Origin of the sequence: Sphingopyxis sp. BE235 (genome assembly GCF_031457175.1) — a bacterium.
Classification (GTDB): Bacteria; Pseudomonadota; Alphaproteobacteria; order Sphingomonadales; family Sphingomonadaceae; genus Sphingopyxis.
This window is the reverse complement of record NZ_JAVDWC010000002.1, coordinates 1-115343: the sequence shown is the minus strand read 5'-3', so window position 1 is coordinate 115343 and position 115343 is coordinate 1. Positions and strand designations below refer to the sequence as shown.

The window sequence follows — 115343 nt, the reverse complement described above, 5'->3', positions numbered from 1 at the left end:
GAAGGCCGGGATCGAAAGGAAAGAAATGAAACAGGGTTTTCGCAAGAATCGTCGCGACGGGATGATTTTCGGTGTGTGCGCCGGGATGTCAGACCAGTTCGGCATCGACGTCTTGTGGACGCGCGTCGGCTTTGTCGCCCTGACGCTTTTGGGCTTCGGCCTGCCTCTGCTGCTGTACCTCGCCGTCGCGATCCTCGCGCCCTAGGACAGAGCCAAGGGCCGGACGCTTTCAACGCAGTCGCACCGGCCCGCATATTCCCAGGACCAAGGGCTCACCGGCCACCCCGGTGGGCCCTTTTCTATTTGTCGGCTAGCGACGATTGCGGACTCCAACACTCGCGTCACCCCGGACTTGATCCGGGGTCCCGCTTGATGTCGCAGTCTGCCGACGCCTTTTAAAAGCGGGATCCCGGATCAAGTCCGGGATGACGAAGGGTAAGGATCCCACCGTCCGCTCTCGGCTCCAAAGCCACCGAAGAAAAAGCCCCACCGGATCGCTCCGGCGGGGCTTGTCTTTTCAGGCTGTTACCCGGGAACGAGGGTCAGGCTTACGCCTCCTCGTCCTTGATCAGGTAATCGCCGGCATCGGCATCGCTGCCGTGGGTCTCGCCTTCGACGACACCCAGCGGATCGTCGCCGATCGCAGCTTCCGGGCCCTGCGCCAGTTCGGCGGCATGCTCTTCGGCAGCGGTCGCAGGCGCAATCAGATGCTCCTGGTTCGCGGCGCGCATGGAGGCGCGCAGCGCGGCATCCTTGCTCGACGCGGTGACGCGGACGCGGTTCATGGCAGCGCCGGTGCCCGCCGGGATGAGGCGGCCGACGATGACGTTTTCCTTGAGGCCCTGCAGCGAGTCGATCTTGCCCTGCACCGAAGCCTCGGTGAGAACGCGGGTCGTCTCCTGGAAGGACGCCGCCGAAACGAAGCTGCGGGTCTGCAGCGACGCCTTGGTGATGCCGAGAAGAACCGGACGGCCCTCCGCAGGCACGCCATTCTTCGGCAGCTTGGCGTTATATTCCATCATCTCCAGATAATCGAGCTGTTCGCCCGGCAGCAACGTGGTGTCGCCGCCAGCGGTGATCTCGACCTTCTGCAGCATCTGGCGAACGATCACCTCGATGTGCTTGTCGTTGATCTTCACGCCCTGCAGTCGATAAACTTCCTGGATTTCCGCGACCAGATATTCGGCCAGTGCTTCCACGCCCATGACGTCGAGGATGTCGTGCGGGTTCGGCGAACCGCTGATCAGCGCGTCGCCGCGCTTGACCTGATCGCCTTCCTGCACTTCCAGCACCTTCGACTTGGGAATGAGGTACTCGATCGAATCGCCTTCTTCCGGAACGATCGCGATCTTGCGCTTCGCCTTGTAATCCTTGACGAATTCAATGCGGCCGCTGATCTTCGCGATAACGCTGTTGTCCTTCGGAATGCGCGCTTCGAACAGCTCGGCAACACGCGGCAGACCGCCGGTGATGTCGCGCGTCTTCGAAGCTTCGCGGCTGACACGCGCCAGAACGTCGCCCGCCTGCACTTCCTGACCGTCCTCGACCGACAGCATCGTGCCGACCGCGAGCAGGTAGCGTGCCGCTTCACCCGACTGATCGTCGAGCAAGGTCAGGCGCGGCTGAAGGTCTTCCTTCTTGGCGCGGCCCGCCGAGCGATATTCGATCACGACGCGCTGGGCGATGCCCGTCGCTTCGTCGACCTGTTCGATCAGGGTCTTGGTATCTTCCAGATCCTGATACTTCACGACGCCCTGCTTTTCGGTGATGAGCGGCATGGTGAACGGATCCCATTCGGCAATCCGGTCGCCCTTCTTCACCTTCTCACCGTCCTTGTGCATGATCTGCGCACCATAGGGCAGCTTGTGCGTCGCGCGTTCGCGACCTTCGGCGTCGATGATCGCGATTTCGCCCGAACGCGACAGCGCCAGACGGCGGCCGCGCTGGTCGACGATCGTCGCCATGTCGCGATATTCGATCGTACCGTCCGAAATCGCTTCGGCGTTCGACTGCTCGTTGACCTGCGCCGCACCACCGATGTGGAACGTACGCATCGTCAGCTGCGTGCCCGGCTCACCGATCGACTGCGCGGCGATAACGCCGACAGCTTCACCGATGTTGACCGGCGTTCCGCGCGCAAGGTCGCGGCCATAGCATTTTCCGCAAACACCCAGCACCGCTTCGCAGACGAGCGGCGAACGGATCTTGACCGACTGGACTTCGGCGTCCTCGATCCGCTGCGTCGTCGGTTCGTCGAGCAAGGTGCCCACCGGAGCGATGACATTGCCGTCCTTGTCGACGACGTCTTCGAGCGTGGTACGGCCGAGGATGCGTTCGCCCAGCGAGGCGATCGTCGAACCGCCCTGGATGATCGCACGCATTTCCATGCCGCGTTCGGTGCCGCAATCTTCCTCGATCACGACGCAGTCCTGCGACACGTCGACCAGACGGCGGGTCAGGTAACCCGAGTTCGCCGTCTTGAGCGCCGTATCGGCCAGACCCTTACGCGCACCGTGGGTCGAGTTGAAATATTCAAGAACGGTCAGACCTTCCTTGAAGTTCGAGATGATCGGCGTTTCGATGATCTCGCCCGACGGCTTGGCCATCAGGCCGCGCATACCGGCGAGCTGCTTCATCTGCGCCTGCGAACCACGGGCACCCGAGTGCGCCATCATATAGATGGAGTTGATCGGGGCCAGACGGCCGGTCTTCGGATCCTTCGGCTCGGCGCGGATTTCGTCCATCATCGCGTTCGCGACCTTGTCGCCGCACTGCGACCAGGCGTCGATCGCCTTGTTGTACTTTTCCTGCTGCGTGATCAGGCCGTCCTGATACTGCTGCTCGAAATCCTTCACCAACGCGCGGGTTTCGTTGACCATTCCTTCCTTCGACTCCGGGATGATCATGTCATCCTTGCCGAAGGAAATGCCCGCCTTGAACGCGTTGCGGAAGCCCAGCGCCATGATGGCGTCGGCGAACAACACGGTCTCTTTCTGGCCGGTGTGACGATAGACCTGATCGATCACGTCGCCGATTTCCTTCTTGGTCAGAAGGCGGTTGACGACGTCGAAGGGCACAGTGTGCGACTTCGGCAGGCATTCACCGATCAGCATGCGGCCCGGCGTGGTCTCAAAGCGCTTGAGATACTCATTGCCCTGCTCGTCGGTCTGCGGGACGCGGCTGATCACCTTGGTGTGCAGCGTGACCGCGCCGGTGAACAGCGCCTGATGCACTTCGGCCATGTCGGCGAGCAGCATGCCCTCGCCCGGCTCGCCTTCGCGCTCCATCGAGAGATAATAGAGACCGAGAACCATGTCCTGCGACGGAACGATGATCGGCTTGCCGTTCGCGGGGCTGAGGATGTTGTTGGTCGACATCATCAGCACGCGCGCTTCCAGCTGCGCCTCGAGGCTCAGCGGGACGTGAACGGCCATCTGGTCACCGTCGAAGTCGGCGTTGAACGCGGCGCAGACCAGCGGGTGAAGCTGGATCGCCTTGCCTTCGATCAGCACGGGTTCGAACGCCTGGATGCCGAGGCGGTGAAGCGTCGGGGCGCGGTTCAGGAGGACCGGGTGCTCGCGAATGACTTCGTCGAGGATGTCCCAGACTTCCTTGCGTTCCTTTTCGACCCACTTCTTCGCCTGTTTCAGGGTCATCGACAGACCCTTGGCGTCGAGGCGCGCGTAGATGAACGGCTTGAACAGTTCGAGCGCCATCTTCTTCGGCAGGCCGCACTGGTGCAGCTTGAGTTCGGGACCGGTCACGATGACCGAACGGCCCGAATAGTCGACGCGCTTGCCGAGAAGGTTCTGACGGAAGCGGCCCTGCTTGCCCTTGAGCATGTCGGACAGCGACTTCAGCGGACGCTTGTTCGCGCCCGTGATCGTACGGCCGCGGCGGCCGTTGTCGAACAATGCGTCGACGGCTTCCTGCAGCATGCGCTTTTCGTTGCGGACGATGATGTCCGGCGCGCGCAGCTCCATCAGGCGCTTCAGGCGGTTGTTGCGGTTGATCACGCGGCGATACAGGTCGTTGAGATCCGACGTCGCGAAGCGGCCGCCGTCGAGCGGCACCAGCGGGCGCAGTTCGGGCGGGATGACCGGCACGACTTCGAGGATCATCCACTCGGGACGGTTGCCCGATTCGATAAACGATTCCACGACCTTGAGGCGCTTGATGATCTTCTTGGGCTTGAGCTCCGACTTCGTCGTCGCGAGATCTTCCATCAGATCGGTGCGTTCCTGCTCCAGATCGAGATTTTCGAGGAGCACGCGGATCGCCTCGGCGCCGATGCCGGCCGAGAAGGCGTCTTCGCCATATTCGTCCTGCGCGTCGAGCAGTTCGTCTTCGGTCAGAAGCTGGAACTTTTCGAGCGGGGTCAGGCCGGGCTCAAGAACGATATAGGCTTCGAAATAGAGGACGCGTTCGAGCTGCTTCAGCTGCATGTCGAGCAGCAGGCCGATGCGCGACGGCAGCGACTTCAGGAACCAGATGTGCGCGACCGGCGCGGCGAGCTCAATATGGCCCATGCGCTCGCGGCGGACCTTGGTCACCGTGACTTCGACACCGCATTTTTCGCAGACGATGCCCTTGTATTTCATGCGCTTATACTTGCCGCACAGGCATTCATAATCCTTGATCGGGCCAAAGATGCGCGCACAGAACAGGCCGTCACGCTCGGGCTTGAACGTGCGGTAGTTGATGGTTTCGGGCTTCTTGATTTCGCCGAACGACCACGAGCGGATGCGCTCGGGGCTCGCGATGCCGATCTTGATCATGTCGAAGGTTTCGGGCTTCGCGACCGGGTTCATGAAGTTGGTAAGCTGGTTCATATTCTAAGCTCCACTCTTCCCCCCTCGCCGCAGGCGAAGGGGGTGAGGAAAATCATTATTCGGCGGCTTCGGGAAGGGCATCCGGGAGATTGTCGGGATCTTCTTCCGCATAGGAAGACAGTTCGACATTGAGGCCCAGCGAGCGCATTTCCTTGACGAGCACGTTGAAGCTTTCGGGAATGCCCGCCTCGAAGGTGTCGTCGCCCTTGACGATCGCTTCATAGACCTTGGTGCGGCCGATCACGTCATCGGACTTCACCGTCAGCATTTCCTGCAGCGTGTACGCGGCGCCATAAGCCTGCAGCGCCCACACTTCCATTTCACCGAAGCGCTGGCCACCGAACTGCGCCTTACCGCCCAGCGGCTGCTGGGTGACAAGCGAGTACGGCCCGATCGAACGCGCGTGGATCTTGTCGTCGACAAGGTGATGCAGCTTCAGGATATACATATATCCCACCGTCACCTTGCGGTCGAACCGGTCGCCGGTGCGGCCGTCGTACAGATCGACCTGACCCGACCGGTCGAGACCGGCGCGTTCCAGCATCGCCGACACGTCGCCTTCGCGCGCACCGTCGAACACCGGGGTCGCGAAGGGCACACCCACCGAAAGATTCGAGGCAAGATCGACGACCTCTTCCGAGGTACGCGCCTTGATCTCGTCCGCATATTCATCGCCATAGGCGTGAAGCAGCGCTTCGCGTACCGCCTCGGGCGGGGCTCCCGCCTCGGGGTCGGGGTTCGCCATGCGCCAATCCTCGAGCGCCGCGGTGATCGTGCGACCGAAGCCGCGCGATGCCCAACCGAGGTGCGTTTCGAGAATCTGCCCGACGTTCATGCGCGACGGCACGCCCAGCGGGTTGAGCACGAAATCGACGTGCGTCCCGTCTTCGAGGAACGGCATGTCCTCGATCGGCAGGATGCGGCTGATGATGCCCTTGTTGCCGTGACGGCCGGCCATCTTGTCGCCCGACTGCAGCTTGCGCTTCACCGCGACGAAGACCTTGACCATCTTGAGCACGCCCGGGGCGAGTTCGTCGCCGCGCTGCAGCTTTTCGACGCGATCTTCATACTTCGCGCTGATCCGCTTGATCGCGTCGTCATACTGCGCCTTGATCGCTTCGAGAGCGGCCTGGGCATTGTCTTCGACAACGGCCAGCTTCCACCAGTCGGCGCGGTCGAGGTCGACGAGCATCTCTTCGGTGACGACGTCGCCCTTCTTCAGACCCTTGGGCACTGCGCTGGTCGCCTGACCGATGAGCAGTTCCTTGAGGCTCGAGAAGGTCGCACGATTGAGGATCGCGCGTTCGTCGTCGGCGTCCTGCTTCAGACGTTCGATCTCTTCGCGTTCGATCGCGATCGCGCGTTCGTCCTTGTCGATACCGTGGCGGTTGAAGACGCGGACTTCGACGACCGTGCCCGACACGCCCGGCGGCAGGCGGAGCGAGGTGTCGCGCACGTCGCTAGCTTTTTCACCGAAGATCGCGCGCAGCAGCTTTTCTTCCGGCGTCATCGGCGATTCACCCTTGGGGGTGATCTTGCCGGCCAGAATGTCGCCCGGACCGACTTCGGCGCCGATGTAGACGATGCCCGCTTCGTCGAGGTTGCGAAGCGCTTCCTCGCCGACGTTCGGGATGTCGCGCGTGATGTCCTCGGGCCCAAGGCGCGTGTCGCGTGCGGTGACTTCGAATTCCTCGATGTGGATCGAGGTGAAGACGTCGTCCTTCACTATGCGTTCGCTGATGAGGATACTATCCTCGTAGTTGTAGCCATTCCACGGCATGAACGCGACGAGCACATTCTTGCCGAGCGCCAGTTCGCCGAGTTCGGTCGACGGACCGTCGGCGATGATGTCGCCCGCGCGGACGATCTCGCCCACCTTCACCAGCGGACGCTGGTTGATGCAGGTGTTCTGGTTCGAACGCTGGAACTTCTGCAGGCGATAGATGTCGACGCCCGACTTGCCGGGTTCGACCATATCGGTCGCACGGATGACGATACGCGTCGCGTCGACCTGGTCGATCACGCCGCCGCGGCGCGCCGCGATGGCTGCGCCCGAATCGCGCGCAACGGTTTCTTCCATTCCCGTACCGACAACCGGAGCCTCGGCCCGGATCAGCGGCACAGCCTGACGCTGCATGTTCGATCCCATGAGCGCGCGGTTGGCGTCATCGTTTTCCAGGAACGGAATGAGCGACGCCGCGACCGAAACCAGCTGCTTCGGCGACACGTCCATCAGCGTGATCTGATCGCGCGGGGCCATCAGGAACTCGCCCGCTTCACGCGCCGAGATCAGTTCGTCGATAAAGCTGCCGTCGGGGTTGAGATCGGCGTTCGCCTGCGCAACCGTGTGCTTCTGCTCTTCCATCGCCGAGAGATAGACGACGTCGGTCGTGACCTTGCCGTCGATGATCTTGCGGTACGGGGTTTCGATAAAGCCGTACTTGTTCACGCGCGCAAAGGTTGCGAGCGAATTGATCAGACCGATGTTCGGGCCTTCGGGCGTTTCGATCGGGCAGATACGGCCGTAGTGCGTCGGGTGAACGTCGCGGACTTCGAAGCCCGCGCGTTCGCGCGTCAGACCGCCCGGCCCGAGCGCCGAAACGCGGCGCTTGTGCGTCACTTCGGACAGCGGGTTGGTCTGGTCCATGAACTGCGAGAGCTGCGACGAACCGAAGAATTCACGAACCGCGGCCACGGCCGGCTTCGCGTTGATCAGGTCGTTCGGCATCACGGTCGACACGTCGACCGAGCTCATGCGCTCCTTCACGGCGCGCTCCATGCGGAGCAGGCCGACGCGATACTGGTTTTCGAGCAGTTCGCCGACCGAGCGGACACGACGGTTACCGAGGTTGTCGATATCGTCGATTTCGCCCTTGCCGTCCTTCAGGTTCACCAGTTCCTTGACGACGGCGAGGATGTCGTCGCTGCGCAGCGTGGTGACCGTGTCCTCGGCTTCGAGGCCAAGGCGCATGTTGAGCTTGACGCGGCCCACGGCCGACAGGTCGTAACGCTCGGGATCGAAGAACAGGCCGCCGAACAGGGCTTCCGCGGTTTCGCGCGTCGGCGGTTCGCCGGGGCGCATGACGCGATAGATGTCCGAAAGCGCCTGGTCGCGGTCTTCGGCCTTGTCGGCCTTCAGCGTGTTGCGGATCCACGGGCCGGTGTTGTTGTGGTCGATGTCGAGCAGGACGAGCTTGTCGATGCCCGCAGCGTCGATCTTTTCGAGATTGTCGGCGCTCACTTCGTCGCCGGCTTCGATGTAGATCTCGCCGGTCGACTCGTTGATGAGGTCATAGGCGCTGTAACGGCCGAAGATTTCCTCGGTCGGGATCAGCAGCGTGTCGAGACCGTCCTTCGCCGCCTTGTTGGCAAGGCGCGGGCTGATCTTGTGACCGGCGGCGAAGACGACTTCGCCGGTCTTGGCATCGACGACGTCGAACGCGGGCTTCGCGCCGCGCCAGTTTTCGACCATGAACGGCACGCGCCAGCCGTTTTCGGCGCGCTCGAAGACCAGACGATCATAGAAGTGGTTGAGGATTTCCTCGCCCGACATGCCCAGCGCGTACAGCAGGCTGGTGACCGGCAGCTTGCGCTTGCGGTCGATACGCACGTTGACGATGTCCTTGGCGTCGAATTCGAAGTCGAGCCACGAACCACGATACGGGATCACGCGCGCGGCGAACAGGAACTTGCCCGACGAGTGGGTCTTGCCGCGGTCATGGTCGAAGAGCACACCCGGCGAACGGTGCATCTGCGACACGATGACGCGCTCGGTGCCATTGACGAAGAAGGTGCCGTTCTCGGTCATGAGCGGCATGTCGCCCATGTAGACGTCCTGCTCCTTGATATCGAGGACCGAACGGGTGTCGGTTTCGCTGTCGACTTCAAAGACGATCAGGCGCAGCGTGACCTTCATCGGCGCCGCATAGGTGATGCCGCGCTGACGGCATTCCTCGACGTCATATTTCGGCGCTTCGAGTTCGTAATGGACGAAGTCGAGCTCGGCGGTGCCGGCAAAATCGCGGATCGGAAAAACGCTGCGCAGCGTCTTTTCGAGGCCCGAAACATAGCCGACCGAGGGGTCGGACCGCAGGAACTGCTCATAGGATTCGCGCTGCACCTCGATGAGGTTGGGCATCTCCACCGCTTCGTGGATGTTGCCGAACAGCTTACGGATTCGCTTGCTTGCGGTTGCTTCGAGGGCCTTGCCCACCGACTTCGCCTTGGTCGCCATAAGTGATTGTCTCGCCTGTCAAAAATCAAAATCGCGAGCGCTTCGACGCGAAAAAAGCCGCAGGCAACCGTTGCCGGTTTACCGCAGCTTTCCACGCCTGTCGAAATCCCCGCCGACCTATCCGTACAGCCCGCTGCGCAAAGTCAGGCTCTATCTCGGACGATGGGGTGAGGTCGCGATATAGGATTGGGTGGACGCGCTGTCAACGGGACCGCGGCGAAGTGATGAGATGAACGACAGCAAGGGGTGGAGAGCTGACGAGGCAACTTAGGCTCGCGGCGATCGCAACTGCCGGGCGAGCGTGAGCACAAAGCGTTTCGTGAGGTAAAGATACCAGACCACACCGGGCAGCAAAAATGGCACAACCCAAAACGTGTTGTGGACATTGATCCCGGTTGCATATTCGAACGTAAACATGATGCCTCCGCCCAAAAAAATCGGCCATAGACATTCCAGTTTACCGTAGCCGCTCCACGGCGGGTCGCGCTCCATCTCAGATATGAGGCGATCGTGGTATCGTTTCAGCCAAGTCACTCTTGAGATTACCCTATACGTCGTTCTCGAAGTCGTATGGCAATTAGAACGTGTCCGCAATCGGTCGTTAGCCGTCGTCGCCTAAAACACCCCCTTCAACAACGCCGCGGGATTACGCCGCAGCGCCGCCTCCTCGCCTGCCATATAATGAAAAATGCCTTTGAGCGCCTGTTCGGTCACCGATCGCGTCAGCCCGTCGCGCGTCAGCCCCGCCGAGGCTATCAACTGATTGCCCTTCGACAGCTGGTCGAGCTGGCGATAGGCGCCGACATTTTCAAGCGCCGATCCGATCAGCGGCGACACTTTGGTGAACAATATGCTGCCCGCGCTCGTCTGCAGATAGCGCGTCGCTCCATCGTTTTTCGTCACCAGCCCCGGCGCGTCGGTCCAGCGTAGATTGTCGATCGCGGCGCGAAACACCGGCTTCGCCTCGCCCGCAGCCCTGCCGCCCGCGTCGTTCAGGCTTTTGGTCAGATTGGTCGTGAGCCCCAGCTTGTCGCCCATGCCAAAGAGTTTCGACGCCAGTTTTCCGCCGGCACCCGGCAGCAGGATGCGCACTGCGGTATCGCGATAAAAGGCGCCCGGTTCCGCGAGCTTGTCGAGCGCGCCGTCGGACGCACCCGCGATCAGCCCCTTCACCCCACTCTTCGGCAGCTTCGCCATCGCCCACGGCGCGTGGATCAAAGCGAGCGTCCCGATCGCGCCGGTGAGCAGCATCCGCCGCGCCATCATTGCTTCGTCCGATTCCATGATGCGATCTCCACTGCCCAGCGTTCGATGACAAGCAGGCGAACCAACAGCTCCGTTGCCGGAGAATAACCGACCTAGTTGGATAAGCCCAGTCGAACATACGTCCGTCCGGTCGCCTTCAGTCCGCCAGTGTGGGCGACATCATACTCGAACCAGACAAGCCCCACCGTCCCGTTCAGCCGTCGAAGCGTGATTTCACCACTTGGCGCGAGAGAAACGCTCAACCGCCCTGAAAATTTGTCTGGTACGCGGATCGAAGTCACCTTCAGCTCGTTCCGGTCGACCCCGACAATTCCAATGCCCGATATCCCGCTATCATTGCAAAAGGGCGGGGAATTATTGCCATTGCCCAGCGAGCAATCCGCACGAAGAGTAACAATTCCACTTAACGCGATGCGGTCGATCGATCGCAAGTCGGTAACAGCCACAAGACTGTGCAAGACCAATACCGGCAAATAGGAATATGGCCGCGTCTCGATTTTCGGGGCGGGGATCTCCGCGAACTCGCGAAACGAGGTCAGCATCGACTCAATTGTAATTGAATCCGCATCGGCGGTTGAATTGCGCCCCATGATGACGTCGAGGATCGTGGGCAGCACCACAAGCCGATAACCATGCTGAACGTCGGCTGCACGCCGCGGTTCGGTCAAATACTGGTCTACTGCGGAACCATATCTCGCAAGGAGATCTGCAATGGCACGACGGGCATCCGGGGAAGCGAACCTCGTCGTCAGAGGCATATGCTCGAGAAGCGAGCGGATCGCCGATGCGTTATTCAGATCCACCCTCCCCGATCGGAACTGTTCGCCGATTGTTGCCTGAAAGGTGTCAAAAATAATGCTGGAATCGGGTTGCACGCCCTGATCAGATGGTCGGCTCAGCGGAGCCAAGGCGGAAAGCTTGAGATTATACGCTGTGACCCGTCTCCCGAGCGCTGCGGTGTCGGCATTGTTGCTCGACATCGCGGCGACTGCTGCAAAGCTCGATATCTCGCGAGCGCTCAGGCCCAGGCCGGTGTTCGCTGCCACCAAATCATCGTCGATGGACCGGAGCAACGTCGTGACGGGAGACAGGTTGGTCGCGCCTTTCGGAGCAGAGAGATACGCGAGATAGTATCCGCTGAGCATGTCGACGCCGACGGCTCGCATTGCGTCGGTCGGGTTCACCGTCACTTCCTTGCCGTCGTTACCGTCGATCGTCACCGGACCGAACTGGCCGGATGTGTTAGAGTACACATACACGTCCCTGAACACGGTATCACCGGACGGGATAACGTCGCCAAATACGCCATTCTTGTTGGAATCGAACGTCACAGTACCAATGATCGCTGCGCCGGCCCCCACTGAGAAAACCGAGCCGGTTGGCGTGGGCGTGGGAGTAGGAGTTGGTGTCGGAGTGGGGGTGGGCGTCGGTGGGACTGTGACAGCCCCCCCGCCGCTCGAGCTTCCACCCCCTCCGCATCCTGAAACCATAGCGACGATTGAGACAGCCGCAATCGTCCGAAAAGCTCTGTAATTTAACATCCCGCCCCCGCATTTTGGATGGAACGCGCCTAGCAAGGAAGTGCTGGAATCTCCAAAGGATTTTGCCCTGATTTCGGCAGCCGCGAACAGCCTTCGCCGACAAACGGTGCGGGGGAACAGCTCCTTCGCTCGAAACCCGATACTAGGCCGCGCTGCGCAGCCGGTTCCGCCCTTCGCGCTTGGCGACATAGAGCGCCTTGTCGGCACGGTGCAGCAGTTCCTCGACGTCGGCTTCGCCGTCATAGACCGCCAAGCCGACGCTGATCGTCGCGTTCGGGAGGTCGTCTTCGGCAGCGGTTCCGGCCTCGACCGCCTTGCGGACGCGCTCGGCGACGATTTCGGCAGCTTGCGCGCTCGAACGCTGGAGGATGCAGACGAACTCCTCGCCGCCGATGCGGCCGAGCATGTCCGCGTCGCGAAGCGCCGCCTTGGCGCGCTGGGCGACGCGGCGGATCACATCGTCGCCGACGGCATGACCGTGCGCGTCGTTGATCCGCTTGAAATGGTCGATATCGAAAATCGCGACCGCAAGCGGCGCACCATGGTCGCGCGCGCCGGCGAGCGCCTTTTCGAGCGACGCCAGCGTGTGGCGGCGATTGGGCAGTCCGGTGAGCATGTCGGTATTGGCGACGCGTTCGGCCGCGCTGCGCGCTGCCTCGAGAATGCGGGCATTTTCGACCGTTTCCGTCACGTCCTGGACGGTGCCGAAAATAGCGGCCGCCTTGCCGCCCCGGCCCGTTTCAATCGAGCCGTGCGATTTGACGTGCCTGATCTTGCCGTCGGCGCGCAATATCCGTCCCTGAAATTCGAAAGGCTGGCCGGTCCGCACGGCCTCCGCCAAAATCTTGCGCACCGCCAACCGGTCCTCGGCCACATATTGTTTGACGCTATAGTCGACGTCGACCGGTATGCCGGGTTCCAGTCCGTGTATGCGATAGCTCTGATCCGACCATGTGATCGTCCAATGGACCAGGTCGACGCGCCAATGCCCGACCAGCGCCGCGGCCTCGGCCTGGAGCAGCCAGCGGTTGCTCTGCTCGAGCCGCCTCGAAAGCCGCCGCTGCACGACGAGCAACGCGGCGAGCGGCAGCGCGACGACCAGCATCGACAGCAGGTAGAATTGCAGGAAGAATATCTTGACCTTCGGCTCACCGTCGATGGCCGCGATCGGGCCAAAACCCTGCGCCGTCAGCAACGAAGCGATGATCGTGACAATCAATATGCCGGCGGCGGCGCCGAACGGCCCGAGGCGGTAGGATGCGACAATGACCGCCACATAGGGCAGGAAATTGACCGGAAACTGCGATTGCGAAAAGCAGATAGCCGTGATTGCGGCGGCGCCCGTCAATATCGCCGTCGCTTCGGTTTTCATGCCGGCCGGCGCATTGCTGAACGCATTCGACACGATAAGCCGTGCGAGCATGACAATCGGCGGGGTGACGATCAATATGCCGAGCGCGACCGTCGTCAGCCAGGACAGGAAAAAATCGAAGCCGGTGCCGGCGGACAGTGTCGCTATGCCCGCGCCAACGAAACTTGCAGCCAGCGCAGCGCCGCAGAAACGCACAACATCGCGCGGCGCCGTAAAGGATAGTTCGCCGGGTTCGCGCCGACGCAACAGCCACAGCGCGACGGCGGCCTCGACACCATTGGCGAGAACGAAGGCGGCCGACATCGCGAACGCCGTGCCACCGAGCATGTTTGCGGCCATGCTGGACGCCGCCATGCCAGTGAAGGACGCGAACCGCCAGCGCGCGGGCATGAGGAGGAGAAGGGCAAGGAAATAGCCGCTGGGCGGCCACACCGCAGCGATATTGTCTGCTCCCTTGGTCGCATACAGCGACAGGCTGGCCAGCAGGAAATATCCCGTTGCGGTCAGCAGGAGCCAAAAGATCGCTTCGACTCTGGGGGGCAGCGACCGGGTCATGCGCCCAGATAACCAAAAACCGGAAAAGAAACCGCTAAATTATGCCGGCTGTGTCTGCCCCCCGGTCGCGCCACACGATCGGGCGGCCCTCAGCCGACCCCGCCAAAGGTCAGCCCGACCACTTCGGCGACCTTCGCCTCGTCCCATTCGATGCGCCGGTCGAGGATCAGCATCGCGAGGCCATGCACCAGCGCCCACGCATGGAGCGCCGCGGTATCGGGGTCTCGGGCGCCGGGAAGCGCCTCGCCGACCCCGGCGCGGAGCAGATTATAGGCAACTTCGCCGCCATCGCCGCCCTCCTTGCGCTCGGACATCTGGCGCGTGAAGCTCAGCCGGAACAGCGCCGGCTCGTCGTGCGCGAAGCGGACATAAGCGATACCCGTCGCCTTGAACCCCGCAACCGCGCCGCCCGCCTTCAGCCACGCCTGCGCCTGCAGCGCGCCGAGCCGCCGCAGCCCTTCGTCGGCGAGCGCGTCGAGCAGCGCCTCCTTGTCAGGGAAATGCCGGTACAGCGCGGTCGCGCTCACCCCGACGTCGCGCGCCAGCGCACGCAGCCCGAGTTCGGCGCCGTCGCCTTGCTCCAGCCGCTTGAGCCCCGCCGCGATCACCGCCGCGCGCAGGTCGCCATGATGATAAGCGCCCGCCGCCTTCGCGCCGTCGCTTTTTATGTTGACACTGTTATCTTTGCTTGCCATAATGTTGTCACTGTAAACATATCGAGTCGTCCGCACAAGCCCCCGCCCCGCGGCGCTTCTCCAACATCCGTAAGGAGCAATATCATGGCAAGCAACGTCGAAACCCTGATCCGCGGTGCGGTTGTCAAAGGCATCGGCAAGGTTGCCGACTTCAACCGCAAGCGCCTGCCCCGCCCCACCGACGCGCATCCGTTCCTGACGGGCATCCACAAGCCGATGACCGAAGAGGTCACGCTGGAAGAATTGCGCGTCGAGGGCGAGATCCCCGCCGCGCTGACCGGCCGTTACCTGCGCAACGGGCCGAACCCGGCGGCCGCCCCCGATCCCGCCAGCTACCACTGGTTCACCGGCGCCGGCATGGTCCACGGCATCCGCATCGAAGGCGGCAAGGCCGACTGGTATCGCAATCGCTGGGTCCGCGGCAGCGAGGCATGCGCCGTGCTCGGCGAGGAATTGCCCCCCGGCCCGCGCGCCGACGGTAACGACGCGCCGAACACCAATGTCGTCGGCCTTGCGGGCCGCACCTTCGCCATCGTCGAAGCCGGCGGTAAGCCCGTCGAGCTCGGCTATGAACTGAACACGATCGCACATAACCCGTTCGATGGTACATTGGCCGGCGCCTATACGGCGCATCCGCATCACGATCCGCTCACCGACGAAATGCACGCGATCACCTATCGCGGCGACGAACCGAACAAGGTCTGGCACGTCGTGCTCGACAAGGACGCCCATGTCATTCGCGAGGAAGCGATTGCGGTCAGCGACGGCCCGTCGATCCATGACTGCGCGATCACCCGGAATTACGTGCTCGTCTTCGACCTGCCCGTCACTTTCTCGATGAAGATGCTGCTCGGCGGCTATCGCTTCCCCTATGCGTGGAACGACGCGCATCAGGCGCGCGTCGGCCTCCTCCCCAGGAAAGGCAGCGGCGACAGCGTCATCTGGGTGCCGGTCGAGCCCTGCTATGTCTTCCACCCCGCCAACGCCTATGAAACCGGTGACGGCAAGGTGATCGTCGACGTCGTCGCGCATGAGACGATGTTCGCGAGTTCGAAGCGTGGCCCCGACAGCGAAAAGTCGCGGATGGAGCGCTGGACGATCGATCCGGTCGCCGGAACGACCACCCGCACCGTCATCCACGACCATGCGCAGGAATTCCCGCGCTATGACGAACGGTTGACGACGAAGCCCTATCGCTACGCCTACACGATCGCGATCCCCGATGGGAAATCGGCCGAATGGGCGCTCGCCGACACGCGGCTGTTCAAGCACGACTTGGACAAGGGCACGACCGCCATCCACGATTTCGGCCCCGGCCGGCATCCGGGCGAGTTCGTCTTTGTCCCGCGCAGCGAAAGCAGCGCCGAGGACGACGGTTGGCTGATCGGGCTGGTCGTAAACATGAATGACGAGACGACCGCGCTCGTCATCCTCAACGCCGACGACTTTAGCGGGTCACCGCAAGCTGTCGTGCACCTGCCGCACCGGGTTCCCCCCGGCTTTCACGGGAACTGGGTCGCGGATTGACGATATCGGGGCGCTTCATCAGCGCCTCGGTCACGCGCAGCGACCTTTCATTATCGACATCGATCGCGGTCGCCCCGTTGCTCACCAGCAGCGGGGCGATTTCGACGTCCAGATGGCGCGAAATCCGCTGGAAGATGTGGTGGATCGGACCGAGCCCGAAGCGGAAACGGAGCAGGTTGATCAGGCCGAATGCCTGCATCACGCGAAACGGCTTCTTGATGAACTGCCCGCCGCCGCGAAACGCCTCTGCGGCGCGGAGCGCGTTCGGATGGCCGAGCCAATAAGCGTTGCAGTTCGATACCGCGACGTCGGAAAACTCGTAAAAACGCCGCTGGCCTTCGGGATGGACCGCCAGCACATCCTCACGCCGCGCCAGTGCGACCCCGGCATCGGCGCCGAGCCGCGTCGCCTCGGCTTCGATCTCGGCGATCGTCGCGGGGGTCAGCAGGCAATTGTCGGCGGTCGTGACGAGCAGTGGGAAGCTGGCCATGCCCGCGACCGCGAGAACCGAATCCGCCAGATTATCGGCCGCGGGAACGACGATCAGCCGGTCGCCGAGCAGGTCGACCACCGGGTCGCTCAATTCAGCGAGCAGCGCCGCATGATGCGTCGAAACAAACACCTGCCGCGCATTGCTGTCGGCCGCACTTTCCAGGACATGCGCGATCATCGGCCGGCCGGCGACCGGCACAAGGCATTTGTCGCCGACGCCATATGCCTCGGCGAGCGCATCGACCGCCCCGGGGCGGCGGCCGGCGAGGATCAGGATCGAACCGCTCATGCGGCGTTCCGCCGCGCCGCGGCGGGCGCAATCTGGCGAAGCATGCTTTCGGCGACGATCGTTTCGATCAGCGCCGCGTGGGAGAAGCCCGCAGCGACGGCCGAGCGCGAGAACAGCTTTTCGGACCAGAGATTGCAGTTGAGATTGACCTCGAGCAGCCGGACGTCGCCGGTCGTATGATCGACGCGAAACTCGAACCGGCCATAATCGAACGGACGGAATATGTCCGTCATCCGCTTTGTATAGTCGATAATCCGTGCCGCGATCGCCGGATCGTCGAACCGCTTGATGCGATATCCGACGCTGCCGACGAGGTCGCGCTTTTCCTGATAGGTGCGCAGCTGCGTCGGATCGTCCTGCTCGAAAATCATCATCGGCAGCATCGCGGGCTCGCCATCGAGCGTGATCACGGGCACTTCGATGTCGCTGCCGTCGATAAAGGGTTCGACGAGCGCATCATGGTCGAGCGCGTGGATCTCGGCGACAGCCTGCGCAAGTTGCACGCGGTCGTGCGCATCGCGCACGCCCCACGAGGCGGAGCTGTTGTTCGGCTTGATCACCCAGCGCCGCGCCGGCGGGCAGCGCGACACGTCGACGGGCGCACCGCGGCGGAACAGCACCCAGGGCGCGGTCGGTACGCCGCGCGCCGCGGCCTCGAGCTTGGTCAGATGTTTGTCGTCGGACAGGCCGCGCACGATCGGCGAGGCGCCAAGGTAGGGCAGGCCGTGCTGGTTGCAGAGCAAGGGCAGCAGCATTTCGGAATTGAAAAAGCCCCCGCGATTGAGCAGCGGAAAGACGAAATCGGCGGCGGGCCGGTCGAACAGCGCGGCATAGCTGTCGGCGATCAGCAGTTCGATGCCGATCGCTTCGAGCGTCTCGCGCATTTCGCGGTGGTAAGGCGCGTGATTGCCGTCATCGGTATGCAGCCCGCCGGTCCAGCGCGCATGCTTGGCGATGAACAGCAGCCGCTGCGTTTCACGCAGCTGGCTCGGCAGCCGGGTCGGGGCAAGGTCGGTGGTTTTCATGCGCGGCGTTGATCACGCCCAGGTTGCGCGGGAATGACGAATTGGTGACCCGGCCGACACCAAAACGCAAACGCCCTGTCATATTGAAGCGCATATCACCGGAAATGCGTGCTCCTGGACATGGCCCGGGCGATCGATCGCATCGGTCCGCCCGATTGCAAAAATGGTGTGACGGCACGCCCAGCTGCCGCTGAATCCTCGCCGCGCCGTTCGGCAGCCACGGCTCATCGCGGAAACCGGACTGCCCGAGCAGCATTTTCGGCGGGTGGCTCGTTCGTCCTTCACTATGACAAGAAATATCGCCCTCTCCCGCCCCGCCATGAGCGCGATTGCCGCGTTCCTGGTTCTTTCCACCCCCGGCGCTTTTGCGCAGGAAGCCCCCACCGTTACGATGATCCCGCCCGTCGCGGCGCCGACCCCGCAGACCCCGCCGACGGTGCCCGAACCGAGCACCACTGCACCGGTCGCAACCCCCCAGACCGCACAGCCCGCCGCGCCCGCCCCGGTTATCCGCGTCCCGCTGGACATCCCCGCCGAAAAGACCGCTCCCGCACCCAAGGCAGCAGAACGCGCCGCAGCGCCCGCTCCGGCGCGCGCCGAACGCGCGGCGCCGCGTGCACGTCCCGCGGCGCCCGTCGCAGCGGCTGCCACCCCTGCCGCGGCACCCGCCGCCGAGGCTCCCTTGATCGAGGAAGCCACGCCGATCGCCGCCCCGATGGCAGCGCGGGCCGAACCGATCGCCGAGCCCACGCCGCTGCCCGCCGAAACGGCGAGCACGACCGGCGATGCGTTCCCGTGGGAGATCGCCGGCGGCGCAGCCGCGCTGCTGATCATCGGCGGCGCCGGATTGGCCTTCGCTCGCCGCCGCCGCGTGGTCGGCGAGGAAGCCACCGTCTATGACTATGAGCCTGCGCCGCGCACTGCAGCCGAGCCGGTGACCGGCGAAACGCAGCCGTGGATCACGCCCGCCTATGCCCCTCCCGAAGAGCAAGAAGTCGCGCCGCGGACGGTTCCCGCCTTTGTCGCCGCGCCGAGCGGAAGCATGGGTCGTCACGAAGCGATGGCGATGGCCGGGCCCACCGACGACAATCCCTTTGCGACGCTCAGCAAGCGGCTGAAGCATGCGCGTTTCCTCGATCGCCAGGAACGCACCGCCTATGACGAGACGCTCGGCGCGCAGAAGGACATGACCCGCAAGCCGGTCAGCGCTTGGGAAATCGCCCAGCGCCCTGCCCCGGCGACGCAGGAACAGGATGTGCGCCGCCCCGAACCCGCGCGTGTCCGCACCTCGACCAGCTTCCGCCCGGGCTATTCCAAGAGCTGAGCGCCCGATCATCCGCGGTGGTCCCCTCACCGCATAGAAAAAGGGCGGTGCCTCGCGGCGCCGCCCTTATTCTTTTTCGCTGGAACCCGGCCGGATGATCCGGCCGGAACCCATCCAACCGAATTACTTCAGTTCGACGGTGCCGCCGGCAGCGAGAATCTTGGCCTTCAGCTCTTCAGCTTCTGCCTTGTTCACGCCTTCCTTGATGGCCTTCGGTGCGCCTTCGACGAGTGCCTTGGCTTCGCCCAGACCCAGGCCGGTGATCGCACGGACTTCCTTAATCACGTTGATCTTGTTGCCGCCGTCACCCGTCAGGATGACGTCGAATTCGGTCTGCTCTTCAGCAGCCGGGCCAGCAGCGGCAGCAGCCGGAGCGGCAGCAACAGCAGCGGCAGCCGAAACGCCCCACTTTTCTTCGAGCAGCTTCGACAGGTCAGCCGCTTCGAGGACGGTCAGCGCCGACAGTTCTTCAACGATCTTTGCAAGATCAGCCATGTTCATTCTCCATCAGAACCGGGATATCCCGGTAGTAAGTTTAAAGGGTTAGTTCGAAATCACGCTGCTTCTTTGGCGGCATATGCGCCAAAAACCCGCGCCAACTGGCCCGCCGGGGCTGCGGCAATCTGCGCAACCTTGGTGGCCGGAGCCTGCACCAGACCGATGATCTTGGCGCGGAGCTCGTCGAGCGAGGGAAGCGAAGCAAGCGCCTTCACGCCATCTACGTCGAGGACCACGTCGCCCATGCCGCCACCAACGATTTCAAGCTTGTCGTTGGTCTTGGCAAATTCCACGGCGATCTTCGCAGCCGAGACCGGGTCGGTCGAGGTTGCGAGGGCCGTGGGACCGGTCAGCAGTTCGCCGATACCGGTGTAGGACGTGCCATCGAGCGCGATTTTGGCAAGACGGTTCTTCGTGACGCGAAAGTCGGCCCCTGCATCGCGCATCTGCTGGCGCAGCACCGTCGACTGAGCGACGGTCATGCCGAGGTTGCGGACGACCACAACAGCAGCAGCTGATCCCAGCGTAGCGTTCAGCGAGGATACGGCTTCGGCCTTTTCCGTACGATCCATGCCTATACTCCACTCATCTGCCCGGATGCGCGAGACGCCGAAACGCACGCGCCGCCGGGCGGCTAACACACGCAAATGCCGGCGCGAGCCAAGGCTCACCTGCATTTGCGCAACGATGTCCGATGGGGTCGGTCAAGACGCGTCGCCTGATCAAACAGGCGGGCGACCGAAAAAGACTGTTCCCCGTCTCGGCTGGAAATTAAGAAGGGCAAATCCCCTTCACCAACTGTCTCGGACGGAATTGCCAAGGCCAAAGCCCAGACAACACGGGGGCGCTAATAGCGTCGATGGGCGCAGAGTCAAGGTGTGATAGGGACTGCCCTACCCCTCATCGTCACCCCGGACTTGATCCGGGGTCCATCGAACTGTCGCCCAGTAAATGGATCCCGGATCAAGTCCGGGATGACGATATTAGGAATGGCGGCTCTCTAGCTAAAGCGAAAAGGAAACTTGGCGCGGGGGCGGCGCTTCCTTATGGCACCGCCATGATCCGGATCCGTCCATCGTCACCCGCCGACGGAGAACGCGCCGTCGAGATCTGGCGCGACGCCGTCGATGCGACGCACGACTTCCTGACGGCCGAAGATCGCGCCGTGATCGAAGCCGAAGTCCGGGGCTTCCTGCCCGCAGCATCGCTCTGGCTCGCGGTCGATGCCGATGACCGTCCGATCGGCTTCATGCTGCTCGACGGATCGAGCATGGAGGCGCTGTTCATCGATCCCGCATATCGCGGGGCCGGTATCGGGCGCGCGCTGGTTGCGCATGCGCTGGAACGCCATCCGACACTTACGACCGAAGTGAACGAGCAGAATGGTCAAGCGGTCGGCTTTTATGAGCGCCTGGGTTTCGTGCCCACCGGCCGGTCGGAGCGCGATGGCCAGGGGCGGGCCTATCCGCTGATCCACTTGCGCTTCACACGCCAAAGCTGATCGCCCCGCATGTCCGTCGAGAATTTTTCCCGAAGCCCCTTGCGCATCTTTTCTTAAGATATATCTTAGACGCATCTAGAATCACTCTAAGGAACGAAAATGATATTCTATGCGAAAATGGAAGGCCGCGGTTGCGGCGGGCGGCATGCGATGCATCGCGGCGGACGCGGCTTTGGCCACGGGTTCGGGCATGGCTTCGGTGGTGGCCGTCGCGGCGGCGGCCGGGGCGAGCGCGGCGAGCGCCGCCGGATGTTCGATGGCGGCGAGCTGCGGCTCGTATTGCTCAAGCTGATCGCCGACGAGCCGCGTCACGGCTACGACCTGATCCGCCACATCGAGGAGCTGACCGGCGGTTCCTATGCGCCGAGCCCCGGCGTCATCTATCCGACGCTGACGATGCTCGACGACATGGGCCTGATCGAAGCGCAAGAGAGCGACGGCGCGAAAAAGCTGTTCGCGATCACCGACGCAGGACGCGCCGAACTCGACGCCAATAGCGAGATCGTCGAAGCCGCGATCACGCGCCTGACCGCGGTCGGGGAAGAGACGCAGCGCACGGACTCGGCTTCGGTGCGCCGCGCGATGGGCAATCTGCGGCAGGTTCTGATGAACCGGCTCGGCGACCGCGATCTCGACAATGCCGCGTTGCACGACATCGTCGCGCTGATCGACGAGGCAGCGCAAAAGATCGAGCGGCTGTGATGAGCAGCGCGATCGCCAGCGTGCCCACGAGCCACGCGAGCAAATATCTGCAGCAGCTGTGCAAGCATTGGCAGCACAATCTCGTCGTCGAATTCACCGCAGACCACGGCACCGTGACCTTCCCCAAGGATGCGCGCGGCGCCGAATGGACGAGCGACGCGCTGGTGACGTTCGATGCGGGCGCCGACGCACTGTTGGCCCGCATCGACGCCAGCAACGCCGAGCATGTCGAGGCGATGAAGGACGTGGTGGCGCGCCACCTCGACCGCTTCGCCTTTCGCGAGGCGCCGTTGACGTTCGACTGGCAGGCGGTTTGACCCTCTTCCCTTCGTCATCCCGGACTTGATCCGGGATCCATAGCGCCCTCGCCGGAAGCACGGCACATGCCGTCATGGACCCCGGATCAAGTCCGGGGTGACGATGGAGGACGTGCCGATGGTCACAGATGCGGCAGATTATCGTTTTTCGATATTATCGATTGACGATAAGAAAGACTCGAAATATATTGTTCTTCGATAAGAACCCTATCGGAGAACGATATGCCTATTCCCAACACCACCCTGCTCGGCGCGACGCGCGGGCTGCTCTGGCTGATCCTTGGATTGATCGTGGCGTCCGCGCTGCTCGTCGTCGGCGTTGCAATCGCACTGATCGTCGCCTGGCCCGAGGTCATGGAGGGCTTTCGCGGCAGCCCCGAATTCATCGACGTCACGACGCTGCGCTTCCCCGTCAGCGTGCTGATGCTGCTGCTCTTCGCGATCCTTGCCGCCGCAGCCTATATGATCCGCCAGTTCCAGGCCCTCGTGGCGAGCGCGGCGCGCGATCCCTTCGTTCCGGCCAATGCCGTGCGGCTGCGTCGGATCGGCTGGGCGCTGGTCGTCACGCAGTTGCTCGCAATCCCGCTTCAGTGGACCGCCGGCAACATCGCGAAAGCGGGCAGCGACTTGGCCGACATGGGGGGCATTTCGCTCGGTAGCCTGCTCGCGATCCTCCTCGCCTTCGTCCTCGCCGCGGTCTTCGAACAGGGCGCCGCGATGCGCGACGAGCTGGAAGGGACTGTGTGATGGCGATCGTCGTGAAACTGGACGACCTGCTCCACGCCAAGCGGATGACGCTGACCGACCTCTCCGACCGCATCGGCATCACGCTCGCCAACCTGTCGATCCTCAAGACCGGCAAGGCGAAGGCGATGCGCTTCTCGACGCTCGAGGCGATCTGCACCGAACTCGATTGCCAGCCCGGCGACTTGCTGGCGTTCGAAGCCGACAGCTGAACAGAGCACGGCGAAACTCGGCCCCGCCCCGCCTCCCCGGTCGGAGCGGGGCCTTTTCTGTTTGCGGAACGCACGGTGACTATGACACGTTAGAAGGACGGCGGCCCCTTCCGGCCGCCTTTGCCTTGAAAGGAAACTTCGTGTCCGATGCCCCGGGGCTGCTTTGCCCGACCTGCCGCGTGAACCTGACCATGTCGGAACGGCAGGGAATCGAGATCGACTATTGCCCCCAATGCCGCGGGGTCTGGCTCGACCGCGGCGAACTCGACAAGATCATCGAGCGCAGCGAAGCCGCCAGCACCCCCGCGCCGCGGGCGTCCGCCCCTCCCCCGCCGCCACAGCAGCAGCCCGAATATCGCGAGCGCGGTTATGACGACCGCCATTACGGCGGCAAGCCGTACAAGAAGAATTACAAAAAGAGCTTCCTCAGCGAATTGTTCGACTGATCAACCGACGACGGCGTGTCGGCGGGCGTAGAGGAAATAAACAGCCAGTCCGCCGACATTCCACACGAGGAACCAGAGCTGGGTCTGCGCCGGCAGGCTGAAGAACAGATAGATGCAGCCGAGCACCGCGATGCCGCCGACGACCCATGGCATCGGCGCGCGGAAGGTGCGCGGCGCGTCGGGCGCGCGGCGGCGCATGATGAGCATGCAGACCGAAACCGCGGTGAAGGCCGCAAGCGTCCCGGCGTTGGCGAGCGCGGCAAGTTCGCCGAGCGGGATGAAGCCCGCGAGCACCGCGACGACCAGCGCGGTGAAGATCGTGATCCGCACCGGCGTCCCGCGCGACGACAGCTTGGCAAGGCTCGCGGGCAGCAGCCCGTCGCGCGCCATGGTGAAAAAGATGCGGCTCTGGCCATAGAAAAAGGCGAGGATGACCGTCGGCAGCGCGATGATCGCCGAGACCGCTAGATATTGCGCCGCGAGCGGGCTGCCGAGTTCGCGCAGGATCAAGGCCAGCGGCTCGGGGCTGTTGGCGAAGCGCGTGTAGGCGATCGCGCCAACCGCGGCGACCGCGACGGCGATATAGATGATCACGCAGGCGAACATTGACCCGACGATGCCGATTTTGAGATCGCGGTCGGGGTTTTTGGCTTCCTCGGCAGCGGTCGCGATCGCGTCGAAGCCATAGAAGGCGAAGAAGATGATCGCCGCCGCAGCCATCACGCCGCGTTCGACGCCGTCGGGCCCCATATGCTTGGCAAAGCCATAGGGGCTGAAGGGTTCGAGATTGGCGGCGTTGAAGGCGGGCAGCGCGACCGCGACGAATACGACAAGCGCGACGATCTTCACCAGCACGAGGATCGCGTTCAGCGTTGCGCTTTCGCGCGTGCCGACGAGGAGCAGCCCCGCGACCACCGCGATGATCGCGATTGCCGGCAGGTTGACGATGCCGCCGAGTTCGGGTCCCTGCATCAGCGCCATCGGGAAGCCCGCCCACGCCTGTAGCAAGGGCGCGGCATAGCCCGACCAGCCGACCGCGACCGCGCTTACGACAAGCGAATATTCGAGGATCAGGCTCCACCCGACGACCCATGCGAGAAGCTCGCCGATCACGACATAGGAGTAGGTATAGGCGCTGCCCGAAGCGGGGATCATCGTCGCCATTTCGGCATAGGCGAGCGCGGCGCAGGCGCAGATCAGCCCCGCGATACCGAAGGACAGGATGACCGCGGGGCCCGCCTTGTCGGCGCCGACCCCAATAAGCGTCAGGATACCCGTGCCGACGATCGCCCCGACGCCAAGCGCGATCAGATGCGGCCAGCCGAGCGTCCGCGCCAGCGTCTGCTCGCCCTCCCGCCGTTCCGGAACGATCGGTTTGCGGCGGAACAGGCTGTCGGTCATGCGGTGGGCTCCCCTGGGGCGTTATGCTGTGCTTTGCGCTGCTTGTAAGCAGCCGGAAACGCAGCGCAACCCCAGCCCAACATCGTCATTCCCGCGAAGGCGGGAATCCCGCTTTTGTTGCCGCAGGAAGCGGGATTCCCGCCTTCGCGGGAATGACGAAGAATTAAAGCAGCGCCTCAATCGCTTCCGCCAGCTTCGCGTCGCGCTCCGACAATCCGTCGGCGTCGTGCGTGGTCAGCAAAATATCGACGCGGTTGTAGACGTTCGACCATTCGGGATGATGGTCCATCTTTTCGGCAATGATCGCGACGCTTGTCATGAAACCAAAGGCTTGCGCGAAATCGGCGAATTTGAACTGGCGCGTGATCGCATCGCGCACGGGTTCGTGCGTCCATTCGGGAAAGCGGGCGAGGAGCGCGCTGCGCGCTGCATCGTCGAGTTTCTGTACCATCTTCTTTCTCCCGCTGGTCAATATCGTGCCGCCGCCATAAGGAAGGGCGCGATGAGCGACAAGTCTGCCCTGCCCGATTTGCCTGCCGGATGGACCGGCGGCGCACCCGACGCCGATGCGCTGTTCGCGATGGCCGAGGCGGCGCTGGCGACGATGCCCGCGGTGTTTGCCCCGCATATCGAGGGGGTGGTCGTCTCCATCGAGGAATTCGCGGACGATGAGGTGCTTGCCTCGCTCGACATCGAACATCCTTATGAGCTCACCGGGCTTTACGAAGGCCGCCCGCTCACCGAACGCAGCATCGGCGAAAGCGGCGGCATGCCCGACCGCGTGACGCTCTATCGCATCCCGATCCTCGTCGAATGGATCGAGACCGGCGAGCGGCTCGACACGCTGGTGCGGCATGTGCTGATCCACGAGATCGGGCATCATTTCGGCTTTTCGGACGACGATATGCACGCGCTGGAAGATATGGCGTGACCGAACTGCTGCGGCTGGACAGCGTGGCGTGCATTCGCGGCGACCGGCTGCTCTTCGAGAATTTGTCGCTGACGTTGAACCGCGGTGACGCGCTGTGGCTGCGCGGCCCCAATGGCGCGGGCAAGTCGAGCCTGATCCGCCTCGTCGCCGGACTGCTCCGCCCCGGCGCCGGGACCGTCGAGCGCCGCGAGCGGATTGCGCTGATCGACGAGGCGGCCGCGCTCGATGCCGAGCTCCCGCTGCGCCGCGCGCTCGATTTCTGGGCGCGGGTCGATACGGTCGATGGGCATACGGTCGATCGCGCGATGGACGAGATGGCGCTGGCGTCGCTGAGCGACGTACCAGTGACGATGCTCTCGACCGGCCAGCGCAAGCGCGCGGCGATGGTGCGCGTCATCGCGAGCGGCGCGCCGATCTGGCTGCTCGACGAGCCCGCGAACGGGATGGACGATGCGGCGCAGGCACGGTTGGTCGCGGCGATTGCCAAGCACCGGTCGAACGGGGGCGCGGTGCTGCTCGCCTCGCATTTTGCGCTCGGGATTCCGGATTTGGCGGAACTCGATATGGGCGCGCTCGCTTGACCGCGTTGATCGCCCTATTCTGGCGCGACCTGCGCCGCGCATGGGGCAGCGGCGCGCTGTGGTTGCCGGTGCTGTTCTTCCTGCTCGTCGCGACCGCCTTCCCCTTTGCCATTGGCCCCGACGCACCGTTGCTGCGGCGCGCGGGCGGCGGGATGGTGTGGGTTGCGGCGCTACTCGCGGCGCTACTGCCGATCGACCGGCTGGTGCGCCCCGACAAGGATGCGGGCGTGCTCGACCAGCTTGCGGTGCGCGGCTTTGCCGACGAGGTCGTCGCAGCGGTGAAGATCGGCGCGCATGCCATCGGTTTCGGGCTGCCGCTGATGATCGCCCTGTTCCCCGCGTCGGCGCTACTGGCGCAGGACGCGTCGCGGGTCGAACTGCTCGCGACGGGAATCGCCATCGCCATTCCGGCGCTTGCCTCGCTGGCGGTCTTGAGTGCGTCGCTGACCGCGAACCACAAGGGCGGCAGCGCGATCGGCGGGCTGCTCGTCCTTCCGCTGGCGGTGCCGATGCTGATCTTCGGCGCCGGGATGCTCGACCCGTCGGGGCGCGGCGCGATCAAACTGCTCGCCGCGACGAGCCTGCTCCTCACCATGATCGGACCGTTCGCGGCGGGCGCGGCGCTGCGGGGTCTCCGCGAATGACGCGGCAGTCGCTCGCGCATATCGCGCTCGTCGTCCGCGATTATGACGAGGCGATCGACTTTTACGTCGGAACCCTGGGCTTCACCCTCGTCGCCGACGAGTATCAACCGGCGCAGGACAAGCGCTGGGTGCTCGTCGCGCCGCCGGGCAGTCCGCCGGGCGGCGCGACGATCCTGCTGGCGCGGGCCGCCAATGAAGATCAGGCGAAATTCATCGGCGATCAGTCGGGCGGGCGTGTCTTCCTGTTCCTGCAGACCGACGATTTCCGGCGCGACTATCAGCGCCTGCTCGACAAGGGCGTGCGGATCGAGCGCGAGCCGCTCGAGGCCGACTATGGCACCGTCGCGGTCTTCCTCGACCTTTATGGCAACAAGTGGGACCTGATCGAGTTTCGTCGGCCGGAGTGACGGCTAGCGACCGGATGTTGCCGCACTCTCTCCTTTGTCATTCCCGCGAAAGCGGGAACCCAGTGATGGGCCAGCCGACTGACGCTCTGGGTCCCCGCTTTCGCGGGGATGACGAAGTAAGGAAGGGGCGGCGTCCGCTTCCCCCAAATCCGCGCATAAGAAAAGGGCCGGAGTTTCCCCCGGCCCTTCCCTAATTCGTTAGCGCTTCGATCAGGCGCCGGTCACGTCGGCCGTATCGACCTTCACGCCCGGGCCCATCGACGACGACAGCGCGATCTTGCGAACGTACTTGCCCTTCGCGCCGGCCGGCTTGGCCTTGACGATCGCGTCGACGAAGGCGTCGAAGTTCTGGCGGAGCTTTTCCTCGCCGAACGACAGCTTGCCGAGGCCGGCGTGGATGATGCCGACCTTTTCGACGCGGAATTCGATCTGTCCGCCCTTGGCGGCCTTCACGGCTTCGGCGACGTTCGGGGTCACGGTGCCCAGCTTCGGGTTCGGCATCAGGCCCTTCGGACCCAGCGTCTTGCCGAGGCGGCCGACGATGCCCATCATGTCCGGCGTCGCGATGACGCGGCCATAGTCGAGGTTACCCGCGAGCATATCTTCCATCAGGTCTTCGGCACCGACCTTGTCGGCGCCGGCGGCCAGCGCCTTGTCGGCATTGTCGCCGCGCGCGAACACGGCAACCTTGACGTCCTTGCCGGTACCGGCGGGCAGCGTCACGACGCCGCGGACCATCTGGTCGGCGTGGCGCGGATCGACGCCGAGGTTCATCGCAATTTCGAGCGTTTCGTCGAACTTGGCCGAGGCCAGCTCGCGAACGGTCTTCAGCGCTTCGTCGACGGTGTGCAGCTTGAGGCTGTCAACCTTGCCCTCGAGGGCCTTCTGCTTCTTGGTCAGCTTTGCCATCGGTTCAGCCCTCCGTCACTTCGAGGCCCATCGAGCGCGCGCTGCCCTCGATGATCTTCGTTGCCTGTTCGATGTCGTTCGCGTTGAGATCCTTCATCTTGATCTCGGCGATTTCGGCGAGCTTCGAGCGCGCGATCTTGCCACCGCTGATCTTGCCGGGCTCCTTCGAACCCGCCTTCAGGTTCGCGGCCTTCTTGATCAGATAGGTTGCCGGGGGCGTCTTGGTGACGAAGGTGAAGCTCTTGTCAGCGAACACGGTGATGATGGTCGGGGTCGGGGTGCCCTTTTCCATGGAATCGGTCGCGGCGTTGAACGCCTTGCAGAATTCCATGATGTTCACGCCGCGCTGACCCAATGCCGGCCCGAGCGGCGGCGACGGGTTGGCGGTGCCGGCGGGCACCTGCAGCTTGATGTAGCCGCTAATCTTCTTAGCCATGATGGCCTCCTGTCTTTCTGTCGGCCCGCCGTTTCCGGCGAACCTCAAAATTAGCGGTCAAGCAGAAGGGCATCACCCCTTCCTCCCGCGCGGAATCACGCCCTTATCTGACGCGAAGCGGCGCCCCTACTCCGGCGTGGGCAAAAATGCAAGAGCGGCAGCCAGTCGATTCGAGAATTCGGCGGAAAACTGCCTAACTTCACGCGCAAATCGCTTTTTCCGCCGACCGGTATCACCATCATCGAAGCACAGCGGCGCAAAATAGGACAGCGCTTATTCGGCCGCCGGATCGTAGCGGATCAGCCCTTCCTGCACCGCCGAGGCGATCAGCGTGCCATCGCGGCGATAGATGCGCCCGCGGTTGATCCCGCGCCCGCCGCCGCTCCAGTCGCTGTCCATGACATAGACGAACCATTCATCGACGCGGATCTCATCGTGGAACCACATCGCGTGGTCGAGGCTGGTCGAGAACAGGCCGGGCGTGTCCCACGTCATTCCGTGCGGCATCAGCGTCGTCGAGAGCAGCCCCATGTCGGAGGCATAGGCGAGCAGCGCGCGGTGGATCAGCGGATCGTCGCCGACGGGCGAAGAAATGCGGAACCATTCGTACTGCATCGTCGCCTTTTCGGACGGCGGCGGACGGAAAGCGCGGACCTCGAACGGGTGCATGCGCGCCATATGCTCGATGCGCCGATCGCTGATCTTGGGATCGACCGCGATGAAATCGGCGAAGTCCCAGCATTCCTCTGGCGGCAATATGCCCGTCATCGGAATCTGGTGCGACAGGCCTTTCTCGGGCGCCTGGAACGAGGCGGTGAGGTTGAAGATGACCTTGCCATCCTGGCGCACGACGACGCGGCGGTTGGCAAAGCTGCGCCCGTCGAAGTCGCGGTGGACGCGGAAATGCAGCGGCTTCGCCTCGTCGCCGCCGCGCAGGAAATAGGCATGGAGCGAATGGACGGACTTGCCGGGATCGACGGTGCGCGCCGCGGCGACCATCGCCTGCGCGATCACCTGCCCGCCAAAGATGCGCTGGCGGCGCGGCTTGGTGAAGGCGGGGTAAGTGAATTCGTCAGGCTCGTCCGCCGCTTCGAGGTCGAAGAGATGGACGATATGCCGGACGAGCCGCTCGCGATCGACGCTGGCGTAGATTTCGCGCGCATGGTCGGCACGAGCCTGCATCTCTTCGGGAGTGAGGCTCATGGCGGGTTCCATTCAGCGGGTTTCGCGCGCGCCCAAAGGCGCGCCGCGATATTATTTGAAGCGTTCGACCTGTTCGAAGTCGAGTTCGACCGGGGTGGCGCGACCGAAGATCGACACCGACACCTTGACGCGTGCCTTTTCGAAATCGAGTTCCTCGACCAGCCCGTTGAAGCTGGCGAAGGGACCGTCGAGCACCTTGACCTGATCGCCGATTTCGTAATCGACGCGGATTTCCTGCTTCGGACGGGCCGCGGCTTCTTCCTTGCTGTTCAGGATGCGCGCGGCTTCGGCTTCGCTGATCGCCTGCGGCTTGCCCATCGAGCCGAGGAAGCCCGTGACCTTCGGCGTGTTCTTGACGAGGTGATAGACATCGTCGGTCATCGTCAGCTTGGCGAGGACGTAGCCCGGGAAGAATTTACGCTCGGCCTGAACCTTCTTGCCGCGCTTCACCTCGGTGACGGTTTCGACCGGCACTTCGACCGCTTCGACGAAATCGGTCAGGCCCATGCGTTCGGCTTCGGAAAGCACCGAATCGCGAACCTTGTTCTCGAAACCCGAATAGGCGTGAATGATGTACCAGCGCGCCATGTGTATCCGTATCCTGTCCCTGTAACCGCGGGCGTTAGCGCGCGAGCGACGTCAGCCAGCTGACGATCGCGTTGAAAACCGTGTCGACGCCGAAAAAGAACAGCGAAAGGATCGTCGTCATGATCAGCACCATGATCGTCGTCTGTACCGTTTCGCGGCTGGTGGGCCACACGATCTTGCGGGCTTCGGCGCGTACCTGATTGATGAACTCAGCCGGGCTGGTCTTCGCCATGTCGATCGTCCTGTCTTTTTACGTCAATGATCCGGGCCAGATGGGTTGCCGCCCCCCACGCGTCAAGCGCGCTTGGGGCAATAGTCCGCCCACCCTCCCCGAGCGTGTCGGCGAAAGGCGGAAGGAAAACGGCGCATCTGTCCGAATGAAAGCGGCCTTTACTTGCGCGCTGCGGCGATTGCAAGTGCGGGGTCAGGACCCGCTAATTGCGCGGTCGAGGTTTGCGGCGATTTTGTTCAGGGCAAGGAAGCGAGGCGCAGGCATATGAATATATTCCAAGGCGCGCTGACGCGGTCATGGACAAAATCGGTCAAATCCCGAAGGGACGCCGAAATGGCTTCGATATCGCCTCCGCGCGGCCTTGCAGATGGAACCACCATCCGCGGCGGCCACGCGAAGACGATATCTTCGCCATTTCGACGCCTCGACCGCGCAATTAGCGGGTCCTGACCCCAGGGCGGGACAGCGCGCGCTGCATCCAGAGCAGCAGCCCCGCCATGACAATCCAGCTGAGTGTCGGCTGGAGTGCGAACAGCAAGTGCAGTTCGCGCGCGGCGGCCTTCCCGTTCTGCGGATCGAAGCCGACGAGGTCGAGCAGAAGGTAGCTGACCGCGATCGCGGCGGCGACGCCGAATTTCTGCATCAGGTTCAACAGCGCGAAGAGAAAGGCCGACCGGTTGCGGCCGCAGCGGGCGGCATCCCGCGGGATCAGGTCGGCGAGCATCGAGTAAGTGAAGAGCAATCCGACGAACCCCGTCCCGAGCATCAGCGAGAAACCGACGGCCTGCGCGAGGCCCTGCGGTTGCTGGAACAAGGTCGCAACGAGCAGGCTGGAGATCAGGAGCCCCATCGCGATCATCATCGGCGGCTTGCCGAAGCGGCGCGCCAGAAAGGTCCACACGGGCGACGCGAAGGCCCCGCCGATGAAGCTGGCAAAGAGCAGCACCGCGCTCTGCGCGTCGAGATCGAGCACCGCGGCGGCGAAGAAGACGAACAGCGAGGTCAGCGACCCGAAGGCGAAACTGTTGAGGAACTGCACGGCGAGCAGCAGCATCAGCGGCGGGAAGGACAAGGACGCGCGGATCTCGTGCCGCCAGCCGATCCCGGGTTCGGCCACGACCGCACGCAGCGGCACGCGGCGGATCGCAAAGAGCGCGATCGGCGCCATGAGCAGGAAAAGGCTGGCATAGGCCATGATCCGCCCCTGCAGGCTGAGCCCCGGGATCAGGAGCTGTGCCGCCGCGGGGGCCGCAAAGGCGAGGATCAGCGCGACCTTCGCGAACCAGTCGCGCATCCCATAAAGAAGCGCGCTGTCGGCGGGCGTGCGCACCAGTGCCGACCCCCACGACAATTGCGCAACCTCGTAGATGCTGTAGCTCGAATAAAAGAGCACCATCATCAGGAAGAGCGCCGCGAAGGGCAGCCGGTCGCCGACAGTCACCAATGCGAGCAGCAGCAGCGCCAGCGGCACGATCGCGAGCAGCATCCAGCGCCGGTGCGCGCCGAGCCCGGTGCGCACGCGATCGATCATCGTGCCGATGAGCGGATCGACGGCGCCGTCCCAGATCGTGGTCAGCGAGAAGAGCAGCCCGACGAGCGCCACCGAAATCACGCCGCCCTCGGCAATATATGGCGGCAGGTAGACGCTGAATGGCAAGCCCAGCATAACCGTCGGCCCTGCCGTCGCGGCGTAGGCGGCAACCGTCCGCGGGCGCAACGCCGGGGCTTCGTCGGCGCGGGCGGCCGAAGGCAGGGCAGTACTGGCCAATGCGCGATGCTCCCGAAACAGGAGCCGGCACGCTTTCAGTTATTGACAGTCATGTCAACAGGTCGCGAGGCGCGCAAGCCCGCACTAACGGATGTTGAAATGGGTCAGGAAAGGCTGGAGCCGCCAGTCGATTTCTTCCGGGTCGAGCCATTCGTCCTCGATCCCCATCAGCGTGCTGAGCATCGAATCGCCGACGACGATATCGAAAAACAGCCGCGCGGCCGCCTCCGGACGGTCGATGTCGGCCTTGCCGGTCGCCGCCCATTCCGCGAACAGCTCGATCAGTTCCTCGAGCGCGGGCACGTGCAGGTCGCGGTAAATCTGCATCGCGAACTCATGGTCGCGCAAACTCTCGGATATCAGCATGCGCATCAAGGCCACGGCATGCGGCGATTCCATCAGCTCGCTTTGGCGGTGTGCGTAGCTCTTCAGAATTTCGACGGTCGACAGTCCCCGGGTCGCGTCGTCATCGAGCGACCGCAGCATCGCCTCGTCGCACCAGCGCGTCGCGATCGCGCGAAGCAGCCCCTGCTTGTTGCCGAACAATTCATAGAGCGTCGCGAGCGAGCCGCCCGAGCGCTTGACGATTTCGGCGAGGCTCGTGCGCTCATACCCCTGTTCGAGGAACAACGCCTCGGCGGCATCGAGGATCGCGCCTTGCCGCCGTTCGCGTGGTGATAGCCTATCCATTTGACATAAGGCCGATTCCGACATGCTCATTTTTTATCCCCCTCCCTTGCGCTTTTTTGTAATTTAAATTACATGGCGCTTCAACGCAAGCTTTCGCGTATAAACAAATCCCGCACAACTGCGATTTTTTCAGGGGTCCATATGAGTCGCGTACGTCCTCTTGCAAGCGCCGCCGGCGCTGCGCTGGCGCTTTTGCTTGCCTCCTGCTCGTCCGAAGCGCCGCCGGCACCGCCGCCGCCCGAAGTCAATATCGTGACGGTCAGCACCCAAGCGGTGCCGAACGTCATCGAGTTGCCCGGTCGTGTCCAGGCGTATCGCACCTCCGAAGTGCGCGCGCGCGTCAATGGCATCGTCGAGCGTCGCCTGTTCAACGAAGGCAGCTATGTCCGTGCCGGGACCCCGCTGTTCCGGATCGACCCGCGCGAATTGATCGCGACCTCCAATGCGGCGCGCGCCCAGCTTGCCCGCGCGCAGGCCACGGCGGCGAACGCGCGGCAGGTGGTCGGCCGCTATCAGCCGCTGCTCGCCGACCAGGCGATCGGCAAGCAGGAATATGACGCCGCGGTCGCCGCGCAGCGCACCGCCGAGGCCGATGTGCAGCAGGCGCAGGCCAATCTGGAATCGGCGCGCCTGAACCTAGGCTATGCGTCGGTCGCGGCGCCGATTTCGGGACGCGCGCGGCGCGCCGAAGTCACCGAGGGCGCGCTCGTCAGCGCGGCCTCGGGCACGCTGCTGACGACGATCGAACAGATCGACCGCGTCTATGTCAATTTCGGGCAGTCGAGTTCGGACCTGCTCGCGACGCGCCGCGAGATGGGCTCGGGCAAGGTGAGCGCGCCGCAACTCGAGCGCGTCGAAGTCCAGCTGATCCTCGAGGATGGCACCGCCTTTCCGGTCGTCGGCCATCTCGACTTCCTCGACCTGTCGATCGACGAGGCGACGGGCACCGCCGCGCTGCGCGCCGAATTCCCGAACCCGAATGCGGCGCTGCTGCCCGGCCAGTTCGTGCGTGCGCGCATCTTTGCGGGCAACCGTGCCGACGGCGTGCTGATCCCCCAGCGCGCGGTCAAGCTGGCGGCCGACAATGCCAGCGTGATGGTGCTCGATGCCAAGAATATCGCGACCCCGCGCCCGGTGAAGCTCGGCACGATGGTCGCGGGCCAGTGGGCGATCCTCGACGGGCTGAAACCCGGCGACCGGGTGATCGTCGACGGACTGCAAAAGGTGCAGCCGGGGCAGCCGGTGCGCGTTGCGCAGCCGAAGGGAACGGCCTCGACCCCCGCGGCGAAGCGCTGACCTGACATGACACCCCGCTTCTTCATCGACCGGCCCATCTTTTCCTGGGTCATCGCCATCGGCATCCTGTTGTCGGGCATCATCGCGCTGCGCGGGCTTCCCGTGGAGCAATATCCGTCGGTGGCGCCGCCATCGCTGACCATCGGCGTCACCTATCCGGGTGCCGACGCCAAAACGCTCGAACAGAATGTCACGCAGGTCATCGAGCAGGAACTCAACGGGGTCGAGGGCTTCCTCTACATGGCCTCGACCAGCGAATCGAACGGCACAGCGTCGATTAACCTGACTTTCGAGGCGGGGACCGACATCGACAATGCGCAGATGGAAGTACAGAACCGCCTGCGCCGCGTCGAGCAGCGCCTGCCCGAGGATGTGCGCCGTCAGGGCATTTCGGTCACCGAAGCCAATTCGGGCTTCCTGCTGATCGTCGCGATCACCTCGAAGAGCGGCAACACCGACCCGATGGAGGTCAACAACTTCGCCAACACGCGCGTGCTCGACGAGCTGCGGCGTGTGAACGGCGTCGGCAACGTCCAGGCTTTTGCGCCCGAATATGCGATGCGCATCTGGCTCGACCCGCAAAAGCTCGCGTCGTATAATCTCTCCGCCGCCGAAGCGCTGGGCGCGGTGCAGGAGCAGAACAGCCAGACCCCGGGCGGCCAGCTCGGCGACCAGCCGATCGCCAAGGGCGCGCAGCTCAACGCCGTGATCACGACGCAGGGCCGCTTTACCAAGCCCGAACAGTTCGAAAGCATCATCCTGCGCGCCAATCCCGACGGGTCGGCGGTCACGCTCGGCGATGTCGGCCGCGTCGAACTGGGCGCGGCGAGCTATCTCTTTTCGTCCGAACTCAACGGCAAGCCGATGGCCGGCCTCGCGGTCCAGCTGACCCCCGGCGCCAACGCACTGTCGACCGCCCAGGGCATTCGCGACCGGATGGCCGAGCTGTCGAAGGGCTTCCCGCCCGACATCACCTGGTCGATCCCCTACGACACGACACCCTTCATCAGCCTGTCGATCGAAGAGGTGGTGAAGACGCTGGGCGAAGCGATGCTGCTCGTCTTCCTCGTCATGTTCCTGTTCCTCCAGAACTGGCGCGCGACCGTCATCCCCACCGTCGTCGTTCCGATCGCGCTCGCGGGCGCATGCCTCGGCCTGTGGATGTTCGGTTTCTCGATCAACGTGCTGACCCTGTTCGGCATGGTGCTCGCGATCGGCATCCTCGTCGATGACGCGATCGTCGTGATCGAGAATGTCGAGCGCATCATGAACGAGGAGCATCTGTCGCCCTATGACGCGACGGTGAAGGCGATGAGCCAGATCACCTCGGCGATCGTCGGCATCACGCTCGTGCTGATCGCGGTATTCATCCCGATGGCGTTCTTCCCCGGGTCGACCGGCGGCATTTATCGCCAATTCTCGATGACGCTCGCGATCTCGATCGCCTTCTCGGCGCTCCTCGCGCTGACGCTGACGCCTGCGCTGTGCGCGACGCTGCTGAAGCCGCACGACAAGACCGAGCGCAAGGGCCGCATCGGGGCATTCTTCGACCGCTTTTTTGGCCGTTTCAACGAATGGTTCGGGCGCACGACCGACCGCTATCAGGGCGGCGTCGGCAAGATGCTGGCGACGCCGCTACGCTGGCTCGGCGTGTTCGCCCTGATGGTCGCGATCACCGCATTGCTCTTCACGCGCCTGCCGGGATCGTTCCTGCCGCAGGAAGACCAGGGCTATCTGGTGACCGTGATCCAGGCGCCCCCGGGCGCGACGACGCAGCGCACCAACGAGGCGACGAAGCAGGTGAAGGCATTTTTCGCCGAGCAGCCGCAGGTCGCCAATGTCGTGACGGTGAACGGCTTCAGCTTCTTTGGGCAGGGACAGGCGAACGCGATCATGTTCACGCCGCTGAAGCCTTGGGAAGAACGCAAGGGCGACGGAGACAGCGCCGACGCGATCGCGGGCAAGGCGATGGGCACCTACGCGAACATCAAGGAAGCCTTTGCCTTCTCGCTGAGCCCGCCGTCGATCCCCGAACTCGGTACGTCGAGCGGCTTCACCTTCAAGCTGCAGGACCGCGGCGGCAACGGGCGCGATGCGCTGATCGCCGCGCGCAACCAGATGCTCGGCGGCGCGATGCAGAGCAAGCTGCTCGCCAACGTCCGCCCCGAGGGTCAGGAGGACGCGCCCGTGCTGAAGGTCGACATCGACCGCATTCAGGCACGCGCGCTCGGCCTGTCGATCGGCGACGTCAACGCGACGCTCGCGATCAGCTTCGGCAGCGCCTACGCCAACGACTTCACCCGCGAAGGCCGCGTGCTGCGCGTGCTGCTCCAGGCCGATGCCGCGAGCCGCATGACCCCGCAGGACGTCCTCGACCTGCGCGTGCGCAGCGCGAACGGCGACATGGTGCCTTTCGGATCGTTCAGCACCGCCGAATGGTCGGCCGAAGCCCCGCAGCTCCAGCGTTATAACGGCTATCCCGCAATGACGATTTCGGGCGAGCCCGCGCCCGGCCAGTCGACCGGCGAGGCGATGGCCGAGATGGAGCGGCTGGCGCAGACGCTGCCCGCCGGCTTCTCCTTCGAATGGACCGGCATTTCCTATGAAGAGAAGCAGTCGGCGGGCCAGATCGGCATGCTGCTCGGCCTGTCGCTCGTCGTCGTCTTCCTGCTGCTCGCGGCGCTTTACGAAAGCTGGTCGGTGCCCGTCGCGGTGCTGCTCGTGGTGCCGCTCGGCGTGCTCGGCGCGGTGCTCTTCTCGATGCTGCGCGGGCTGTCGGCCGACATTTACTTCAACGTCGGCCTGATCACGATCATCGGGCTCGCGGCGAAGAATGCGATCCTGATCGTCGAGTTCGCGATCGAGCAGGAGGCCGAGGGCAAATCGACGCTCGACGCGGTGATGGAAGCGGTCAAGCTGCGCCTGCGGCCGATCATCATGACCAGCCTCGCCTTCATCCTGGGCATGGTGCCGCTCGTCATCGCGAGCGGAGCCGGTGCCGCCAGCCGCATCGCGGTCGGATCGGGCGTGATGGGCGGGATGATCGCGGCGACCTTGCTCGGCATCTTCTTCATCCCGCTTTTCTATCTCTCGGTGCGCAAGTGGATCAGCCGCAAGCGGCCGCCCGCACCCGCCGAAAAAGGACATCATGAGGAACCCGGTCATGCGTAACCTGATCGCGCTGCTCGCAGCGACGACGCTCGCCGGATGCGTCAATATGGCGCCCAAGCACGAGCGTCCGGCGCTGCCCACGGCACCCGCCTATCCGGCCGAGTTCGCGGGCGATGTGACGCTCGGGCAGCGGGCGACCGAGGTCAGCTGGCAGGACTTCTTTGCCGATCCGCAACTCGAAGTGCTGATCGCGCAGGCGACCCTGCGCAACCGCGACCTCGCCGTCGCGGTCGCGCAGATCGAGGAAGCGCGCGGGCTGTACCGCATCCAGGACGCCGACCGCCTGCCGACCGTCGGCGCCAGCGCCGCCGCGACACGCACGCGCGGCGCCTCGTTGACCGGACCCGGGACCGACACGACCAATCGCTATTCGGTCGGCGTCGGCGTGACCTCGTTCGAGCTCGATTTCTGGGGGCGCGTCAAGAATCTGTCCGAAGCCGCGCGTAGCCAATATCTCGCGACCGAGGCGGCCGAGCGCGCCTTCCGCCTCGCGCTGGTGCGCGACGTTGCCTCGACCTATTTCGCATCGCGCGGTGCCGAGGAGCAGATCAAGCTCGCCGAAGCCACGGTGACGAGCCGCAAGGAAGGGTTGCGGATCGCGAAGCGCCGCCTCGACGCGGGGGTGACCTCGGCGCTCGACTATCGCCAGTCCGAAACGCTGCTGACGCAGGCCGAGACGCAGCTTGCGAGCCTGAAGCTCGGCAAGGCGCAGGCCGACAATTTCCTCGCCGTGCTGACCGGCGGACCGGTGACCGGCCCCCTGCCCGCGCCGCTGCCGCTCGTCGCGCAGAGCCAGTCGCCGACACTGACCGCGGGGCTGCCGTCGGACCTGCTCGTCGCGCGGCCCGATGTCGTCGCCGCCGAAGAGCGGCTGCGCGCCGCGCGCGCCAATGTCGGCGCCGCGCGCGCCGCCTTCTTCCCGTCGATCTCGCTGACCGGCAACCTTGGCTTCGCCTCGGGTTCGCTCGACAACCTGTTCAGTAACGATGGGTTCGGCTGGAGCTTTGGCCCGTCGATCAGCCTGCCGATCTTCGATTTCGGGCGCAACAAAGGCAATTTGACCGTCGCCGAGGCGCGCGAAAATATCGCCGTCGCGACCTATGAGCGCACCGTGCAGGGCGCATTCCGCGAAGTCGCCGACGCGCTCGCCGGGCGACGTTATCTGGCCGACCAGGTCGAGGCGCAGGAACGCGGCACGCTCGCGCAGCGGCGGATCGCCGACCTCGCGCGCAAGCGGTATCGCGAAGGCGTGTCGACCTACCTCGAGGTGCTCGACGCCGAACGCAATCTGTTCGCCGCCGAACAGGCGCTGATCGAGCTGAGGCGCGCGCAGGTCGACAATCTGGTGACGCTGTATGTCGCGCTGGGCGGCGGGTTGGTCGAGCGTCGCTGAACCGCGACGCTCGAACCTTTACCGGGCGATTGCCAACGCGGGCAGGCCCGATCCCGCGCTCGCCAGTTCGCGTTCGGCCTGCTTGAAACCGTAAGCCGGAACGATCGCGTCGGCACGGGCGGACACATCGGACCAGCGCGCGACGAGCTGCTCGCCCGCATCTTCCGCCGCGCCGACATAGTGCCCATTCGACAAGGTCACATCGGCCGTGGCGAAATGCCCCGCCCCCGCGCAAAGGATCGCGCGGGTCGGCGCGTCCTCGCCGACAAGCGCGAGCAGCCCGGGGCTGACGAGCGCAGGATCGAGCAGTTCGAGGCTGGCGTCGGCAAGCACGCCGTGCGTCATTTGCGTCGCTGCCGTGGGCGCGAGGCTGTTGACGCGGATGCCATATTTCTCGCCCTCGATCGCCAGCGTCTGCATCAGGCCGACGAGCGCCATCTTGGCGGCGCCATAATTCGCCTGCCCGAAATTGCCCCACAGGCCCGACGACGAGGTCGTCATCACGATGCGGCCATATTGCTGCGCGCGCATCATTTCCCACACCGCCTTGCAACAGATAGCGGCGCCCATCAGGTGCACGTCGACGACCAATCGGAAATCGTCGATGCTCATCTTGGCGAAGCTCTTGTCGCGCAGGATGCCCGCGTTGTTGACGAGAATGTCGATGCGTCCCCACGCGCCCTGCGTCTCGTGAACCATCGCACCCACCGCGGCCTCGTCGGTCACCGAAGCCGCTATCGCCAGCGCCTCGCCGCCATTCGCGAGGATTTCGGAGACAACCTGCTCGGCAGCGGCGATCGCGAGGTCATTCACGACGACGCGCGCGCCCTGTTTGGCGAGGTAGAGCGCATGCGTGCGGCCCAATCCGCCCCCGGCACCGGTGACGATCGCGACCCGGCCGTGCAGCGGCAATTTGTCATGTCCCATATCAATCTCCATTCACTCTCTAGTGAGTTAATATATTGAGCAAGCGAAAGGCGAAAGGAGCGAGTCCGTCCTTCCGCCTAAGCCTTTTTCTTGCAGATTTGCAGGAAGCCCGCCGCCATGAACGAAGCCATGCGCGCCTTGATCGCTTCGAAATCCTCGGACTTGCAGACGCCGCCCGACAGCTTGTCGATGCGCCCGGTGCGCGCGAGCGTGACCATCAGCGCGCCGGTGACGAAATGATAGCCCCAGAAAATGTCTTCTTCGGCACAATCGGGCAGCGCGCGCTTCAGAAGGTCGATCAGGCGGAGCACGACAGGGTCGAAATGGCTGTCCATCAGCTCGGCGCCCCATTCGGGGGTGTTGGCGACCTGCGCGCCGAGCGCGCCGTAATTCTTCCAGCCCTCACCGCCGTGGATATAAAGATCGAGGTCGGTGTCGAGGAAGGCATGGAGCGCGCCCTCGACCGTCGGCTTGCCGCCCGTCGCGCGGTCATATTCGTCGAGCACCTGCATTCGCCTGGTGCTCGTCACCACCGCGCGGCGCGCGAAGACGGCGTCGAACAGCTTCCTCTTGTCCTCGAAATAATAGTTGAGCAGCGTGTGGTGTACGCCGACGCGCTTCGCGACATCCTTGAGCGTGACGCCGTGCAGCCCGTGCTTCGAAAAGAGATACTCGGCTTCGTCGAGGATCTGTTCCATCGTCTCGGCGCGCTGTTCGGCCTTGGTCGATCGCCGACGCGTTTTCGCCTGTTCTGTCACTCGTCCGACTTCCAATTTCTGTTCCGTTGCCGCCCCTGCCGCAACGTCCCCGTGCCGATCAACCCGCGCCATGGTCGTTCCGCAAGCGAATCTTATCGATTTTTCCGGTCGGCGCCAGCGGCATGGCGGCAAGGCGCACGACGGCGTCGGGAATCCACCAGGGGGCGACGCGGCCCGCAAGCGGGGCGAGCAGCTCGGCGTCGCTGATTTCCACGTCCGAACTGAGTTCGACGAGCAGCACCGGCCGCTCGCCCCATTTGGGATCCTCGCGGCCGATCACCGCGGCGAGCGACACCTGCGGCAACGCGCCGACGACGGCCTCGATCTCGGCCGGGTTGATCCACTCGCCCCCCGATTTGATCAGATCCTTGGCCCGGCCGGTGATCGACAGGTTCCCGCGCGCATCGATGCGCGCGAGGTCGCCCGTCGCGAACCAGCCGTCGTCGTCGGTTGCGGACTCCGCTTGCCCCAGATAGCGTTCGACCACCGCCGATCCGCGAACGCGCAAATGGCCCTCGGTCCCGCGCTGTTCCGGCAGGGCGACACCGGCGGCATCGGTGAGCAGCAGGTCGACGCCTATCGCCGGACGTCCCGACACCGATGCGGTGCGCAATGGGTCATCTGGCGGCGCAATCGTTCCAAGCGGCGACAGTTCGGTCATGCCCCAACTCGTCTGGACGGTGACACCCAAGCGTCGCTCGATCCGCTCCATCAGCGCGGGCGCCATTGGCGCGCCGCCGACGATGATGCGTTTGAGCGACGGCAGTTCGCCGCCCGTCGCCTCGATATGTTCGACGACGCCGAGCCATACGGTGGGAACACCGACGCCGACCGTCACGCCCTCGGCCGCGATCAACCGCGCGAGGCTTGCGCCGTCGGCCTGCCGCCCGGGAAGGACGAGCTTGCCGCCGACCGCGGGCAGCGCAAAGGGCAGCCCCCAGGCGTTGGCGTGGAACATCGGCACCACGGCGAGCACCGCGTCGCGGTGAGTGAAGGCCATGACGTCGGCCTGCAACGCGCGCAGCGTGTGGAGGAAGCTTGCGCGGTGCGTGTAGGTCACCCCCTTCGGCGCCCCCGTCGTTCCGGAGGTAAAGCAGAGCCCGGCAGGCGAACGCTCGTCGAAGCCGCCCCATGAGGTTCCGCCCGGCGCGCCGGCGATCAGCGCTTCGAGTTCGCGGAGCGGCGGCGCGGCGGCGGGCCAGTCGCCCGCGGGCCCATCGATCACCAGTACCTGCCCGATCGCCGGCGCGCGCTCTACGATCGACCGCGCGAGCGGCAGCAGGTCGGCGCTGACGATCAGCAGCTTCGCGCCCGATTGCACCGCCATCGCCGCGAGTTGCGGCGCGGTGAGGCGCGGATTGAGCGTGTGGCAGACCGCGCCGATGCCCATCGTCGCATACCATGCCTCGACATGCGCCTGGCTGTTCCAGGCGAGCGTCGCGACACGGTCGCCCTCGCCCGCCCCGAAGCTTGCGAGCAGCGACGAGATCGCAAGGCTGCGGTCGCGCAGCATCGCATAGCCGATCCGCGCGATGCTCCCGTCCTCGCGCGCGGTCACGACTTCGGCGTCGCCGTGCCAGCGCGCCGCGTGATCGAGGAATTTGTCGAGGGTAAGCGGATAATCCTGCATCATACCGTGGATCATGGACAGTTTGCGCCCTTCACGAGGATGGGCGAGACGATACCGCTGTTCCAGTTCCACGGCTGGTTGCCCGCGGCGCGGCGGCGGCAGACCGCGGCTTCGTGCAGCGCGTACATGCCGGGCATCAGCCGCGTACCGGGACGCGGGACATCGGCGAAGGCCATGAAGGCGGCGTCCTTGCCATAAGGGCGCCACGCCGCCTGCCCCGCCGCCTCGGGCTTGCCCGTCCTCGCGAACGAGACCCAATAATCGCCCATCGCGGCGGCGAATTTACGCTCGGCGACGGTATCGGGGATTTTGGGCCAATAGGGCGGCGTGTCGCTGGCGGTGCCGAATATGAACGGGATTTCGGCGGCGTGGAAGCCGTGCAGTCCGGCCTCGCTCGCCGCCGGATAGCCATGGTCGAAGAGGTAGAGATAGGCGGGCTGGCCGAGCTTGGTCTGCTTGATCGCGAGCCGCTCGGACGTCCAGCCGTAAAGCGTATCGCGCGGCGTCGCGAGGATCGTTTCGGCGAGATCCTTTGCTGGATAGAGTTTGAGCCACGCGTCGGCGAGATCGCCATAGCGTTCGCGGATCGCGGCCTCATAGGCGGCGGCATCGGCGGGGACCGGCGGCGCGAGAATGCGCAGCGAGCGGATCTCGCCGATGTTGAAGCCCGCGATCATCGGCACCGGCGCCTGCTCGCCGCGATCGAAGATGTCGACGAGCTGGCCCGGCAGGATCTTGCCGTCGACGGTGCCCCACGGGAAATAACCCGCCTTGGCAGCGCCGTCGGTCAGTTGGACCGGATCGACCTTGCGCAGCGCCGCGATGTCGGCGGCGCCGAGCGCGGCGGCGACCCTCTCGCCCGTTGCTTCGGCGGCGGGTTCGCCGTGGCGCGCTTCCTTGAGCGACGGGGTCGAGATCATATAGGCGCTCTGCGCGATCGCCTTGTGGAACAGGCCGCGCGCCTTTGGCGAGGCCATCAGATACATCACGCTGAGCGCGCCCGCGGACTCGCCCGCGATGGTGACATTGGCCGCGTCGCCGCCGAATGCGCCGATATTCGCCTTCACCCATTCGAGCGCCGCGATCTGGTCGAGCAGCCCGTAATTGCCCGACACGCCATCGGGCGATTCCGCGCTGAGGCCCGGATGCGCCATATAGCCGAGCACGCCGAGGCGGTAGTTGATCGACACGACGATCGCGCCGCGCGCGGCGAGTTTCGCGCCATCGTACATGCCTTCATGGCTGTAGCCGGTCGCGAGCGCACCGCCGTGGATCCACACGATCACCGGCGCATCTTTCGTGTTTTCAGGCGCCCAGATGTTGAGCGTCAGACAATCCTCGGAAATCTTCGCGGGCGGATTGGCATAGATGTGCACGGCGGTCGGGCGCGGCTGGATGCAGGCGGCGCCGAAGCTCTGCGCCTTGCGGACGCCCGGCCAGGCAGGCAGCGGCTGCGGAGCTTTCCAGCGGAGGGGCCCGACGGGCGGCTGTGCGAATGGGATGCCCTTGAATTCGCGGACCTTGCCGACGGTCTTGCCCTCGACGGCGCCCGCGGGCGCTTCGACTACCGGGCTTGCCGCGACGGCAGGCGCCGCGGTTAAAAGCCCCGCCGCCGACAATAGGATGTGCAATTTCTTCATGCTGCCAACTCCTGCCGGCTATCCTCTCGGCGCAGCCGCCGCGCGAGCCAGAGGAAGAGTCCGATCGCGATCAGATAAAAGGGCGTCAGCGTGTACAGCGCCGTTTGCAGCCCGTGGAGGTCGCCCTGTGCCTTGAACCAGTCGCTGGCGAAGCCCACCCATGTCGGCCCCAGCCCCAGCCCGATGAAGTTCATGATGAGCAGCAACAGGGCGCCCGCGAGCACGCGCTGATTGGGCTTCACTTCCTCCTGAACCAGCGCGACCGAGGCCGAGAGGTAGAAATAGTTGAAGATCATCACGACGGTGAGCAGCGCGAGCGCGAGCGGCCAGCCCGGCGCCCAGACGAACGCGACGTAAAAGGGCATCGCGACCACCAGCGAAAGCGCCGGGGCGATGGCATAGCCGGCGCGCGATTTGCGGACCATGCGGTCGATCACGCGACCCGAGACGATCATCCCGCCGCCCATGCCGATCAGCAGCACCAGCGCGTACCAGATCGCGACGTCGCCCAGCTCCATGCCCTTCTCGCGCATCAGAAACAGAACCGCAAAATTGCCGAGGCCATAGGTCACGAACTGCGTCGCACCGCTGCCGAGCGCCGCGAGCATCAGGATCGGATGCGAGAGGAACATGCGCACCGTCGGCCAGAAGGCCGCCTTGTCGTCGGCGGATGCGCTGGCGGAAGGAGCCGCCATGTCGGTCGCGCCGCGCTTGGGCTCGCGCACCGTCAGCCAGACCGCCAGCGCCGTCACGATGCCGATCACGCCGACCGCGATGAAGGGAATGCGCCAGCCGAAACGTTCGGCGATCGCGGCGCCGAACGCCACCCCTGCCGCCGCACCGATCGCCGGGCCGAGGTTGAAGATGCCGAGCGCCGCGGCGCGCTTACCGGGCGGATAGGTGTCGGTGATGATCGCATAGGAGGGCGGCACGCCGCCTGCTTCGCCGAAGCCGACGACCATGCGCGCCACCACCAGCTGCGTATAGTTGGCGGCCATGCCGCACGCGACGGTCGCCCCGCTCCAGATAGCGCAGGCGGCCGACAGGACGCCGACGCGGCTGGTCCGGTCGGCGAACCAGCCGACGGGGATCGCGATGAAGCAATAGAACATCGCGAAATAAAGCCCGCTGATCAGCCCGAGCTGGCCGTCGCTGATCTGCAGCGCGTCCTGGATCGGTTTCGCGAGGATCGACAGCAGCTGTCGGTCGAGGAAGTTCAGCACATAGACGAAGCAGAGCATCCCGAGCACGAAGGTGGGATTGCCCCCCGGCCGCGTGGACGCCGCGGCCGGGGAGAGGGAGGCTTCTGCACCCGCCATCGCTTAGAGCCCGTAGCCGAGGCGAATGCCGAAGGTACGCGGGCGCATCGTCCCGAAGCGGCTGTTCAGGAAGGCTTCGGGGTGGATGTAGGTGATCGAATGATCGTCGAAGAGATTTTCGACATAGAGCTGCGCCGAAATATCGCCCTTCTTCAAACCGAAGCTGACATTCACGTTGCTGTAGGCGTCGGTCTTTCCGAACGTCGCGAGCGGCACGTTCGGCGCGCCCGGAGTGTTCGGGAAGCTGCTGTTATACGCGCCGATATGCTGCGCATTCACCGCCAGCATCGCGTCGACGTCGGTAGCGAGCTTGAAGCTGTACGACATATAGGCCGAGCCCTGGATACGCGGTGCCGACAGGCGGTGGCCGAGCACCGCGCCCGAAATCGCCGCCTCCGCGGGCGACAGCTTGGTGATCTTGGAATCGTTGTAGGCGCCGTTGAAGCCGATCGACACTCCGGTCGCCGGGATCACATTGACCTCGAACTCAAAGCCCTTGCTGCGCGCCGCGCCGATGTTGGTCGCGAACTGTACCGAGTCCGACACGCGGTTCGCCTGCGCCTGGATGTTGCTCCAGTCGATCAGGTAGAAAGCGGCGTTGATGCTGACGCGCCCACCCAGCCAGCGCCCCTTCGCGCCGACCTCATAGCTTTCGAGACTGTCCGATGTCGCACCGAAGGGAATGACGATGTCGTTGGCATCGACGACGCTGGGCCGACCGGCAAAGGCGTTGACGATCGGCGCACGAAAACCAGTCGAGAAGGTCGCATAGGTGGTGAGCGTCTCGCTCGGCTTGAAGGTCGCGCTCGCCTTCCACGACGGTTTCGATCCCTTCGCTTTCAAGCCAGTGACCGCGGCATAGGGCGTGAACGTCGTGAAATTGACCGGGAGATAAGCCCCCGTGGGACCTTTCAGTCCGGCAAGAGCCGCTTGAAGATAGTTGAGATTGAAGAAGCCCGGCGCGGTCGCGAGATAGCCGCCCGCCTCGGTAAAGCCCTGCGCCGAGGTCTCGCCATAGCGCATGCCGCCCGTCAGCCAGAAATTGTCCGAGAAACGATAGGTCAACTCGCCGAAGCCCGCGAGTTCCTTGCTGAGCGAATGGGTATATTGCTTCTGATAATATTTGTCGGGCAGACCCGTCATGTTGCGCTCGGCCAGAAACGCGGGGTTCGAGCGGTAGAAATAATCGACATCGCGGCGGCGATCGAGATAGAAGCCGCCGATCACGAACTGGAACGGGCCGTCGAGCGTCGATGCGAGGCGTGTTTCCTGCACGAACACCTTGTCATAGCCATCGGCGTCGAGACCGAAGGCGATCGGCGCACCGGCGAAGGAACCGGGCTGGAACGTGCCGGCGAGATCGACATAGAAACGCTGCTCGAAATCCGAATAGGTCGACGAGCTGGTGAGCTTGGCGAAGTCGAATTCATAGTCGATCGTCGCATTGGCGATCAGCTGCTTGCCGGTAAAGCGGTCGGGCTCGTCCGAGACGCGTTTGTTGCGGCCGAGCGACGGGCTGGTCAGCGACGAGTCCTTGGGATTGCTATATTCATAGGAGCCGAGCAGCTTGATCGAGAGGCGATCGGTGGGACGCCACAGCAGGGTCGCGCGGCCGCCATAATCGATCAGCGTGTTCGAATTCTTCACGCCCGTCCCGACATTGTCGAGATAGCCTTCCTCGTCGCGGTAGAAGCCGACGACGCGCAGCGCGAGCTTGTCCTCGACCAGCGGGACATTGACCATCGCATTATAGCGCTGGCGGATCGAATCCGATCCGGTCAGCCCAATATCGACGAGCGCCGAGACGTCGAAATCGTTGAGGTCGGGGCTTTTCTGCAGGATGCGCATCGCACCCGACAGCGAGCCCGAGCCGAACAACGTCCCCTGCGGCCCGCGCAGGAATTCGACGCGCTCGACGTCGAACAGGTTCGGGTCGACGACGGTCGTGTTGCCGATCGTCGAGACCGGAAGCTCGTCGATATAGATGGCGACCGAGCTTTGCAGATTGGCGTTATAGCCATTGGTCGCGATGCCGCGCGCGGTGAAATTGTTGAAGTTCGCGGTCGGCTTGTTGAGCACGACGCCCGGTGTCTCGCGCCCGATGCCTTCGTAGCCGACGATGCCCTTTTCGGTCAGCTCTTCCTGCGAAAAGGCCGAGATGCTGATCGGCACGTCCTGAATGCGTTCAGCGCGGCGCGTTGCGGTGACGATGATGTCATTGCCGCCCGACGCCTCATCGGCCTGCGGAGCGGTTTCGGCCGCATCCTGCGCGGCGGCGCCCGCCGGGATTGCGAAAAGCGCGCCCGCGCATACGGACGCAAACAGCTGAACCCTCATCTTGCCCTCTCCCAAAAGTCGCCGCTCGATCGCCGGCATGGCGCATTCATGGCAGCGGTTCGACGGCGAGTCAATATTCACTCTCACGAGTGTGAATGAAATAAAAACGGGCAAGGAGGAGGGCGTGGAAGGTATGCGAAGCCCAGGAGACGAAAATCATTCCGGTCCGAGTACCGGCGTTGCTATGTCGGCGCCGAACCGCGCGCCAACGCGCGCGCCTGAAACCCGGAAAGCCGCAATGACTCAAGAAACCCCTGCCCTGCTCAAAGATATTCTGGGCCCGCAAGCACTGCAGACGATCGGCGATGCGGGGGTGACGGCGTCGCGACATTTCGATCGCGCCGCCTTTTTGTCCGCGGCGTCGGACGGGCTCGATGCGCTGTCGATCATGGAGCGCGTGCGCCATATCGCCGACGCGCTCCGTGCCGCGCTGCCCGGCGATTACCCGGCGGCGCTCGATGTCGTCCGCGCGATGGCGCCGCGGTTCACCCATGGGTTTCAGGCGATGGCGGTCACCGAATATGTCGCGCGCTATGGCCTCGATGATTTCGACCGGTCGATGGACGCGCTCGCCGACCTGACGCGCTTCGGCACAGCCGAGTTTGCGATCCGCCCGTTTCTGGCGGCGGATACACCGCGTGCGCTGGCCGTCATGATGCGATGGGCCAGCAGCGAGGACGAGCATGTCCGCCGGCTCGCGAGCGAAGGCGCACGCCCGCGCCTGCCGTGGGCTGCGCGCGTCCCGGCGCTGAAGGCCGACCCGACGCTGGCGGCGCCGATCCTCGAAATGTTGAAAGCCGATCCGAGCCTGTACGTCCGTAAATCGGTCGCGAACCATCTGAACGATATCGCCAAGGATCGGCCCGACTGGCTGCTGGACCGCCTTGCCGAGTGGCCGCAGGATGACGCGCGCACCGTCTGGATCGTCCGCCACGCGCTCCGCACGCTGATCAAGAAGGGCGATCCCGCCGCGCTCGCGCTGATTGGGGTCGGCCATGGCGCGGCAGTAAGCGTGCGCGATTTCAGCATTGCCCCGCCGGCCGTCCATCTTGGCGACCGGATTGCCATAACGGCCAGCCTTGCATCGGATTCATCCGAAAATCAGCGGCTCGTGGTCGATTATCGCGTCCATTATGCGCGCGCGGGCGGCAAGAGCGCCGCCAAGGTGTTCAAGCTGAAAAGCTTCGAACTTGCGGCTGGCGAGTCCGTGCCGCTGGGCATCAGCCAGACAATCCGCGACTTTACCACCCGCCGCCATTATCCGGGGCGGCACGAGGTCGAGTTGATCGTCAACGGGCAGGTGATGGCAACCGCGGCGTTCGATATCCTGCCGGCGGACTGATCCCCGCGGGCGGCGTTGCCTATCCGGGTGGCGGCGCGGTGGCGGCCTCGGGCGGCGGGCGCCCTTCCTGAATCGTCGGACGCCCCTCCGACATCGGCAGGCGCAGGTCGATCCGGCTGCCGTTGATTTCGGTCGTGATGACCGCATCATTGCCCTCGATGCCGATGCGCGTCCGGTCGCCGATCGGGATGTCGCCGATGTCGGGAATATCGAGCGGTTCGACGGGGCCGGTCGGATCGACCACCTTCTTCGGTCGCGGCGCCGCCTTCTTGCCCGATGCCTCGGTCATGAAATCGCGCCAGATACGCGCCGGCAGCCCGCCGCCAGAAATGCCCTGCAGCGGCGTATTGTCGTCGTTGCCGATCCACACACCAACGACGAGCCCGTTGGCGTAGCCGACGAACAGCGCGTCGCGATTGTCCTGACTGGTGCCCGTCTTGCCGAAATTGGCCTGCGGCAGGCGCGCGGCGCGGCCGGTGCCGCGATTGACCGCGGCGCGCAGCATTTGTTCGATGTCCTCATGCTCGCGCGACCCGAAACTCGACGGGCCCGAGATCAGATTCTCGAACCAGCCCTTTTCGTCGGCCTCGAACGCGTGCGGCTCGACCGGATAGCTGTTCGCCGCGACCGCGGCATAAGCCGCGGTGAGTTCGAGCAAGGTCATGCTCGACGTGCCGAGCGCGAGGCTGGGGTCGCCCTTGGCCATCGGCGCGGTGACGCCGAGGTCGCGCGCCATGTCGATGACCTTGTCGTCGCCAACCTCGCGGAGCAGGCGCACCGAGGCGACATTGCTCGACGAGGCGAAGGCGTCTTCGAGGCTGATTTCCTTCGAATAGGCGCCGCCCGAATTTTTGGGGCGATAGGAGCCGGTCTCGATCGGGCTGTTGTCGATCATGTCGTCGGGGTCCCAGCCGGCGCGGAGCGCGGCGAGATAGACGAACAGCTTGAAGGTCGAGCCCGGCTGGCGCCGCGCCTGCGTCGCGCGGTTGAAGGGCGATGCGGCATAATCCTTGCCGCCGATCATCGCGACAACCTCGCCATTCGGGCGCATCGCGACGAGCGCGACCTGCGCCTTGCCCAGCCCCGCGCGTCCCGTCACGCGGCGCGCGACGCCCTGCAACCGCGCGTCGAGCGTCGTCGCGATCGTCTGGCGCGAATAGCCGACGTCGCTCAATTTGCGCGCCGCGGGCAGCGCCCAGTCAGCGAAATAGGTGCCCGTCGGCAGCGTGTTGCGGCTGCGCACGTCGATGCGCGGGGTGCGAAGCGCGCGCCGCTCCTGCTCGGTGAGATAGCCCGTCGTGACCATCGCGTTCAGCACCAGCTTCATGCGCTTTTCGGCGAGGTCGGGGTTTTTGGTCGGCGCGAGGCGCGACGGCGCCTGCACGAGCCCCGCGAGCATCGCCGCCTGCGCCGGGGTCAATTTCTCGGGCTGGCGATAGAAATAGTGGAGCGAGGCGGCGCGCAGCCCATAGGTGTTGTCGCCGAAATAGGCGTTCGACAGATAGCGTTCGAGGATCTCGTCCTTGCTCAGCCAGGCTTCGAGCCAGAAGGCGATCAGCGCCTCGCGCGCCTTGCGCCCGAGCGTGCGTTTGGGGGTGAGGAAGGTGAATTTCGCAAGCTGCTGCGTGATCGTACTGCCGCCCTGCGTCCGCCCGCCGGTGACGTTGCTCCACACGGCGCGCGCGATGCTGCGCGGGTCGACACCCCAGTGGGTGTAGAAGCGCCGGTCCTCGATCGCGAGGAAGGCGCCGGTGACGTGCTTGGGCAGGTCCGCCGCCTTCACCGGCGTGTCGACGATCGCCCCGATGCGCGCGATCGGCGTGCCGTCGGATGCGAGCAAGGTGATCTGCGGTGGTGCGATCGGTTCGAGCGATTTCGAGAGCGGTGCGGTGAGCGCGAGCCAGCCGACGAGCAGGATGAAAGCCACGCAGAAGATCGCAAAGCCGCGCGAAATGCGGCGCACCCATTTGCGCCCGCGCGTCTCGGGCACAATGGGCGGCGGCTGGGCTGCTATATCGGCGAACGGACCACCCGGCGTCACGGCGAGGGTGGGATCGGGGCCTTCGGGTTTACGGAACCATTTCATGCGCAACGCCCGTATTACAGCCCCAACACAGCATAAGCAATTGCGTTATATGGTGCGTCCGATCGGCCCTATTCCTCAAGAAGAGCAGCGACTTGACCGGCCCGCCGGGGTAAGAAAGAAAAAAGCCGCGCCCAACCGGAGAGCGATGACATGAGCCATGCAGCCACCCGCTATTGCGATCTGGTGATGAAGGGCGGCATCACAAGCGGCATCGTCTATCCCAACGCCGTCCTGGCGCTCGCGCGCGATTTCCGGTTCAAGAATATCGGCGGAACCTCGGCGGGCGCGATTGCGGCGGCGGCCACCGCAGCGGCGGCGCTGGGCGACCGCAAGCATGTCGCGTCAGGATCGACTGCCCCCTACCCCTCGACGCTCGGTTTTGCGGGTCTCGAACGCGTCGCGGCGCAGCTTTCGTCACAGGGTTTCATCTTCGGCCTGTTCCAGCCCGCACGCGGCGGGCGCAATGCCTATCGATTGATCGTTACCCTCGCCGGGAATGCGGGGGTGCTGCGCAAGGCCTTGGTGGCCGCGGTGGCGGTGGTGGCGATCGCGCCGCTCGAAGCGCTGCTTCTGCTCGGCCTGTTCCTTGCGGGCGGGTACTGGCTCGCGGGTCCGGCCGGCGTTGCCGCCGTGCTGTTGCCGTCGGCGATCTGCGCCTATCTCGGCGCCGCGATAGCCGCTGTTTTGCGCGTTGCGCGCGTCACGCGGCGCAATCTGCTCGGGCTTTGTTCGGGCCTGAGCGTGCGGAAGGATGGCAAGCCGGCGCTGACCGAATGGCTGCACGAGGTCCTGCAATCCTTGTCGGGCAAGGACATCGCCGAACCGCTGCTGTTCGACGATCTGTGGGCCGCGCCGCGTTATCCCGGCGAGCCGAGGACCGAAACGGCGATCTCGCTGCAAATGATCACGACGGGCGTCTCGCATCACGAGCCGCGGACGCTGCCCTTCACCGACGCGTCCTTCTGGTTTCTGCGCGAAGAATTCGACCTGCTGTTTCCTAAGCCGGTCGTCGATGCGATGGTGGCGATGGCGGGGGTGCCCGATCGGGTCGGGGAAAAGGATTATTACCGCCTGCCCGGCAAGGGCCGGATGCCCGTACTGGTGGCGATGCGGATGAGTCTCAGCTTCCCGCTGCTGATCAGCGCAGTGCCGCTTCACGAACCGGTCGGGAGACGATCGCTCCGCGGCGAGACCGAGGGAGACGCACTCGATGACGGCGAGGACACCAAGGAGACGACGCTAAGCCAGAGCACCGACAGCCTCGCTACCGGCGGCGAGGCGCCGCTCTCCTTGATCGAAGCTTTCCGCATCTGCTGGTTTTCCGACGGCGGCGTTTCGAGCAATTTTCCGCTCCACCTGTTCGACGCGCCGCTGCCGCGCTGGCCGACATTTGCGATCAACCTCGTCTATCCGCAAAGCAGCGACGATCCGCAGGTCGAGAATCCCGAACCCCGGAATCCGCGGGACGAGGCAGAGGCGGCCGTGTGGCTTCCGCTGCACAATAATCGCGGCTGGCAACGTAGCTATAGCTCGATCGCGCGGCCGCTCGCGCTGGCCGAGGTGTCCGGCTTTGTGTTCGGGATCATCAGCACGATGCAGAACTGGCGCGACCTGTTGCAGTCGCGCGCGCCCGGCCAACGCGACCGGATCGTCCACGTCGCGCTCGACAAGGTCGAGGGGGGCATGAACCTCGACATGTCGCAGGACATATTGGACAGCATTTCGCTGAAAGGCACGGTCGCGGGCGAACGCCTGTACCAATTCTCCTTCGACAATCATTATTGGGTGCGGTGGCGGAACGTCGCCTCGGGCCTCCAGCGCTACACGATCCGGATCGCCGCCAGCGCGAAGGTCGTTCCGCCGATCCCGGCGTATGAGGCGGCCTTTGCGACGGTCCGCACGGGAACGCCGCCGCCGGTTTCGTATAAATTCCGGTCGGCCGAAGCGCAAAACGCCGCGCAGACGCTGTTCACCGACCTGGTGGCGCGCGGCGAGGATTGGGACGACCTTGGCCCCGACCTCAGCGACGGGACGCCGCGGCCGCTCCCCCAGATGCAGATCGCGCCGATCTATTAGTTCGCGGGATCATCGCGATCCTTCTGCGGCGAGGGCTGATCGTCCTTCTTGATGAAGCTCATCTTGCCCTGCGGCTCGAGGATCGCCCACGCGACCTCGGACATCCGCCCGATCCCGGCGAGCCGCATTTCGGACAGGATCTCGTCGCGCGTCAGCCGGTCGCGCCGCAGATTTTCGGGCACGATTTCGCCGTCACGCACGATCACGCGCGGTGCGCCTTCGAGCAAGTCCTTCGCGCGCGGGAACAGATAGGCGGTCCAGCTGAGCACCAATGCCCAGAAGGCGAAGGTGCAGATCGCAAGCGTCGCGCCGGTCAGGCTGAAGTCGTTGTGCGTCACGCCCTGCTGGATCAGGTCGCCGAGCACGACGAGCACGACGAATTCGAACGGCGTCATCTGGCCGAGCTCGCGCTTGCCGAGCAGCCGGATCAGCAGGAACAGGATGAAAAACATCACCGTGGCGCGAAGCACGATATCCATCAGGGCAGCACCTTGATGCGGAGCGGCATCACGCCGATGCGCCGGCTTCCGTCAAAGACCGCGATATCGCCGCGGGTCCCCGCGAACAGCGGCGGGTTGATCTGGCCATCGATCTTGATGTGGAGGCTGTCGCCGGCGTCCAGCGGGCCATAGGAAAAATGAAAGCGGCCGTCCTTGAAACTCTCTTCGGCGGGCGCCGGGATCATCGTGTTGACGGTCATGTCGTGCCAGAGCGCGGGAGACACCGCCACCACCGCATCGCCCAGCGGAACATCGGCCGTCAAAGTGATGTCGGTTTCGAAGAACTCGCCGTTGCGAATGATCGTCGGCGTTTTCACCGTCAGGCGCGCATCGCCCAGATCGGCCGTGCGCGGCGGGCTCGGCTGCCCGCCCGCGAAGCCGAGGCCCGCCGCCAGCAACAGGCCGCCAAGGACGAGGATCGAGATCGGGCTGGCGTGCCGGTCCCACAGGCGTTGGTGCGATGGCCTGGCGTCGAGTCCTTCCAGCGCCTGCATCCGATCCTCCGGCCTGATCGCACATGCCCCGCGGCCGCAACAGCCGAGGACGCCCGCCTCATCAGAGACGGGCGCCTATTGGACGCTTGGCGCGGCAGTTCGTTCCGCCGCCGCCCTGCACTAAGCGGGCTTTTGCTCTCCGGCCGGGCCGGCATCGGCCCATCCCGCTTCGGTCGCCTCGAAGCGCGATCCGGTCTCCAGCGTACGGTGCACGGGGCAGCGATCGGCCACGCCAAGCAGTTCGGCATGCTGCGCTTCGTCGATCGCGCCCTCGATCTCGACGCGGCGACTGAAGACATCGGGTTTCTCGGCGCCCTTGTCCTTCCGGTGCGTCACGCCGGTGCGGATCCGCTCGACCGGCCATCCCTTGCGCTCGGCATAGAGACGCAGCGTCATCGTCGTACAAGCGGCGAGCGCGGCGGAGAGCAGGTTGAAGGGCGTCGGGCCCGACCCCAGACCGCCGGCGCTCTCGGGCTCGTCGGCGATGAAGGCCGCCTTCCCTGCCCGCATCGCGAGCTGGAATTTGCCCAGCCGTGTTTCCTCGGCCTCGGCATCGAACTGGCTGGCGGCGGTCGGCGGCATCGCGGGCAGGTAGCGCCCGGCCCAGGCCGAGATCATGTCGGCGGCGAAATCGGCGTCGCGCGCATTGCTGAGCAGATGATCGGCGCCGTCGAGCGAGACGAAGCTCTTGGGATGCTTGGCCGCGAGATAAAGGCTGGTGACATTCTCGATCCCGACCACCTGATCGAGCGGCGCATGGAGGAGCAGCAAGGGCCGTTTCAGCGCGGCAACGCGCGCGCCCTGATCCTGCTCGCGCAGATTTTTAACGAACTCCTTGCGGACGGTGAAGGGCCGGCTGCCAATCGCCACGACGCCGCTTCCTTCGTGCTCGATCTTCGCCAACCCTGCGGGATCGAACTGGTGGAGCGCATGTTCGACGTCGAACGGCGCGGCAATCGTCGCGACGGCGTGGATTCCGGGCAGCGACCCCGCCGCGGCCAGCACCGCCGCGCCGCCAAGGCTATGCCCCACGAGCAGCATCGGAGGCATGCCCGCGGCGGTCATCGCTTCGGCAGCGGCGACCAGGTCCTTGACATTATGGCTGAAACCCGACGATCCGAAATCGCCTTCGCTGGCGCCAAGCCCCGTGAAATCGAACCGCAGCACGCCGATGCCCGCCCCGGCCAGACGCCGCGAAATCCGCACCGCGGCCTTGTTATCCTTCCCGCAGGTGAAGCAGTGGGCGATCAATGCCCACGCCCTGGTCGATCCGACGGGCAGTTCGAGCCGGCCCGACAGGCGGTCGCCGGCGGCGTTGGGAAAGTCGAAGGGGCGCGTCGGCATCGGGGTCTCCGGTCGCTGCTGGCATGCTCGGCCCTGCGTAGCACAAAATGCCAAGAGGCAAGAGATGCGTGGCTGGGCAGTCAGTCGAGCATCTTACCCGTCCCGCTCCCTTTTTCCCGCAGGCCAATTATCCGTTCGCGAGCGTATCGCGCGCGACGCGTTGCAGCGCGGCCGCCTGCGCGTCCGAGAGCCCCAGCTCGTCGGCGCCCTTTTCCTTGGCGCCGAGCGTCGTCGGATCGATGCCCGTGATCGCACCGAAGGTCACGAGAGCCGACAGATAATAGCCCGCGACGCTCGCGTGATAATGGTCGTACGCCCACAGATCGAGCTGGCCATAACCGATGCCGTCGTAGGGATTGGGGTCGGCGACGCCGTCCGCGATCGCGCGGTTCCATGCCTGGCCGACCGGCACGATACCCGCCACGGACGGATTGGCGGATCGCGCGCGGTCGGCCGCGGCGCGGAGGTCATCGGCCATCGCCGTTACCGGCTTTCCGTACCAATGACCCCCGGACTTGTAGGTCTGATCGGCGCGCGTCCATGCCGCGGCGAGGCGGATATCGACTGCGGGATTGCGCGCCTTGAACAACGCGGCGAGCCGTCCGACATTGCGCATATAGTCCGCGGGATCGCCGGGCTTGGCGCGGTCGAGCGTGCTGAATTCCTGCAGCACGACGATGTCCCACGACCGGTCGAAAAGCTGACGCCGTTCGTCATAGTGGAAGCCCAGCGACTTGCCGCCCTGCGTTTCGAGGCTGACGCGGTAGTCAAGCCCCGCCTGCTCGGCGAACAGCTTGAACAGCGCGGGCACGCCGCCATAACCCGCGTTGTTGAGGTCGGTGACCGACCCCGCGCGCCAGTTGCGCGCCGCCGAGTGCGCGCCCTGCGTAAAGCTGTTGCCGATGAACAGGATCGTCTTCGGCGCCGCCTTTGTTGGGGCGGAGGAAGTCGCGCCGGCGGCGGTCGGCGCGGGCGCGCTCTCCTTTGCCGTTGCCGCCGGCGCGACGGCGAGCGCGGCAGCGCCGATCAAAAACCAGATGCCGTGCCCGTATTTCATATCAGAACTCCGTGGTGACCGAGGTGTACCAATAGCGGCCATAGGGGCTGTAGAGCGACCCCAGATAGCCCTCGGACGAAAGTGGCGGCTTTTCGTTCGTGATGTTGCGTACCCCGACGCGCCAGCGCATGTCGCCGCCAAGGCCGCCTGCATCCTTGATGCGCACCTGCGCATAGAGATTGCCGGTCAGCTGCGACTTGACGCGCCACGGGTTGCCGTCGGCATCGACGAACCCGGTTTCGTCGACCGCACCGGTGTAGCGCGCGAACGCGCCGACCTGGAACTGTCCGAGCGACCATGTGAGCGAGGCGGTGCCGCGCCATTTCGGACGGCCGTTGGCCTCGATCAGATTCTGGGTCTCGGGCAGCGGCGTCGCGGCGTTGATGTCGCCGGCTTCGCGCGCGGCGACAAGCTGATCGACCGCGTCGCCCGGCGCACGCGAGAATTTGAGCAACCGCGTCGCGTTGACCGAGAAATCGAACTTGCCGACATCGGTCTTCGGCGATTGCCAGTAAAAGGCGAAATCGAGCCCGCGGACGGTCTGCGGCTGCAGGTTGATGAACTGGTCGCGCACCGTCGTGATCCGTCCGACCGGCGTGATGCCCGTTCCCGCGAAATTGGCGATATCGTCGGCGTTGGCGGCATCGCGGATGACATTGGGGTTCGACGATCCCTGCAAGCGCAGCAGATAGTCGAGCGCCACCGCGGTGTCGTTGCCGAGGATGCCGACGATACCCTTTTGCTTGATCGACCAATAGTCGACGGTGAAGGTCATGCGCCCGAGATCGGCCGGAATGAAGGTCGGCTCGAACACCGCACCGAGGTTATAGTTGCTACTCTTTTCGGGCTTCAGATCGGGATTGCCCGAAACGCGGCGCGAATAGCCGACATTGTTCCCGCACTGGGTGAAATTGGCGATCCGGCCCGCACGCAGGTCCACCTCGCAGCGCAGGAAATCCTGACTGGTCGCAAGGCGCGCATATTCGACCGCGTTGACCTGTTCGAGGTTCGGCGCACGGAACCCCTGCGAAAAGGAACCGCGCAGGCGGAACCCGTCGACGACATCCCATGCGGCGGCGATCTTCGGCCGCGCGACGCTGCCGAAATCGCTATAATGTTCGTAGCGCCCCGCAAGCTGTACGTCGAAGCGGCGGACGAGCGGGATGTTCATCTCTTCCGAGATGAGCGGGACCGCGAGTTCGGCATAGCCGGCCGCGACCGTCCTTTTGCCATAGGTGTCGGGATTGTCGCTGACCGCTGCGGCGTCGCTGATCGTCACCGCGCCCGACACGGCATCGACGAAGGGGCTCGATCCGTCGACGGCGGAATCGCGATCGTCGCGCTGCGTCTCGCGTCGCACTTCGAGGCCGAAGGCGACGCCGACGTCGCCGCCGGGCAAGGCGAAGAGGTCGGCGCGCGACGCGCGGAAGTCGCCCATCGTCAGCGTGGTTTTCGAGGCGCGCCGAAGCTGGAAGGTGATCGCGTCGATCGCCGCCTGCGAGCTGGGGGTGCAGTCGCCCGAGCTGAGGCTGTCGATGCAGCCGCCGTTGAACGGGTTATACGCGTCGGGGGTCGCGAGCGCGAGGCTCCGCTGGAGCGCCGAGCTGCGCACCGCGAGGCTGCTGTCGACCGCCGAAGCTTCGGAATAGACGAAGGCGCTGTCCCATTTGAAGCCCGCGGTCTCGCCGCGGACGCCGATCAGACCGCGCAGCTGCTCGCCGGAAACTTTCACCGCCTGCGGCCCGGTATCGACGAAGCGATAGGTGGTGAGCAGCACCGGCAGGCCCGCCGCGGGTACGTTGAAGAGCCCCGGAATGCGGTTCGGATTGGGCTGGCCATTGATCGTCGTCGCGCCGAACGGGTTGTAATAGTTGCTCGCCGGAATCCAGATCTGGTTGAGGTTGATCACCGGCGGCTGGATGCGCGTCGTGTTCGAGCGGTAATAGCCGAACTCGCCGAACAAAGTCAGGTCGTCGGTCAGGTCGTAATGGCCGTTGATGAAGGCGTTATAGCGCTTCACGCTCGGCATCACCGTCGTTCCGACCGCCGTGTCGTAGCGCAGATCACGGAACGCATTGTTCGTCGCGAGCGCGGTGTTCACGAGGCAGAGGTCGGCGGTCAGCGCCTGCGTGCATCCGCCGAGACGCGTCGGGCGGACGGTGAAGGAACCCGCCGCGGTGGTGAGGTTCGTCGTGCCGCGCCGCGGTCGGCCGCCGGTGACCGGCACCTGCAGCGCCGGCCATGCCCCGCGCGTCGCGCGCGCGTCGGGGGTGGTCGAGTCGGCGAATCCCGGATAGTCGGCGAACAGCGGACGGAGGTTGGCCGAGGCGGTGAAATCCTGATCCTCCGCACGCAGCGCCGAGCGGTCGGTATATTCGAACGAGAGGGTGATATTGCCGCGGTCGAAGCTCTTGCCGGCAAGGATATTGCCCTGGAATTCGCGCAGGTGCGTGCCTTCGGCGCCGCCATATTGCGCCTGCATCCTCAGCCCGTCGTAATTGTCCTTGAGCACGGTGTTGACGACGCCCGCGACGGCATCCGAGCCGTAGAGCGCGGCGGCGCCATCGAGCAGAACTTCGAGCCGCTGCAGCCCCGTCGTCGGGATCGCGTTCGAGTTATAGCTGAGCACGGGCACGGTGCCGGTGTCCGACAGGCCCTGGCTCGCAGGGTGGGTGACGATGCGGCGGCCGTTGAGCAGCACCAGCGTGTTGCCAACCCCTAGCGAGCGGAGGTTGACCGAACCGACGTCGCCGCGCGCGGCATTGCTGGTCTGCGCATTGTTGCCGGGGTTGAAGCTGACGTCGCCCATCTGCGGGATGTTGCGGATCAGCTCGTCGCCGCTGACCGCACCGATCGCATCGAGCTTGTCCTGATTGACCACGACCACCGGTAGCGCCTCGGTAACGCGCGCGCCCTCGATGCGCGTGCCGACGACAACGATATCGCCGGCGGTTTCGCCATCGGGTTGCGGCTCATTGGCATCGGCGGCTTCGGCGGCCGGACCGGTTTCGGCCGTCTGCGCCTGCGCGGGTGCGCTCGCGAGAAGGCAGATCGCCGTGCTCGCCAGAAGCATTGTTCCAAAACTGCGCCTCATCATCATTCTCCCCAATTTTATTGTTTGAATTTTTGTGTCTTGTTGGTCTCAATCGCTGTCGGTCTCGACCGGCGCCGCCGCTAGCGGTGCGGGCTCGCCGCTGAGCGCGCGGTTCAGCGCATCGCGGTCGAGCGCATTTTCCCACATCGCGACGACGATCGCGGCGAGCGCGTTGCCGATGAAATTGGTCAGCGCGCGGCACTCGCTCATGAAGCGGTCGATGCCGAGGATCAGCGCAAGCCCCGCGACGGGCACGGTCGGCACCGCGGTCAGCGTCGCGGCAAGCGTGATGAAGCCCGCGCCGGTAACCCCCGCCGCCCCCTTCGAACTCACCATCGCGACGAGCAGCAGCGCGACCTGGTCGCCGAGGCTGAGGTCGATACCCGTCGCCTGCGCGACGAACAGCGCCGCGAGCGTCATGTAGATATTCGTGCCGTCGAGGTTGAAGCTGTAGCCCGTGGGCACGACCATGCCGACGACGGATTTGGCGCAGCCCGCTTTCTCGAGCTTTTCCATCAGGCTCGGCAGCGCCGCCTCGGACGACGAGGTGCCGAGCACGAGCAATAGCTCGGCCTTGAGATAGGCGATCAGCCGGAAGATCGAAAAGCCGCAGAGCCGCGCCATCCCGCCGAGGACAACGACCACGAACAGGATCGAGGTCAGATAGAAGGTCGCGATCAGCGCGCCGAGATTGACGAGCGATTCGACGCCATATTCGCCGATGGTGAAAGCCATCGCACCGAACGCGCCGATCGGCGCGAAGCGCATCAGCATGCCGACGAGGGTGAAGAAGATGCTCGAAAGCTTTTCGAGCATGCCGAGCACCTGCGCGCCGGCGGCGCCCGTGTGCGACAGCGCGATGCCGAACAGGATCGCCGCGAACAGCGCCTGCAGGATCGAACCCGAGGTCAGCGCCGAGACGAAGGTCGTGGGGATGATCGCGAGCAGGAAACCGACGAGCGAGGTGTCGTGCGCCTTCGCATCATATTCGGCGATCTTGGCAACGGCGTTCGGATCGAGGGTGCTCGGGTCGATATTCATGCCCGCGCCGGGTTGCACCACATTGGCGACGATCAGTCCGATGATCAGCGCGAGCGTCGAGAAGAAGAGGAAATAGGCGAAGGTTTTCGCCGTCAGGCGGCCGAGCGTCTTGCCGCTGCCGACCGATGCGATGCCGGTCGAAACGGTCAGGAAGATCACCGGCGCGATGATCATCTTGACGAGGTCGATGAAACCCTTGCCGAGCGGCTGGAGCTGGACGCCGACGTCGGGCCAGAAATGGCCGAGCAGCACGCCGCCGGCGATCGCCGCGAGCACCTGCACATAAAGATGCGACCACCACGGCCCGGACTTGGCCGGCACGTGCACCGCATTCATGTCGATCGTGGCTGCCACCAGCCTCTCCCCATATTTTGCGTCCGGCTCGACGCGAACCGGGGTGTTTCCCGGCCGATGTCTAAAAATAGGGGCGGGAAGGAATCATCGTCAAACGCCGCAGGATATCCAATCAACCTATTGTTATTATTTGAATATGATGGGCACAGCGCTCCACATAAGTTCAAGTTTGTGCGAAATGCCGCATACGATCCCGAACATTTGTGCAATAATCCGCACATGCCCTCGCGTAGCGATTCGTCCCCAATCGGTCCCCACGGCAACCGCCGGCGCCTGTTCGTCGCGGTGGCGGCGGGGCTGGCTATCCTGCTCGTCGCGGCGTTCGGCCTCGCGCAATGGGCCGCGGGACGCGCGGGTGCGCAGGCCGACGTCGAGGCGCGGCAGAATGCGCGCGCGCATGCGAGCCTGCTCGAAAGCGAGCTGCAGAAATTCCGCCTGCTGCCACGCGTGCTCACCGAATTCCCCGACGTCCGCGCCGCGCTCGCCGACAAGAGCGACGCCGCTTCGCGCCGGCTCGACCGCGAACTCGAACAGCTCGCGGCGCGCACCGACGCCACGGTGATCTATGTGATCGATGCGGGCGGGACGACGATCGCGGCGAGCAACTGGCGCGCGCCGACGAGCTTCGTCGGCGAGAATTACCGCTTTCGCCCCTATTTTCAGGGCGCGATGCGGAGCGGAGAGGCCGAGCTGTTCGCTCTGGGCACGGTCAGCGGTCGCCCCGGGCTCTACCTCGCGCGGCGCGTCGATGTGGGCGGGCGCCAGCTTGGCGTGATCGTGCTCAAGGTCGAGTTCGACAAGCTCGAAAGCCGCTGGGCCGATTCCGCCGCGGCGACACTCGTCACCGATGCGGCGGGGATCGTCGTGATGAGCAGCGAGCCGCGCTGGCGCTTCCGCTCCTTCGCCCCCATTTCGGCCGCGACGCAGCAGCGGCTTCGCGCGACGCGCAGCTATGGCGATGCGCGGCTCGATCCCTTGCCGGTCAGCCGCACCGGGGACGGCATCCGCGTCGGGGGAGACCTGTTCCGCGAAGCCAACGAGCGCGTCTCTTTCCCCGGCGGCACGCTCCGCCTGCTCCAGCCCGCCGAGCCTGCACGCGCCAGCGCCAATGCGACCGCGCGCGTGGCTTTCCTGGTCCTGCTGATCCTTGTCGGCGCGGCGATCATCACGCTGCTCCGCATCGTCGAGCGGCAAACGCTGCGCCAGGCCGCGCACGAGGCGCTAGAACGCGAAGTCGCCGCGCGCACGCGCGACCTGCGCACCGCGAACGACGAATTGCGCCTTGCATCCGACCGGCAGACCGAAACCGATCGCCGCTATCGCGCCGCACGCGAGGAACTGGCGCAGGCGAGCCGCCTCGGGTCGATCGGCCAGATCACCGCGGGCGTCGCGCACGAGATCAACCAGCCGATCGCCGCGATCCGCACCTTTGCCGAAAACAGCCTGCGTTATCTGGAGCGCGCGCAGCCCGACAAGGCGCGCGGCAACCTCGACACGATCGTCGAACTCACCGCACGCGTCGGCGCGATCACCAACGAATTGCGCAATTTCGCGCGCCGCAAACCCACCCCGCTGGGCCCCGTGGCGGTGCAATCGGCGGTCGACGGCACGCTGCTCCTGATCGGCGACCGGCTGCGCGCGCAGGGTATCGCGCTCGACGTCGGAATCGAAAATCCCGCGGCGGCAGTGCATGCCGACCGCGTCCGGCTCGAACAGGTGCTCGTCAACCTGCTGCAAAATGCCGTCGACGCGGTGCATGGCGCGAAAGATGCGCGCATCGCGCTCCGAGCGCACGGCAGCGACCCGGTCCATATCGACATCTGTGACAACGGCCCCGGCGTTCCGGCCGAGCTGTTGCCGCAGCTCTTCACCCCCTTCGTCACCGGCCGTCCCGACGGGCTCGGGCTGGGACTCGCGATCGCGAGCGATATCATGGCCGAATTCGGCGGCACGCTGACCCTGATCCCCTCGCCGCTTGGCGGCGCAGGGTTTCGCCTGACCTTGAGGCCGGCATGAGCTTCTTCACCGGCGAGCAGACGATCTTCTTCGTCGACGACGATGCCGCATTGCGCGAGGCGAATGTCCAGACGCTCGACATCGCGGGGCTGGCGGTCGAGGCATTCCCCGATGCGCAGAGCGTGTTGCCGCGCATCGAAGCGGGCTTCTCTGGGATCGTCGTGACCGACATTCGCATGCCCGGGATGGACGGGCTGGAACTGCGCACCGCGATCCACGCGATCGATCCCGACATCCCCGTCATCCTGATCACCGGCCACGCCGATGTCGCGATGGCGGTGCGCGCGCTCCACGACGGCGCCTTCGACTTCCTCGCCAAGCCCTTTGCCGCCGATCACCTCGTCGGCATCGCGCGGCGGGCGCTCGCGCACCGCGCGCTGATCCTCGACAACCGGCGGCTGAGCGCGGCGGCGGCGGCGATCGACAGCCCGCTGATCGGCGAAAGCCCGGCGATGGTCCGGCTGCGCGAGACGATTACGCAGCTCGCGCAAGCCGATATCGATGTGCTGATCGAAGGCGAGACCGGAACGGGCAAGGAACTCGTCGCGCATATGCTCCACCGCCAGAGCCGGCGGAGCCCGGCCTCATTGGTCGCGGTGAACTGCGCGGCGCTGCCGCACGAGCTGGCCGAGGCCGAGCTGTTCGGCAGCGATCTGACCGACCGTGTGACGGGCAAGCTCGGTCAGGCAGGGCGCATTCGTAGCGCGCATCGCGGCACATTATTCCTCGACGAGATCGACACGATGCATCCGTCGGTGCAGGCGAAGCTGCTGCGGGTGATCGAGGAGCGCGAGGTCCAGCCGATCGGCGCCAGCGCGCCCGAGCCCGTCGACCTGCGCGTCGTCGCGGCGACCAAGACCGACCTGATGGATGCGGTGCGCAGCGGTAACTTCCGCGAGGATCTTTATTACCGTCTGCACGTCGTGAAGCTGCGCATCCCGCCGCTGCGCGAACGGCGATCGGACATTCCGCAGACCTTCGCCTTCTTCCTCGACGAGGCTGCGGCGAAGATGGGGATGGCGGGGTTCCGGATCGACGACGGCATTCGCCGCCACCTTGTCGAGCATGACTGGCCGGGCAATGTCCGCGAGCTCAAGAATTTCGCCTATAGCGTCGTGCTCGACCTGCCGTCCGACCCCGGCCTGTCGGCGATGCCCGCCGACGCCCCGCTCGCCGAGCGCGTGCGCCGGTTCGAGGCGACGATCATCCACGACACGATGGCACAGACGCGCGGCAATATCGCCGAAACGATGGCGCGGCTCGGGCTCCCGCGAAAGACGCTCTACGACAAGATGCAGAAGCTCGGGATCGATCCCAAAAGCTTCCGCCCCTAGTTTGCTGCCGGCTTCCCCTGCGCCGCGAGGATACGCAGGATATTGCCGCTCCACATCTTCTCTATATCGGCGTCCGAATAGCCCGCGGCCTTCAGCCGCTCGGTGACCTTGGGCAGCGCCGAAATATCCTCGATGCCCGGCAGCCCGCCGCCGCCGTCCCAGTCGGCGCCGAAGCAGATATGGTCGACGCCGCCGACCTCGATCGCGCGCAGCACCATCTTCATATAGGCATCGAAATCGGCCGCCCAGAGCTTCTCGGTCTTGTCGAGTTCGCGCCATTGGCGGTTGAGATCGACCTGCTCGGCGGGGGTGATCTGGCCGATCCGCTCATATTTGCCGAACAGTTCGGCGCGCGCCGGCGACATGTTCATTTCCGACATGAAGATCGTCGAAATGCACATCGCGCCGCCCTTCGCCGCGAGCGCCTTCAATCGTCCCTCGTCGAGATTGCGCGGATGGTCGTAGGCCGAGCGCAGGCTCGAATGCGAGAGCAGGATCGGATATTTGGACAGCGCGAGGATCTGGTCGAACGCCGCATCGGACGAATGGCTCGCATCGATCACGATGCCGAGGCGGTTCATCTCGGCGACCCATTGCTTGCCGAGCGGGCTCAGCCCCTTCCAGCGTCCCTCGCCCGTCGCGCTGTCGGCGAACTGATTGTCCTTCGAATGCACCGGCCCCGCGAGGCGTAGTCCCTTGTTGTAGAATTCCTGCAGCAGCGACAGATCCTCGCCGAGCGGATAGCTGTTCTCCATCGACTTGAAGGCGATCAGCTTGCCTTCCTTGTTCAGCCGCACCGCATCGGCCGCCGTCAGCGCGGGCGCGATCGCATCAGGATATTTCGCAATGGTGCGATCGATCAGGTCCGACCGCTTCCGCGCAAACGCGAGCGCATCGGCATAGCCCTTCGGCGTCAGCGGCCCCTGGTCGGTGTAGATGGCGAAGAAGCCGCCATCGAGATTGCCGTCTTTCATCCGCGGAATGTCGAGCTGCGCCATGTCTTCGGCGAGTGCGTGACGGTCGGCGAAACTCCAGCCCGCGCGCTCGAAATGAAGCGGCGTGTCGAGGTGGGTGTCGAGCACGAGCATGCGGCTATGCAGCGGCGCTTCGGGTGTCTTTGGTTTGTCGCCGCCCGGCGAGCAGGCGGTGAGCGCGGTTGCGGTCAGCAGGATGGCGAAACGCTTCACTTCTTGTCCTCCACGGGTTTCAGATCGAGATCGTGATAGTCCCAGCTGAAGTCGGCGATCTTGCTCACCGCCTTCATCGTCACGCCGGTAATCTTGCCTTCGGCGTCGAGCGCGAAGGTCACATAGGCGGGCTCGATCGCGGGGTCGTCGAAATCGGTGACGAAGCTGTCATATTGCCAATGCTTGAGCCGCCCGGCCATCCGCGGTGTCGAGGTGAAATCGATCGTGAGACCTTTCGCACCCGATCCGACGACAATGTCGCCATACCAGGGGTCGCGGTAACGCCCGGCGTAGCCCGCGAGCGCGAGCGACGGGCCCGACTTCGCGGGCGACGCCTTGGACTGTTTCAGAAACTCGACCCCGCCCGCGAGCCGCGACTGATACCAATCCTCCCATTTCTGGGTCCAGCCATAATCCGGCTGATCGAGATAATGGTCGAGCAAATCATAGGTGAGGCCGAGCAGCATGCCGCTGTCCTCGCTGTTCATCATGATCGCGAAGCCGACATTTTTGTCGGGGATCATCACGACACGCGTGATCGAACCGAAGACCCCGCCGCCATGCTGGATGATGCGGTGACCGCGATAATCCTGAACCTGCCAGCCGAGCGCATAGGCTTGCTGCGTGGGCTGCGCGGGCTTGAGCTGCTCGGGAAGCGGACTGATCGGCATCGGGGTCACCGGCGCCCACATTTCGGCCGCCTGCTTTTCGCTGAACAGGCGTTTGCCGTTCGGCAGCGCGCCATGCGCGAGCTGGATCTTGAGCCACGCCGCCATGTCGTCGGCGCTGAGCGCAAGCCCGCCCGCAGGCGCCCCGTTGCGGCCGAGTTCGTCGCGCTCGTTGAGCGCCGCCTGCGGACCGAGACCGCGCAGCGCGCCCGACAACCGCGCGTGCGGCCAGCTACGGTTCGGTATGCGGAAACGGTCTTCGCTGTCGCTCGTCGCATTCTTCATGCCGCCCGCACGCAGCACGCGCGCGCGGATGAAGTCCTCCCACGTCTGCCCGGTGACTTCCTCGATCAGCTGGCCGGCGACGGCATAGAGGATATTGTCATAGGCATAGGCCGAGCGGAAACTCGTCTGCGGCTTGAGATAAGCGACGCGCTCGACGGTCTGCTTGCGCGTGAGGTGCGTGCGCGGCACGAACATCAGGTCGCCCTGCCCAAGCCCGAGCCCGCTGCGGTGGACGAGCAGGTCGCGGATCGTGATTTCGCGCGTAACCCACGCGTCATACATGCGGAACCACGGCATATGCTTGATGACGGGATCGTCCCACGCGATCTTGCCTTCGTCGACGAGGATCGCGAGCGCGGCGGCGGTCATCGCCTTGCCGGTCGAGCCGGTCTGAAAGATCGTCTGCTCATCGACCGGCGCGCGTTCGCCGATCTTGCGCACGCCCCAGCCGCGCGAGAGGGTGGTCTTGCCGTCCTCGACAATCGCGATCGAGACGCCCGCGGCGCCGACCTTCTTGCGCAGCACCTCGACGCTTTCGCCGATATCGGCGGGCGGTTCGGCCCATGCGGGCACGGCGACCGACAGCATCAGCGACAGGGCAAGCAGGCGTTTCATGGCAAAGCCTCCATATGGGGAGCGGTGGACGGACGCAGCAGGCGCCACGTCCCGATGGTGATAAGCGGCAGGACGAACACGCCAAGGAACAGCCAGGCGAGGAAGCGGTATCCGCTCGCGATCAGGTCGACGAGGCCGATCTCGCCCGCGACGAACATGCAGCCGGTGAGGATCACCGCGCCGATGACCGCGCGCGCGGCGGGGGTGAGCGGCGGCCGGCCGCGGCTTTCGACCGCGCCCGAGATACGCTCGTTGATCGCATGGACCGACCCCGCACCGCTTTCGAGCAGCGCGGCAAAGATCATCACCTGAAACAGGACATGGAAACCCGGCACCGTCATCTGGCGGAGCAGGAAGTCCGACGGCAAGGTCTCGTCGCCGATCGCGGGATAGAAGGCCATCATCGCGACGAAGAAGAGGATCGCCGGAAGCATCGACAGCGGCCCCGCGATCAGCCCGGCGACGACGGCATCGCGCTGGTTCCGGAGGTGGCGCAGCACCGGCAGGATCACCACCGCGCCGACGATATTATAGCTGGCATAGGTGAGCCCGCCCGCCATCCAGTTGCCCGACGGCGGCGGCGCGTTCGCGAAGCCCTGCCCGATCAGCCCGCCAAAGCTGGCGAGCGCGAGGATCAGGAACAGCCCGTAGACCGCGTAGAGCAGGATCGAGACATATTTGAACATCTGCTCGACCGCGCCGGTGCCCCATGCGGTGACCGCGACGATCGATACCGCGAGCAGCACGACGCCCGCGAGTTCGGGCCAGCCGAAGGTCGCGGCGCCGATCGCGCCTGCCGCGGCGCCGAACACCGCGAGGATCAGGACGACGAAGATGATATAGGCGACCTCGAACGCGACCCATGCGGGGCCGAGAAGCCCTTTGAAAAAGCTGCGATAATCATAGGCGCCGAGTTTGAGCGCGAGCGCGAAGGTCAGCGCCGCGACGACGCTCCAGATCAGCGTCGCGAGCAGCATTGCGGACAGCCCGCCCCACGGCCCCGACGGCACGAAATATTCCGCCAGCTCGCGCCCCGTCGCGTAGCCGCCGCCGATGATGACGGCCTTCAGCGCAAATCCGGGCAGCAGGTAGCGCTGGAACCAGCTCGACCCGCTGCCCGTCTCGCCCACACTCACGCGAGAATGCTTTCGACGAGCGCGTCGAAACCTGCGCCGCCGCGGATCGGATCGGCGACCGGAAGTCCCAGCCGATGCCGTTCGGCCGCCATCAGCGCCTCGGCTTCGTCCGCGTCATAGCTCGACGTGTTGAAGCTCACGCCGCCGCAGCGGATCGCGGGATTGGTCCGGCTGCCGAGGCGGATCGTCATGTCGATGACCTCCTCGACCGAGGGCAAGGCAAAGCTTTCCATGCCGAGGATCACCTTGCGCGTCGGGTCGTGGCAGACGACGAACACATCGGGCTGGCTGCCGTGGAGCAGGCCGAGCGACACCGGGGCGTAGGCGGGGTTGAAGATCGACCCCTGCCCCTCGATCACGTCCCAATGGTCCGCGGGCGCGTCGGGGCTGAGCATTTCGGCCGCTCCCGCCTCGAAGTCCGAGATCACGGCATCCATCGGCATGCCGCCGCCCGCGATCATGATGCCCGTCTGGCCGGTCGCGCGAAAATCGGCATCGAGGCCGCGCGCCACAAAAGCGCGGTGCAGCGCGAGCGCGGTATATTTCTTGCCGAGCGCGCAGTCGGTGCCGACGGTCAGCAGCCGCTTGCCGGTCCGCTTGCGTCCCGTCCCGACGGGGATTGCGGGCGGCGGCGTGCGGATGTCGATGAGCCGCTGCCCCGTGCGCGCAGCCGCCTCGACAAGCACGGGAACGCTCGTCAGCTTGGTGTGGAGGCCGCTGATGATATCGAGCCCCGCCTCCATCGCCTCGACGAGCACCGCGACCCATGCCGCGCCGATGATACCGCCCTGATTGGCGACGCCGATCACCAGCGAGCGCGCGCCTGCTGCCCGCGCGTCGGCGGGCGACAGGCGCGGCAGGCCGGTCGAAACGGTGCACCCGCCGATCGCCCATTCGCCCGTGCAGCGATCGCCCGCCCAGTCGGCTAGCCCGAAAGCAGTCTTGGCATAGGCCGCATTGGTCGTGTCGCCGAGGAACAGCAGATAGGGCTGCGGCAGGGTCAGGCTGCCCTCCAGCCTGCCGATAGGCGCGTTCATCGTGTCCAACTCCAATTCGCTCAGAAAGCCATGTCGAGCGCAACGCCGATCGTCCGCGGCTGTAGCGGCGAGATCGCAAGGAAGCTCGGCCGGTTGAGCCCGTCGGCGAGCGTCGAACGCGCCATCTCACCCTTGTTGTCGAACAGGTTGCGCGCATAGGCGCGCACTGTCCAGTGATCGCCCAGGGTCACCGAGGCGTTGAGGTCAACCGACGTATAGGCTTTGGCGCGCGCGACAAGCGGATCGCTCTCGACCAGCGACAGGCGGTTGCCCGCGTGGCGAATGCCGGCCCCGAAGCTGCCTTTGTTGCCGCCGCCGAGTTCGAACTCATAATCGGCGCGCAGCGCGCCGCTGAACTTCGGCACCGCGGGCAGGCGGTCGCCCTTGACGCCGCTGATGTCGGGGACATCCTCGCTGAGCGTCGCGTCGGTATAGCTGCCCGTCGCGCTGATCGTCAGGCCCGGCGCGGGGCGCAGCGCCAGGCTGCCTTCGAAACCCTTGCTCGTCGCCTTGCCGCCGTTCGCGCCGCCCGACACGCCGCCGAACGCGCGCGTGACCTGGATATCGGTCCAGTCCATCCAGAAGAAGGCGGCGTCGACGGTGAGCATCCGGTCGGCGAAATCGGCCTTCAAGCCGACCTCATAGTTGGTCATGCGATCGGCATCGACGCTCGGCGGCACATTGGGGACGATGACGTTCGGGCCGCCGGGACGATAACCCGTCGCGACGCGGGCATAGAGCATCGCATCCTCGTTGATGTGGAATTGCGGGCTGACCGAGAAGGTCCAGACGCTTTCGGCGGACTCGCCCGGATCATTGGCGGTCGGGACGATCGCACCCGAACTGATCTGGGTGAAAGTCTGTTCGTTGCGCGCCCAGCGGAGGCCGCCCGTGACCTCGAACTGCTCGGTCAATTTGAAGGTGGCGTTGGCGAAGACCGCATATTCCTTGTAGGTCGCGGGCAGTCCGACGATCGCCAGCGGATCGAGCGGCACGATCGGGTTTCCGGCCATGTCGAACGAGCGGACGAGCTGCGCGTTGCTCGTCTCCTCGTCGGTAAAGAAGCCGCCGATCAGCCATTCGAAACGCCCGCCGCTCGGCGAGGCGAGCCGCACTTCCTGCGTCCATTTCTTGAGTCCGAGGTCGAGCGAGAAAGGCGTGATGCCCGGCGGAATCGCGCCATTGGTGAGCAATGGGAAGAGCACGCCGAATGCATAGCTTGCGTCCTGCACCTGCGCGCTTTGCGTCTTGCTGTACGTCGTTGCCGAGGTCAGCGTCGCGGCGCCGAAATCATAGTCGATCGTCGCCGAATAATAGTCGAGATCGATGTCGTAGGATTCGGGCACATAATTATTGTACGAGTGGCCGTTGCCGAGCCGCTTGCCCGTGAGATCGGCGGCGTAAATGCCGTTACCGTCGGAATCGAGCGACTGCCAGATACCGGCAAGCTTGACGCTTAGTTCGGGGGTCGGGGTCCACAGCAGCGCGGCGCGGCCGCCGCGCTGTTCATAGTCGTTCTGGTCCTTGATCCCCGCATTGTTGACGCTGTCGACCCAGCCCGGCGTCTTGCGCCACGCAAAGCTGCCCGAAATCGCGAGCGTGTCGGTTGCGATCGGCGCGTTGACATATACCTGCCCGCCCCAGCCAAGGCTGCCCGCATCCTTGATCGTGAAGCCTTCGACGCCCGCGCGGACCTTGAACTCGCGCGTGTCGGGCTGGACGGTCACATATTTGACGAGGCCGCCGATCGAGCTCGCGCCATATAGCGTGCCCTGCGGCCCTTTGAGCACCTCGATCCGTTCGAGGTCATAGGGCATCAGGTCGATCGTGAACTGCCCGGCGCGATTATAGATCGCGCTCGACCCCACGGGCGCGTCGTCGAGATAGATGCCGACCGTCTGGGCCGAATTGAGCGGCGCGACGCCGCGCAGCGTGATCGTGGTCTGCCCCGGCGTGCCGCCATTGCTGACGTTCATGCCCGGAACATAGCCCGCATAATCGACGAGCGAGGCCGAGCCCTGTTCCTGCAGCGCCTCGCCGCTGACGACGGCGATCGAGATCGGCACATCCTGTACATTCTGCGTGCGCTTCTGTGCGGTCACGACGATTTCGCCGCTCGCCTCGACGGCGGCAGCGTCCTGCGCCTGCGCCGGCATAGCGGCGACGACCGCGGCGATGCTTGCTGCAATAAAGAGTCCCTGTTTCATCGTCTTACCCCCAGACTTGGGCCAGCAGGCGGCGGAAATTGCCACCGAGCACGGCCCGGATGTTTTCGTTGGAATAGCCCCGTCGAATGAGTTCTTCGGTGAGATCGAAGGTCTTGAGCGGATGGTCGAAGCCGTCGATGTCGATCTTGTCGCGAAATGCGTAGCTGCCCTTGTAGCTGTTCTTGAGCGCGGCATATTCGTCGGGCTTCATATCGTCATAGCCGTGCAGGTCGGCGTCGGACCCGATGCCGACATGGTCGATGCCGACCAGCTTGGCGACATGGTCGATATGGTCGGCCATATGTCCGACGTTGGTCGGATCGCTCGTGCGAACGAACATGCGCACCCCGGTGATCCCCATCACCCCGCCCTTCGCCGCGAGCGCCTTGATCGCCGCGTCGGTCTTGACGCGTGGATGATCGACCAGCGCGCGGGCGTTGCTGTGCGTGATCGCGATCGGTCCCTTGGCGATGTCGATGGCGTCCAATGTGGTCTTGTCGCCGCAGTGCGAGACATCGACGAGCATGCGCTGCTTTTCCATCTCGGCGATGATCGCGGCGCCATAATCGCTGACGCCGCCGTCGACGCGCTCGGTGCTGCCCGATCCGATGCGATTCTGGCTGTTATAGGTGAGCTGCGCGCAGCGCAGGCCAAGCCGGCGGAACAGCGCGACATCGGCGACCCGCTCGAAATGTTCGGCATTCTGGATACCCATGATGACCGCGCATTTCTTGTCTGCCTTGGCGCGGTCGAGATCGGCGACCGTGTCGACGAGCGTGAAGACATGACTATTGCGCCCGGCAAAGCCCTGCCAGCCGGCGAGGAATTCGAGCGCCTGCGCCTTCGCGTCAGGACCGCCGAGGCCGTATGCGTTGTGAAAGCCGGTGATCCCCGATGCCCGGAACTCGGCCGCTTCGGCGTCGGTCAGCCGGTGCGCGACATAATTCTCGTCGAGCGTGATCTTGAGCGGCGCGAGCATGTCGATGACGAGCGACGAGGCGACCAGATCGACCGCGCGGCGCGAGTAGCTCTTCTCCGGCGCTGCGGCAAAGGCATAGGCGCCCTTGTTGATCATCGGCGCCGACACAGCGACACCCACCACGCCCGCGAGTGCCGCGCGGCGCGTAATCTGGAACGACGCCGTCATCCCAACCTCCCTCTTTTATAGTTTCAATTTATACTATTGTCCTAATCAGAAAATTGTCAACCGGTTTAGGACACAAATTTGTCATTATCCCCAAATTCCGGCCGGGCAATGGATCATGCCATCGCGATAGCTGACGCCCGGATCGCGATCGCGCGCAAGGAAGGTCGGCCCGTCGAGGTCGACGATGTCGCAAAGCTGACCGACGAGATAGGATGGCGCCATCGACAGGCTGGTGCCCATCATATTGCCGACCATGACGTCGAGGCCGAGCTTCTTCGCCTGCCGCGCGATCGCCAGCCCCTCGGTCAGCCCGCCGCATTTATCGAGCTTGATATTCACGACGTCGAAGCGGCCGACGAGCGACGCGGTGTCGGCGAGCGACAGCGCGCTTTCGTCGGCGACGAACGGCAAGGGGCGCTTCAATCCGTCGAGATCGGCCTCGCGCCCCCGCTTCAGCGGCTGTTCGAGCTGCGCCACGCGCGCCGACACCAGCACGGGCAGCAATTCGGCGAGCGTCGCCACGTCATAACCCTGATTGGCATCGACCCCGATCCACGCGTGCGGCCGCGCGGTGCGGATCGCGACGACGCGCGCGATATCGTCGGCAAGATCGCCGGTCAGCTTGACCTTGATCGGGGCATCCGGATCGATCGCGAGCGCGGCTTTCGCCATCGTCTCCGCACGATCGGCCCCGAGCGTCAGCGTCGAGCGCAGCGCCTTGGGCGGGCTTAGCCCGGCGAGTTCCCATACCGGGAGCCCCGTCTGTTTGGCCTCCAGGTCCCAGAAGGCGCAATCGAGCGTGTTGCGCGCACCGCCCGGGGGAAGGAGCTGTTGCAGATCATCGCGCGTTGCGCCGTCTTCGATCGCCCCGCGCACGCGCGTCGCCTCTGCCAGCATATGGTCGATATCGTCGCCGAGATAATAGACCCCGGCGCTCTCGCCGCGCCCGACGTGCGTCCCGTCGGAAAGCTCGGCGACGAGCAGCGCGGTTTCGGTGAAGACATGCCCCGAAATGCGAAACGGCTGATGGTAGGAAAAACGCTCGACCCGAAGGTCGAGCGTCAATTCCCGCATGCGCTGCGTCGCCATCAATAGACCATCCCGAAGCCATAGAGATGGAAGACGAGCGTCACCCAGACGAGGATCAGCGCGGCGAGGATCAGCAGCACCGCGCCGAGTTTCATCGTCCAGCGGCGCTTGTCCTTGATACCGAGCCACAGGTGCCAGCCCGCCGTGATGAGCAGGCCGAAGGCGGCGAGCGGCGTCACGATGCGCAGCAGGTGGATCAGCCAGTCGAGCGGGCCGCCGAGGCTGCCGATATCGGCCGAGAAGGCCGCGATCAGCCCGATCCAGCCGGCGAGTGCGCCGAGCGCGAGCCAGGCGAAGACCCGCGACAGGCGGTAGGCGCGCCGCGCCTTGCCCTCGAGCGCGAAGTCCGCCTTGAAGCTGCGGCGTACCAGCGCCCGCACCGGCCATGCCAGCGCCGCGAGCAGGATGATGCCGAAAGCGAAGATCAGCGCGGGGTTGAGCCATGCGGCATTGACGCTCGCCGGGGCGGGTTCGAACACCATGAAGGGCGAACCGCCATCGACGCTCCAGCGCACGACGCGGCCGTCCTTGACCTCGGCGGCAACACGCTCGCCAGTGCCGGTGTCGCGCCATACGAAGGGCTCGACCTCGACCCAGTCGCGTGCGCCGGCACCAAGGCCGTCGAGCGCCGGCAGCGTGATCTTGCCGTCCTCGGTCAGCGAGATCGTCAACTGGCCGAGCAGGCCGAACAGGCTGGCAAAATTGGTGAAGCTGCCGCGGCTGCTAACATAATGGCCGACCATCATTTGCGCATGTTCTTTGGCGGTTTTGGCGTCGACGGTGCCGGGCTTCTCGCTGCCGGGCAGGTAGCGATCGGCGAATTTGTGGAACAGCGCGCTGCGGATCGCGCCCGCATCGCCCTGCGTGCCCGCGCTGTTCATCGAGATATAGACGCCGATGTCGGCGTCGGGGAACAGCCACAGATAGGAGTGGAACCAGACGGTATCGCCGCCATGCGCGATCGCGCGGTGGCCGTTGACCCATTGTTCGTAGAAGCCGAGCGCCATGCTGTTGAGCGGGCCGACACCGGGCGCCTTGAAATCATGCATCTGCTTCGCGGTTTCGGGCTTCAGTAGGCCCGCACCGTCGTTCAGATGCGCGATCATGAACTTGCCCATATCGGCGCCGCTCGCCGACAGGCTGCCCGCGGGTGCCGGGACGACGATCTCGAACGGCTTCGCCTTTTGCGTGACGTCGGGATAGCCCTTTGCCATATGCGGCGCGAGATGGGCGGGCAGCGGCTGGCGGAAGGTCGAATGCGCCATGCCGAGCGGCTGGAAGATATGATTGTCGACATAATCGTCGAAATCCTCGCCGCTGACGCGCTCGACGATATAGCCCGCGAGCGCGGTCGCATAGTTCGAGTAAGCGGGCGTCGTACCCGGCGCGAAGACGCGGTCGGGCAGCGCGAGCGGCATCTGCTTCTTCAGCGTCATCACCGCTTTGGGATCGCTGCTGATCAGATGGCGGATCGATTCCTGGAAACCCGCGGTGTGCGTCATGATGTTGCGCATCGTGACCGGCTTGCCCTCATAGGGCGGAATCTTGAAATCGAGATAGGCGTTGACGTCCTTGTCGAGGTCGATCTTGCCCGCCTCGACCTGCTGCATCACCGCGGTCCAGGTGAAGAGCTTCGACACCGATCCCGGCCGGAACAGCGTGGTCTCGGGAAGAACCGGCGCGCGCTTGGCGACGTCGGAGAAGCCATAGCCCTTTTGGAGCACCACTTGATTGCCGCGCACGACGACGACGACCGCGCCCGGGATGCGCGCGCGTTCGAGCGCATAGGGCAGATAGCCGTCGAGCCAGGCTTCGAGATCCTTGGCGTCGAGCGCGACCGGCGCCGTGGCGGTTTTTGCAACCGGAACGGCGGCAGTTTCGACTTTCTTCACGGTGGGCGCGGGCACAGGCCCCTGCGCCGCCAGCGGCAGCGCGGCAAAAGCCGCCAGCCCGATCATCGCCTTGCGGATGAAACGCATCGCTTTCCCCTTTTCATTGTCGCGGCCTGTCACATCTTGCAGCAAGCCGCGCGACCCCTTACCAAGGGACCAACATCTATTGGCCCGATAGGGACATAATGATCCTGATTGGAAAATTGTCAAATATGGAATGGAAAAATTAATGGCTGATCGCGGAGCCCCGCCAACGCTCGGCACGGTGATGAAGAGCATTCGCTCGCGAAACGGCTGGACGCTCAAGGAAATGAGCGCGAAATCGGGCATTCCGGTGTCGACGCTGTCGAAGGTCGAGCACGACCGGCTGACGCTGAGCTATGACAAGCTCCAGCAGCTCAGCCAGCGACTCAACATCCGCATGTCGGACCTGTTCGCCGAGGATGACGAAGATACGGCCCCGCGCGTCACCGGCCGCCGCAGCATCGGCACGATCGACCAGGCGGTGCGCGTCACCACCGACAATTACGACTATCACTATCTGTGCACCGACCTGCGGCAAAAGCGGATGATCCCGATCATCACGCGAATCCGCGCGCACAGTGCGCGCGAATTCGGCGATCTCGTCCGCCATCAGGGTGAGGAATTCATCTTCGTCCTTGAGGGCGAGGTCGAGATTCACACCGAATTCTATGACCCCGTCGCGCTGAAGACGGGTCAGGGCATTTATCTCGATTCGTCGATGGGCCACGCCTATGTCGTCGCCGAGGGATATGAGGAGGCGCTGGTTCTCGGCGTCTGCTCAAGCGCCGACGACGGGCTGATGGACAGCCTGATGAGCCTGCACGGCTGACACCCCAGATCACGGAGAAACTGATGGCATCCCACCGGCGCTTCGCACCTTCCTTCATGCTGCTTTGCAGTTCGATGCTGGTATCCGCATCGGTGGCCGCACAGGCGCCCGCCTACGACCTCATCATCCGCGGCGGGACGATCTACGACGGGTCGGGCAAAGCGCCGGTCGTCGGCGACGTCGCGATCAAGGACGACCGTATCGTCGCGGTGGGCAAGGTCGACGGCACCGCGAAGACCGAGGTTGCGGCCAAGGGCATGGCGGTCGCGCCGGGCTTCATCAACATGCTGAGCTGGGCGACCGAGTCGCTGATCGCCGACCCCAAGAGCCAAAGCGACATAAGGCAGGGCGTCACGCTGGAGGTAATGGGCGAAGGCTGGTCGATGGGGCCGGTGAACGCCAAGATGAAGGCGCTGGAGACCGAACGCCAGGGCGACATCAAATTTCCGATCGAGTGGACGAGCCTCGGCGACTATCTGTCGTGGCTCGAAAAGCGCGGCGTTTCGACCAACGTCGCGAGCTTCGTTGGAGCCGCGACCGTGCGCGTCCACGAGCTGGGCGAAGGCGACGTCGACCCGACCCCAGAACAGCTCGGCCGGATGCGCACTCTCGTCCGTCAGGCGATGAACGAAGGCGCGATGGGGGTCGGCAGTTCGATCATCTATTCGCCGGGATCCTATGCCGAGACCGACGAGCTTGTCGCGCTGACCAGCGAAGCCGCGAAATGCGGCGGCATGTATATCAGCCATATGCGCTCCGAAGGCGACCGGATCGAGGAAGCCGTCGACGAGCTGATCGACATTTCGCGCCGCTCGGGCGCGCCGGCCGAAATCTATCACCTCAAGATGGCGGGGCGCAGCAACTGGGGCAAGCTCGACACGATCGTGAAGAAGATCGAGGCGGCGCGCGCCGAAGGGCTGAAGATCACGACCGACATGTACACCTATACCGCGGGTGCGACCGGGCTCGACGCCGCGATGCCGACGTGGGTGCAGGCAGGCGGGCTCGAGGAGTGGATCAAGCGGCTGAAAGACCCCGCGATCCGCGCGCGCGTCGCCGCCGAGATGAAGCAGCCGGGCAGCGACTGGGAAAATCTCTATTTCGGCGCGGGCGCCGACAAGATGATCCTGTCGGGGTTCAAGAATGACGCGCTGAAACCGCTGACCGGAAAGACGCTCGCCGAGGTCGCGGCGATGCGCGGCAAAAGCCCCGAAGAGGTCGCGATGGACCTCGTCGTCGAGGATGGCTCGCGCGTCGGCACCGTTTATTTCCTGATGTCCGAGGACAATGTGCGGAGGCAGATCCAGCTGCCATGGATGAGCTTCGGCTCCGACGCGGCGTCGCAGGCGACCGAGGGTGTCTTCCTGAAATCGGGTGCGCATCCGCGTACCTATGGCAATTTCGCGCGGCTGCTCGGGCGCTACGTCCGCGACGAAAAGCTGATCCCGCTCGAACAGGCGGTGTACCGCCTCACCACCCTGCCCGCGACCAATTTGGGCATCAAGGATCGCGGGGCGCTGAAGCCCGGCTATTACGCCGATGTCGTGGTGTTCGACCCGGCGACGATCGGCGACCGCTCGACCTTCGAGAAACCGCATCAATATTCGGTGGGGATGCGCGACGTTTTCGTCAACGGCGTTGGCGTGTTGCGGAACGGCGAGCATAGCGGCGCGACGCCGGGGCGCGCGGTACGCGGTGCGGGCTTTAATCGCTGCAGCTAGGCGGCGAGCAAGCGCCGCTGCTCGGCGGGTGATTTGAACAGGAAATCATGCGGCAGGCCGAGGCGGGCGCTCGCCTGACAATGCGGCGCGGTGCGATCGACGTGACGGTCGGCAAGCCGGCCGGCGATGCGCAGCGCGGTGCGGTCGAGCCGCGTCAGATCATAGCGCGGGCCGAGTTCGAGCTTGCGCCGGATATGCCCCGGAAGCAGCGACACAGACGCGCGCGCGATCGCGCGGTGAAGGAAGCGCGGCACGCCGGGCGCGGCGCGGCCCGACTGGATGATATCGAGGAATTCGAAGATGATCGGATGCGGCTCGAAGCACGGTTCGAGTTCGTCCATCATCGCCATGAAGGCATCCACCGTCGGCGGCGTATGCCGCGCCCCGAACTCGCGCCCGATCGCATCGCCATCGGCCATGAAGCGGTCCTTGTCGGCATCGCTGATCCGATGAACGAAACCGTCATAGGCCATCAGGAAGCCATAAGAAGCGGTTGCGGCGACCCAATCGAGCAATACCGGATCGAGCGCGCGATATTTCGTGCCGCCGGGCGTCTCGCCTTTGACCTTGCCATGCATCCGGTTCACCTGCCCGATGACGGCTTTCGCGCTGCTCGCGGGGCCATAGCAGGCGAGCATCGCGACGAGCCCGGTGCGGCGCGAGCGGCCGATCGGATCGGCCTTGTAGGTCGAATGGTCCCACACCCCCGATCGGATACGCGGCTCGGCGAATTCGAGCAGCACCGCAGCGATCCCGCCGATGCCGAGCGCGATCGGGTTCTTGTAGATACGCCAACGGACGCTGTCGGGCGCGAGCAGCGCGGGCTCGCCGAGGGGCGCGGCGAAATCGATCGCCGTCCCGAGATACTCATCCTGCATCGGCAGTCGCGCCATTCATTGCCTCCGGTAGAATGCGACCATTTCTATGCATCCCGTCATCCCGGCGCAGGCCGGGATCTCAACGTCGCGTCCTGATGCAAGGTCGAGATCCCGGCCTGTGCCGGGATGACAAAAATAGGTCTATATGCTAAAAGTCGTAACCCAAAGTCAGGCCATAGGTTCGCGGCTGGTTGGCGAAACGCACCACGACGTTGGCGTTGCTGGCGACCGCCGACCAATAATATTTGTCGAACAGGTTCTTTGCCCACAGCGACACCGACCAGCCGCTTTCGTCCTTCAGGCCAAGGCTCGCGTTGACCGTGCCATAGGCATCGACCTTGTAGAGATCGAGATCCTCGAAGATCGTGTTCGACTTGCTCTGGTAACGCGCGCTGACCGCGCCGGTCAGGTTGACCGTGTCGCTGACCGGCGTGTCGTAAGCGAGCGTCAGGCTGCCCTGAAATTTGGGGCTGTAGATGAATTCGGCGCCGTCGAAATTCTGCGGCTGTCCCGCCGCGTTGGTGCCGTTGTAGTCGTTGATCCGCGTTTTCAGATAGAGCGCATTGGCCGCGATCGTAAGGCCGGTCGCCGGGCGGATCGTCAACTCGCCCTCGACGCCATAAGCCTCGCTGTCGGGCACATTATCGAGCCGCGAGAGCGCGGTGTAGATCGGGTCGGCAAAATAGGTGCTGATCTGCTTGTCGCGATAATCATAATAGAAGGCCGAGAGATTGGCCTGCACCGCGCGGTCGGCGAGCGTCGCCTTCACGCCGACTTCGTAGGCGGTCAACTTTTCCTGTTTCACCGGCGCATTCTGGCGCGCGAGGTTTGCGGCGTTGATCGGCGTCGTCCCCGATTTATAGCCGCGCGACACCGAGGCGTAGAGCAAGGTGTCGTCGTTCGGCGACCAGTCGAGCGCGACGCGCCAGGCGACGTTGTTTTCCTTGAGCAGCGACTGCACCTCGCCGAAGGTGCCCGTCGCGGGGTCGAAGGTGTTGCACTGCCCTTGCGAAATCTGCGGCGCGAGCACGCCATAGGTTTGCAGATAGAGCGCGCGGTTCACGACGTTGACGTTGGGCAGCATATTGCCGTTGAAGTCGCGCGAGCAGCCGTTGTAGCGCTGTTTGTCCTCGGTATAGCGCACCCCGACGGTGAGCTTGAGCTGGTCGGTCAGTTCGGCATCGGCGTTGCCGAAAATGCTCCAGGTCTTGGTGCGGATGCGCCCGAAATCCTCATAGGTGCGAAAAGCCTGGCTGAGTTGCAGCGGGGTATAGCCGCCCGAATTGAAGATCGGGCTGGCGAGAAGCGGCGCCCCCGCCGCGCGGATCAGCCCGACGTTGGCGTTCTGGCCGAGCAGAGTGCGGTTGGAATCGATGATGCGGTCGTTCGCAAAATAGCCGCCGACGAGCCAGTTCACCGCGCCCGCCTCGCCCTCGACATGCAGTTCCTGCGCAAAGCTCTTGATCCGCCCGACGGTGTTCTGGAGCAGGATTTCGAACGGCGCGCCGCTCCAGTCGGAGAGCGCGTTGCGCTTGAAGTCGTTGTAGCTGGTGAGCGAAACGAGCTTCGCCGTCTCACCGAGATCCTGGTCCCAGCGCAGCTTGAGACCCCAGAAACGATTATCCTCGGCGAGCGGGCCATCGAGACCGAGCCCGGTGCCGATATCGGCCGAGCGCGACGCTTCGGGCGCCCAGTCGGCTTGGCTCGCCTTGGTCGGGAAATTGTTCGCCAGATAAGTGGCAAGCCCCGGCGCGTTGAAGAAGCGCGAGTTGCTGGTGCCGCTGACCGGGTTGGTCGCGGGGGTGAAACCGATCCCCTGCCCGGCAACGGTGTCCGACTTGTTGCGCCAATATGTGACCGACAGATCGAAATGCGTCCCCGGCGCGGGATCGATCGCGAGCGACCCGCGCACGCCATATTTCTCGACCTCGCCGAGCCGTTCGCCCCGCGTATTGCTGACCTGCCAGCCCTTGTCGCCATTCTCGCTGCGGAACGCGATGCGCGCCGCGATTCCCTCGCCGAGCGGACCCGAGATGTGACCACCGATATTATACGTCTGATAGTTACCGAGATCGGCCTTGATGCTGCCCTCGAAGCTGTCGGTCGGTTTGGCGGTGATGAAGTTGATCAGGCCCGCGGTCGTGTTGCGGCCATAGAGCGTGCCCTGCGGCCCCTTGAGCACTTCGACGCGTTCGAGGTCCATGACCGGGCCGGTGTTCATGATCGGATAGGCGTAGGCGACTTCGTCCACGTAAGTACCGACGGTCGAGGTCGAGGAGAGGTTGATCGTGTTGAAGCCGATCCCGCGCAGCGTATAGGTTGGCACGCCCTGATAGCTTTGCGAGACGGTGAAGCTCGGCGCCACCGTGGTGAGGTCGCGCATGTCGGTGACGCGGAGGTTTTCGAGCGTCGCGCCGTCGACCGCCTGAATCGCCATGCCGACGTCGTTCATCGATTCGGCGCGGCGCTGCGCAGTGACGATGATGTCGCCTTCGGCCGCGACCGTATTGGCGGGCGCTTCCTCGGCGGCGAACGCCGGCACCGCCAGGGCGAGCCCCATCGCGGAACCCGCGCCCAGGAAAATACGCATTGCCTTCATCACTCATCCTCCCTCAAACGGCTTGTCGCGGAGCTCGTCTTTGTGCGAGCGTCGCGCGAAACCGGACCGTGACAAAACAGAGGATTGCGGCCGGACGAACAAGCTGACACCTGTGTCAGGATAGCGGAGGGAAAAGCGGAGCATGGATCATCAGCGCGAATCCTGGGCGGAAATGCCCGCGCTGATTGCAGCGGTGCAGGCAGCGGGCGACAAGATCGGCCTGCCCTTCGTCGCGGCGCAGGCCGACCTCGGCGACCCCGAACCGATGAGCGACGAGGCGGGTCGCCCCTATGCCGAAACGAGTTTCCGATGGGTCGACCCGAACTATGCCTATTGGCGCGACCGCAAGCTGGCGTTGCAACTGGCTTTCCTGACCGCCGCGCGGCTCGTCGCCGAACCCTTTTATTACAGCGATGGACATCTCGGCACATGGCGGCCGACGCATCTGCTCGACGAGGTGGACTGCTCGCAGGCGAAAAACACGCCCAATTTCGGCGAGGCGATCATCGCGCCGGTGCATCTGCCGCGCGGGCTGGTCGGCGCCGTCTTCTGGTGCTCACGCGAACCCGTCGGGGTCGAGGCGCTGTTCGCAAAGCACGCCGGCGACTTGCAAAATCTCGCGCTCAAACTCGTCGCGACGCACAATGAAGCACGCGACCGGCCGCGCAACGCCACCGTGCCGCAGACGCTGACCCGCCGCGAGGTGCAGTGCCTGCGCTGGGCGGCGGCGGGCAAGACCGATGGCGAGATCGGCATCATCCTGTCGCTGTCGGTGTCGACGGTGCGGTTCCACCTGCGCAACGCGGCGGCAAAGCTCGGCGCGACCGGGCGCGCGCAGTCGATCCAGATCGCCGCAGGACTCGGCTTCGTCGGCGCGCGCGCGGCCTGACGCAGGTGCCAGCTTGGCCCCGCTTTACCGCAACCTACAAGTCCGGGGCATGGACATGCTGAACGACCCGGCGCTCACCGCCTTTCGCGAAGAGGTTCGCGCCTTCCTGACCGCGAATTTGCCCGACGATATCCGCCGCGGTGCGGCGCGTGCGACAAGCGTCTTTATCGATCCCGACATCTCGCTGCCGTGGCAGCGCATCCTCCATGCCAAAGGCTGGGCAGCGCCCGACTGGCCCGCCGAATTCGGCGGCCCGGGATGGAGCGAGATCGAACGTTACATCTTCGCCGCCGAGTGCGCGCAGGCCGGGGCACCGAACCTCGCGCCGATGGGTCTCAAGATGGTCGCCCCGGTGATCATGCATTATGGCAGCGCCGAACAGCGCGCGCATTATCTGCCGCGCATATTGTCGGGCGAGGATTATTGGTGCCAGGGCTTTTCGGAACCCGGCGCGGGATCCGACCTGGCCGCGCTGCAATTGCGCGCGGTGCCCGATGGCAGCGATTATATCCTGAACGGGTCGAAGATCTGGACGACGCACGCGCATTTCGCCAACCGCATGTTCGCACTTGTCCGCACGTCGAACGAAGGCAAGCCGCAGGCGGGGATCAGCTTCCTGCTGCTCGACATGGCGACGCCGGGGATCATAGTCGAACCGATCCGCACGCTCGCGGGCGACCATGAATTCAATCAGGTCTTCTTCGACGACGTCCGCGTCCCGCAGGCGAACCGGCTGGGCGAAGAGAATGAAGGCTGGTCGGTCGCGAAGCATCTGCTGACCTTCGAGCGCGGCGGCAAATATGCGCCGGGGCTGATCGGACGGCTCGAACGGCTGCGCGCGCGCGACGACATCGAACCGGTGCTGCGCGCGCAGCTCGACCGCGAGGCGGTGACGCTGAAGGCGCTGCAGGCGCTCGAGATGAAGGCGATGCGCGGCGTTGGCGGCAGCGCGGCCCTCTATGCCTCGGCGCTCAAGATACTGGGAACCGAGACCGCGCAGCGCATCGACACATTGGCGTGCGAAATCGCGGGCCACGCGGCATGGGCCGACGCCGACGGGCAGACGCCCGCCGAACTGGCGGTCGCGGTGCCGCGCTACCTCAACGACCGCGCGGCGACCATCTACGCCGGATCGAACGAGATCCAGCGCGACCTGATCGCAAGGACGATGCTGGGTTAGGCAGCCGCCTCGGCAAAACGCGCAAGATGACCGGCGCGCGGGCCGAATGCCGCCGCAATCGCGAGCGCGCGCTTGAAATGGCCGCCGAGGTTGAGCTCCTCGGTCAGCCCCATCGCACCGTGGATCTGTACCGCGCTTTCGCCGACGATGCGCACCGCGTCGCCGACCTCGATGCAGGCGGCGCTGACCGCCTGGGCGCGGTCGGCGCGGCCTTGATCGACCGCGAGGATCGCTTCCTCGGTCAGCGCCGCCGCCTTCATCGCCGCGAGTTGCATGTCGGCCGCGCGGTGGCGCAGCGACTGGAAACGCCCGATCGGCGTGCCGAACTGCTTGCGTTGGCCGAGATAATCGATGCTGTCGGCAATCATTCGCTGCATCAGGCCGACCGCTTCGGCGCAGCGCGCCGCAAGGATCAGGTCGTTCGCATAGTCGGCCGAAAGGCGCGCGGCGTCACCGCTCGCGAGCGAAGTGGCGTCCCCCGGCTTGAGCGTGAAGGCAAGGTCTGCCGAGACGCTGCCGTCGTGCATGATGCGATGCCGCTGTTCGACCTTGTCGCCATCGGCGGGGATGAGCAGCAACGCCTCGTCGCTCGCGAGGAGAAGCAAATCTGCTTCGGCTGCCCCTGCAACGAGTGCCGCGCTGCCGCGAGCCAGCTCGCCGTCGACGACGGGCATCGCTGCGGTCGAAGCCGTGCAGACGATGGCGATCCGGCGGCCGCCCACCGCAAGATCAGCCAGCGCCGGATGATCGGGCACGACCCGCGCCAGCAGCGCCGTTGCCGCGACGTGCGAAAGCCAGTCGGCGCCCGCGAGTGCCGGCCCCAGCTCGGCCATGACGACGGCGATGTCGATCGGACCGCCGCCGAAACCGCCGGCGCTTTCGGGCAGCGCGAGGCCGGCTAGCCCGAGCGACTCCGAAAGCTCGCGCCAGCCGGGACGCGCATTGTCGGCGAGGAAGCGCTGGATGCTATCACGCAGCATCTGTTGCTCGTCCGAAAGTGGCAGGTCGAGTTCGGCCATGTCAGATCGCTGGCCCGGCGGTATATATGTGCGTCATTTGCTCTCCCGCACCTGTCCTGCAACTTGCCGCGCCGCGGGTCTAGCTGATTGGCGTAACAGGTCGGGGGCAGCGATCGGTGCACGCCATATACTTAGTAATAAAACTATTGCATGGGGCCGCATGCACAGTGCGATACGAGTCGAAGATCAAATGCACGGGCAGCGGGCGGGATGAACCCGATCTGGCTTCCCGCCTCGCTGTTCGGCGGCCTGTTCCAGGCGTGGCGAACCGCGCTTCAGCAGCGGCTTCGCGCCGAGCTCAGCGTCAGCGGCGCGGGGTTAGTTCGCTATCTGTACGGCCTGCCCTTCGCACTCGTTTTCGCCGCGATCTGGCTGACGATCCAGCATGACGCGATCCCGGCGTTCGGCACCGCTTTCGGCGGTTTCGCGGTCGCCGGGGCGGTCACCCAGATGGCGGGGACGATCCTGCTCATCATGGCGTTCGGGCATCGCGGGTTCGTCGTCGGCACCGCCTTTTCAAAAACCGAAGCGGTGCAGGCGGCGCTCGTCACCGCGCTGTTCCTCGGCGAGCGGCTGCCGCTGCTCGCGTGGATCGGGATCGTTGCGGGGGTTGCTGGCGTGCTGGTGCTCGCGCTGGCCGGACGCGGGGTTTCAGGACGTGAGATATGGCGCGCACTGGGCCAGCCCGCCGCGCTGTGCGGGCTCGGCGCGGGATCGATGTTCGCGCTCGCCGCGATCGCTGTGAAGCTTGCGACCGCCGAGCTCGATGGCGTCGACCTGATCGGTTCGGCACTCGTCACGCTCGTTGTCGTGATGGCGATCCAGACCGGACTGCATCTCGCGTGGGTTTTGCTGCGCGACCGCGACACCGCGCGCGCAGTTTGCCGCACATGGCGGAACTCGAGCCAGGTCGGGCTGTTGTCGGCGCTCGGTTCGGCCTGCTGGTATATCGGCTTCGCGGCGGCGCCGGCGGCACTGGTGCGCATCGTCGGACAGGTCGAGGTCGTCTTCACGATCGGCTTCGCGCATTTCTACCTGCGCGAGCCGGTGCGCTGGCACGAGATCGTCGGGCTGCTGCTCGTCGTCGCCGGCGTGATGATGGCGCTGCTCGCGACCTTCTAGGGAAAGGCGGGCGCCTTGCTGACCATCGCCGGGAGCGGACGGCCCATCACGCCGGTGAGCCACCCGGCCGCCTCGACGACCCGCGGCAGCGTCACGCCCGTCCCGATGCCACTCTGTTCGAGCATGTAGATCACATCCTCGGTCGCGACATTGCCCGCCGCGCCGGGCGCGAAGGGACAGCCGCCGAGCCCGCCGAGCGACGCATCGACCGTGGCCGCGCCTTCGTTCACCGCCGCCCAGACATTCGCGACGCCGGTGCCGCGCGTGTTGTGGAAATGGACGCGCACGGGCAGGTCGCCGACCGCCTCGCGCACGCGGCCCACCATCTCGGAAACCTGCGCGGGCACGCCGACGCCGATCGTATCGGCGAGCGCTATTTCGCGTGGGGAAGCATCGGCGGCGCGCTTCGCCATTTCGACGACGCGATCGATCGCGACCTTGCCCTCGAACGGGCAGCCGAAGGCGGTCGCGATCGTGATCTGGCCGCTGCGCCCCGCCGCTTTCGCCAGCGCGACGATCTCCATCGCGGCGGCGAGCGATTCGTCCGAACTCTGCCCCTGATTGCGGATGCCGAAACTGTCGCTCGTCACGCACACCGCGCCGAGTTCGTCGATCCGCCCGGTCGCCAGCGCGCGCTCGGCGCCGCGGCGGTTGAGCACGAGGCCGATATAGGTCACATCGTCGCGGTCGGGCAGCATCGCCACCAGCTCCTCGGCGTCGGCGAGCTGCGGCACTTTCTTCGGATTGACGAAGCTCGTCACCTCGATACGGCGGACGCCATAGTCGATCGCGCGGCGGATCAGTTCGAGCTTGTCGGCGGTCGACACCACGGCCGCCTCGTTCTGCAGCCCGTCACGCGGGCCGACCTCGACCAGTTCCACGGCATGATATTTCAACATCTTGCGTCCCGATTATCCCGAGTCATTTAGCAGGTTGAAAATTACATAGCATTCTAAGTATACAAAGGCCATGGGCGAGGCAGGTCGTCTTACCAGAGTCGGCCGCGAAAGGAACGATATGAGCGAGACGGGCAGCGGGGGCGCGCTGGAAGGCATCAGGGTCGTCGAGATGGGGCAGCTCATCGCCGGTCCCTTCTGCGGCCAGCTTCTCGGCGACATGGGCGCCGAGATCGTCAAGCTCGAACCGCCGGAGACCGGCGACCAGATGCGCAACTGGGGCCAGGGCGACAAACCGAGCTGGTGGCGCGTGATCGCGCGCAACAAATATTCGGTCGCGGTCGATCTGCGCAGCGAAGAAGGTCAGAAGCTCGCACGCGAACTGATCGCCAAGGCGGACATATTGATCGAGAATTTCCGTCCGGGCACGCTCGAAAAATGGAATCTCGACCCCGCCGAGCTGCGCAAGACGAACCCCGGGCTGATCGTCGTGCGCGTGTCGGGTTACGGCCAGACCGGCCCCTATTCGTCGCGCGCCGGTTTCGGCGGCATCGGCGAGGCGATGGGCGGGTGGCGCGGCATCGTCGGCTTTCCCGACCTGCCGCCTGCACGCATGGGGGTCTCGATCGGCGACACGCTCGCCGCCACTTACGGTTGCATGGGCGCGCTCGCCGCCCTCCACCACCGCAGCAAGACGGGCGAAGGCCAGATCGTCGATTCGGCGCTCTATGAAGCGGTGCTGCAGGTGATGGAATCGACCGTGTCCGACTATTCGGCGAGCGGCACCAAGCGCCGCCGCACCGGGTCGACGCTGCCCGCGATCGCGCCGTCGAACGTCTATCCGTGCAAGGATGGCGAATATCTGATCGGCGCCAATCAGGACGGCGTCTTCGCGCGCCTCGCCGCCGCAATGGGGCGCCCCGAACTCGCGAGCGACGCGCGTTATGCGACGCACCGCGCGCGCGGGGTGCGGCAGGAGGAACTCGACGCGCTGATCGGCGAATGGACGAGCACGCTGACGATCGCCGAACTCGAAGCGAAGATGGTCGAAGCGGGGGTTCCCGCGGGTCGCGTCTTCGATGCCGAGGACATGATGGCTGACCCGCATTTCGCCGCGCGCGATGCGCTGGTGACGGTCGCCGACGACGAGTTCGGCGAGGTCACGATGCAGGGGGTGTTTCCCAAATTGTCAGCGACGCCGGGCAGCGTTCGCCGCCCTGCCCCGCTGACGGTCGGACAGGATAGCGCCGACGTATTGAAACGCTGGCTTGGACGGGAGGCCTGACGCGATGATCACGCTCTATGGTGGCCCGACCCCCAATGCGCGCAAGATCGCGATCGCGCTCCTCGAAATGGGGCTCGAATGGCGGCTCGAATATATCGACATCCTCGCAGGCGACCAGCTCACGCCCGAATTCCTCGCGCTCAACCCGAACAACAAGACGCCGGTGATCGTCGATGACGAAGGGCCCGGCGGCGCGCGGTTTGTGTTGTGGGAAACCGGCGCGATTCTGCTCTATCTTGCCGAGAAGACCGGGCGTTTCCTGCCCGCCGATCCGGCGAAGCGCGCGATCTGCTGGCAATGGCTGATGTTCCAGGTGTCGGGGGTCGGCCCGATGTTCGGGCAGGAAGTGCATTTCACCCATTATGCCAAGGACCGGCACGAATATGCGATCGCGCGCTACAGCCGCGAGGTCGACCGGCTGATGATGGTGATCGACAAGCGTCTCGGCGAGGCCGCGTGGCTCGCGGGCGCGGATTATACGATCGCCGACATGGCGACCCTGCCCTATCTGCGTCGCCAGCTCATCGAAAAGGCCGGGCGCTTCCCCAATGTCGATCGCTGGGGCGCCGCGATGCTCGAACGCCCGGCGGTCGCCGAAGGGATGACGGTCGGCGTCGCGCGTGCCGAGACGATCGAGGGCGGCCTTACCGGCTTCACCGACGAGCATCGCGCGATCCTGTGGGGTGACCGCCAGCACGCCAAACGCTGAGGCGGGCTGCGAAGCGGAAGAGCGATCCTCCGCTTTGGTGTGGGAAGTTGCCATCCCATTTTCGTCATCCCCGCGAAAGCGGAGCCCCAGAGCGTCCGTCGGCTGGCCTAGCCCTGGGTCCTCGCTTTCGCGGGGATGACGAAGTAAGAGGTGGAGCGGCAACTAGCGGTCGAAAGCAGACACTTGGCCGATCCCTCGACTTCAATCCCCATTCACCGCCGAATGGTTCGCGTCGCCGAACATGTTCGACCATTCCTTGTCGTCGAGCTTTTGGTGGCGGCCGACATATTTGGCCGGTGCTTTCAGATCCTCGCGCGCCATCGCACGCGCCACCGCCGGGCGTCCGCGGATCCGTTCGAACCAGCCATGCATCGCGGGCGATTCGTCGAGGTCCATGCCCATCACGAATGCGGAAGCGCGACCCGGCCAGATCGCCATGTCGGCGATCGTATAATCGTCGCCCGCGACATAGGCGCTTTTCTCCAGCCGCTTTTCGAGCACGGTGAGGAGGCGCTTCACTTCCTTCGTGTAGCGTTCGACCGCATAGTCCTCCCCCGCGGGCGCATAGCGCAGGAAATGACTCGCCTGCCCGCCCATCGGTCCGAGGCCCGCGACCTGCCAGGTCAGCCATGACAGGGTTGCCGCGCGCGCCGCGCCCGACGCGGGCAGGAAGCGCCCGCTCTTCTCGGCGAGATATTGCAGGATCGCGCCCGACTCGAACACGGTGATCGGGTCGCCTCCGCCTGCCGGATCCTGATCGACGATCGCGGGCAATTTGTGGTTCGGGTTGATGCGCCCGAACTCGGCGGTCAGCTGGTCGCCGTCGAAAATGTCATAGGGAATGACGCGGTAGGGTTCGCCGATTTCCTCGAGCATGATCGCGATCTTCTGGCCGTTCGGGGTCGCCGAATAATGGAGGTCGATCATTTCAAAGTATCTCGTGGATGACATGGCGTACCCCGAAATCGGTGCGTTCGCCGACGCCGACCGCGAGCACGCCGTTCAGCCAGCCATATTTGGCGCTCGCGGTTTCGAACACCGGCGCGATTCGCAGATAGTATCGCGACGGGTCGGCGTCGGGGACAGCGGGATCGATGAAGGTCGCGCGCACATCGTCGGGAATGATGTTGCGCCCGGTGTAGCTGAGGTAAATGAGCTCACCGTCATCGGTCTGCCACACCGCGCGGGCATCGAAGGTACCGACCGAAGCATCGTCGCCAAGCCGCCCGCTGCGCGACCAGTTCCCGCCGCCCGGCAAGACTATACCATTGATACGCGGACCGAAAAATCGGCCGCCGCTGATATAGCCGAGCCGTTGGTCGCCGAACGGCGACACGCCAATGCCGATGATCCCGCCCCCCACCTCGAACTCGACGGTGCACAGATGGCGCGTAGCGAGTGCGATCGGGGCGGTCTGCGTATTTTCTTCGTTCATAATGCGAATCCTCTTCCTGCCTATGGACAAGCATAAAACCATTAGTATACTAAGGGTCAATCAGATTGACGGATCGGAAGGCTTTCCGGGACCGCGACGATAAGCTCTATGGGAGGGTGAAGATGAAGGCGCATAACCAGTTCCTGCTGTCCGGCGTGGCGGCGATCGCGATGCTAGCCAATGCCGCACCGGCGATGGCGCAGGCAGCCCCCGCCGACACGGCGGACGTCGACGACAGCAACGCAAACGAAATCATCGTCACCGCCCAAAAGCGCGAACAGAATCTGCAAAACGTGCCGATTTCGATGGAAGTCGTGAGCGGCGCAAAGCTCGCCGAGTTCAACACCAGCGATATCAAGGCGGTGATGAACTACACGCCGAACGTCTTCGTTCAGTCGACCGCGGGCAACGACGTCATCTATATCCGCGGCTTCGGTTCGCCGCCGGCGAACTTCGCGTTCGACCAATCGGTCTCGCTCTATGTCGACGGCATCTATGCCGGCCGCAACCGCCAGGCGCAGGCTCCCTTCTTCGACCTCGCGCGCGTCGAGGTGCTGCGCGGGCCGCAGGGCGCCTTGTTCGGCAAGAACACCGCCGCGGGCGCGGTCAGCGTCGTGTCGGCGGGTCCGACGAAGGATTTCGAAGGCGCAATCACCGGCCTTTACAACTTCGACCACAAGGGCACCGATTTCTCGGGCTATCTGTCGGGGCCGATCAGCGACACGCTCGGCGCGCGCTTCGCGTACAAGATCGTCAACCAGGACGGCTATATCTATAACCGCGCGACCGATCACGACGATCCCGAAATCAAGTCGCAGCTGCTGCGCCTGACCGTGAAGTGGGAACCGTCGAACAATTTCGATTACACCGCGAAGGTCGAGTACGGAAACCGCGAAGTCATCGGCGGCATCACCGTGTCGAGCCCCCTGACCAGCGGCCAGGATCCGCAGACCACGCGTTACCTCGATCGCTCGGCACTCGGCGACGAGGGGAACAACAACAAGTCGGTGATGATCTCGGGCGTCGGCAACCTCGCGCTCGGCGACTTCACGCTGACTTCGGTCACCGGCTACAGCTGGTTCAAGTCGAAGATCGTCAACGGCTTCGACCAGACGATCCCGAACAGCGGCGGCGCCATTGTTCCCAATTCGGTGTACAATGCCTTCCCCGAACGCTTCGACCAGATTTCGCAGGAAATCCGCATCCTGTCGCCGACGGGCAAGACCTTCGAATTCATCGCGGGCGCCTATTACGACAAGTCCGATTACACGCTGGAGCAATTTCAGGGCTTCAACATCGCGGCGCTCAACTATTTCGGCCGCATCGACAGCCTCTTCCGGCAGAAAGCCGAATCCTGGTCGGTCTTTGGCCAGGCGACATTTAACATCAGCGATGCGTTCCGCGCGATCGGCAGCCTGCGTTACAGCCACACGAAGAAGGACGGCGATTTCGCCTCGCGGCTCGTCTATGGCCCCTTCGCGCTGCGCCCGATCTCGAGCGCCACGGGTTCGATCAGCGAAGGCAATGTCGACCCGTCGGTGACGCTGCAATATGACATCGCGCCGCGCATCATGATCTACGGCACCTGGGGCCGCGGTTCGAAGTCGGGCGGCTTCGTGTCGAATACGCTCGGTACGACGAGCGCGACCTTCACCTTCGAGCCCGAACAGTCGGAGAATTTCGAGGCGGGCATCAAGTCGACACTGTTCGACGGCAAGGTCGTCGCTAACCTCTCGGCCTATCACACCAAGTTCAAGGACCTTCAGGTTTCGGTGTATCAGCCCGCAATCTCGAGCTATCTGACCGGCAATGCCGCCGCGGCAACGTCGAAGGGCCTCGAAGGATCGCTCAGCATCTTTCCGACCCCCAATTTCGACATCAGCGCGTCGGCCGCCTATTCCGATATCAAATATGACAACTATCCCGGCGCGGCTTGCCTCGCCAGCCAGCCGTTGTCGGTTTGCAATCCCGCACAGACCGATCGGACGCAACCGAACCACGTCGCGAACAATAACCTGGCCGGTTACCCTGTTGCCTATTCGTCGAAATATACGGGAAGCGTAACAGCGCACGCGCGCTTCGACCTGTCGAGCGATCTGAAGTTCGATGTCACCGGCGTCGCGTCGGCGCGGTCGAAATATTTCAACTCGGACAACCAGAGCCCGATCTTCGGCGTCCAGAACGGCTATGTGAAGCTCGACCTTCGCGTCCAGCTCGCCGACCAGGACGATCGCTGGCACGTCGCGCTCGTCGGCAAGAATCTGACCAACGAGAAAACGATCGGCAGCGCATTCAACCTGCCGTCACCGATCACCGCGGCGCCGCGCGCGATCCTCTATCTCGAACCCACGCGCAACATTTCGGTCGAGGCCGGGATCAAGTTCTAGGTTCGAATATGATGTCCCAGGGATCGGCCGCGATCGAAGCTTTCCTCGACAGGGAAGCGGCGATCGCGGTCGTGACCTGTGTGAAGGGGTGAACCGCGCGATGATCGACGTCTATTTCACGCCCACGCCGAACGGCCACAAAGTGTCGATCATGCTCGAAGAGGTCGGGCTGCCGCACCAACTGCTCGCGATGAACATGCTCGAGGGTGATCATCTCACCCCCGAATATCGGCGCATCAATCCCAACGGCCGCCTGCCCGCGATCGTCGACCACGAGCCCATCGGCGGTGGGGCGCCTTTGCCGGTGTTCGAGAGCGGCGCGATCCTGCTGTATCTCGCCGAAAAGAGCGGGCAATTGCTTCCCGAAAGCCCGCGCCGCCGATCGCAGGCGCAGCAATGGTTGATGTGGCAAATGGCAAGCTTCGGCCCGATGCAGGGACAGGCGCATCATTTCATCCGCTATGCGCCCGAAGGGCAGACCTATCCGGTCGAACGCTATCGCAACGAAACGCTGCGCCTGCTCCACGTCCTCAACGGCCGGCTGAGCGAGGCCGACTATCTCGCCGAGGAATATTCGATCGCCGACATTGCCGCCTGGCCGTGGACGCGCGCGATCCGGGCGATCGGGCTGACGCTCGACGATTATCCAGCGGTCGCCGACTGGTTCGGACGCATCGGCGAGCGGCCCGCGGTGATGGCGGGGACCGACGTCAAGAATGCCGCGAACCTGTCGAGCGCGCGCCCGGTGCTGACCGAGGAACAGTGGTCGAACCTGTTCGGCAAGAATATGCTGGAAGCGCCGACGCGGTGAGCACGTCTTATCTCGTCATTCCCGCGAAAGCGGGAACCCAGTAGCAACGGCTGCTCGCTGGGTTCCCGCTTTCGCGGGAATGACGAAGGGTGGTTATACGGTGTCGGCGTGCCCCCATTGATATTCGACCTTGCCGCCGAGCCGCCGCACCGCAACCCAATCACCGCCCGCGAGGCTGTCGTCCTCGATCAGCGCCATGGCGCCGCCCGCAATATCCTCGGGCCGGCATGCCTCGTTATTCGCGAGCACCGTCTTCATCCATTCGGACTTGCCGCCCGCCCCCGTAGTGTCGAGGATCGGCGTATCGACCAGTCCCGGCAACATGCCCGCAACGCGAACGTTGCATTCGTCCTTCAACGGCGCGCAGCAGCGCGTGAACATCATCACCGCTGCTTTGGTTGTCGCATACATCGCGTCATAGAATCCGGTGCCAAGCGCCACCGTCGACACGGTGTTGACGATCACCCCGCCGCCGCGCTGGCGCATCGCCTGCACCGCAATCTGCGTCGCCGCGACGAGCGAGGTGATGTTAACGTCGATGATCCAGCGGATGCGCGCGGCATCGACGTCGGGAAATTGCGGCAGGCCCGATACCACCCCGGCATTGTTGTGCAGAATGTCGACGTCGCCATGCGCACGGAACCAGGCTTCGGTCGCGGGAATGTCCGACAGGTCGAGTGGGTGAATGCTCGCCCGCGCCCCCGCCGCCTCGACCAGCCGCGCGGTCTCGGCGAGCCCCGCTTCGTTGACATCGACCAGCGCGATCTCCGCCGCGCCGCGGCTGGCCAGCATCACCGCGGTCGCGCGGCCGATTCCGCCCGCCGAGCCCGTCACAATGGCGGTTTTGCCGTTGATATCCATCTCTTCTCTCCCGTCGACTTTGTCGTTACCGTAAAGCACGTTGACAGATAAACTTAAATACCTAAGTATTTTTGGAACGAGAAGACTCGTGCGTTTTTGGAGAGTGTGATGACAGAGGCGACTGCCCTCGATGGAGGCGCCATAGCGCCCGACCGCGGCCTTGCCGTGCGCCGCAACGTCGCGCTAGCCATGCTGTTCGTGGTCGGCACGATCAACTTCGTCGACCGCCAGCTTCTGTCGGTGCTCGTCGAGCCGATCCGCGCCGAAATGGATTTCAGCGACACGCAGTTCGGCCTGCTCACCGGCCTTGCCTTCGCGCTCTTCTATGCCGCGATGGGGGTGCCCGTCGCGATGATCGCCGACCGCTGGAACCGCGTGAAGCTGATCGGCATTGCGTGCGTCGTGTGGAGCGGGTTCACCGCCGCGTGCGGCTTTGCATCGAATTTCTGGCAACTCGCGCTGATGCGCTTCGGCGTCGGCGCGGGTGAAGCGGGCGGCACCGCGCCGTCGCTGTCGGTCATCGCCGACTATTATCCGCCGGCGCAGCGCCCGCTCGCGATCGGTATCTTCACGCTCAACGGCCCGTTCGGCGTCTTTGTGGGCGCGACCTTCGGTGCCTGGGCGGCCGCGAACATCGGATGGCGCAACGCCTTCATCCTGATCGGCATCGTCGGCGTCATTGTCGCGCCGATCCTGATCTGGCTTGTCCGCGAACCCGCACGCGGACAGATGGACGTGCAAAAGACGGCCGACGAAGCCCTGCCTTTTTCGCAGAGCCTTGCGATGTTCTGGCGCCGCCCGTCGCTCCGTATGGTGATGATCGGGAGCGGCCTCGCCGCCTTTACCAGCTATGGCATGCTCAACTGGATTCCGGCCTTCCTGATGCGGACGCAGAAAATGCCGCTCGATGCCATGGCGACCTATTTCGGCCCGGCGGCGGGCATCACCTTCGGCATCGGCATCCTCGGTGGCGGCTGGCTGGTCAGTCACCGCGCGAAGGTGTCCGCGCGCGCCTATGGCACCATTCCGGCGCTCGCGACCGCCGTGTTGATCCCGACCTTCATTGCCGCGCTGCTCGTCGACAGCTGGCAGCTCTCACTCGCGCTGATGCTGATCCCGATGGCGGCGTGCACCGCCTATGTCGCGCCCGCGCTCGCGCTGGTGCAGAATCTCACGCCGCCGCGCAGCCGCGCGACCGCCGCCGCGGTGCTGATGCTGATGTTCAACATCATCGGCCTCGGGCTCGGTCCGCTGTTCGCCGGGATCGTCAGCGATAGCCTGAAACCCGATTTTGGCGACGGCAGCCTCAGATGGGCGTTGATGGCGCTGATGCCCTTCGCCGCCGCGGCGGGGATCGCGCAGTTCCGTATGACGCGTTATCTCGAGAAGGATTTCGCCGAATGACCGATGTCGCGGGGAAGACCGCCTTCATCACCGGCGGCGCGAGCGGAATTGGGCTTGCCACCGCCAAGGCGCTGGCGGCCAAAGGCGCGTCGGTCATCCTCGCCGATATCGACGGCGCGGGCGCCGATGGTGCGGCCGAAACCCTGCGCGCCGAAGGCGCGAACACCCTCGGCCTCCAGCTCGACGTCACCAGCGAGGACAGCTGGGCGGCCGCGGGCGAACAGGCGCGTGAATTCGGCCCGGTGCGCATCCTGTTCAGCAACGCCGGGGTCGGCGGCGGATCGGGGCCGTTCGAGCAATATGACACCGACGTCTGGCGCTGGAACTATGCGGTCAACGCGCACGCGCATCTCTATGCCTGTCGCACCTTTCTCGGCGACATGAAGGCGTCGGGTGAGCCGAACCACCTCATCCTCACCGCATCGATGGTCGCGATCGTGCCGCCGCCGATCTCGGTTGCGTACATCAGCTCCAAATATGCCACGCTCGGCATTGCGATGGCGCTGCGCAACGAACTCGCCGAAACCTGCGTCGATATCTCGGTGTTGATGCCCGGCATGTCGGCGACGCGGATCGTCCAGACGACGCGCGACCTGCGCCCCGTCGAGGTCGAGGTCGGCAAGGCTGCGGCGACGAGCCAGGCGATGCAGGGCGTGCTCGCGGGCGGCATGTCGCCCGAAAAGATCGGCGAGCGCGTCGTCGAGGCGATCGAAGCCGGCGACTATTGGATCTTCACCCACCCCGAATGGAAGGCGATGGCCGAGCTGGTGACGCAGGATATGCTGGCGTCCTTCGGCCCCTCGGCCGATCCGGCGTACCGGGGTGACGATATCGACGGGCTGATCGCCGCCAACGGCGGCCGCATGTTCGGCGCCAAAGCATAAGGAGAGAGACATGGCCGAAGAGAACGATATTCGCGCAATGGCGCAGCGCTTTTTCGACGCGATCGAGGCGGGCGACATCGAGACGATGCAGAACAGCTTCACGCCTGACGCCGAAATCTGGCACAACACCGACGAGCTGATCGTCACCCCGGCGCAGACCGCGCAGACACTGACCGGCATGGTCGCACGGATCAAGGACCGCGAATATGCCGAGCGCCGGCTGACCACCTTCCCCGGCGGCTTCGTCCAGCAGCATGTGCTGAAGGGCAAGCGCGTCCACGACGATGGCGCGGTCCGCCTGCCCTGCGCGATCATCTGCCAGGTCGAGGGTGGCAAGATCACGCGCCTCGACGAATATTTCGACAGCGCGCATGTTGTCGAATTCCGCAAATTCGCGAACGCCTGAGGAGTTAGCCATGCCCGTCCTGCGTCAGGTTCCCCGGTCCGAAGTCACCGACGAGACCGTCCTCGCCTATTACAACCGCCTGTTCGGCGAGCGCGACCCCGTTGCCGAGCCCGGCACCGCGACCGGCACGCCCGGCGACTGGTGGACGGTCTTCGCGCTGTCGCCCGATATCTTCGAACATGCGGTCAAGGGTTTCGCCGTCTATCGCAACCCGGCGCGCACGATCGATCCGGTGCTGCGCGAGCTCGGGCAGACGCGCGCGGGCTGGGTCAAGGGAAGCCAGTTCGTCTTCTCGCAGCATTGCAAGTCGCTCCGCGGTCTTGGTGTCAGCGAGGTGAAGATTGCCGCCATCGCGCACTGGCAGGTTGCCGATTGCTATGACGAGCAGGAGCGCACCGTGCTCGCCTATGCCGACTGCCTTGCACAAGCGAGTGGACGGGTGCCGCTAGAAGTCTTCGACAAGCTCAAGACCTTCTGGAACGACGAGCAGATTTTCGAGTTCACCTACATCACCTGCCTCTATGACATGCATGCGGTGATCACCCGCGCGCTGCGCATGGAATATGACGCGCGCGAGGATCCGATCGTCGAGGTCGCGGCGCCCGAAGGCTTCAACGCCGCCGACTTTCTCAGCGCCCCGCGCCCAGCCAACGGATGAGTGGTTACGGCCCGCCTCAAGTCGTCGCGACAGGGCTGCGCTTTCCCGAAGGCCCGGTGCCGATGGCCGACGGCTCGGTGCTGCTCGTCGAGATCGCGCGCGGCACGCTGACGCGCGTCCTGCCCGATGGCGGCCTGTCGGTTGTTGCCGAACTTGACGGCGGTCCGAACGGCCTCGCGATCGGGCCCGACGGCGCGGCCTATGTGTGCAACAATGGCGGCTTCGAATGGATCGAGGCGGGCGGCCTGCTGTTCCCCGGTCACGCCGCGCATGCCGAGGCGTGCGGGTCGATCCAGCGCGTCGACCTGACCACCGGCGCAGTGACGACGCTTTACGACAGCTTCGAGGGCGAGCGGCTCAAGGGGCCGAACGATATCGTCTTCGACGAGGAGGGGGGTTTCTGGTTCACCGATCATGGCCAGGTGCGCGACACCGGCCGCGACCACGGCGCACTCTATCATGCCGCCGCCGACGGATCGAAGATCAGCCGCCAGCGCGCCGACATGATGGGGCCGAACGGCATCGGCCTCTCCCCCGACGGCAAGACGCTCTACGTCAGCGAGACGATGACCGCGCGCGTCTGGGCGATGGACATCGCGGCGCCCGGCGAACTCGCGCCGCCACCACCGTGGGCGCCTGGCCGGTTCGTCGGCACCCCGCCGGCCTTTCGTCTGCTCGACAGCATGGCGATCGAGGAAAGCGGGCGTATCTGCGTCGGCACGATGGTCGAGGGCGGGATCACGATTTTCGACCCCGTTGAGGACGGTTCGGAGTTCGTGCCGCTGCCCGATGTCGGGATCACCAATATCGCGTTCGGCGGTGCCGATCGGCGCGATGCTTATATTACGGCGTCGACGACGGGGACGCTGTATCGTGTCCGCTGGCCACGCCCCGGGTTAATCGTCAACTAAGTTGACGATTAACCCGCAAGATGATAAAGAGACGGGGAGAGGGTAAGATGAAATTCTATAACAGCGTTGGCCCCAACCCGCGCGTCGTGAAGCTTTTCATGGCTGAAAAGGGTATCGAGATCGCCGAGGTCAGCGTCGACCTGCGCGGCGGCGAGAACCGGCGTGCGCCATATAATGTCGATGTGAACCCCGCCGGACAGACCCCCGCGCTCGAACTCGACGACGGCAGTTTCGTCTGCGAAGTCACCGCGATCTGCGAATATCTCGACGAGCGTTTTCCCGAGCCGACGCTGATCGGATCGACGCCCGAAGAGCGCGCCACGACGCGCATGTGGACGCGCCGCGTCGACCTCAAGATTTGCGAGCCGCTGACCAACGGCTTCCGCTTTGCCGAGGGCCTGCCCCTGTTCGAGTCGCGGTTGCGCTGCCTGCCCGAGGCCGCGCCGGGGCTGAAAGCAACCGCACAGGACGGGATCGAATGGCTCGACGGGCAGATCGCCGGGCGCGAATTCATCGCGGGTGACGCGCTCAGCCTCGCCGACATCATGCTCTTCGCCTTTCTCGATTTCGGCGCGACGGTCGGCCAGCCGATCGATCCCGCCTTCACCAATGTCGGGCGCTGGTACGAGCGGATCAAAAGCCGCCCCAGCGTCAACGCAAACTGAACCACAAGGAGACGGATCATGGCTGCAGCAAATAGCGAATTCGAATTCTGCGGGGTCAATCACCTCGCGCTCGTGTGCAAGGATATGGCAAGGACGGTCGAATTCTACCGCGACACGCTCGGCATGCCGCTGACCAAGACGATCGACCTGCCCGGCGGCCGCGGCCAGCATTTCTTCTTCGATATCGGCAATGGCGACAGCCTCGCCTTCTTCTGGTTCCCCGATGCGCCCGAAGCCGTTCCGGGCATCTCCGCCCCCGCGGCACTGCCAACGCGGGGCAGCTTCGTGTCGGCGCACGGGTCGATGAACCACATCGCAATCAACGTCCGTGCCGACAAGTTCGACGATTATTACCAGCGGCTGATCGCCAAGGGCATCGAAGTGACCCCAGTGCTCAACCACGACGATTCACCGATGCAGGCGTCGGCCGAGCTTCACCCCGGCGTCTTTGTGCGCTCTGTCTATTTCTTCGACCCCGACGGCGTGTGCCTCGAGTTCGCGGCGTGGACCAAGGAATTCGACGAAAGCGACGTCGCGCACGATCCGGTGCAGGCCGACGGCACGAAGCGCGAAGGCTTCATCACCGGCCGCAGCCCGGTGCCCGCCGAATAGACATTCCCAAAAGTACACTGGGAACTCCTCCTGGACCCGGCCTTTTGGCCGGGTTCTTTTTTGCGTGGAGGCTGGCGGGTTGGCGACCCATAGCCGAGCTCTCTTTCATCGTCACCCCGGACTTGATCCGGGGTCCCGCTAGAAGTCGAAGCCAGCCGATGCCTCAAAAAGCGGGATCCCGGATCAAGCCCGGGATGACGAAAGAAGGGGGCGGCAGTTCACTACCCTGAGCCGAGATCCCGGCTACCCCACGGCGCGATCGCGCCCTTCCCAATAAGGCGCGCGCAATTCGCGGCGGAGCACCTTGCCCGACGGGTTGCGCGGCAAGGTCTCGATGAACTCGACGCTCTTGGGAATTTTATACGCGGCGATCCGTTCGCGCGCCCAGGCGACGACATCGGCAGGGTCGAGCGTCGCGCCCGCGGCGGGTACGATCAGCGCTTTGACGCTCTCGCCCCATTTGTCGTCCGGCACGCCGATCACCGCGACGTCGGCGACCCCCGGACAGCCCATGATCGCGCTCTCGACCTCGGCCGGATAGACATTCTCGCCGCCCGACACGATCATGTCCTTGATGCGGTCATGGACGTAGTAGAAGCCGTCGGCGTCGCGATAGCCGACGTCGCCGGTGTGGAGCCAGCCGCCCGCGAGCGTCTCTTCGGTCGCCGCGGCGCGGTTCCAATATTCCTTCATCACGATGCCGCCGCGGATCGCAATCTCGCCGATCTCGCCCTCGCCGAGCTCGCGGCCATCGCCGCCCAGGATCGCCATCGCGGCGCCGGGCCAGGGCTTGCCGCACGAGGTGAGCTTGCCGGGCAGGTCGTGCGCGCTCGGCGAAAGATAGGAGCCGCCGCCGGCCGACTCGGTCATGCCGTAAAATTGCACGAAGTCGCAGCCGAAGGTCCCGCGCGCGCGGCGCAACACATCCTCGGCGATCGGCGACGCACCATAGGCGATCGACTTGAGCGCGGGATAGGCGCCGTTGTTCGCGTCGGGCTGGAGCAGCATCATCTGGATCATCGCGGGTGCGAGGAAGGCGTGCGCGACATTTTCCTCGCGCATCATGCGCACCGCGTCGGCCGCCGTGAAATCCTTGACGAGCACAAGCCGCCCGCCCTGCGCGAGCCCCGAAAAGCTGACGTTCGTGCCCGCGACGTGGAACAGCGGCATGACGATCATCACCGTCTCGTCCTCGCCATAAGCAAAGCCGTCGACCTCGGTCGCGGCCTCAAGGAAGGTGCGGTAGTTGGCGTTGGTGAGCACGACACCCTTCGGCAGGCCGGTCGTCCCACTCGTATAGAGCTGGAGCACATCGTCGGTGAGCTCAGGCGGATCGGCGAGCGGGGCGTCGGATGCATCGCCGAGCCATGCATCAAACGGCTCGAACGCGGGGTGTTCGCCATAAAGCGCGATCAGTTTGGGCGGCGACGCCAGATCGGCAACCGCAGCGAGCGCGCAGTCGAAGAAATCCTCGCCGACGAACAGCAGTTTCGGTGCGGCGTCGCCGAGGATGAAGCCGATCTCCGCCGGCGCGAGGCGGCAGTTGATCGGCGCGAAACAGGCGCGCGCACGCGCGGTGCCAAAGAAGAGCGGATACCAGCTGTCATGGTTCTTGGTCAGCGCCGAGATGCGGTCGCCCGGCGCGATACCCGACGCGATCAACGCATGTCCGACGCGGTTCGAGCGCGCGTCGAGCGCGGCAAAGCTCGTCTCGCGCTCCCCGAATTTCACTGCAGTCGCCTGCCCCCGCGCCCGCGCCTGCGCCGCGGGAATATCCGCCAGCGTCCGGATGGCCTCCAGATCGATCATTTTGCTCTCCCAACCGTCGTTTCGACTTGAATTAGATAGAATACTAAGCAAATGTTTGGCCAGCCCAAAAATGAGAGGAATGGCTTTGTTCGACCACCCCATCCTGCCGACAACGATCGTCGGAAGCTACCCCCAGCCTGACTGGCTGATCGACCGCGAGCGGCTGAAAGCCAGCCTGCCCCCGCGCGTGCGCGCCGAGACGTTGTGGCGTGTCCCCGAACCCTGGCTCGCCGACGCGCAGGAAGCCGCCACCTTGATGGCGATCCGCGATCAGGAAGAGCTCGGCATCGACATCGTCGGCGACGGCGAAATGCGCCGCGAAAGCTATTCGAACCGCCTCGCGACCGCGCTCTCGGGGATCGACCGCGAAAAGCATGGCACCGCGGTCGACCGCACCGGCAACGCGAACCCGGTGCCGCTCGTTTCGGGCCCGATCCGCCGCGTCGCGCCGATCGAGGCGCAGGATGCGGCCTTCCTCCGCCGCCATTCAACCAAGCCGGTGAAGCTCACCCTGCCCGGCCCGTTCACGATGACGCAGCAGGCCGAGAATGGCTATTATCCCGACGCGCGCGCGCTCGCGATGGACTATGCCGATGCGGTCAATGCCGAGGTGAAGGATCTGTTCGCAGCGGGCGTCGACGTCGTCCAGCTCGACGAACCCTATCTGCAGGCACGCGCTGCCGAGGCGAACAGCTATGCGATCGAGGCGATCAACCGCGCGCTCGACGGCGTCGGCGGTACGACCGCGCTCCACATCTGCTTCGGCTATGCGATGGTGCATCATGGCGCGGGCGCGACGGGGCCGAAGCCCAAGGCCTATGATTTCCTCGCCGAACTCGAGGCGTCGGCGATCGATGTGATTTCGGTCGAGGCAGCGCAGCCCGGGCTCGATCCCGCGATCCTTGCCGAGCTGCCGACCAAGACGATCATGTACGGCGTGCTCGACCTGTCGATCCCCGAGGTCGAGACGCCCGAGGTCGTCGCGGGCCGCATCCGCGAGGCGCTGCGCTATGTCGACGCCGAGCGGCTGTGGATCGCGCCCGATTGCGGGATGAAATACCACAGCCGCGAGCATAGCCAAGCGAAGCTCAAGGCGATGGTGGATGGGACCGCGCTGGTGCGGGCGGAGTTGAAGTAAAACTCATTCGTCATTCCCGCGGAAGCGGGAACCCAGCGATCCGACGTTGCAACTGGGTTCCCGCTTTCGCGGGAATGACGAGGTTATTGATCCACGAACGCGGTCAACAACGGCACCACAACCTCCGGCGCCTCGACCGTCGGCAAATGCCCTGCCCCTGCCACAACTTCGAGCCGCGCCCCCGGGATGGCCCCCAGAATCTCGTCATGATGCGCGCGGCTGGTGATGCCGTCCTTCTCGCCCCAGATCAGCAAGGTCGGGACCGCGATCTCGCCGAGCCGCGGGCGGCTGTCGATGCGTGCCATGATCGCGCGCTGCTGCGCGAGGAAGGTGTCGGCGCCGGTATCGGCCGCCATCTGCCGCGCGATACCAAGCAAGCGCGCGTCGCTGCGCTTTTCTTCCGGGAACAGGATCGGGATGCGCTCCTCGACCACCTGGTCGAACTGGCCGCTTTCGACGAGATCGATATAGCCCTGCCGCCGCGCGGTCTGCGCCGGGCCGTCGGCCGACGCCAGTGTCGAGATCAGCGCAAGCTTCGCCACGCGTTCGGGCGCGCGCCGCATCACCTCAAAAGCGACGAAGCCGCCCATCGCGTGCGCGATCAGCGCGAACCGCGGCGGCGCATTGTCGAGCAGGCGCTGCGCGAAGCCCTCGATCGTGTCGTCGCTGCGGTTGTCGGCGACGGTCACCTCGCGATCGCCCCAGGCATCGAGCAACGGCTGCCACACGGCGTCGGTCAAAAGCTGACCGGTTATCAAAACAATAGGGAGAGACATTAGACCACCTGATGAAGAAGGGTTTCGCCCGCCGCGAGACGGCGGCAATTTTCGTGCGCGACCGTCAGGCTGCGCACAAGCGTTTCGGGCGTCAGCCATGCGATATGCGGCGCGAGCACGACGCCCGGCAAACCGAGCAGCGGATTGCCGCGCGGCAGGGGTTCTTCGGCGAAAACATCGAGGCCCGCGCCGCGCAGATGGCCCGAGGTCAGCGCCTCGACCAGCCGCGCCTGATCGACCAGCTCGCCGCGCGCGGTGTTCACGAGCACCGCGCCCTTCTTCATCGCGAACGGATCAACGCTCGCGCGGGTCTCGTCTGTGAGCGGCATATGCAGCGAAACGATATCGGCTTCGGCGATCAAGTCATTGAAAGAACGATATTCATATGGGCAGTCACGGCGATTTCGCGCGGTGTAGAGGACCTTCGCCCCGAGCGCCGCCAAGACCGGCGCGAGCAGCTGCGCCGAATGGCCGAAACCGACGAGGCCCACGGTGCGTCCGCCAACCTCCCCCACGCTGTCGAGTTCGGACGGGTCGGCCGTCCACCCCTCGCCCGCGCGCGTGCGCGCATCGAAGAAGCAGGTGCGACGCAGCACCGCCATCATCAACGACAGCGCCATTTCGGCGACCGCCTGACTGTTGGTGCCGGGCATGTTGCACACCGCGACGCCATGACTGCGCGCCGCGTCGAGCGCGATCGTGTTGACCCCGACGCCAAGTTTCTGGATCAGTTTCAGGTTCGGCGCCGAGGCGATGAATTCCGGGGTTACGGGCGTCAGGACGTGGAGCAGCGCGGTGATTTCCGGCGCCACCGCGTCGAGCGGCGCCGCCTCATCGACATGCACGACGCCGCCGGGGCCGAAGATCGCATCGACGGCCTCACGGAATCCCGGGCTCGGCCGGGCGTGGAGGACGATCATGCCGCCACCCGGCCGATCGCCCCCGCAAAAGCCGAAAAGCCCGCAAACACCGCGTCGCCGCCCATCGCTTCCTCGATCCGCAACATCTCGTTCCACTTCGCCATGCGCTCGGAGCGCGTGAAGCTGCCGACCTTCAATTGCCCGGCGTCCCAGCCGGTCGCGAGATGCGCGATGGTGACGTCCTCGCTCTCGCCCGATCGCGCCGAGACGATCGCGCCCCAACCGCGCCGGGTCGCGGCGTCGAGCGCCGCCTTCGCCTCGGTGACCGTGCCGACCTGATTGACCTTGATCAGCGCGGCGTTGCACACCGCCGCATCGCCCGCGCGTTCGACGCGCGCGGCGTTGGTGACGAGCACATCGTCGCCGATGATCTGGACCCGTTCGCCAATCGCCGCGGTGACCGCCGCCATCGTCGTCCAGTCGTCCTGTCCCGCCGGATCCTCGATCGACAGGATCGGATAGCGCTTCGCCCAGTCGATAATGCGCGCCGCCATCTGCTCGCCCGACAGGCGCCCGTCGTCGAGCGCGAGATTATAGCCGTCGGCGTCGCCCAATTCGTTCGCCGCGATGTCGAGCGAGATGAAAACATCCTCGCCCGCGCGGTGCCCGCTCGCCTCGATCGCCTTGGTCAGCGTGCCCAGCGCATCCTCGTTCGACGCGAAATTCGGCCACCAGCCGCCCTCGTCGGCAACTCCCGAGAGCGGGCCCTTGGTCTCCATCAACTTGCCCGCGGCGCGATAGACATCGTCGGTGATTTCGAGCGCGCGGCGGAAGCTACCCGCCTTCGGGCACATCACCATGAAATCCTGCACGTCGGTGCGCCGTCCCGCATGCGCGCCGCCGCCGAAAATCTGGATTTCGGGGAGCGGCACGCGCACCTTTTGCCCGCCCGCGAGATAGCGCCACAGTGGTTCGCGCGCATCCGCCGCGGCGGCGTGGAGCACCGCCATTGACACCGCGACGACAGCATTCGCGCCAAGCCGCGCCTTGTTGGGCGTATTGTCGAGCGCGCAGAGCGCCGTATCGATGGCGGCCTGATCGCGCGCATCCATGCCCGTGATCGCGCCCGCAATCTCCGATCCGATTCCCGCTACCGCGCGATTGACGCCAAAGCCGCCGAACGCTGCACCGCCGTCGCGCAGGTCGATCGCTTCATGCGCGCCGCGCGAGGCACCCGCGGGGGCGATCGCCCGGCCGACCGCACCCGATTCCAGCACGACCTCGGCCTCAACGGTGGGCCGACCGCGCGAATCCCAGATCTGGCGGCCGGTGACAGAGGCGATACGCGAAGTCATACAAGGTTCCTTTTCCAGTTGGCGACGAGCACGTCGATCGGCGACGGCGCGACAATGAGTGTCCGTGCCTGATCGCGCACGACGCGCTTGTGTTCGGGGTCGGTGAGATATGGTGCGGGCGACTTGCCCTCGACGCGCGCGAGAAGCAGCGCTGCGCTGAGCTTGCCCGCGCGGAGCAGCAGGCCGTCGACATCCTCCCAATCGACCGCCGAGCGATACGCCGCAACGAGCGCCGCAGCGGCTTCGTTCAGCCGGGCATCGCCCGACCACACCGCCTTCAGCAGCAGATGCGTCGTGCAGAAGGCGACGTCGAACGCCGGGTCGCCATAAACGGCGCATTCGGCATCGAGAAACACCGGACCGTCGCTGCTGACGAGGATATTCTTGGGGCTGACGTCACCGTGGACGAGCGCGATCTTGCGCGACGATAGGTCGTCGGCAAGCGCGCGCAAGACCGGCGCCAACTCGGCGTCATGCTCGGCGACGTAGATCAGGAAGGGATCGACGCGCAGCGCGCGGAACATCGCGTCGTTCGGAAAGGCATCGCGGTCGGCCGAATTGTTCGCTGTCGCGGCGTGGACAGCCGCAACCCCCCGGCCCACAGCGGCGGCGAAATCAACATCGACCCGCCCGGCCATCAGCTCGTCCTTCCACACCGGGCAATCGGGGAGGAAACGCATCGCGAAGCCATAGCCGGGCAGTTCGGCGAGCACCTCAGGTGCCATATGCGCATCGACCCCGCGCGCGCGCCGCAGCCAGCGCACTTCGCTCTGGCCGCGTTCGATCGGCGCGTGCCATTCGGCGGCGACGCGAAGCTGTTCGAGCGGACGTTTGACGACGATCGGGCCCGACGGCGTCTCGACCTTCCATACGTCGCACGACACGCCGCCGGTCAGCGGTTCGAGGACGACATCGCCCTCGCCCACCAGCCCGGCGTTGCGCAATCCGTCGATGATGTCGGCGTCGGCCGTCACGTCACAGCTTCTCCCGGATCCACGCGCCGACGAGGTCGGCGGCGTTCTGCCGTTCTTCGATCGAGTCCTCGAAGTAATGCGCGCCGGGGATCAATTCGAGCTTCTTGTCGGTCGAGCCGAGGAAATCGAAGATCTTGCGCGCGTCGCTCGGGAATACGCCGGTGTCGGCGGTGCCCTGTACGACGAGCGCGGGCGTGTCGTGCTTGGCGAGGTGCGGCTGCCCCTGACACGGCGAGGTTTCGAGGCTCCACATGTTGAGCCACGTCTTGATCGTGTTCGCGCGTCCGATGCTCGGCGTGCGGTTCGCGATCGCGGGGTCGCCGCGATAGCACCAGTTGGGCTTGCGGTCCGACGGGTCGATCGCGGGATCGACGCAGCGGATATCGCCCCAGCACCGGAACATCGGGAAGATGCGATCGGGAATGCCCGCGGCGTTCAGCCGCTTCAGCTCGGCCTTTGCCCAGTCGGTGATGCGCTGGTTGCGCGCGCGCTGCGCGGCGCGATATTTCGCGATGAATGCGTCCGAATAGGGCGGGCCATTGTCGGGGTTGAACGGATCGAGTTCGGGGTCGGTCAGCGTCGGGTCATTTTCGTCGATCACCGACGCGTCCATCCAGTCGGTGAGCACTTCAGGGCGCCCCTGATGCGCATTGAAGCTGATATACAGGTCGCCCTTGATCAGCGATGCCAGCGCATCCTGTCCGACCGAGGGCAAGCGGTCGGTCAAGGTCGGCGCGATCGCTTCGGCCTGATAGGCGCCCATCAGCGATCCGCCGCCCGAATTGCCGAGGATGACGATCTGCTCGACCCCGGCCTCTTCTTTCAGCCACTTCATCCCAACGCCGATGTCGAGCACCGCATGTTCGAGCAGGAACTGATCCTCGACCCCGCGATAACGCGTATTCCAGCCAAGGAAGCCGAAACCCTGCCGCGCGAAATAGGGCGCGATATAATGTTCGGCGAAATCGACATTATAGTGGGTCGCGATGATCGCGACCTTCGGCCGCTTGCCCGCCTCGGTCCAATAGATGCCCTGGCACGGGTGCCCGCCCGCCTGAATGCGCGGCGCCGTTGGCGACACCAGCCCGACAAATTGCGCGTCCAGTCCTTCGATCCCGTTCGGGTCCATCATAGTCTCTCCTGTTTATGGTTATGGTCAGCGGGTGACTTCAAAAGGCAGCTCGTATCCCTCAAGCCCCGCGCGGATCGCTTTCTTGTCGATCTTGCCCGTCGGCCCCAGCGGGATTGCCGCGACGAACAGCACGTCGTCGGGCATCCACCATTTGGCGATCTTGCCGTCGAGGAAGGATTTGAGATCATCGGCGGAGGCGTCGGCGCCCGGCTTCAACTGGCACAGCAGGATCGGCCGCTCGTCCCATTTCGGATGCGCGACCCCGACGACCGCGGCGTTGGCGACGGCATCATGCCCCATCGCGATATTCTCGATCTCGATCGAACTGATCCACTCGCCGCCCGACTTCACCACATCCTTCGCGCGGTCGGTGATCTGCATATAGCCTTCGCCATCGATCGTGCTGACGTCGCCGGTGTCGAAAAAGCCCTCATCATCGAGCACGTTGCCGCCCTCGCCGCCATAATAGGCGCCCGCAATTGTCGGCCCCTTGACCATCAGCCGCCCCGGCGTCTTGCCGTCATGCGGCAGACGGTTACCCGCGTCGTCGACGAGCTTCATGTCGAGCCCGCAAAGCAACCGGCCTTGCTTGAGCTTATAAGCCATCTGTTCGGCGTCGGATTTCGCCGCGACCGCCGCATTGGGCACCGACACCGTGCCGAGCGGCGAGGTTTCGGTCATGCCCCAGCCCTGGATGACGTCGACGCCATAATCGTCGCGGAAGGTGCGAATGATCGACTCGGGACACGCCGACCCACCGATCGTCACGCGCTCCAGCGTCGTGAAGCGCTTTCCTTCTTCCTGCATATATTGCAGCAACATCTGCCACACTGTTGGCACGGCGGCGGAATAAGTGACACCCTCCTGCTCGATCAGATTATAGATCGATTCGCCGTCCATCCGTTGCCCGGGCAAGACCAGCTTCGCGCCGACCGCGGGGGCCGAATAGACGACGCCCCACGCATTCGCATGATACATGGGCACGACGAGCAGCACCGTGTCGCACGCTGACAAGCCGAGCGCGTCGCGCTGCAAGGTCATCAGCGCATGGATATAATTAGACCGATGCGAATAAAGCACGCCCTTGGGATTCCCCGTCGTACCGCTGGTATAGCAAAGCCCGCACGCCGCATTCTCGTCGAACCCGCCCCAGATATATTCGGCAGGCTGCCCGGCGATCCAGTCGTCGAAGGCGGTCGCAGCAAAGCTGGTTTGCGGCAACGAAGCGCGGTCGCAGAAAAAGATCACCTTCTCGATCGACGGCACCTGCGGCAGCAATTGCTCGACCAGCTCCGCGGTCGCCGGGTCGGCGATCAGCAGCCGGTCGCCCGCATGGTTCGCGATATAGGCGATCTGTTCGGGAAACAGCCGCGGATTGAGCGTATGGAGCACCGCCCCCATCCCCGCCGCGCCGTACCAGGCAGCAAGGTGCCGCGCGCCGTTCCACGCCATCGTCGCAACGCGGTCGCCGGGCTTGATCCCTTCGGCCGCCAGCGCGTTCGAGACGCGCTTTGCGTCGGCATGGACGTCGGCCCAGCTCGAACGGGTGACGCGCCCCTCGGCATCGCGCGACACGATCTCGCGCGCCCCGTGCCAATTCGCCGCATGATCGATGATCCGGTCGACCGTCAGCGGCACATTCTGCATCAACCCGTCCATGCGACTCTCTCTCCATTCTCGTTACAATAGATAGTATGCTAAGTATTTTGCCTTTGCAACGCCGCTCTGCCTTGCTTCGCTCGCCCTGCTCTTCTAGCTTGCTGGCGTCGGCACCCCGCCGGCAACAGGGGCATATCATAGCGTCCATGCGCACCAACCAGCTTATCATCGCGCTTTTCCAGCGCTTCTGCTGGCTCGACGAAGGGCTTCAGGCACGGCTCCACGACCATGGCTGGCCCGACGTCAACCGCCCGCAGTCGATGGTGATGACGAATATCGTCAGCGGTATCGTGCGTCCGTCGGACATTGCGCGCAACCTGGGCATATCGCGGCAGGCGATCCACAGCACGATCAACCAGATGGTGAAGCTCGGCATCGTGCAGATGGACGTCGATCCCGCCGATCGCCGCCACATGGTCGTGTCGCTGACCGACCTCGGCGCGCGCATGCGCAAGGACGCGCAGCGCTCGATGGACGATCTCACCGCGCAAATCGCGGCGAAGCTGGGACAGGACAAGTTCGACGCCCTGCTCGCGGCGCTCGAAGCCGACTGGGGCGACAATATCGACCGCCCTGTCGCCGCCCCGCGCCGTTAGAGTCAGGACCTAGGCCGACAGCGCCTTCGCGACCGCGATCAGCCGTCCGGCGGTCATTTCGACCAGCGACGCCGGCAGCGCCTCCTTCAAGCTGCCATCCTCGGCGAAGGCGGCGTGCGCGTTCGGCACCAGCACCTGTTCGGGGATCACCAGCATCTGGATCGTCGACAATATCTGGCGTAAATGCATCAGCCCGCGGAGCCCGCCGAACGGGCTGATCGACACCGACATGATCGCCGCCACCTTGCCGCGATAGGCGGTCAGCGCGACCATGCTCTCGTCGCCGGTCGGGCGCGATGCCCAGTCGATTGCGTTTTTGAGCAACGGTGTGAGCGAGCCATTATATTCGGGGGAGACGAACAGCAGGCCGTCCTGCGCGGTGAAGAGCGCCTTAAGCTTCAGCGCGTCGGACGGAAAATCGTTCGCCTCGCGCGCCGCCGAATAGAGCGGCAGGTCGAACGCTGCGAGATCGACCCGCGTCACGCTTGCGCCCTGCGCTTCGAGACTGGCCGCGGCGACCTCGCCCAATGCGCGGTTGAACGATCCCTCGCGGGTGCTGCCGACGATGACGGCGATGCTGGTCATTTTCCCTCCCAGACAATATAGTTAGAATGCTAACTTATTGTCCGGGTGCGCGGCAAATGCAAGCGATCAGGCCTTGATGTCGGAAAGCACCGCGAGCTTGCGCGTTTCATCGCCAAGATTGTCGATGACGCGGCGCATCAGCCCCTGCAGCACCTCGACCTCTTCGTCGGTCATCCCCTTGGTCGCGATCTCGTGAATCTCGGCGTTCATCGGCGCAAGGATCAGTTCGAGCTTTTTCGCATGCGGCGTCAGGTGGATGAAAGTCTTGCGGCGATCGTCGGCGGTCTTCCTGCGCGTGATCAGCCCTGCCTTTTCCAGCCCCTTGAGCGCGACGACCGTTGTCGGTTCGCGCATCCCGACGCGTTCGCTGAGTTCGCGCTGGGTGATGCCGTCCTCGCGCCACAGCTGGCGCAGAAACCGCCACTGTCCTGCCGAGACGTCGTGCGTCAGCGTGCGGCGTTCGAGCAGCCGCGAAAAGGAGCGGAAGACGACGCGCGCCAGATAACCGATGCTGTTCTCGGGATCGGTATAATATTCGGCGGGATGTCGGTAATCCTGTGGTTTCTTTGCCAAAATCCTGCTCCCCTGTCGCGGTCCCCGGCGCCGGGCGCTGACCCGCGCGATTGCGAACCTTAGGACACGAAGATTCGCGCGGCAACTGTCTTCATCGCCATCCTGCGCCGTATCGCCCTTCCAACCCCGCGATAATGTTGGACAAGATCGGTCGACCCATTTACTTAGAATACTAAGTTAATGGAGGCGATGTGCAAAAATTTACCCGGATGAAAGCGGTCGCGGCCCCGCTGCCGCTCGCCAATGTCGACACCGACATGATCATCCCTGCGCAATATATGAAGTCGCTGACCCGCACGGGCCTTGGCAAACATCTGTTCCGCGAACTGCGCTTCGTGGACGATGGCAGCGAACGCGGCGACTTCATCCTCAACCGGCCCGCCTGCCGCGAAGCCGGGATTCTTGTCGCCGACCGCAATTTCGGATGCGGATCATCGCGCGAACATGCGGTATGGGCGCTCACCGATTTCGGCATTCGCTGCGTCATTGCGCCAAGCTTCGGCGATATCTTTGCCGGGAACGCCCGCAAGAATGGCCTGCTGCTGATCCGCCTGCCCGACGCAACATGCGCGCGGCTGCGCGACGAAATCGCGCTCGCCCAATATGCGCCGGTCGAGGTCGATCTGGATGCACAGCAGATACGGCTCGCGTCGGGCGAGGCGATCGATTTCGCGATCGATCCCGATGATCGCCGGATCCTGATGGAGGGCCTCGACGACATCGCCCGCACGCTGCGCCACGCCGATGCGATCGCGCGGTTCGAAGCCGCGCTCTAGAGTCTGACCCTAGCCGGGCACTTCGGGCGCCGCGATGCAACCCGCAATCGCGCTCGCCGCCGCGAGCGCCGGGCTCATCAGGTGGGTGCGCCCGCCGCGCCCCTGCCGGTTCTCGAAATTGCGGTTCGACGTCGCGGCGCAGCGCTCGCCGGGCTGCAGCCGGTCGGCGTTCATGCCGACGCACATCGAGCAGCCGGGCTCGCGCCAGTCGAACCCCGCGTCGCGCAGGATGCGGTCGATCCCCTCTTCCTCGGCCTGCCTTTTGACCAGCCCCGAGCCCGGCACGACCATCGCGCGAACATGCGGCGCGACGCGGCGGCCGCGCACGACTTCCGCCACGATGCGCAGATCCTCGATCCGGCTGTTGGTGCAACTGCCGATAAACACACGGTCGAGCCGCAATCCGGCGATCGGCACGCCCGGCGTCAGGTCCATATAGGCAAGCGCGCGTGTCGCTGCGCCGCGCGCTTCGGCGTTCGTCAGCGCGGCCGGATCGGGAACGCGTCCGTCGATCGCGGCAACCTGCGACGGGTTTGTGCCCCAGCTCACCATCGGCCGGACATCGCGCGCATCGACCCGCATTTCTCGGTCGAATAACGCCGCATCATCGCTTGCGAGAGCCGCCCAGCGCGCGCGCGCGGCATCCCACGCCTTCCCCGTCGGCGCCGCGGGCCGACCCGCCAGATAGGCGAAGGTCGTCGCATCGGGCGCGACCAGTCCCGCGCGCGCGCCCATTTCGATGCTGAGATTGCACAGCGTCATCCGCGCCTCCATCGACAGCGCCCGGACAGCTTCGCCGGCATATTCGACGACATGCCCCCCCGCGCCGTCGACGCCGATTACGCCGAGCAGGTGGAGCGCGAGATCCTTGGCATGGACATGCGGCGCGAGCACGCCATCGACCGTCACGCGCATGTTGCGCGACCGGCGCTGGCGGATCGTCTGCGTCGCCAGCACATGCTCGACCTCCGACGTGCCGATCCCGAACGCCAGCGCCCCGAATGCGCCATGCGTCGACGTGTGGCTGTCGCCGCAGACGATCGTCATCCCCGGCTGCGATCGTCCCTGTTCGGGCCCGACGACATGGACGATCCCGCCGCGCGGATCGCCCATCGGGAAATTCTCGATCCCGAAATCACGCGTGTTGCTGACCAGCGCTTCGAGCTGCGCGCGCGCTTCGGCATCGGCGACCCCCGCCGGCCCCGCCGCCTGCCCCGCCGTCGGCACATTATGATCGGACAAGGCGAGCGCGCGCTCGGGACGCCGCACCGCGCGCCCCGCCGCCGCCAGCCCGGCGAAGGCTTGCGGCGAGGTCACCTCGTGGAGCAGGTGCAGGTCGATATAGAGCAAAGTCTCGCCGTCATCCTCGGCGACGGCGTGCGCATCCCATATCTTGTCGTAAAGCGTGCGGGGCCGGTTCACAGTTTCCCGATCGTCTCGCGCCGCGGCCCTATATATCCGAACAGGTAAGCAGCGACCTTTCGCATCTGGATTTCCTCGGCGCCTTCGGTGATGCGGTATCTTCGGTGGTGGCGGTAGATATGTTCGAACGGCTTGTGGCGTGAGTAGCCGATGCCGCCGTGGACCTGCATCGCGCGGTCGGCGGCCTCGCAGACGAGCCGGTTCGCCCAGTAGTTGCACATGCTGACCTTGTCGGAGAGGGTGCGTTCGACCTCCTTGTGCGGGGTGTTGTCCATGTCCCATGCGGTCTTGCGGATCAGCAGCCGCAGCATCTCGGCCTGCGTCGCGAGCTCGACGAGCGGGAACTGGATCGCCTGGTTCTTCGCCAGCGCCTCGCCGAACGGCTTGCGTTGCCGCGCGTACTTCACGCTCTCCTCGATGCAGTAGACCGCGGCGCCGAGCGAGCTCGCCGCCTGACGGATGCGGTTCTGGTGGACGAAGCTTTGCGCAATCGACAGGCCGCCGCCCTCGGGGCCGAGCCGCGCATCGTCGGGCACCCACACGTCGCTGAACGTCATCCTCGGATGGTCGGTCGGCATGTTGAACGTCCACATATATTCATCGACGGTCATCCCCGGCGTCCCCGTCGGCACGAGCAGGCAGGTGATGCCCTTCGCATCGCCGTCCTCGCCGCTGGTGCGGCAGAAGGTCGCGCAGTGCGTCGCGCTGTGCATGCCGGTGATCCACATCTTGCGGCCGTCGATCCGCCAGCCGTCGACGCCATCGCGCGTCTCCCTCACCGCACGCGTCTCCATATGCGTCGCGTCGCTGCCATGGTCGGGCTCGGTGAGCCCGAACGCGGTGCGGCGTTTGCCTTCGAACCCGCCGAGGATAAATTCGGCCTTCTGCTCGTCGCTCGTCGCAAACTGCTCGAACATCTCGACGAACGGGAAGTTGCCGACGATGCTGTGCTCGTTCTGAAGGTCGTTGTGGAGGCCGAGCCCCTTCGCCGCGAAGTGCTCGCGGATCACCGCCATCCAAAGATTGCTGCCGTCCTTGCCGCCGTATTTCTTCGGCGCCGAGAAGCGCCAGTGGCCCGCGGCATCGGCCTTGCGCGTCGCGGCTTTGAGCAGCGCTTCCCACTCCTCGCGCGGCAGGCCCTGATTGTCCCAGTCGGTGCGCGCATGCTCGCGCCGGTGGTCGAAGAAGCGGATATTGTCGCCTTCGAGCTCGAGCGGTTTGATCTCGGCCTCGATAAACGCATCGAGCTCGTCGAGGTACGCCTGCAAATCGGCGGGCATCGCAAAATCCATGTCTCTCTCCCTGTTCCGTTATCCGCGCCAGTCGGCGCGCGCCGCACCGAGCGCGGCATATTTGGGGCTGTCGATCGCGCATTTGTCGAGCACGGCGCGCCGCAGCTTCGCGAGCAGGCCGGGCTCGGCGAGCGTCGTGGTTCCCGACAGCAAAGCTTCGGCGAGCGCCGCATCCTCGGCGCGCACGCCCGCACCCAGGTCGCGCAGCACGATGCCGAGCGCGTTCATCGCGACCACCGCCTCGAACTTGGCGTGCCCCTCGGCATGGGGTTTGATCGATGTCTCGATCCAGTCGCGCACCGCCTGCACGATCTCGCGGTTCGTTGGCTCGCCAGCGGGTTCCGGTACGACCGGCTTCGACGGTGGCAATGCCCTCG

98 protein-coding genes are annotated in these 115343 nt (G+C 64.9%); 39 read left to right on the top strand and 59 right to left on the bottom strand.

Annotated features, from left to right (window positions below):
• The first annotated feature begins 25 nt into the window (after positions 1-25).
• Positions 26-205 (top strand): PspC domain-containing protein, encoded by a 180-nt coding sequence (locus J2X38_RS07690; RefSeq protein ID WP_039580111.1) that lies wholly within the window; start codon positions 26-28, stop codon positions 203-205.
• A gap of 343 nt (positions 206-548) precedes the next feature.
• Here J2X38_RS07690 and rpoC read toward each other — a convergent pair whose 3' ends face one another.
• The 6 genes from rpoC to J2X38_RS07660 form a co-directional block, all read right to left on the bottom strand.
• Complete coding sequence (gene rpoC / locus J2X38_RS07685; protein WP_058539958.1) at positions 549-4832, bottom strand: DNA-directed RNA polymerase subunit beta'; 4284 nt, start codon at positions 4830-4832, stop codon at positions 549-551.
• A gap of 55 nt (positions 4833-4887) precedes the next feature.
• Positions 4888-9066, bottom strand: a complete 4179-nt coding sequence (rpoB, locus tag J2X38_RS07680) for a DNA-directed RNA polymerase subunit beta (RefSeq protein WP_310252887.1) — start codon at positions 9064-9066, stop codon at positions 4888-4890.
• Positions 9067-9681: 615 nt separating this feature from the next.
• Positions 9682-10350: a DUF4197 domain-containing protein gene (locus J2X38_RS07675; protein WP_310252885.1), complete on the bottom strand. Its 669-nt coding sequence runs from the start codon at positions 10348-10350 to the stop codon at positions 9682-9684.
• 74 nt (positions 10351-10424) lie between these two features.
• Positions 10425-11663, bottom strand: coding sequence for a hypothetical protein (locus J2X38_RS07670; RefSeq protein WP_310252883.1), 1239 nt, complete (start codon positions 11661-11663; stop codon positions 10425-10427).
• Positions 11664-12015: 352 nt separating this feature from the next.
• The gene (locus J2X38_RS07665) at positions 12016-13800 is read right to left on the bottom strand and encodes a diguanylate cyclase (RefSeq protein ID WP_310252880.1); all 1785 of its coding nucleotides are present in this window, start codon (positions 13798-13800) and stop codon (positions 12016-12018) included.
• Between the two features lie 89 nt (positions 13801-13889).
• On the bottom strand, positions 13890-14495 hold the full coding sequence (locus tag J2X38_RS07660; RefSeq protein WP_058539952.1) for a TetR/AcrR family transcriptional regulator: 606 nt from the start codon (positions 14493-14495) through the stop codon (positions 13890-13892).
• A gap of 84 nt (positions 14496-14579) precedes the next feature.
• On the opposite strand from J2X38_RS07660, the gene J2X38_RS07655 reads away from it, so the two are divergent.
• The gene (locus J2X38_RS07655; RefSeq protein WP_310252877.1) at positions 14580-16022 is read left to right on the top strand and encodes a carotenoid oxygenase family protein; all 1443 of its coding nucleotides are present in this window, start codon (positions 14580-14582) and stop codon (positions 16020-16022) included.
• Here J2X38_RS07655 and J2X38_RS07650 read toward each other — a convergent pair.
• The gene (locus tag J2X38_RS07650; RefSeq protein ID WP_310252874.1) at positions 15943-16803 is read right to left on the bottom strand and encodes an NTP transferase domain-containing protein; all 861 of its coding nucleotides are present in this window, start codon (positions 16801-16803) and stop codon (positions 15943-15945) included. The genes J2X38_RS07655 and J2X38_RS07650 overlap by 80 nt on opposite strands.
• Positions 16800-17828, bottom strand: a complete 1029-nt coding sequence (locus J2X38_RS07645; RefSeq protein ID WP_310252872.1) for a phosphoribosylglycinamide synthetase — start codon at positions 17826-17828, stop codon at positions 16800-16802. The genes J2X38_RS07650 and J2X38_RS07645 overlap by 4 nt, the downstream gene beginning before the upstream one ends.
• 319 nt (positions 17829-18147) lie before the next feature.
• On the opposite strand from J2X38_RS07645, the gene J2X38_RS07640 reads away from it, so the two are divergent.
• A complete protein-coding gene (locus tag J2X38_RS07640; RefSeq protein ID WP_310252870.1) occupies positions 18148-19152 on the top strand; it encodes a hypothetical protein in 1005 nt (334 codons plus the stop codon).
• Positions 19153-19275: 123 nt separating this feature from the next.
• Here the strand turns inward: J2X38_RS07640 and rplL are convergent, their stop codons facing one another.
• Both rplL and rplJ read right to left on the bottom strand, forming a co-directional pair.
• Positions 19276-19647 (bottom strand): 50S ribosomal protein L7/L12, encoded by a 372-nt coding sequence (rplL, locus tag J2X38_RS07635; protein ID WP_037516187.1) that lies wholly within the window; start codon positions 19645-19647, stop codon positions 19276-19278.
• 59 nt (positions 19648-19706) lie between these two features.
• Positions 19707-20222: a 50S ribosomal protein L10 gene (rplJ, locus tag J2X38_RS07630; protein ID WP_037516086.1), complete on the bottom strand. Its 516-nt coding sequence runs from the start codon at positions 20220-20222 to the stop codon at positions 19707-19709.
• 485 nt (positions 20223-20707) lie between these two features.
• Between rplJ and J2X38_RS07625 the strand changes: the two genes are divergently transcribed.
• The 6 genes from J2X38_RS07625 to J2X38_RS07600 all read left to right on the top strand — a co-directional run bounded on the left by J2X38_RS07625 (position 20708) and on the right by J2X38_RS07600 (position 23572).
• Positions 20708-21151 carry an acetyltransferase gene (locus tag J2X38_RS07625; protein ID WP_310252866.1) on the top strand — a complete coding sequence of 148 codons (444 nt, stop codon included), beginning with the start codon at positions 20708-20710 and terminating at the stop codon, positions 21149-21151.
• 99 nt (positions 21152-21250) lie between these two features.
• Positions 21251-21853 carry a PadR family transcriptional regulator gene (locus J2X38_RS07620; protein WP_405053447.1) on the top strand — a complete coding sequence of 201 codons (603 nt, stop codon included), beginning with the start codon at positions 21251-21253 and terminating at the stop codon, positions 21851-21853.
• Entirely contained in the window at positions 21853-22170 is a 318-nt protein-coding gene (locus tag J2X38_RS07615) for a DUF2218 domain-containing protein (RefSeq protein ID WP_058539486.1), read from the top strand. The genes J2X38_RS07620 and J2X38_RS07615 overlap by 1 nt, the downstream gene beginning before the upstream one ends.
• Before the next feature lie 222 nt (positions 22171-22392).
• Positions 22393-22917: a DUF2975 domain-containing protein gene (locus tag J2X38_RS07610; RefSeq protein ID WP_310252864.1), complete on the top strand. Its 525-nt coding sequence runs from the start codon at positions 22393-22395 to the stop codon at positions 22915-22917.
• Positions 22917-23126: a helix-turn-helix transcriptional regulator gene (locus tag J2X38_RS07605; RefSeq protein WP_058539484.1), complete on the top strand. Its 210-nt coding sequence runs from the start codon at positions 22917-22919 to the stop codon at positions 23124-23126. The genes J2X38_RS07610 and J2X38_RS07605 overlap by 1 nt, the downstream gene beginning before the upstream one ends.
• Before the next feature lie 140 nt (positions 23127-23266).
• Complete coding sequence (locus J2X38_RS07600) at positions 23267-23572, top strand: zf-TFIIB domain-containing protein (RefSeq protein ID WP_310252859.1); 306 nt, start codon at positions 23267-23269, stop codon at positions 23570-23572.
• Here the strand turns inward: J2X38_RS07600 and J2X38_RS07595 are convergent, their stop codons facing one another.
• Positions 23573-24973: an amino acid permease gene (locus J2X38_RS07595; RefSeq protein WP_310252858.1), complete on the bottom strand. Its 1401-nt coding sequence runs from the start codon at positions 24971-24973 to the stop codon at positions 23573-23575.
• 163 nt (positions 24974-25136) lie between these two features.
• Positions 25137-25424: a 4a-hydroxytetrahydrobiopterin dehydratase gene (locus tag J2X38_RS07590; RefSeq protein ID WP_310252857.1), complete on the bottom strand. Its 288-nt coding sequence runs from the start codon at positions 25422-25424 to the stop codon at positions 25137-25139.
• A 51-nt stretch (positions 25425-25475) separates the two neighbouring features.
• Between J2X38_RS07590 and J2X38_RS07585 the strand changes: the two genes are divergently transcribed.
• From J2X38_RS07585 to J2X38_RS07570, 4 genes are read left to right on the top strand one after another with little or no spacing between them, the layout of a single operon-like run.
• The gene (locus tag J2X38_RS07585; protein WP_058539481.1) at positions 25476-25904 is read left to right on the top strand and encodes a metallopeptidase family protein; all 429 of its coding nucleotides are present in this window, start codon (positions 25476-25478) and stop codon (positions 25902-25904) included.
• Complete coding sequence (ccmA, locus tag J2X38_RS07580; RefSeq protein ID WP_310252855.1) at positions 25901-26485, top strand: heme ABC exporter ATP-binding protein CcmA; 585 nt, start codon at positions 25901-25903, stop codon at positions 26483-26485. The genes J2X38_RS07585 and ccmA overlap by 4 nt, the downstream gene beginning before the upstream one ends.
• Positions 26482-27129, top strand: a complete 648-nt coding sequence (locus tag J2X38_RS07575; RefSeq protein WP_310252854.1) for a heme exporter protein CcmB — start codon at positions 26482-26484, stop codon at positions 27127-27129. Before ccmA ends, J2X38_RS07575 begins: the two co-directional genes overlap by 4 nt.
• Positions 27126-27536, top strand: a complete 411-nt coding sequence (locus J2X38_RS07570; protein ID WP_310252852.1) for a VOC family protein — start codon at positions 27126-27128, stop codon at positions 27534-27536. The genes J2X38_RS07575 and J2X38_RS07570 overlap by 4 nt, the downstream gene beginning before the upstream one ends.
• A gap of 210 nt (positions 27537-27746) precedes the next feature.
• Here the strand turns inward: J2X38_RS07570 and rplA are convergent, their stop codons facing one another.
• The 7 genes from rplA to J2X38_RS07535 form a co-directional block, all read right to left on the bottom strand.
• The gene (gene rplA, locus J2X38_RS07565) at positions 27747-28445 is read right to left on the bottom strand and encodes a 50S ribosomal protein L1 (RefSeq protein ID WP_037516057.1); all 699 of its coding nucleotides are present in this window, start codon (positions 28443-28445) and stop codon (positions 27747-27749) included.
• Positions 28446-28449: 4 nt separating this feature from the next.
• Positions 28450-28881: a 50S ribosomal protein L11 gene (rplK, locus tag J2X38_RS07560; protein WP_058539477.1), complete on the bottom strand. Its 432-nt coding sequence runs from the start codon at positions 28879-28881 to the stop codon at positions 28450-28452.
• Positions 28882-29154: 273 nt separating this feature from the next.
• The gene (locus tag J2X38_RS07555; RefSeq protein ID WP_310252849.1) at positions 29155-30084 is read right to left on the bottom strand and encodes an acyl-CoA thioesterase domain-containing protein; all 930 of its coding nucleotides are present in this window, start codon (positions 30082-30084) and stop codon (positions 29155-29157) included.
• A 51-nt stretch (positions 30085-30135) separates the two neighbouring features.
• Complete coding sequence (gene nusG, locus J2X38_RS07550; RefSeq protein WP_037516051.1) at positions 30136-30672, bottom strand: transcription termination/antitermination protein NusG; 537 nt, start codon at positions 30670-30672, stop codon at positions 30136-30138.
• A gap of 34 nt (positions 30673-30706) precedes the next feature.
• A complete protein-coding gene (secE, locus tag J2X38_RS07545) occupies positions 30707-30904 on the bottom strand; it encodes a preprotein translocase subunit SecE (RefSeq protein ID WP_037516049.1) in 198 nt (65 codons plus the stop codon).
• Positions 30905-31340: 436 nt separating this feature from the next.
• Positions 31341-32672, bottom strand: coding sequence for an MFS transporter (locus J2X38_RS07540; RefSeq protein ID WP_310252846.1), 1332 nt, complete (start codon positions 32670-32672; stop codon positions 31341-31343).
• 84 nt (positions 32673-32756) lie between these two features.
• Positions 32757-33362 carry a TetR/AcrR family transcriptional regulator gene (locus tag J2X38_RS07535; RefSeq protein WP_058539475.1) on the bottom strand — a complete coding sequence of 202 codons (606 nt, stop codon included), beginning with the start codon at positions 33360-33362 and terminating at the stop codon, positions 32757-32759.
• A gap of 141 nt (positions 33363-33503) precedes the next feature.
• Here J2X38_RS07535 and J2X38_RS07530 point away from each other — a divergent pair, with 141 nt between their 5' ends.
• Genes J2X38_RS07530 through J2X38_RS07520 form a run of 3 tightly spaced genes read left to right on the top strand, consistent with a single transcriptional unit; the run spans position 33504 to position 39222 of the window.
• Positions 33504-34658, top strand: coding sequence for an efflux RND transporter periplasmic adaptor subunit (locus J2X38_RS07530; protein ID WP_058539474.1), 1155 nt, complete (start codon positions 33504-33506; stop codon positions 34656-34658).
• A gap of 6 nt (positions 34659-34664) precedes the next feature.
• A complete protein-coding gene (locus J2X38_RS07525) occupies positions 34665-37829 on the top strand; it encodes an efflux RND transporter permease subunit (RefSeq protein WP_310252843.1) in 3165 nt (1054 codons plus the stop codon).
• Positions 37822-39222, top strand: coding sequence for an efflux transporter outer membrane subunit (locus J2X38_RS07520; RefSeq protein WP_310252841.1), 1401 nt, complete (start codon positions 37822-37824; stop codon positions 39220-39222). Before J2X38_RS07525 ends, J2X38_RS07520 begins: the two co-directional genes overlap by 8 nt.
• An 18-nt stretch (positions 39223-39240) precedes the next feature.
• Here the strand turns inward: J2X38_RS07520 and J2X38_RS07515 are convergent, their stop codons facing one another.
• The 6 genes from J2X38_RS07515 to J2X38_RS07490 form a co-directional block, all read right to left on the bottom strand.
• Entirely contained in the window at positions 39241-40149 is a 909-nt protein-coding gene (locus J2X38_RS07515; protein ID WP_310252839.1) for an SDR family NAD(P)-dependent oxidoreductase, read from the bottom strand.
• Positions 40150-40226: 77 nt separating this feature from the next.
• A complete protein-coding gene (locus tag J2X38_RS07510; RefSeq protein ID WP_156419741.1) occupies positions 40227-40847 on the bottom strand; it encodes a TetR/AcrR family transcriptional regulator in 621 nt (206 codons plus the stop codon).
• Positions 40848-40965: 118 nt separating this feature from the next.
• Positions 40966-42552: an AMP-binding protein gene (locus J2X38_RS07505; protein ID WP_310252837.1), complete on the bottom strand. Its 1587-nt coding sequence runs from the start codon at positions 42550-42552 to the stop codon at positions 40966-40968.
• On the bottom strand, positions 42549-44177 hold the full coding sequence (locus tag J2X38_RS07500; protein WP_310252835.1) for a carboxylesterase family protein: 1629 nt from the start codon (positions 44175-44177) through the stop codon (positions 42549-42551). The genes J2X38_RS07505 and J2X38_RS07500 overlap by 4 nt, the downstream gene beginning before the upstream one ends.
• Complete coding sequence (locus tag J2X38_RS07495) at positions 44174-45496, bottom strand: MFS transporter (RefSeq protein WP_310252833.1); 1323 nt, start codon at positions 45494-45496, stop codon at positions 44174-44176. The genes J2X38_RS07500 and J2X38_RS07495 overlap by 4 nt, the downstream gene beginning before the upstream one ends.
• A 3-nt stretch (positions 45497-45499) precedes the next feature.
• Positions 45500-47833 carry a TonB-dependent receptor gene (locus J2X38_RS07490; protein ID WP_310252831.1) on the bottom strand — a complete coding sequence of 778 codons (2334 nt, stop codon included), beginning with the start codon at positions 47831-47833 and terminating at the stop codon, positions 45500-45502.
• Positions 47834-48071: 238 nt separating this feature from the next.
• Between J2X38_RS07490 and J2X38_RS07485 the strand changes: the two genes are divergently transcribed.
• Positions 48072-49175: a DNA alkylation repair protein gene (locus J2X38_RS07485; RefSeq protein WP_310252829.1), complete on the top strand. Its 1104-nt coding sequence runs from the start codon at positions 48072-48074 to the stop codon at positions 49173-49175.
• Positions 49176-49194: 19 nt separating this feature from the next.
• Here the strand turns inward: J2X38_RS07485 and J2X38_RS07480 are convergent, their stop codons facing one another.
• On the bottom strand, positions 49195-51261 hold the full coding sequence (locus J2X38_RS07480) for a transglycosylase domain-containing protein (protein ID WP_310252827.1): 2067 nt from the start codon (positions 51259-51261) through the stop codon (positions 49195-49197).
• Positions 51262-51411: 150 nt separating this feature from the next.
• Between J2X38_RS07480 and J2X38_RS07475 the strand changes: the two genes are divergently transcribed.
• Entirely contained in the window at positions 51412-53337 is a 1926-nt protein-coding gene (locus J2X38_RS07475; RefSeq protein ID WP_310252825.1) for a patatin-like phospholipase family protein, read from the top strand.
• On the opposite strand, the gene J2X38_RS07470 is transcribed toward J2X38_RS07475, so the two are convergent.
• The 6 genes from J2X38_RS07470 to J2X38_RS07445 form a co-directional block, all read right to left on the bottom strand.
• The gene (locus tag J2X38_RS07470) at positions 53334-53816 is read right to left on the bottom strand and encodes a YetF domain-containing protein (RefSeq protein WP_310252823.1); all 483 of its coding nucleotides are present in this window, start codon (positions 53814-53816) and stop codon (positions 53334-53336) included. The genes J2X38_RS07475 and J2X38_RS07470 overlap by 4 nt on opposite strands.
• Complete coding sequence (locus J2X38_RS07465; RefSeq protein ID WP_310252822.1) at positions 53816-54331, bottom strand: hypothetical protein; 516 nt, start codon at positions 54329-54331, stop codon at positions 53816-53818. The genes J2X38_RS07470 and J2X38_RS07465 overlap by 1 nt, the downstream gene beginning before the upstream one ends.
• A gap of 120 nt (positions 54332-54451) precedes the next feature.
• Complete coding sequence (locus J2X38_RS07460; RefSeq protein ID WP_310252820.1) at positions 54452-55675, bottom strand: alpha/beta fold hydrolase; 1224 nt, start codon at positions 55673-55675, stop codon at positions 54452-54454.
• Positions 55676-55802: 127 nt separating this feature from the next.
• Positions 55803-56732 (bottom strand): DUF4886 domain-containing protein, encoded by a 930-nt coding sequence (locus J2X38_RS07455; RefSeq protein WP_310252819.1) that lies wholly within the window; start codon positions 56730-56732, stop codon positions 55803-55805.
• A gap of 1 nt (position 56733) precedes the next feature.
• Positions 56734-59826, bottom strand: a complete 3093-nt coding sequence (locus J2X38_RS07450; RefSeq protein ID WP_310252817.1) for a TonB-dependent receptor domain-containing protein — start codon at positions 59824-59826, stop codon at positions 56734-56736.
• 48 nt (positions 59827-59874) lie between these two features.
• The gene (locus tag J2X38_RS07445; RefSeq protein WP_310254815.1) at positions 59875-61203 is read right to left on the bottom strand and encodes a dicarboxylate/amino acid:cation symporter; all 1329 of its coding nucleotides are present in this window, start codon (positions 61201-61203) and stop codon (positions 59875-59877) included.
• Between the two features lie 237 nt (positions 61204-61440).
• Here J2X38_RS07445 and J2X38_RS07440 point away from each other — a divergent pair, with 237 nt between their 5' ends.
• Both J2X38_RS07440 and J2X38_RS07435 read left to right on the top strand, forming a co-directional pair.
• On the top strand, positions 61441-63237 hold the full coding sequence (locus J2X38_RS07440) for an ATP-binding protein (protein ID WP_310252815.1): 1797 nt from the start codon (positions 61441-61443) through the stop codon (positions 63235-63237).
• The gene (locus J2X38_RS07435; RefSeq protein WP_310252813.1) at positions 63234-64571 is read left to right on the top strand and encodes a sigma-54 dependent transcriptional regulator; all 1338 of its coding nucleotides are present in this window, start codon (positions 63234-63236) and stop codon (positions 64569-64571) included. The genes J2X38_RS07440 and J2X38_RS07435 overlap by 4 nt, the downstream gene beginning before the upstream one ends.
• On the opposite strand, the gene J2X38_RS07430 is transcribed toward J2X38_RS07435, so the two are convergent.
• The 8 genes from J2X38_RS07430 to J2X38_RS07395 all read right to left on the bottom strand — a co-directional run bounded on the left by J2X38_RS07430 (position 64568) and on the right by J2X38_RS07395 (position 75921).
• Positions 64568-65758 (bottom strand): dipeptidase, encoded by a 1191-nt coding sequence (locus J2X38_RS07430; RefSeq protein WP_310252811.1) that lies wholly within the window; start codon positions 65756-65758, stop codon positions 64568-64570. The genes J2X38_RS07435 and J2X38_RS07430 overlap by 4 nt on opposite strands.
• Complete coding sequence (locus tag J2X38_RS07425) at positions 65755-67326, bottom strand: serine hydrolase (RefSeq protein ID WP_310252809.1); 1572 nt, start codon at positions 67324-67326, stop codon at positions 65755-65757. Before J2X38_RS07425 ends, J2X38_RS07430 begins: the two co-directional genes overlap by 4 nt.
• The gene (locus tag J2X38_RS07420; protein WP_310252807.1) at positions 67323-68462 is read right to left on the bottom strand and encodes a hypothetical protein; all 1140 of its coding nucleotides are present in this window, start codon (positions 68460-68462) and stop codon (positions 67323-67325) included. Before J2X38_RS07420 ends, J2X38_RS07425 begins: the two co-directional genes overlap by 4 nt.
• The gene (locus J2X38_RS07415) at positions 68459-69499 is read right to left on the bottom strand and encodes a DUF1611 domain-containing protein (RefSeq protein ID WP_310252805.1); all 1041 of its coding nucleotides are present in this window, start codon (positions 69497-69499) and stop codon (positions 68459-68461) included. The genes J2X38_RS07420 and J2X38_RS07415 overlap by 4 nt, the downstream gene beginning before the upstream one ends.
• 20 nt (positions 69500-69519) lie before the next feature.
• Positions 69520-71706, bottom strand: coding sequence for a TonB-dependent receptor (locus J2X38_RS07410; RefSeq protein ID WP_310252803.1), 2187 nt, complete (start codon positions 71704-71706; stop codon positions 69520-69522).
• A 4-nt stretch (positions 71707-71710) separates the two neighbouring features.
• Positions 71711-72853, bottom strand: coding sequence for a membrane dipeptidase (locus J2X38_RS07405; protein WP_310252801.1), 1143 nt, complete (start codon positions 72851-72853; stop codon positions 71711-71713).
• A gap of 84 nt (positions 72854-72937) precedes the next feature.
• The gene (locus J2X38_RS07400; RefSeq protein ID WP_310252799.1) at positions 72938-73942 is read right to left on the bottom strand and encodes a dipeptide epimerase; all 1005 of its coding nucleotides are present in this window, start codon (positions 73940-73942) and stop codon (positions 72938-72940) included.
• On the bottom strand, positions 73942-75921 hold the full coding sequence (locus J2X38_RS07395) for a serine hydrolase domain-containing protein (RefSeq protein WP_310252795.1): 1980 nt from the start codon (positions 75919-75921) through the stop codon (positions 73942-73944). The genes J2X38_RS07400 and J2X38_RS07395 overlap by 1 nt, the downstream gene beginning before the upstream one ends.
• 142 nt (positions 75922-76063) lie before the next feature.
• Here J2X38_RS07395 and J2X38_RS07390 point away from each other — a divergent pair, with 142 nt between their 5' ends.
• A complete protein-coding gene (locus tag J2X38_RS07390; RefSeq protein ID WP_058539452.1) occupies positions 76064-76687 on the top strand; it encodes a helix-turn-helix domain-containing protein in 624 nt (207 codons plus the stop codon).
• A 23-nt stretch (positions 76688-76710) separates the two neighbouring features.
• On the top strand, positions 76711-78408 hold the full coding sequence (locus J2X38_RS07385; protein WP_310252792.1) for a D-aminoacylase: 1698 nt from the start codon (positions 76711-76713) through the stop codon (positions 78406-78408).
• On the opposite strand, the gene J2X38_RS07380 is transcribed toward J2X38_RS07385, so the two are convergent.
• Both J2X38_RS07380 and J2X38_RS07375 read right to left on the bottom strand, forming a co-directional pair.
• Complete coding sequence (locus tag J2X38_RS07380) at positions 78405-79301, bottom strand: oxygenase MpaB family protein (protein WP_310252791.1); 897 nt, start codon at positions 79299-79301, stop codon at positions 78405-78407. The two genes, J2X38_RS07385 and J2X38_RS07380, sit on opposite strands and share 4 nt — an antisense overlap.
• Positions 79302-79434: 133 nt before the next feature.
• Complete coding sequence (locus J2X38_RS07375; protein WP_310252789.1) at positions 79435-81876, bottom strand: TonB-dependent receptor domain-containing protein; 2442 nt, start codon at positions 81874-81876, stop codon at positions 79435-79437.
• 151 nt (positions 81877-82027) lie between these two features.
• Here J2X38_RS07375 and J2X38_RS07370 point away from each other — a divergent pair, with 151 nt between their 5' ends.
• Both J2X38_RS07370 and J2X38_RS07365 read left to right on the top strand, forming a co-directional pair.
• Complete coding sequence (locus J2X38_RS07370; RefSeq protein WP_310252787.1) at positions 82028-82774, top strand: helix-turn-helix transcriptional regulator; 747 nt, start codon at positions 82028-82030, stop codon at positions 82772-82774.
• A gap of 55 nt (positions 82775-82829) precedes the next feature.
• Positions 82830-83954, top strand: a complete 1125-nt coding sequence (locus J2X38_RS07365; protein WP_310252785.1) for an acyl-CoA dehydrogenase family protein — start codon at positions 82830-82832, stop codon at positions 83952-83954.
• Here J2X38_RS07365 and J2X38_RS07360 read toward each other — a convergent pair.
• Positions 83951-84973, bottom strand: a complete 1023-nt coding sequence (locus J2X38_RS07360) for an acyl-CoA dehydrogenase family protein (RefSeq protein ID WP_310252784.1) — start codon at positions 84971-84973, stop codon at positions 83951-83953. The two genes, J2X38_RS07365 and J2X38_RS07360, sit on opposite strands and share 4 nt — an antisense overlap.
• 210 nt (positions 84974-85183) lie before the next feature.
• Here J2X38_RS07360 and J2X38_RS07355 point away from each other — a divergent pair, with 210 nt between their 5' ends.
• Entirely contained in the window at positions 85184-86095 is a 912-nt protein-coding gene (locus J2X38_RS07355; protein WP_310252782.1) for a DMT family transporter, read from the top strand.
• On the opposite strand, the gene J2X38_RS07350 is transcribed toward J2X38_RS07355, so the two are convergent.
• Complete coding sequence (locus J2X38_RS07350; RefSeq protein ID WP_310252780.1) at positions 86092-86994, bottom strand: hydroxymethylglutaryl-CoA lyase; 903 nt, start codon at positions 86992-86994, stop codon at positions 86092-86094. The genes J2X38_RS07355 and J2X38_RS07350 overlap by 4 nt on opposite strands.
• 118 nt (positions 86995-87112) lie before the next feature.
• Here J2X38_RS07350 and J2X38_RS07345 point away from each other — a divergent pair, with 118 nt between their 5' ends.
• A complete protein-coding gene (locus J2X38_RS07345; RefSeq protein ID WP_310252778.1) occupies positions 87113-88276 on the top strand; it encodes a CoA transferase in 1164 nt (387 codons plus the stop codon).
• Between the two features lie 4 nt (positions 88277-88280).
• Positions 88281-88985, top strand: coding sequence for a glutathione S-transferase N-terminal domain-containing protein (locus tag J2X38_RS07340; protein WP_310252776.1), 705 nt, complete (start codon positions 88281-88283; stop codon positions 88983-88985).
• 201 nt (positions 88986-89186) lie between these two features.
• Here the strand turns inward: J2X38_RS07340 and J2X38_RS07335 are convergent, their stop codons facing one another.
• Complete coding sequence (locus tag J2X38_RS07335) at positions 89187-89912, bottom strand: glutathione binding-like protein (RefSeq protein WP_310252774.1); 726 nt, start codon at positions 89910-89912, stop codon at positions 89187-89189.
• A 1-nt stretch (position 89913) separates the two neighbouring features.
• Entirely contained in the window at positions 89914-90420 is a 507-nt protein-coding gene (locus tag J2X38_RS07330; protein WP_310252773.1) for a DUF3237 domain-containing protein, read from the bottom strand.
• 122 nt (positions 90421-90542) lie between these two features.
• Between J2X38_RS07330 and J2X38_RS07325 the strand changes: the two genes are divergently transcribed.
• Entirely contained in the window at positions 90543-92807 is a 2265-nt protein-coding gene (locus tag J2X38_RS07325) for a TonB-dependent receptor domain-containing protein (RefSeq protein WP_310252770.1), read from the top strand.
• A 100-nt stretch (positions 92808-92907) separates the two neighbouring features.
• A complete protein-coding gene (locus J2X38_RS07320) occupies positions 92908-93618 on the top strand; it encodes a glutathione binding-like protein (protein WP_310252768.1) in 711 nt (236 codons plus the stop codon).
• A 93-nt stretch (positions 93619-93711) separates the two neighbouring features.
• On the opposite strand, the gene J2X38_RS07315 is transcribed toward J2X38_RS07320, so the two are convergent.
• Positions 93712-94479: an SDR family oxidoreductase gene (locus tag J2X38_RS07315; protein WP_310252766.1), complete on the bottom strand. Its 768-nt coding sequence runs from the start codon at positions 94477-94479 to the stop codon at positions 93712-93714.
• A gap of 108 nt (positions 94480-94587) precedes the next feature.
• On the opposite strand from J2X38_RS07315, the gene J2X38_RS07310 reads away from it, so the two are divergent.
• From J2X38_RS07310 to J2X38_RS07280, 7 genes are read left to right on the top strand one after another with little or no spacing between them, the layout of a single operon-like run.
• Entirely contained in the window at positions 94588-95883 is a 1296-nt protein-coding gene (locus J2X38_RS07310; protein ID WP_310252764.1) for an MFS transporter, read from the top strand.
• On the top strand, positions 95880-96767 hold the full coding sequence (locus J2X38_RS07305; protein ID WP_310252763.1) for an SDR family NAD(P)-dependent oxidoreductase: 888 nt from the start codon (positions 95880-95882) through the stop codon (positions 96765-96767). The genes J2X38_RS07310 and J2X38_RS07305 overlap by 4 nt, the downstream gene beginning before the upstream one ends.
• A gap of 10 nt (positions 96768-96777) precedes the next feature.
• Positions 96778-97173 (top strand): nuclear transport factor 2 family protein, encoded by a 396-nt coding sequence (locus tag J2X38_RS07300; RefSeq protein WP_058539420.1) that lies wholly within the window; start codon positions 96778-96780, stop codon positions 97171-97173.
• Between the two features lie 10 nt (positions 97174-97183).
• On the top strand, positions 97184-97831 hold the full coding sequence (locus J2X38_RS07295; RefSeq protein ID WP_310252762.1) for a carboxymuconolactone decarboxylase family protein: 648 nt from the start codon (positions 97184-97186) through the stop codon (positions 97829-97831).
• Entirely contained in the window at positions 97828-98742 is a 915-nt protein-coding gene (locus tag J2X38_RS07290) for an SMP-30/gluconolactonase/LRE family protein (protein ID WP_310252761.1), read from the top strand. Before J2X38_RS07295 ends, J2X38_RS07290 begins: the two co-directional genes overlap by 4 nt.
• 47 nt (positions 98743-98789) lie before the next feature.
• Entirely contained in the window at positions 98790-99407 is a 618-nt protein-coding gene (locus J2X38_RS07285) for a glutathione S-transferase (RefSeq protein ID WP_310252760.1), read from the top strand.
• Positions 99408-99425: 18 nt separating this feature from the next.
• Positions 99426-100019, top strand: a complete 594-nt coding sequence (locus J2X38_RS07280) for a VOC family protein (protein ID WP_058539416.1) — start codon at positions 99426-99428, stop codon at positions 100017-100019.
• Between the two features lie 243 nt (positions 100020-100262).
• Here the strand turns inward: J2X38_RS07280 and J2X38_RS07275 are convergent, their stop codons facing one another.
• A complete protein-coding gene (locus J2X38_RS07275) occupies positions 100263-101828 on the bottom strand; it encodes a long-chain-fatty-acid--CoA ligase (RefSeq protein WP_310252759.1) in 1566 nt (521 codons plus the stop codon).
• Here J2X38_RS07275 and J2X38_RS07270 point away from each other — a divergent pair.
• Complete coding sequence (locus J2X38_RS07270; RefSeq protein WP_405053445.1) at positions 101809-102966, top strand: 5-methyltetrahydropteroyltriglutamate--homocysteine methyltransferase; 1158 nt, start codon at positions 101809-101811, stop codon at positions 102964-102966. The genes J2X38_RS07275 and J2X38_RS07270 overlap by 20 nt on opposite strands.
• 83 nt (positions 102967-103049) lie before the next feature.
• On the opposite strand, the gene J2X38_RS07265 is transcribed toward J2X38_RS07270, so the two are convergent.
• Genes J2X38_RS07265 through J2X38_RS07240 form a run of 6 tightly spaced genes read right to left on the bottom strand, consistent with a single transcriptional unit; the run spans position 103050 to position 109722 of the window.
• On the bottom strand, positions 103050-103706 hold the full coding sequence (locus J2X38_RS07265; protein WP_058539413.1) for an alpha/beta fold hydrolase: 657 nt from the start codon (positions 103704-103706) through the stop codon (positions 103050-103052).
• A gap of 35 nt (positions 103707-103741) precedes the next feature.
• Positions 103742-104662 (bottom strand): NAD(P)-dependent oxidoreductase, encoded by a 921-nt coding sequence (locus J2X38_RS07260; protein ID WP_310252755.1) that lies wholly within the window; start codon positions 104660-104662, stop codon positions 103742-103744.
• Positions 104659-105957 carry a phosphopyruvate hydratase gene (eno, locus tag J2X38_RS07255; RefSeq protein ID WP_310252753.1) on the bottom strand — a complete coding sequence of 433 codons (1299 nt, stop codon included), beginning with the start codon at positions 105955-105957 and terminating at the stop codon, positions 104659-104661. The genes J2X38_RS07260 and eno overlap by 4 nt, the downstream gene beginning before the upstream one ends.
• Positions 105954-106931 (bottom strand): aminoglycoside phosphotransferase family protein, encoded by a 978-nt coding sequence (locus tag J2X38_RS07250; protein WP_310252750.1) that lies wholly within the window; start codon positions 106929-106931, stop codon positions 105954-105956. The genes eno and J2X38_RS07250 overlap by 4 nt, the downstream gene beginning before the upstream one ends.
• A 1-nt stretch (position 106932) precedes the next feature.
• Complete coding sequence (locus J2X38_RS07245; RefSeq protein ID WP_310252748.1) at positions 106933-108063, bottom strand: alpha/beta hydrolase; 1131 nt, start codon at positions 108061-108063, stop codon at positions 106933-106935.
• 24 nt (positions 108064-108087) lie between these two features.
• Positions 108088-109722 carry a long-chain-fatty-acid--CoA ligase gene (locus tag J2X38_RS07240; RefSeq protein ID WP_310252745.1) on the bottom strand — a complete coding sequence of 545 codons (1635 nt, stop codon included), beginning with the start codon at positions 109720-109722 and terminating at the stop codon, positions 108088-108090.
• 146 nt (positions 109723-109868) lie between these two features.
• Here J2X38_RS07240 and J2X38_RS07235 point away from each other — a divergent pair, with 146 nt between their 5' ends.
• Positions 109869-110318: a MarR family winged helix-turn-helix transcriptional regulator gene (locus J2X38_RS07235; protein WP_058539407.1), complete on the top strand. Its 450-nt coding sequence runs from the start codon at positions 109869-109871 to the stop codon at positions 110316-110318.
• A gap of 9 nt (positions 110319-110327) precedes the next feature.
• Here the strand turns inward: J2X38_RS07235 and J2X38_RS07230 are convergent, their stop codons facing one another.
• The gene (locus tag J2X38_RS07230) at positions 110328-110903 is read right to left on the bottom strand and encodes an NAD(P)H-dependent oxidoreductase (protein ID WP_310252743.1); all 576 of its coding nucleotides are present in this window, start codon (positions 110901-110903) and stop codon (positions 110328-110330) included.
• Between the two features lie 66 nt (positions 110904-110969).
• Positions 110970-111476 carry a MarR family winged helix-turn-helix transcriptional regulator gene (locus J2X38_RS07225; protein ID WP_056373752.1) on the bottom strand — a complete coding sequence of 169 codons (507 nt, stop codon included), beginning with the start codon at positions 111474-111476 and terminating at the stop codon, positions 110970-110972.
• A gap of 191 nt (positions 111477-111667) precedes the next feature.
• Between J2X38_RS07225 and leuD the strand changes: the two genes are divergently transcribed.
• Positions 111668-112252, top strand: coding sequence for a 3-isopropylmalate dehydratase small subunit (leuD, locus tag J2X38_RS07220; RefSeq protein WP_058539405.1), 585 nt, complete (start codon positions 111668-111670; stop codon positions 112250-112252).
• Positions 112253-112261: 9 nt separating this feature from the next.
• On the opposite strand, the gene leuC is transcribed toward leuD, so the two are convergent.
• From leuC to J2X38_RS07205, 3 genes are all read right to left on the bottom strand, one after another.
• The gene (leuC, locus tag J2X38_RS07215; RefSeq protein ID WP_310252740.1) at positions 112262-113674 is read right to left on the bottom strand and encodes a 3-isopropylmalate dehydratase large subunit; all 1413 of its coding nucleotides are present in this window, start codon (positions 113672-113674) and stop codon (positions 112262-112264) included.
• The gene (locus J2X38_RS07210) at positions 113671-114966 is read right to left on the bottom strand and encodes an acyl-CoA dehydrogenase family protein (RefSeq protein ID WP_310252738.1); all 1296 of its coding nucleotides are present in this window, start codon (positions 114964-114966) and stop codon (positions 113671-113673) included. Before J2X38_RS07210 ends, leuC begins: the two co-directional genes overlap by 4 nt.
• An 18-nt stretch (positions 114967-114984) precedes the next feature.
• Positions 114985-115343, bottom strand: a 359-nt coding sequence (locus J2X38_RS07205) for a DUF6285 domain-containing protein (RefSeq protein ID WP_310252736.1), incomplete at its 5' end; no start/stop codon positions are given.

Coding starts and splice junctions, on each gene's coding strand:
- J2X38_RS07690 (WP_039580111.1), top strand. CDS start 26: ATGAAACAGGGTTTTCGCAAGAATCGTCGCGACGGGATGATTTTCGGT.
- rpoC (WP_058539958.1), bottom strand. CDS start 4,832: ATGAACCAGCTTACCAACTTCATGAACCCGGTCGCGAAGCCCGAAACC.
- rpoB (WP_310252887.1), bottom strand. CDS start 9,066: ATGGCGACCAAGGCGAAGTCGGTGGGCAAGGCCCTCGAAGCAACCGCA.
- J2X38_RS07675 (WP_310252885.1), bottom strand. CDS start 10,350: ATGGAATCGGACGAAGCAATGATGGCGCGGCGGATGCTGCTCACCGGC.
- J2X38_RS07665 (WP_310252880.1), bottom strand. CDS start 13,800: ATGACCCGGTCGCTGCCCCCCAGAGTCGAAGCGATCTTTTGGCTCCTG.
- J2X38_RS07660 (WP_058539952.1), bottom strand. CDS start 14,495: ATGGCAAGCAAAGATAACAGTGTCAACATAAAAAGCGACGGCGCGAAG.
- J2X38_RS07655 (WP_310252877.1), top strand. CDS start 14,580: ATGGCAAGCAACGTCGAAACCCTGATCCGCGGTGCGGTTGTCAAAGGC.
- J2X38_RS07650 (WP_310252874.1), bottom strand. CDS start 16,803: ATGAGCGGTTCGATCCTGATCCTCGCCGGCCGCCGCCCCGGGGCGGTC.
- J2X38_RS07645 (WP_310252872.1), bottom strand. CDS start 17,828: ATGAAAACCACCGACCTTGCCCCGACCCGGCTGCCGAGCCAGCTGCGT.
- J2X38_RS07640 (WP_310252870.1), top strand. CDS start 18,148: ATGAGCGCGATTGCCGCGTTCCTGGTTCTTTCCACCCCCGGCGCTTTT.
- rplL (WP_037516187.1), bottom strand. CDS start 19,647: ATGGCTGATCTTGCAAAGATCGTTGAAGAACTGTCGGCGCTGACCGTC.
- rplJ (WP_037516086.1), bottom strand. CDS start 20,222: ATGGATCGTACGGAAAAGGCCGAAGCCGTATCCTCGCTGAACGCTACG.
- J2X38_RS07625 (WP_310252866.1), top strand. CDS start 20,708: ATGATCCGGATCCGTCCATCGTCACCCGCCGACGGAGAACGCGCCGTC.
- J2X38_RS07620 (WP_405053447.1), top strand. CDS start 21,251: ATGATATTCTATGCGAAAATGGAAGGCCGCGGTTGCGGCGGGCGGCAT.
- J2X38_RS07615 (WP_058539486.1), top strand. CDS start 21,853: ATGAGCAGCGCGATCGCCAGCGTGCCCACGAGCCACGCGAGCAAATAT.
- J2X38_RS07610 (WP_310252864.1), top strand. CDS start 22,393: ATGCCTATTCCCAACACCACCCTGCTCGGCGCGACGCGCGGGCTGCTC.
- J2X38_RS07605 (WP_058539484.1), top strand. CDS start 22,917: ATGGCGATCGTCGTGAAACTGGACGACCTGCTCCACGCCAAGCGGATG.
- J2X38_RS07595 (WP_310252858.1), bottom strand. CDS start 24,973: ATGACCGACAGCCTGTTCCGCCGCAAACCGATCGTTCCGGAACGGCGG.
- J2X38_RS07590 (WP_310252857.1), bottom strand. CDS start 25,424: ATGGTACAGAAACTCGACGATGCAGCGCGCAGCGCGCTCCTCGCCCGC.
- J2X38_RS07585 (WP_058539481.1), top strand. CDS start 25,476: ATGAGCGACAAGTCTGCCCTGCCCGATTTGCCTGCCGGATGGACCGGC.
- J2X38_RS07570 (WP_310252852.1), top strand. CDS start 27,126: ATGACGCGGCAGTCGCTCGCGCATATCGCGCTCGTCGTCCGCGATTAT.
- rplA (WP_037516057.1), bottom strand. CDS start 28,445: ATGGCAAAGCTGACCAAGAAGCAGAAGGCCCTCGAGGGCAAGGTTGAC.
- rplK (WP_058539477.1), bottom strand. CDS start 28,881: ATGGCTAAGAAGATTAGCGGCTACATCAAGCTGCAGGTGCCCGCCGGC.
- J2X38_RS07555 (WP_310252849.1), bottom strand. CDS start 30,084: ATGAGCCTCACTCCCGAAGAGATGCAGGCTCGTGCCGACCATGCGCGC.
- nusG (WP_037516051.1), bottom strand. CDS start 30,672: ATGGCGCGCTGGTACATCATTCACGCCTATTCGGGTTTCGAGAACAAG.
- secE (WP_037516049.1), bottom strand. CDS start 30,904: ATGGCGAAGACCAGCCCGGCTGAGTTCATCAATCAGGTACGCGCCGAA.
- J2X38_RS07535 (WP_058539475.1), bottom strand. CDS start 33,362: ATGGATAGGCTATCACCACGCGAACGGCGGCAAGGCGCGATCCTCGAT.
- J2X38_RS07530 (WP_058539474.1), top strand. CDS start 33,504: ATGAGTCGCGTACGTCCTCTTGCAAGCGCCGCCGGCGCTGCGCTGGCG.
- J2X38_RS07525 (WP_310252843.1), top strand. CDS start 34,665: ATGACACCCCGCTTCTTCATCGACCGGCCCATCTTTTCCTGGGTCATC.
- J2X38_RS07520 (WP_310252841.1), top strand. CDS start 37,822: ATGCGTAACCTGATCGCGCTGCTCGCAGCGACGACGCTCGCCGGATGC.
- J2X38_RS07515 (WP_310252839.1), bottom strand. CDS start 40,149: ATGGGACATGACAAATTGCCGCTGCACGGCCGGGTCGCGATCGTCACC.
- J2X38_RS07510 (WP_156419741.1), bottom strand. CDS start 40,847: ATGGAACAGATCCTCGACGAAGCCGAGTATCTCTTTTCGAAGCACGGG.
- J2X38_RS07505 (WP_310252837.1), bottom strand. CDS start 42,552: ATGATCCACGGTATGATGCAGGATTATCCGCTTACCCTCGACAAATTC.
- J2X38_RS07500 (WP_310252835.1), bottom strand. CDS start 44,177: ATGAAGAAATTGCACATCCTATTGTCGGCGGCGGGGCTTTTAACCGCG.
- J2X38_RS07495 (WP_310252833.1), bottom strand. CDS start 45,496: ATGGCGGGTGCAGAAGCCTCCCTCTCCCCGGCCGCGGCGTCCACGCGG.
- J2X38_RS07490 (WP_310252831.1), bottom strand. CDS start 47,833: ATGAGGGTTCAGCTGTTTGCGTCCGTATGCGCGGGCGCGCTTTTCGCA.
- J2X38_RS07485 (WP_310252829.1), top strand. CDS start 48,072: ATGACTCAAGAAACCCCTGCCCTGCTCAAAGATATTCTGGGCCCGCAA.
- J2X38_RS07480 (WP_310252827.1), bottom strand. CDS start 51,261: ATGAAATGGTTCCGTAAACCCGAAGGCCCCGATCCCACCCTCGCCGTG.
- J2X38_RS07475 (WP_310252825.1), top strand. CDS start 51,412: ATGAGCCATGCAGCCACCCGCTATTGCGATCTGGTGATGAAGGGCGGC.
- J2X38_RS07470 (WP_310252823.1), bottom strand. CDS start 53,816: ATGGATATCGTGCTTCGCGCCACGGTGATGTTTTTCATCCTGTTCCTG.
- J2X38_RS07465 (WP_310252822.1), bottom strand. CDS start 54,331: ATGCAGGCGCTGGAAGGACTCGACGCCAGGCCATCGCACCAACGCCTG.
- J2X38_RS07460 (WP_310252820.1), bottom strand. CDS start 55,675: ATGCCGACGCGCCCCTTCGACTTTCCCAACGCCGCCGGCGACCGCCTG.
- J2X38_RS07455 (WP_310252819.1), bottom strand. CDS start 56,732: ATGAAATACGGGCACGGCATCTGGTTTTTGATCGGCGCTGCCGCGCTC.
- J2X38_RS07450 (WP_310252817.1), bottom strand. CDS start 59,826: ATGAGGCGCAGTTTTGGAACAATGCTTCTGGCGAGCACGGCGATCTGC.
- J2X38_RS07445 (WP_310254815.1), bottom strand. CDS start 61,203: ATGAATGCGGTGCACGTGCCGGCCAAGTCCGGGCCGTGGTGGTCGCAT.
- J2X38_RS07440 (WP_310252815.1), top strand. CDS start 61,441: ATGCCCTCGCGTAGCGATTCGTCCCCAATCGGTCCCCACGGCAACCGC.
- J2X38_RS07435 (WP_310252813.1), top strand. CDS start 63,234: ATGAGCTTCTTCACCGGCGAGCAGACGATCTTCTTCGTCGACGACGAT.
- J2X38_RS07425 (WP_310252809.1), bottom strand. CDS start 67,326: ATGAAACGCCTGCTTGCCCTGTCGCTGATGCTGTCGGTCGCCGTGCCC.
- J2X38_RS07415 (WP_310252805.1), bottom strand. CDS start 69,499: ATGAACGCGCCTATCGGCAGGCTGGAGGGCAGCCTGACCCTGCCGCAG.
- J2X38_RS07410 (WP_310252803.1), bottom strand. CDS start 71,706: ATGAAACAGGGACTCTTTATTGCAGCAAGCATCGCCGCGGTCGTCGCC.
- J2X38_RS07405 (WP_310252801.1), bottom strand. CDS start 72,853: ATGACGGCGTCGTTCCAGATTACGCGCCGCGCGGCACTCGCGGGCGTG.
- J2X38_RS07400 (WP_310252799.1), bottom strand. CDS start 73,942: ATGGCGACGCAGCGCATGCGGGAATTGACGCTCGACCTTCGGGTCGAG.
- J2X38_RS07395 (WP_310252795.1), bottom strand. CDS start 75,921: ATGCGTTTCATCCGCAAGGCGATGATCGGGCTGGCGGCTTTTGCCGCG.
- J2X38_RS07390 (WP_058539452.1), top strand. CDS start 76,064: ATGGCTGATCGCGGAGCCCCGCCAACGCTCGGCACGGTGATGAAGAGC.
- J2X38_RS07385 (WP_310252792.1), top strand. CDS start 76,711: ATGGCATCCCACCGGCGCTTCGCACCTTCCTTCATGCTGCTTTGCAGT.
- J2X38_RS07380 (WP_310252791.1), bottom strand. CDS start 79,301: ATGGCGCGACTGCCGATGCAGGATGAGTATCTCGGGACGGCGATCGAT.
- J2X38_RS07375 (WP_310252789.1), bottom strand. CDS start 81,876: ATGCGTATTTTCCTGGGCGCGGGTTCCGCGATGGGGCTCGCCCTGGCG.
- J2X38_RS07370 (WP_310252787.1), top strand. CDS start 82,028: ATGGATCATCAGCGCGAATCCTGGGCGGAAATGCCCGCGCTGATTGCA.
- J2X38_RS07365 (WP_310252785.1), top strand. CDS start 82,830: ATGCTGAACGACCCGGCGCTCACCGCCTTTCGCGAAGAGGTTCGCGCC.
- J2X38_RS07360 (WP_310252784.1), bottom strand. CDS start 84,973: ATGGCCGAACTCGACCTGCCACTTTCGGACGAGCAACAGATGCTGCGT.
- J2X38_RS07355 (WP_310252782.1), top strand. CDS start 85,184: ATGAACCCGATCTGGCTTCCCGCCTCGCTGTTCGGCGGCCTGTTCCAG.
- J2X38_RS07350 (WP_310252780.1), bottom strand. CDS start 86,994: ATGTTGAAATATCATGCCGTGGAACTGGTCGAGGTCGGCCCGCGTGAC.
- J2X38_RS07345 (WP_310252778.1), top strand. CDS start 87,113: ATGAGCGAGACGGGCAGCGGGGGCGCGCTGGAAGGCATCAGGGTCGTC.
- J2X38_RS07340 (WP_310252776.1), top strand. CDS start 88,281: ATGATCACGCTCTATGGTGGCCCGACCCCCAATGCGCGCAAGATCGCG.
- J2X38_RS07335 (WP_310252774.1), bottom strand. CDS start 89,912: ATGATCGACCTCCATTATTCGGCGACCCCGAACGGCCAGAAGATCGCG.
- J2X38_RS07330 (WP_310252773.1), bottom strand. CDS start 90,420: ATGAACGAAGAAAATACGCAGACCGCCCCGATCGCACTCGCTACGCGC.
- J2X38_RS07325 (WP_310252770.1), top strand. CDS start 90,543: ATGAAGGCGCATAACCAGTTCCTGCTGTCCGGCGTGGCGGCGATCGCG.
- J2X38_RS07320 (WP_310252768.1), top strand. CDS start 92,908: ATGATCGACGTCTATTTCACGCCCACGCCGAACGGCCACAAAGTGTCG.
- J2X38_RS07315 (WP_310252766.1), bottom strand. CDS start 94,479: ATGGATATCAACGGCAAAACCGCCATTGTGACGGGCTCGGCGGGCGGA.
- J2X38_RS07310 (WP_310252764.1), top strand. CDS start 94,588: ATGACAGAGGCGACTGCCCTCGATGGAGGCGCCATAGCGCCCGACCGC.
- J2X38_RS07305 (WP_310252763.1), top strand. CDS start 95,880: ATGACCGATGTCGCGGGGAAGACCGCCTTCATCACCGGCGGCGCGAGC.
- J2X38_RS07300 (WP_058539420.1), top strand. CDS start 96,778: ATGGCCGAAGAGAACGATATTCGCGCAATGGCGCAGCGCTTTTTCGAC.
- J2X38_RS07295 (WP_310252762.1), top strand. CDS start 97,184: ATGCCCGTCCTGCGTCAGGTTCCCCGGTCCGAAGTCACCGACGAGACC.
- J2X38_RS07290 (WP_310252761.1), top strand. CDS start 97,828: ATGAGTGGTTACGGCCCGCCTCAAGTCGTCGCGACAGGGCTGCGCTTT.
- J2X38_RS07285 (WP_310252760.1), top strand. CDS start 98,790: ATGAAATTCTATAACAGCGTTGGCCCCAACCCGCGCGTCGTGAAGCTT.
- J2X38_RS07280 (WP_058539416.1), top strand. CDS start 99,426: ATGGCTGCAGCAAATAGCGAATTCGAATTCTGCGGGGTCAATCACCTC.
- J2X38_RS07270 (WP_405053445.1), top strand. CDS start 101,809: ATGGCCTCCAGATCGATCATTTTGCTCTCCCAACCGTCGTTTCGACTT.
- J2X38_RS07275 (WP_310252759.1), bottom strand. CDS start 101,828: ATGATCGATCTGGAGGCCATCCGGACGCTGGCGGATATTCCCGCGGCG.
- J2X38_RS07260 (WP_310252755.1), bottom strand. CDS start 104,662: ATGATCGTCCTCCACGCCCGGCCGAGCCCGGGATTCCGTGAGGCCGTC.
- eno (WP_310252753.1), bottom strand. CDS start 105,957: ATGACTTCGCGTATCGCCTCTGTCACCGGCCGCCAGATCTGGGATTCG.
- J2X38_RS07245 (WP_310252748.1), bottom strand. CDS start 108,063: ATGATGGACCCGAACGGGATCGAAGGACTGGACGCGCAATTTGTCGGG.
- J2X38_RS07240 (WP_310252745.1), bottom strand. CDS start 109,722: ATGGACGGGTTGATGCAGAATGTGCCGCTGACGGTCGACCGGATCATC.
- J2X38_RS07235 (WP_058539407.1), top strand. CDS start 109,869: ATGCGCACCAACCAGCTTATCATCGCGCTTTTCCAGCGCTTCTGCTGG.
- J2X38_RS07230 (WP_310252743.1), bottom strand. CDS start 110,903: ATGACCAGCATCGCCGTCATCGTCGGCAGCACCCGCGAGGGATCGTTC.
- J2X38_RS07210 (WP_310252738.1), bottom strand. CDS start 114,966: ATGGATTTTGCGATGCCCGCCGATTTGCAGGCGTACCTCGACGAGCTC.